The organism is Paraburkholderia phenoliruptrix (assembly GCF_902859825.1).
Lineage (GTDB): Bacteria > Pseudomonadota > Gammaproteobacteria > Burkholderiales > Burkholderiaceae > Paraburkholderia > Paraburkholderia phenoliruptrix.
Genome location: NZ_CADIKB010000008.1, coordinates 110,705 through 197,426 on the forward strand (window position 1 = coordinate 110,705; position 86,722 = coordinate 197,426).

The following is an 86,722-nucleotide window of genomic DNA, read 5'->3' on the forward strand; positions in this document are numbered from 1 at the left end:
CAATGATCACGAGCGAATAATTACCCACGAAGTGGATCTGCTTCGTGACAAGACGCGGACGGCGCAGCAACGGGAAGAATTCGAACAGCAGCCGGAAGAAAAAGCGCGTCGCGTAACCGGCCGTGCCGAGGCCGTCGAGCACCGAGCGGCCGAGCGTGCTGATCAACGAGCCGATCATGACTGACCTCCGCCGACGCCGAAGTCCGCCGCGAGCGGCGTCCTGCTCGGATAGTGAAATTTGAAGGGACCGTCCGGCGCGCCGTCGATGAACTGCCGCACCGTGGGATCCGTCGACGCGCGCAGTTGCGCGGGCGTGCCCTCGGCATGAACGCCGCCGTTGGCGAGGAAATATACGTAGTCGGCAATGGCGAACGATTCCGGCACGTCGTGCGTGACCAGAATGGAGGTCGCGCCGAGCGCCTGATTGAGCGCGCGAATCAGATTGGCGGTGATGCCGAGCGAGATCGGGTCGAGGCCGGCGAACGGCTCGTCGTACATCATCAGTTCCGGGTCCAGGGCGATAGCGCGCGCAAGCGCCACGCGCCGCGCCATGCCACCGGAAATTTCCGACGGCAGCAGATCGCGCGCACCGCGCAGGCCGACCGCGTTGAGCTTCATCAGCACGAGGTCGCGGATCAGTTCCTCGGGCAGATCGGTATGCTCGCGCAGCGCGAACGCGACGTTCTCGAACACCGACATGTCCGTGAACAGCGCGCCGAACTGGAACAGCATGCCCATCTTGCGGCGCAGCGTGTACAAGCCCTCGCGCGTTTGTGCGCCGACGTTTTCGCCGTCGAACAGGATCTCGCCGCGCTGCGCGCGCACGAGGCCGCCGATCAGCCGCAGCACCGTGGTCTTGCCGCAGCCCGAGCCGCCCATGACCGCGACGACCTGGCCGCGCTTGAAGCGCAGATTCAGGTTCGACAGGACGAGCCGGTCGCCGTAACCGAAGTCGACGTCGCGCAGCTCGAGTAAGGTCTCGGATGGGGAAGACACTGACTGACAATCCTTTTACACGGAAGGCCGAATTATAGGGCCATCATGCAAAAGTTGCCGTGAGGTGCCCTCTCCCTTAACGATTCGCGACCATTATTGCGTAAACGCTTGTTGCAGTGCGGAAACGGCGGCCGCCGGATCGGCCGCTTCCGTCACGGCGCGCACCACGGCAGCGCAGCCCACGCCGGTCGCGAGCACGTCGGGCAGCACCTGCAAATCGATCCCGCCGATCGCCACGAGCGGCACCTCGCCGTCGAGTAGCCGGACGTAGCGCGCGAGGCGCTTCAGGCCCTGAGGCGCGGTCGGCATCACCTTGGTGGTGGTCGGAAAGACGGCGCCGAGCGCGACATAGCTCGGGCGGAAGTGCAGCGCCTTCAGAATCTCGTAGAAACCGTGCGTCGACAAACCGAGGCGGATGCCCGCCGTGGCAAGCGCCGACAAGTCCGCCGTGTGCACGTCTTCCTGCCCGAGATGCACACCGTAGGCGCCCGCCTCGAGCGCGGCCCGCCAGTGATCGTTGATGAAAACCTGCGCGTCGTGCCGCCGCCCCGCCGCGACGCAGCGGGCAATTTCGCGCTGGAGCTCATCCGCGGGATGGGCGGACTTGCGGCGCAACTGCACCGTCTTCACGGCGAAGTCCAGCACCCGTTCGACCCACTCGGCGCTCGGCAGCACCGGATACAGGCCGAGCCGCTCCGGGCAGCGCGGGAACGCCTCGGCCGGCGCCGGCGGCAAGCCGGCCACGCGCGGGAAGCTGGCCAGATCGCACGGGAAGGAATCGCCCGCGGCGTGCGTGCGGGTTTCGTCGCCGTCGCGCCACGCGAGCGCGAGCACGAGCGCGTCGTGCGGATCGAAACCGCAGTCCAGAAACGCGGCCAGCGCGGGAATCCAGTCTTCCGCGAGATGCCCTTCCAACCGGTACTTTTCGCCGCCGAGGTGCAGCGTCGCCTTGTGCTCGGCGGCCTCGACCACGGCCGCGCCCTGCACGAGCCAGCGCGCCATCTGTTCGCCATGCCGGGCGGCGTCGGCGACCACGATCAGATCACCGCCGTTCGGCTCGTCCGGCGCGGTCAGGCAGATGCGCCACGGCGCGTGCGTGGGCGGCCAGTCGCCGAGGCGCGCGCGGATGCGCTCGGTGGCTTCGACGAGTTCGTCGGCGGGCGGCCAGAACAGGTCGCGGTCTTTCAGAGCCAGAGTCTGCGTCATGCTGCGCTCCCATCCTGATGCCAGAAGGGCATGCCGACCACCGGCGTGCTCGCGTGCGCGCTTTCGCGCTCGGCCATCGGTCCGGCGAGGAAGGCCTCGCGGCCGGCTTCGACGCCGAGCGCAAAAGCGCGGGCCATTGCCTCGGGATGCGTGGCCTGCGACACGGCCGTGTTCAACAGCACGCCGTCGAAGCCCCATTCCATCACCTGCGCCGCGTGCGACGGCACGCCGAGTCCGGCGTCCACAATGAGCGGCACGTCGGGCAGCCGTTCGCGCAGCACGCGCAGGCCGTACGGATTGATGACGCCCTTGCCCGTGCCGATGGGCGCGCCCCAGGGCATCAGCGCTTCGCAGCCGGCGTCGAGCAGACGGCGGCCGATCACGAGGTCTTCCGTGCAATACGGCAGCACCTTGAAGCCGTCTTTGACGAGCTTCGCGGCCGCCTCGATCAGGCCGACCGGATCGGGTTGCAGCGTGTAGTCGTCGCCGATCAGTTCGAGCTTGATCCACTCGGTTTCGAAGATTTCGCGCGCCATGTGCGCGGTCGTCACCGCCTCGCCGACGGTCAGACAGCCGGCCGTGTTAGGCAGCAGCGGCACGCCGTGGCGCTTGAGCAGATCGAAGAACCCGGCTTCGGCGCCGCCTTCGTTCATCTGCCGGCGCAGCGCGACGGTCACCATGCCGGGGCGCGCGGCCGCGATCGAATCCGACAGCGATTGCAGCGACGGATAGCGCGAGGTGCCGAGCAGCATGCGGCTCGCGAAGGTCTGGCCGTAGAGCGTGAGCGCGTCGGCGGGTTGGGGGGAAGTCATGTGCATCATCGGGTCTCCGGCAAGGCAAGGCGGGCGGCGATTGGGTGCGATCTGGTGCGATTGGGTGAGCGCGGTGTGATCAACCTCGCGGTCGGCGGTCGGCATGACTGCGGCTGCATGACTGCAGCTGCATGGCTGCGGCCGGCGGGGCGCCCGCGGTCGCGATTGGCGCTCGCGCGCCGATCGGCCGCGGACGACACGCCACAGGCGCTCACCCGCCGGCCACCGGCTGCACCACGTCCAGCTTGTCGCCGGGCTGCAACGCACGCGCCGCATGCTGCGTGCGCGCGACGAAATCGCCATTCAGCGCGACGGCAAACGGCGGCCGCGCGCCATACGCGGCGAGCGCATCCGCGACAGTCGCGCCTTCGGGCAGCGACAACGGCTTCTGATTGATATGAATGTCCATAGTGCTCAAATACGATTCAGTCGACGGCCAATACATGACCAATGCCCGAGCGCTCACCGCGCCGCCTCGTCACCCCAACGCTCGTGCCGGCTCCCGCGCGCGGTCCTCGTGGAACAGCTCGCTCCAGCGCGCGGCGTGCCGCCAGTCGGCGAATGCATCCGCGTCGGCGACGCGCCCGTCCAGCAGCGCCGCCGCAAAACGCACGGCTTCGTCGGCGACTTCGGGCACGATCATGTAGCCGTGCCGGTACAGGCCGTTCACGCGCAGCGTCTGTCCGCCGTCCCACAACAAGGCCGGCCGATGATCGGGCAAGGTCGGCCGGCACTGCGAATTCAGTTCGAGAATGCGCGCCTCGCCGAAGCCCGGATGCACGGAAAACGCCGCGCTCAGCAGTTCCAGCGCGGAGCGTACGCTGACGGGCGACATGTCCTCGCCCTCCACTTCGGTCGCGCCGATCACATACAGATCGTCCTGTTTCGGCGCGATGTAGAGCGGATAGCGCGGATGCAGGAGCCGCACCGGCCGCGTCAGATGGATGCCCGGCGCGTGCACGCGCGCCACTTCGCCGCGAATGCCGCGCAGCGTCGGCAGCACGGGTTTGGCGCCGAGGCCGCGGCAATCGATCGTGATACGCGCCGGCGGCAGCGCACCGTCTTGCACCGGCGTATTCCAGTGTGTTTGCACACCGCGTTGCGCGAGGCCCGCGGCGAGAGCGCGCAGTACCTGGCGGTTGTCCAGCTGCCCCTCGCGCGGCAACAGCCAGCCCTGGTTGAAGCGCCCGGCAAGCGCAGGCTCCGCCGCGCCCAGTTGCGCGCCCGCCAGCGTGACAAAGCCGCCGTCCAGCAACTCGGCCGGCGCGTTCGAGCGCACGCGCCTTTCGAACAGCGGCGCCTCGGTCCGATCCGCGTGATGCCAAACGACGAGCGTGCCGTTGCGCTGGAAGAACACCGGCTCGGGCAGCTCGGCCAGCACGCGCGGCCAGCTTTCGAGCGATGCCGCGCCCAGCCGCGTGATCAGCAGCTCCGCGCTCGCGGCTTCGGCGAGCGGCGCCAGCATGGCCGCCGCGACCCACGCTGCGGCGTCCGAACCGGTGGCGTCGCCGCGCTCATAGAGTGCGACGCGATGGCCGTCTCCGGCAAGCCGCCACGCAACGAGGCGCCCGCACAGGCCGCCGCCGAGCACGGCGAAATCGGATTGCGCGGCACGGCTCATCGTGCGCCCTCCGCTTCGATATGACGGTGAACGGGGACACAATGCGCGTGCCGAACGGCGCGGCCGGCGCAGTTGGCGCGATCAGGAGCAAAACACATAACTGAACAATAGGCGGTCATCGAGTCCTTTCCGTACGGCCAACAGGAAGCGCGTACCCAGGACGAAACCGGCGGGCAAGGCCGGCCAAGCAACAGGCGTGCTCGAATGAACTACGCCGCCCGGCGGGGAATGGAAGACTGGCTGCTTCCGGAAACTTCCCGCGCCGGTATTACCCGGATCGGGTGCAAAGGGTCTCTCTCAGCCTCGCTGCCGCAGCGTGAGAATCACGCCGCTCAAGTGCGAAGCACCCCTGTTTCGTCGAAAGGTCATTAGACCATAAAAGGCGCGGCGCTCGCAAACGAGCGGCGCATTGCGTCGCACGCGGCTTGATCCGGCACCATCTCTTGCGGCTTTTGTCTGATCCAGAGCGGCGGCCCGGCGCTCTGGCACAATGCCAGCAGAGATGACGCGGCGAGCGCGGCATCGCGCGAGGTACGGCGGTCAAACGTGGCAGCGGCGGCGGCGCAAGAGAGGGCCGCCCGAGACCCGCTGCATGCGCGGCGCCGGGAATTAATTTTCGCTTAAGGGCTTCACGCCAGAATCGGCAGTCGCCGCGGCGCTCGCCCATGTGGCGCCGCGCCCGCACATGCACCAGGACCCGCGACGGGCCGGCCCGCGTGGCCCGCCAGACGCGGCGCGGCCACCGTGGCATGGCCAGATTAGAACAGCACTCCTCAGGACGCTCATGACAACGCATACTTCTGTCAGCCCCGCGCTGCCGCCCGACGAGAAAGTCTCCGCCTGGAGTCTGATCAAGCCTTACTGGGTGTCGGAAGAAAAAAAGACCGCGTGGGCCATGCTCATTGCGATCATCGCGATGAACCTCATGGTCGTGTGGATCAACGTCCGCCTGAACCGCTGGAGCGCGGACTTCTACAACGCGCTGCAAACCAAGAATGTGCGCGACTTCCCGCATCTGCTGATGATCTTTTCCGGGCTCGCGTTCGGCTACATCATTCTCGCGGTGTATGGGCGTTATATGCGCCAGATGCTCGGCTCCCGTTGGCGCCAGTGGCTCACCACGCGCTATCTGAACGAGTGGCTGCACGACAGCGCGTTTTACCGCATCGAACGCGACCGCCTCGCCGACAACCCCGATCAGCGGATCAGCGACGACCTTCAGTCGTTCGCCACCACGACGCTTTCGCTCACGCTCGACCTGCTGTCCACCGTCGTCACGCTCGTGTCGTTCATCACGATCCTGTGGGCGCTGGCCGGCGCGCTGACCATCACGCTCGGCGGCGTGCCGCTGCATATTCCCGGCTACATGGTGTGGGCGGCCGCGCTGTATGCGGTGGGCGGATCGCTCGTGATTCAGAAGGTCGGGCATCCGCTCGTGCCCATCAACTATCAGGCGCAGAAAGTCGAGGCGGATTTCCGTTTCGGCCTGATCCGTCTGCGCGAGAACGCCGAGCAGATCGCCTTCTACAACGGCATGGACACGGAGAAGAAAAACGCCCATTCGCTGTTCAGCCGCATTCGCGACAACTGGTGGCAGGTCATGAAGTACACGAAGCGGCTCACCTTCGTGCTGAGCTTCTACGGTCAGATCGCGATTATCTTTCCGCTCGTCGTCGCCGCGCCGCGCTATTTTGCCGGCGCCTTCACGTTCGGCGTGCTGATGCAGATTTCCAGCGCGTTCGGCACCGTGAGCGATTCCTTTTCGTGGTTCATCAACAGTTATTCGACGCTGGTGGAATGGCGCGCCACGGTCAACCGTCTGCGCGAATTCAAGCGTGTCGTGCATGCGCCGCGTCTGAAGGAATCCGTCTCACCGGCCACCGCGCACGGCGGCATCAATCTGCATTTCGTCGACGCCGACGAGCTCTCCACCGACGGCCTCGAGCTCGCGCTGCCGAACGGCAGCCCGCTGTCGCGCATTCGCGATATCGTGATTCACCCCGGTTCGCGCTGGCTCGTGCGCGGCCCGTCGGGCTCGGGCAAGAGCACGCTGATGCGCGCGCTGGCGGGCCTCTGGCCGTTCGGCGACGGCGCGATCGACGCGCCGGTCAACGCCCGCATGATGTTCATTCCGCAGGTAAGCTACATGCCGATCGGCACACTCAAGGCAGCGCTCGCATATCCGTCGGCGGCCGACACCTATACCGACGACGAATGCCGCGAGGCGCTCGTGACCTGCCATCTGTCGCAATACGCGGACCGTCTGCAGGAAACCGCCCACTGGACGCGCGTTCTCTCGCCAGGCGAGCAACAGCGCCTCGCTGCCGCGCGCGTGCTCCTGCACAAGCCGGACTATCTGTTCCTCGACGAAGCGACGAGCGCGCTCGACGCTGAAAACGAAGCGCGTCTCTACCGCCTTTTCACCGAGCGGCTGCCGAAGGCGGCGATTGTCAGCGTCGCGCATCGCGAGTCGCTCGCTGCATTCCATGACGAAACGCTCGACGTCGAGCGTGCCGCCGAAGCGGTCGCCGCATGAACACCGCAAGCGACACCGCCGGCGAAAGCAGCGCGGCGTTCGAGCGCGTTGTGCTGATCACCGGCGCCGGTTCGGGTATCGGCGCGGCGCTGGCCCGGCGCATCGCCGCGCCGCGCACTGCCCTGATGCTGCATGCACGCGGTGCCGAGCGCGAGTCGCGTGAACGCCTTGCGCAGGTGGCCGCCGATTGCAGCGCCAACGGCGCCGTCTGCGCCACGGTGTTCGCCGATCTCGCCGAGCGCGGTGCGGCGGAACATGTGGTGCATCAAACGCTCGCAAGCTTCGGCGCGCTCGATCAACTGGTCGCGAATGCCGGGCATGCGCAGCGTCAAACGCTTCAGGCGCTGGATCCCGATGCGCTCAGCGCGGCATTCGCCGCCATGCCCGCTGCGTTCGCCGCGCTCGTCAAACGCGCCACCTCTGCATTGGACACCTCGAAGCGCGGCCGCGTGGTCGCACTCAGTTCGTTCGTCGCGCATCGTTATCGGGCGGATACGCCGTTCGCCGCCACCGCCGCGGCGAAAGCGGCGCTCGAATCGCTCGCGAGAACCGCGGCCGCCGAACTCGCGCCGCACGGCGTGACGGTGAATTGCGTCGCGCCCGGCTACACGCGCAAGGACCGCGGGCCGAGCGCCGACAATGCGTCAGCGTGGACCCGCGCCGCCGAGTCGACGCCGCTCGGGCACATCGCCGAACCGGCGGATGTCGCCGCGCTGATCGCGTTTCTGCTGTCCGACGAAGCGCGTCACATCACAGGCCAGGTGATTCATGTCGACGGCGGACTGACGCTCGGCTGAGTCGCGCGCCAGCGCACGTTTATCCCGCCACAACGCCAGGCCACGGCAAGATCCGGCAACACGCGGGAACACCCGGAAAGCATTTGCGAAGCGGGCAAGCTTTTCCGCCCTTTGAAACGAGCCCGAAGCAGCGACGATAGTCGTGCGCGCCGTCCCCGCGGCTCGCACGCTCTCCACTGCTAACGGATTCCCGCTCATGTCACTCGATCGCCGTTCTTCTCCGCTTCACCGCCTCGGGCTCGCTCTCGGCGCAGCCATGCTGCTCGCTGGCGCCGCGCACGCAGCGCAAACCACGCCGCCGAATGAGCCCGCCGACGTCTGCCCCGCGCTCAAGCACATCGTCGAAGCATCCGACTTCAAGCAACTGCATGCACAATCGGCCGCGCAATTGCCGGGCGTCGAAAGCACCGAAGATTGCCGCGCCAACGCGCATGCCTACGACTGCCACTGGCGCGCGCACTGGCAGGCCGACGGCGTCGTCAACGATCCGCTCGAAGAAATCGGCGCCGATATCGCCGCTTGCTTTCCGAATGTCGTGCACGACGTCAACACGCCGACGCGCCAGCACTTCATCGTGACCACCGCCGCGCGCCGTGTGAACGTGAGCGCGAGCGTGCAAGGGCAAAACGAGTTGCGCCTGCGCGTCACGCGCTGAACGCACGCACTGCGCAACAATCTTGACGATGGTCACGATGCGCCCGCCGCTGCTTTCGCGCCGCTCAGTCGATGTCCGTTGTTGGCCTTCATCGCATCTCGCCCTGCATCATGACCTTCCTGCTTTGCATACGCGCTAACGCATTCGCGCGCGCTCCCCGTGCGGCGTGGGTCATGTTGCAGCGGCCGGGCGCGCGGCTTGTGGCGTGCACGACGCTCACGGTCGGACTGAACGGCTGCGCGTGGACCCTGATTCAGGCAGCCGACGCCACCGGCTCCGTGATCCAGGCGGGCTACGCCATCGCGGCGAACTATTCGTCGCCGACTTTTGTGAGCGGCCGTCCCGCAGATGTGCGCCACGTGTGCATTGAGGTCAACACTGCCGTGTCGGTCGGCGATTTCGTGCCGGCGCTGCAACTCGCGCTCGAGCGCCGCGGCATTCGTTCGGACGTCTACAATCCGGGCACCTCGCCGGCCGGATGCGAGGCGCGCCTCGTGTACAACGCCGCCATCGACTACGGCCGCCGCTCGTTCAGCGACGACGCAATCCAGTATCTGTCCATCATCGATCTGACGCTCGTGCAGAACGGCCGCGTTCTCGTCACCGCGCGCTATCAAACGGGCGGCCTGAACACCGACCGCTTTTCCTCCGCGTCCACCAAACTCAACGGACTGATCGACAGGATGGTGATCGACCAGACCGATTTTGGCCGCCGGACGCTGCAGACCATTCAGACCTCGCAGATCAATTAGCCTCGCGCCCTTGCTTTGTCTTACGCGAGAAAGTATTGGAAAGCGTTAGCCGCTTTGCTGCGCCCGCGCGGATCACTAAGATGACCTGAATGAACCAATCCATTCTGGTCGTCGACGACGACCCCGTCGTACGCGAGCTCGTCAGCCAATATCTCGAAGGACGCGGCTTCAAGGTTGCCACGCTCGAACATGGCATGGCGCTGCAGCGCAAGCTCCAGGACGAACGTCCCGCGCTCGTCGTGCTCGACATCATGATGCCGGAGCTCGACGGCATCAGTGCGCTGCGCGCGTTGCGCGTGGCGGGCGACGACATTCCCGTGATTCTTCTCACGGCGCGCGCCGATCCGATCGATCGCGTCATCGGCCTCGAACTCGGCGCCGACGATTATCTCGGCAAGCCGTTCGAACCGAGCGAACTCGTGGCGCGCATCCGCACAGTGCTGCGGCGGCGCGGCTCGGTCGCGCCGAGCGCGCCCGAGCAGCGCGCGCCGTATCGTTTTGGTCGCTTCGAAGTCAACTTCCCGGCGCGCGAATTGCGCCGCGACGGCGAGCGCATCACGCTGCGTTCAAGCGAATTCGCGATGCTGAAAGTGTTCGTCACCCACGCGATGACCGTGCTCACGCGCGCGCAACTGCTCGAAAAACTGCACGGCAATAGCGACACGCATCGCAACCGCAGTCTGGATGTGTCGATCTGGCGATTGCGCCGGCTAATCGAGGTCGATCCGTCCGAACCGCGCTACGTGCAGACCGTGTGGGGACGCGGCTACGTGTTCGTGCCGGACGGCGAAATCGGTGCAGCGGAACGCGGACCGGCCTCGCTTGCGGAGTAAGTACCGCGGGCGCCGGTTCGGCGGGGCGGCGCATGCCGCGCAGCGCGCGCCGACATGACGCGGCGCGATCCTGCGCGTCAGAACGTCAGCACGCTCAGGAACATTCTCTGCAGCCAACCCATGGTCGTCGCGTCGGAAAGCATGCCGGTGCCGGCCTGCTCGATGCGTGCATTCGCAACCTTGCTCGACGCAACGTAGTTGCCTGATTCGATGTCCTTAGGATTGACGACGCCCGATAGCCGCAGCCGGTCGCGGTTACCACTCATCGAAATCACCTTTTCGCCGGACACGACGAGATTGCCCGAGGGCATGGTGCCGATCACGGTGACAGCCAGCGTGCCGTTCATGCCGCTCACGTCGGTGAGGCTTCCCTGCCCTTTGAACTCGGTGCTCGCCGAGCCGATGTTGAACAGCCTCGCGAGCCGCGCTGCCGCGCCGGTCGACTTGTCGGCGGCGTCCGCGGTAATGCTGCTCGCGCGGCTCGCCGCCGCCGTCGAACTGTTGTTGCCGCTGTATGACTCCGACAGCCGGATGGTCAGCACGTCGCCGATATGCTGCGCGCGCGGCGTCTCGTACAGCACCATGAGCGTGCCGGCCTGATAGATCGCGCCCTGCGTGTTGACGTTCAGCGGCGCGGACACGAGCGGCGGTGCCATCGGCGTGTCGACAATCGACTTCTGTGCGCTCGCGCAAGCGGATAGACAGGCTGCCGCCGCGCACACCGCGGCGGAAAAACGTGACGTAAGCATGGTTGTACTCCTTGGTCTCAAGGTGTCCGAAACGAGTTCAGGCTCGACCAGCCGCCCACTCATGGCGGACCGAGCATGCGCCGCACCTCACATCAGCCGGCTTCCGCATCGCTCGCCTGCCATTGCCGTACGACCGACTTGACCCACGCGTCGGAGCCCTTCAGCAGATAAGTCAGCGTGCCGTTGCGCGTGCCCGGCAGGAAACACAGCGTGATCGAGCTGACCGCGTTTTCCCACACATAGACCGGCAGCGCGCCGGGCGACGACACGTTCTGCGTCGCGTGACGCGGCGGGCCATAGCGCTCCGCGAGCGCGTCGCGCAAGTCCTCGGCGGTGACCTCGTCGATCACGAAGGAAATCTCGTAGAGGCGCAGCGCGCTTCGGCCTTCGCTCCGGTCTTCCATGCGCGCGAAACGCAGCACATGCTCGGCCGCCGGCGCACCGTCGACCACCGCTTGCGAGAGCGCCCACCCGCTGTCGTCCCGATGCGCCCAGCGGCAGGCGACCGTCAGGCTGTCGCGCGACTTGAGCCGCATGCCGAGCGCGCCGGCCTGCACGTCCGTCTCGCAGACCGGCACGCTGCCGAGCGGCGTCGCCCGCACCTTCGAACCGGCGCGGAATTCGTCGAGCGTGATGCCAAGCGCAATGCCGCGGAATGCAAACGGCGTCTCCGCGCGCCGACGCGCGTCGGCGGCAGCTTCTCTCGTGGCCGATGCCGGCGCGCCTGCATCGCGCGCCGCCGGCTGTGCCGGCACGGTCAGCGGGAACATGCCGCACAGCAGCGCGAACGCAAGGGCAATCCGTTTGGGTGTCATGACTCAGTCGATCGCGGATGAACACATGTCGAACGGGGCGGCCGCCGCATGGCCGACGACCGGAATAATTTTCAGCGTGGCCGACGTGAGCCGGCATGGCAGCGCGGCCACGGCGCAGCCGTCGAGCGGCAGCAACGCCGCGCCGAGCGCGAGCCACGCGGCCGCGCGAACCACGCGCCTGCAAAGTTTCGAAGTCGACACGCGCGCCTCGCCAGATCAGGCGGTGGTGTTGACGTGATGGCCGACAAGACCCGCAGGCAGCGACGGCTGCGGCTGCGCCTGCGTCCCGGCGCCCTTGCTTTGCGCGCTGCCGCCGGCCCCCGCGGAACTGCCGGACGACGCCGGTTTTTCGGCCGGCTTCGCGGGCGCGATGGAAGAAAACCTGGTGGAATTGAGGTTGCTGGGAACTGTCATGATGAGCCTCGCATGGCACTGGGTTGGGCGGGATGCCGGTCGTGCGCCGCGCGGGCCGGCGAGCGCTCAAGGCGCTGCCGGCGTGCGACGCGACGTATCGCAGGACGAATCATCCCGCCGCGCGCGCCTCGCCGATGCACGAAGAAAAGCGCGCTTTCCGGCGGTTCTTACGACCCATTGCAAGCGGTTTCCAGCGCTTCCTTAAGCATCCGAATTGTTCCCGGAAACGCCGCGCGCCCCGCCTTGAGGCGATTTCGCACGGTCCCGTGCGTTGCCGCACAGGACCGCTCTGCAATATGCTGTCAGCCTTGGGTGACGAGCCTTACGCGTACATCGACCGGATTCGCGCCGCTTTTCGGCCGGATCGGCATGTCATCGGGTAAGCATTGGTAAGCAAACTGCCGGCCGCACGCCGCGCGCGCGAGGCGCGCGGCAGTCTAGAATTTCGCCATGAATCCACAGGTCCTTATCGTCGACGACGATCCGGTCGTACGCGATCTGCTTTGCAAGTTCTTGCAGTCGAACGGCTTCGACGCGTCCGTGCTGCATGACGGCACCCATCTCCAGCGCCGGCTCGAGCGCGAACGGCCGTCGGTCGTCGTGCTCGACATCATGATGCCGAACACCGACGGTCTGCGCGCGCTCACCGCGCTGCGCGCCGCCGGCGACGACATTCCGGTGATCTTCGTGACGGCGCGCGGCACGGTGGCCGACCGCATTGTCGGGCTTTCGCTCGGCGCGGACGACTACCTGACCAAGCCCTTCGATCCGCGCGAACTGCTCGCGCGCATTCACACGGTGCTGCGCCGCCGCGGCCCGTCGACCACGAGCGCGCCCGAGGCCCGCAAGCCGTACCGCTTCGGCCCATTCGAGCTGGACTTCGCCACGCGTTCGCTGTCGCGGGCCGATAGCAAGCTGCCGCTGCGCGACAGCGAGTTCGCGCTGCTGAAGATCTTCGTCAACCATCCGTATAAGGTGTTGTCGCGCGTGCTGATTCACGACCTCGTGCATCGCGACAACCTCGCCTTTCGCGACCGCAGCCTCGACGTGCCGATCTGGCGCCTGCGCCGCGTCATCGAGGACGATCCGTCCAATCCGTGCTATGTGCAGACCGTGCGCGGCAAAGGCTATGTCTTCGTACCCGATGCCGACGGCACGCCGTTCTCCGACGAGGCCGCCTCGAACGCATGAGAAACCCGCTGAACACGCTATTCGGCAGAATGGCGTTGCTTTCGACGGCGGTGCTATTGGCAATTCAGGCCGGCTGGTTCGTGCTGGTGGTCATGCAGCCGCCGCGGCATGAAATCGACGGCTTTGCGCGCGGCGTCGTACTGGCCTTGCAGGCTGTCAACGGCGAGCCGATCAAGGGCGCCGCGCTCGCGCCCGCCATGCGCGTGCATCTGGTTCCGACCTGGAACATGCCGCCGAGCGTCCATCTGCATGAACCCACGGAACATCTAGTCGTGCAGTTGACCCGGCATCTGCGGGAAACGCTTCCGCCGGGCACCCAGATCGCCGTCGACGATCTGCGTCCGCCGCAGCTGTGGGTGCTGTTTCCGGGCAAGTCCAACTGGGTCGTGCTGCCGGTCGACTTGCCGCCGCCGCCGCGCTTTCTGATCGAAGCGATTTCGATGCTGGCCGCCGCGCTGATCCTGTCGCTCTTCGCCGTGTGGCAGATGCAGCGCCCCCTTTCGCGCGTCGCCGACGCCGCGCGCGCTTTCGGCTCGGGCGGCCGTCCGGAGCCGGTGACGGTGCAAGGGCCGCGCGAACTGCGCGATCTGATCGGCTCGTTCAACGACATGATGCGGCGCCTGAACGAAGCCGGCGACGACGAGGCCGTCATGCTGGCCGGCGTCGCGCACGACCTGAAAGCGCCGCTCACGCGCCTGAAGCTGCGGGCGAGCGTGCTGGTGGCGGAAAGCGAGCGCGCCGGCCTGATTCGGGACGTGGATTCGCTCACCAACATCGTCCAGCAGTTTCTGGAATTCGCCGGCCAATCGGCCGATGCCGGGCCGCCGGTCGAAGTCGACGAATTCCTGCGCGAGCAGTTCTCCGACAGTGACGGCGCGAGCGCCAATCCCGACGAAGCGCCGGACGACCGCGCCGGCGAAACTGCGCTCTTCGCGCTGGATTTGCGTGCCGGTCCGTCGTTCACGCTGCCGCGCACGCTGCTCGACCGGCTCGTGACCAACCTCGTCGATAACGCGCTGGAACACGGCGCGCCGCCCGTCGACATCGCCACTGCGCGCAACGGCGAACATTGGACCATCAGCGTGCGAGACCACGGTGCGGGTATTCCCGACGACCGCATTGCCGCCGCGATGAAACCGTTTGTGAGACTCGATGCCGCGCGTGGCGGCGAGGGCCATTGCGGCCTCGGCCTCGCAATCGTGGCGCGTCTTGCGCACGACCGCGGCGGACGTTGCCACGTTCGCAATCACGCCGAGGGCGGGCTGGTAGTGTGTATCGAGTTGCCGGTCGAGGCGGCGTGCGCTTAAGACGCCAATCGCGCCGATCGCGCCGATCACAGGCGCGGCTCGCCGACGCCGCCGAAGTGCGCTTACTCCGCCTTACCGAATGCGCTACGGCGTGGCCGGCAGTCTTATAGTGGCCCCCGGCAACCTCGATGCCGCCCTTCTCAGTCCGCCCGCTTATCTGGGGGCGGATTTTTTTTGCCCGCGGATGTGGCCCACGGGTTTGGTCCGCGCCTCAGACCACCAGCCGACTGCGCAAGCTCTCGATGGTGGAGTCCGATACGCCCAAGCCTTCCGTCAGATAACGCGTCATCGTGTCGTAGCTAGCCTGAACCTGATCGAAGCCCGCCTGCAGAAAGCTTTCCTGCACACCGAGCAAAGGCTCCTGGATTGCCGCGAGCGCGTCGCCGTCCTGCGCGCGCAATGTTTCCCTCAGCGACCGGATGGCCTGCGCGCGGTACACGTTGCTGAGCAGGTAGTCCTGCATGATGACGTCGAGCGGCACGTTGGCAATGCTTTGCAGAAGCGCCGCGACCCAGCCCGCGCGATCCTTTCCCGCATTGGAATGGAAGAGCTGCGCGCCGGCGCCGTCCGCGAGCTGACGCAGCAGCGCGCCGAAGCTCGCCCGCTGTGCGGCGCCGGTGACATAGCCGCGCGCCTGCGACTCCATGAACGCGACGGCGTCCGCCGCCGAATTGACAGCGGGCGGCACGAAGTCGCGCACGCCCAGCACGTCGAGCGTCTGCGAAACCGCGCCGCGCGGCAGCATGTCGGCCGTCCGCTCGATCTCGCCGGGCGTGCGCAAATCGAAAACGCTCGCGATGCCGAGCCGCTCCATTTCAGTCTGATCGGCCACGCTGAGCGTCAGCACATTCGCGCGGAAAAAGGCGCCGCGGCGCATCTTCTTGCCGTCGACAGTCGGATAGCCGGCCGCGGCGCCCGCGACGTCCCGAAAATTATCGACCGACGCGAGCCGCGGCGTCTCGCCCTGCTCATCGTCGAGATTGCCGCCGCCGCATGCCGAAAGCAGCGAACTGCTCACGCCGGACACCAGCAGCACGCTGGCCGAGCGCTTCAGAAATGTCCGTCGCGACGGGCATGCCGCGAGTGTGAGCGGCTGCGCGCGCATGTCCATGGGCATAAAGTAGCGGCGGGGCGCCGGGCAGGTTTTCGCGGTGGCGGGCATCAGGCGAGTCGACGTGGCAGGCGCAAAGCGTGAGTCAATAATGTGCAGCCTATGCGCTGCGGGCGCAGTTTAACGTTTTCAATAATTGTTTTGGTTACGGCGTATTAGTTCGTAAGCAATGTTTTTGCACGGCTTTTCCGTGTCGCGCCGGCCTTCCCAGTATGCGGGTTGCAATCCGCATATTCTGTGTTATCAGCTGCTTACCGCTTACTGCCAACCTGCTGCCAATTTTGACCCACGTGGCCGCACGACGCCTCCTCCCCGTAGAATAGAAACACTGCCCACAAGCCGCCGGCACACAAGAAAAGCGAGGAGAACACAACAAAGATGCCCTCTCTCCAATGGTTCACCGAACTGACGCAGCGGGAACGCCGCACCCTGTACGCCGGTTTCGGCGGCTATGCGGTCGACGCGTTCGACTTCATGATCTACTCATTCCTCATTCCGACGCTGATCGCGACGTGGGGCATGAGCAAAAGCGAAGCGGGCATGATCGCCACCAGCTCGCTGATTTCGTCGGCGCTCGGCGGCTGGCTGGCCGGCATTCTGGCCGATCGTTATGGCCGCATCCGCGTGCTGCAATGGACGATCGCGACGTTCGCGCTGTTCACCTTCCTGTCGGGCTTCACGCATTCGTTCTGGCAGTTGCTCGCCACGCGCACGTTGCAAGGCATCGGCTTCGGCGGGGAATGGTCGGTCGTGACGATCATGATGGCGGAGACGATACGCTCGCCGCAGCATCGCGCGAAGGCGGTGGGCACGGTGCAAAGCAGCTGGTCGTTCGGCTGGGCGGCGGCGGCCGTCATCTACTGGGCATTCTTTGCCTTGCTGCCCGAACAGTACGCGTGGCGCGCGTGTTTCTGGATCGGCCTGCTGCCCGCCGCGTGGATCATCTACATTCGCCGCAATGTCAGCGACCCGGATATCTACCTGCAGACGCGCCGCGCGCGGGAAAGCGGCGTTGAGACCGCGCATTGCCTGCAGATCTTCTCGCTGCCCCATTTGCGTACCACGCTGCTCGGCAGCGCGCTGTGCACCGGCATGCTCGGCGGCTATTACGCCATCACGACGTGGCTGCCGACGTATCTGAAGACCGTGCGCCATCTGTCGGTATTCAACACGAGCGGCTATCTGATCGTGCTGATCGTCGGCTCGTTCACCGGCTATATCGTCGGTGCGATTCTGTGCGACCGGATCGGCCGGCGCGCGTCGTTCGTCCTGTTCGCGGTGGGCTCGTTCGTGCTCGGCATGGTCTACACCATGCTGCCGATCACCAACGGCATGATGCTCGCGCTCGGTTTTCCGCTCGGCATCGTCGTGCAGGGGATTTTTGCGGGCGTGGGCGCGTACCTCTCGGAGCTTTATCCGAATGCGATTCGCGGCTCCGGCCAGGGCTTTTGCTACAACCTCGGGCGCGGCTTCGGCTCGTTCTTCCCGATTCTCGTCGGCATGCTTTCGCAGACCATGTCGCTCGTGAAGGCCATGGGGATTGTCGCCGGTTCGGGCTATCTGCTCGTGATCGTCGCCGCGCTGTGCCTGCCCGAAACGAAGGGCAAGGTGCTCGGCGCGACCCGCCCCGCCGCCTGAGACCGCGACTCCAGCTTGCCGCTGAATGGCCCGATAAGCCCATGAAAACGATCGTTCTCGGCGGCGGCGTGATCGGCGTCGCCACCGCCTTCTATCTGCGCCGGCAAGGCTCTGAGGTCACGCTGATCGAGCGCGAGCCGGATGTCGCGCTGGCCACGAGCTTCGGCAACGCGGGCGTGATCGCGCCCGGTTATGTGACGCCGTGGGCGGCGCCCGGCATGCCGGCCAAGATTCTCAAATACCTGTTCAAGCCGGCATCGCCACTGATCTTTCGCCCCACTCTGGACGCGGCGCAATGGCGCTGGATCGCGCGCTGGCTGCGCGAATGCGAGCTCGAACGTTTTCGGGCCAACAAGCAGCGCATGCAGCGAATCGCGTACTACAGCCGCGAGTGCCTGCGCGAATTCCGCAACTACCATCCGTTCGATTACGGCCGCAGCCAAGGCTACCTGCAGCTTTTTCGCAGCGAGTACGACGTCGAACTCGCGCAACCCGCGCTGGCCGTGCTGCGCGACGCGGGCATCGCGTATCGGGAAGTGAGTGCCGCGCAATGCGTCGACATCGAGCCGGGGCTGCGCTGGGCGCGCGCGGCGCCGGTGTCGGGCGTGCATCTTCCCGACGACGAAGCCGGCGACTGCGCCCGCTTCACACGGGAGCTGCGCGCCATCTGCGAGCGCCATGGCGTGCGCTTTCGCTTCGACACGCGCGTCACATCGCTCGATGTGGAAGGCGGCGCGGTGCGCGCGGTCCGTGTGCAAAGCCAGCACGGCGCGCAAACGCTGCCCGCGGACAGCGTGGTCGTGGCGCTGGGCGTCGACAGCGCGGCGCTGCTCGCGCCGCTCGGCGTGAAGGTGCCGCTTTATCCGGTCAAAGGCTACTCGGCGACGCTGCCTGTAATCGACGACGAAAAAGCGCCGCGCGCCGCGCTGATGGACGAATCGCTCAAGACAGCCATTACGCGCTTCGGCAATAACCTGCGCGTGGCGGGCACGGCGGAACTCGGCAACCGCCACGCGACGCTGCGCGAGCAGGCCTTGCAGACGCTGATGAAAGTGCTGGCCGACTGGTTTCCGCACGCCGCGGCGCCCACGTCCGCGCATTTCTGGGTGGGCCGCCGCCCGATGACGCCCGACGGCGCACCCTTGCTCGGCCCGTCGGGAATCGGCAACCTGTGGCTCAATCTCGGCCATGGCTCGACCGGCTGGGCGATGTCGATGGGCTCGGCCCGCGTGGTCGCCGATCTCATCACGCAGCGCAAACCGGAGATCGATCTCGACGGGCTGACGTTGGCGCGATATGGGAAGTGACGGACCGCCGCCCCAGTGCAAACCCACACACGTGAAAAAGCCGGGTCACCCTTGCAGGTGCCCGGCTTTGTTCTTACCGCCTTGAGGGTGCCGCTCGCGAGTCGCGCCGGGCCGGCACCTTGCCCTCTCCGGCCGGCAGCCGACGACGCTTAGCGCGGCAGTTCTGAATGGCCCATCAGGTACGCGTCGACCGAACGTGCGCACTGACGGCCTTCGCGGATCGCCCACACCACGAGCGACTGGCCGCGGCGCATGTCGCCCGCCGTGAACACCTTGTCGACCGACGTGTAGTACGCCTTGTCGCCTTCGGTCGCAGCGCGCACGTTGCCGCGCGCGTCCTTGTCGACGCCGAAGGCCTCGAGCACCGGCGACACCGGCTGTGTGAAGCCCATGGCGAGCAGCACGAGGTCGGCCTTCATTTCGAATTCCGAGCCCGGCACCTCGACCATCTTGCCGTCCTTCCATTCGACGCGCGCGGCGATCAGCTTCTCGACCTTGCCGTTCTTGCCTTCCAGGCGCTTCGTGGCCACCGCCCAGTCGCGCGAGCAGCCTTCCTCATGCGACGACGACGTGCGCAGCTTGATCGGCCAGTACGGCCACACGAGCGGCTTGTTTTCCTCTTCCGGCGGCTGCGGCAGCAGTTCGAACTGCGTGACGCTCTTCGCGCCGTGACGGTTCGACGTGCCCACGCAGTCCGAGCCCGTATCGCCGCCGCCGATCACGACGACGTGCTTGCCCTTCGCGACCAGTTGGTGCGGAACCTTGTCGCCGGCATTGACCTTGTTCTGCTGCGGCAGGAATTCCATCGCGTAATGAATGCCTTCCAGCTCGCGGCCCGGCACCGGCAGATCGCGCGGCGTTTCCGAACCGCCGGCGATCACGACGGCGTCGAAGTCTTCCTTCAACTGCTCGGGCGTGATGGTTTCCTTCGCCGTGTTGCCGATGTGCGCGGGCAGCGAACCTTCCTTGCCGACGAACACGTTGGCGCGGAACGTCACCCCTTCGGCTTCCATCTGGCGCATGCGGCGGTCGATCAGCCACTTCTCCAGCTTGAAGTCGGGAATGCCGTAACGCAGCAGGCCGCCGATGCGGTCGTTCTTCTCGAACACCGTCACCTCGTGGCCCGCGCGCGCGAGTTGCTGCGCGACGGCCAAGCCCGCGGGCCCGGAGCCGACCACGGCGACCTTCTTGCCGGTCTTGTGCTTCGGCGGCTGCGGCGCGACCCAGCCTTCGGCCCAGGCTTTGTCAATGATCGCGTGTTCGATCGACTTGATGCCGACCGGGTCGTTATTGATGCCGAGCGTGCATGCCGCTTCGCATGGCGCCGGACAAATGCGGCCGGTGAACTCCGGGAAGTTGTTCGTGGAGTGCAGCACTTCGATCGCGTTCTTCCAGTCCTGATGAAACACCAGGTCGTTGAAGTCCGGAATGATGTTGTTCACCGGGCAGCCGTTGTTGCAAAAGGGGATGCCGCAGTCCATGCAACGCGCGCCTTGAATCTTCGCTTCGTCGTCGGTCAAAGCCGCGACAAATTCCTTGTAGTGCTTCACGCGCGTGAGCGGAGCTTCGTACGCCTCGTGGCGGCGCTCGAACTCGAGAAAACCGGTTGCCTTGCCCATGTGGTTCTCTTCTCTATCTGTATCTAGGGGTAATCTGGACCCGCCGCGCGTCGGCTTGCCGAGCGGCGGCGGGTACGGCTAAAGGTGACGTCTACCGTTCTGAAACAGTCGGCGAAAATTCGGCGATCAGGCGGCGAGCACTTCCTTGTTCGCCTTCTTCGCTGCCATTTCGCCCAGCGCGCGCTTGTATTCGGTCGGGAACACCTTCACGAACTGACGGCGCGACGCGTCCCAGTTTTCGAGCAGCGCTTTCGCACGCGGCGAGCCCGTGAACTGGAAATGACGCTCGACGAGACCCTTGAGCAGCGCTTCGTCCGTCGTGCCCGCGTGCCACAGGCCGCGGTCGACCGTGCGCTCCTGTTCGGCCTGCTGCAGCACCGGGTCGAGCGCGACCATCGACTTGTTGCACTTGCCCGCGAACGTGTTGTCCGGGTCGTACACGTAAGCCACGCCGCCCGACATGCCGGCCGCGAAGTTACGGCCGGTTTCGCCGAGCACGACGACCGTGCCGCCCGTCATGTATTCGCAGCCGTGGTCGCCGGTGCCTTCGACAACCGCCGTCGCGCCGGAGTTACGCACGCAGAAGCGCTCGCCCGCCACGCCCCGGAAGAACGACTCGCCTTCGATCGCGCCGTACATCACCGTGTTGCCGCAGATGATGTTCTCTTCCGACTTGCCGCGGAAATCGTTCGTGGGACGAATGATGATGCGCCCGCCCGACAAACCCTTGCCGACGTAGTCGTTGCCGTCGCCGACCAGATCCAGCGTGATGCCCTTCGCGAGGAACGCGCCGAAGCTCTGGCCTGCGGTGCCCTTCAACTGGATGTGGATCGTGTCGTCGGGCAGGCCGTCGTGGCCGTACTTCTTCGCGATCGTGCCGGACAGCATGGCGCCGACCGTACGGTTGACGTTGCGCACCGGCTGGATGAACGAGACGTGCTCGCCCTTCTCGATGGCCGCTTTCGCCTTTTCGATCAGCGTGTGGTCGAGCGCGCGGTCGAGGCCGTGATCCTGCTCTTCCACGTGCTTGCGCGCCACTTCGGCCGGCACTTGCGGCTGATAGAACACGCGCGAGAAGTCGAGACCCTTCGCCTTCCAGTGCTCGATGCCCTTCTTCATGTCGAGCAGTTCGGCGTGGCCGATCAGGTCGTCGAACTTGCGGATGCCCAGTTGCGCCATGATCTCGCGCGCTTCTTCGGCGACGAAGAAGAAGAAGTTCACGACGTGTTCCGGCTGACCCTTGAATTTCGCGCGCAGCACCGGATCTTGCGTCGCGACGCCGACCGGGCACGTGTTCAGGTGGCACTTGCGCATCATGATGCAGCCTTCCACCACGAGCGGCGCCGTCGCGAAGCCGAATTCGTCCGCGCCGAGCAGCGCGCCGATCACGACGTCGCGGCCGGTCTTCATCTGACCGTCTGCCTGCACGCGGATACGGCCGCGCAGCTGGTTCAGCACGAGCGTCTGCTGCGTTTCCGCAAGGCCGAGTTCCCACGGCGTGCCCGCGTGCTTGATGGACGACAGCGGCGACGCGCCGGTGCCGCCGTCGTGACCGGCGATCACGACGTGATCAGCCTTGGCCTTGGCCACACCCGCGGCAACCGTGCCGACGCCCGACTCGGACACGAGCTTGACCGACACGCTCGAACTCGGATTCACGTTCTTCAGGTCGTGAATGAGCTGCGCCAGATCTTCGATCGAATAGATGTCGTGGTGCGGCGGCGGCGAGATCAGGCCGACGCCCGGCACCGAGTAGCGCAGCTTGCCGATGTATTCGGACACCTTATGGCCCGGCAACTGGCCGCCTTCGCCCGGCTTCGCCCCCTGCGCCATCTTGATCTGGATCTGATCAGCCGACGCGAGATATTCCGCCGTCACGCCGAAGCGGCCGGACGCGACCTGCTTGATCTTAGAGCGCAGCGAATCGCCGTCCTTCAACGGAATGTCGACGATCACTTCGTCGCCGATCACGGACTTCATCGTGTCGCCGTTTTTGATCGGAATGCCGCGCAGTTCGTTGCGATAGCGGTTTTCGTCCTCGCCGCCTTCGCCGGTGTTCGACTTGCCGCCGATACGGTTCATCGCGACCGCCAGCGTGGCGTGCGCTTCCGTGCTGATCGAGCCGAGCGACATGGCGCCGGTGGCGAAACGCTTGACGATTTCCTTGGCCGGTTCCACTTCGTCGAGCGGAATGGCGCGGGCCGGGTCGAGCTTGAACTCGAACAGGCCGCGGAACGTCATGTGACGCTTCGTCTGGTCGTTGATCAGGTGGGCGTATTCCTTGTACGTCTGATACGAATTGCTGCGCGCCGAGTGCTGCAGCTTGGCGATCGCATCCGGCGTCCACATGTGTTCTTCGCCGCGCACGCGGTACGCGTACTCGCCGCCCGCGTCGAGCATGTTCGCGAGAACCGGGTTCTCGCCGAACGCGTCGCGGTGCAGCCGGATTGCTTCTTCGGCGACGTCGAAGAGACCAATGCCGCCCACCTTCGACGACGTGCCCTTGAAGTACTTCTGCACGAGGTCTTCAGCGAGGCCGACGGCTTCGAAAATCTGCGCGCCGGTGTACGACATGTAGGTCGAAATGCCCATCTTGGACATGACCTTCTGCAGGCCCTTGCCGACCGCCTTCGTGAAGTTGTAGACCGCCTTCTCCGGCGACAGGTCGCCCTTCAGACCCGCTGCCAGCTGGCCGAGCGTCTCCATCGCGAGGTACGGGTGCACGGCTTCCGCGCCGTAGCCCGCGAGCAGCGCGAAGTGGTGCGTCTCACGCGCGGAACCCGTTTCGACGACGAGACCCGTGCTCGTGCGCAGGCCCTGCTGCACGAGGTGCGTGTGGATTGCGGCCGTGGCGAGCAGCGCCGGAATCGCGACGTTGTCGCGGTCGGTCTTGCGGTCCGACACGATGAGCATGTTGTAGCCCGACTTGACCGCGTCGACGGCTTCCGCGCACAGCGACGCGAGGCGCGCCTCGATGCCTTCCTTGCCCCACGCGACCGGATAGCAGATGTTCAGTTCGTATGAGCTGAACTTGCCGCCCGTGTACTGATCGATCGCGCGGATCTTCGCGATGTCCTTGAAGTCGAGCACGGGCTGCGACACTTCCAGACGCATCGGCGGGTTGATGTTGTTGGTGTCGAGCAGGTTCGGCTTCGGGCCGATGAACGACACGAGCGACATCACCATGTTTTCGCGGATCGGGTCGATCGGCGGGTTCGTCACTTGCGCGAACAGCTGCTTGAAGTAGTGGTAGAGCGTCTTGTTCTTGTTGGACATGACCGCGAGCGGCGAGTCGTTGCCCATGGAGCCGACGGCTTCTTCGCCCGCTTGCGCCATCGGCGCCATCAGGAACTTGAGGTCTTCCTGGGTGTAGCCGAACGCCTGCTGGCGATCCAGCAATGCAGCGGCTTCGCGGCGTTCCGTCGCGACGTCTTCGGCCTTCGCCTCGATCTCGTCGAGCTTGATGCGCACGGCGTCGATCCAGCTCTTGTACGGCTTGGCGTTCGCGAGGTTGTCCTTCAGTTCCTTGTCGTCGATGATGCGGCCGTGTTCCATGTCGATCAGGAACATCTTGCCGGGCTGCAGACGCCACTTCTTGACGATCTTCGACTCGGGAATGGGCAGCGTGCCCGCTTCCGACGCCATGATGACGAGGTCGTCGTCCGTGACGATGTAGCGCGCCGGACGCAGGCCGTTACGATCGAGCGTCGCGCCGATCTGCCGGCCGTCCGTGAAGGCGATCGCAGCGGGGCCGTCCCACGGCTCCATCATTGCGGCGTGGTATTCGTAGAACGCGCGGCGGTTGTCGTCCATCAGCGTGTGCTGTTCCCAGGCTTCCGGGATCATCATCATCATCGCGTGAACGAGCGGGTAGCCGGCCATCACCAGCAGTTCGAGACAGTTGTCGAACGAGGCGGTGTCCGATTGGCCCGGGTAGATGAGCGGCCACAGCTTCGGCAGGTCGTCGCCGAGCACGTGCGACGCGATCGCGCCGGTACGCGCGTTCAGCCAGTTGACGTTGCCTTTCACCGTGTTGATTTCGCCGTTGTGGGCGATCATGCGGTACGGGTGAGCCAGTTCCCACGCCGGGAACGTGTTCGTCGAAAAGCGCTGGTGCACGAGCGCGAGCGCCGAGACGGTGCGCTCGTCCTGCAGGTCGCGGTAGTACACGCCGACCTGACCCGCCAGCAGCAGGCCCTTGTAGACGACCGTGCGCGCCGACATGGACGGCACGAAGTATTCCTTGCCGTGCTTGAGCTTGAGCGCCTGGATGCGGTGGCTCGCGGTCTTGCGGATCACGTACAGCTTCCGCTCGAGCGCGTCGGTCACCATGATGTCCTTGCCGCGGCCAATGAAGATCTGGCGGATCAGCGGCTCGCTCGCCTTGACGGTGGGCGAGATCGGCATGGTGTGGTCGACCGGCACGTCGCGCCAGCCGAGCACGACCTGGCCTTCGGCCTTCACCGTGCGCTCGAGTTCCTGTTCGCAGGCGAGACGCGACGCGTGTTCCTTCGGCAGAAACACCATGCCGACGCCGTATTCGCCGAACGGCGGCAGGGTGACGCCCTGCTTCGCCATTTCCTCGCGATAGAAGCCGTCCGGAATCTGGATCAGGATGCCGGCGCCGTCGCCCATCAGCGGATCGGCGCCGACTGCGCCCCGGTGGTCGAGATTCTCGAGAATCTTGAGGCCCTGCTCGATGATCTCGTGGCTTTTCTTGCCCTTGATATGAGCGACGAAGCCGACACCGCAGGCGTCGTGTTCGTTTTGCGGGTCGTACAACCCTTGCGCGGCGGGAACCGGATGAGCCGGTTGCTGGTGATCGTTCATGGGGACACCGTCTGTGAGGGGCCGGACAGGCCGTTAAACCGTTTTTCTATTGCCGCACGTGCACACCCGCAACGGCGAGGCGCTGGATACGCAGGCCGCTAAGCCTGCCAGAACGCCGGAATTCGGAATATACGCGACGAATCAATGGAATAGCAAATAAAACGTGATGATAGGACCCCAATTATCAATTTGGTGCATTGCGACCTCGATTAATTGGTTCCACATCAAAATGGGGCAAAATAAAACGGCATATCGGGATGCCGTTCGAAACACAAGCCCTTGATTCGAATCACTTATTGCGCCTGCGGCGTCTCGCGCACCTTCCGCGGCCGCCCGCGGGGCAACGGCGACACCCGCCGGTTCGCGGCGCGCGCCGCCCATTCGCGATAGGTGTCGCTGCCGAGTACCCAACCCTTTAAGGTGGCCTGCTGAAGCTGACTTGCCTCGCGTTCGTCGAGCGGCTGCTCGCACAGTTCGCGGTACGCGCGCTGGCGCTCGAACGGCGTGTTGCCGAGCGACCAGTAAAGCGGATGGTCGGTAATGAGGCTGTCGAGCGTGAGACCGATGTGATGCCGGTAGCTCGACCACCGGTAGTCTTCCGGCGCGCTCACGAGCTGCATGCGCACCGGGCACATCTCGACGACGCGGCTCGCCAGCAGAAAATACCGCTCGCCCTCGATCACCGTGGCGCGGTAGCGCCCTTCCCACAGCGTGCCGCGCCGCGCGTAGCGGCGGTTGAAGTGCGCCACGTAGCGGCGCCCGACTGCCTGCATCGCCTTGGGCAGGCTCGACTCCTCGGTGGGAGTGACGAGCAGCTGGACCGCGCCAGGCATCAACGCATACGCGTGGATGGACAAGTGATGGTCGCGCGAAGCTGCTTTCAGACAGTCGATGAACAATTCATAGTCCTGGTCGTCGACGAACGCAGGCTGCTGATCGAGTCCGCGGAGGATGACGTGCTGCGGCTGGTCAGGAACATAAAGACGTGCAAGCCGTGCCATGCTGAAGTATCCGATAGTCGCGTTGGTACATACCCGAAGGTCCGAGAAGCCGCATGCGCCGCAGGTTCGGCGCGGCGCGGCCAGGCCAGAAAGCGCGCGCGGCTTAGGGAGAAAGCTCTAATCGCCGCGTATGGTGAGTTTCAAACGTTGTGGTCATAATGAGCGGGCCTTTTTTGGAGGAGCACATATGAAATTAAAACAGGCCGTAGTGGGGACCGCGATGCTAGCCGGCATGACAACGGCAGCATACGCACAATCGGCCGGTAGCTTTTTCGTCTCAACAGGCTGGTTCCATCTTGCGCCTCAATCGAGTAGCGAGCCGCTGCGTGTGACGAGCATCGGCGGAAGCCCCACCAATATCGTAGAAGCCAATACCGGAGCCACGCTGAGTTCCGCCGACACCATCGGCATCACAGCGGGCTACTTCGTCACCGATCACATTGCCGCCGAATTTGTAGTCGGCTACCCGCCTTCGTTCGACCTGAACGGCACCGGCAGCCTCGAACGGTTCGGCAAGCTCGGCCAGGCGAAACAGTGGAGCCCGACTCTGCTGTTCAAGTACTACTTCAACGCTCCGACTGCCACCTTCCGCCCGTACCTCGGTATCGGCGTGAGCCGCATCTGGTTCACCGACGAGAAGATCACGAACGGCACATTCGAAGCAAACGTTCTGCATGGTCCGACCAGCGTGACTACGGATAGTTCGTGGGAGCCTGTGTTTAATGCGGGCTTCACTTACGCGTTCAACCAGCACTGGTTTGCGGGCGTCTCGGTGTCGTATCTGCCGCTCAGCACCACGGCCAAGCTGAACACGCAGGCGAGCACGCCGGTCGGTACGCTTAACGTGCAATCGCAAACCAAGATCAAGCTGAACCCGATCGTGACCTACGTCAACATCGGTTACCGCTTCTAACACCTTTTCCGGTGCGCGATAGAACGATGCAGTGCGATTAGGGTAGTCGAATTTCCTTGGCTCCTACAACGCCGTCATTCATCCAATGGCGGCGTTTTTTATTTTGTGCGCGCGGCGAGGCGGCACGCCGGCTTTACCGATAATCGCCGCGCGTCACAGTGCGTTTGTAAATTTGACCCGCGGACGAGGCGCTTCGTGCAATATGTGCTGACGAAAACCGGCGCACACCACCGTCTGCCGCGCCTTCGGGTTTGGCACCGAAGTTGCGTTCTGCTGGTGCTTCCTGCGTTGCGATGTGGTTTGACGCAACCGTGAACGTGGGCCTTTTTCACCCTCATCGACGGAGCGACCATGACAGCACTTCCCAACACGCGAGACGCCCTCGGCGAATCCTGGACCAGCACGAGCCGCCGCGCACGCCGTATTGCCCGACATAGCCGCCATGCGGCCGAAGACATTGCAGGCGAACTGCGCACACTCATGTCGGAGCTGGAATCCACCCTGGCGGACGGCACCCAGGCCGACGCCGTTGCGCTACGCGGCAAGCTGCGCAAGCAGCTCGACAGCGCGCGCGCCCGTCTGAACGACACCCGCGAGGCGGTGCGCGAACGCGCCAACGTCGCGCTTGCCGACGCGGACGACTACGTGCATGAAAATCCGTGGCAGACGCTGGCGATCGTCGGCGGCGTCGCGTTGATTGCAGGCGCGCTGTTTGCCTCGCGGGTGCGCTAGACCATCTGCTGAAGATTGCGCCGCGCATCGCGGTCGCGCTGCACATGTCGCCCAATCGGGCGAAGTGGGGCTGCGCGGCCGCTCAGTTTTCGTCCTCAGTTATCGTCGATCACGAAAAGGCGCTGATACTCCTTCAGCGCATAGCGGTCCGTCATGCCCGCAATGTAGTGCGCGATGAGGCGCGGTTGCAGCGCGGCATCGGTCGACTGATAGCTGGGCGGCAAGAGCCGCGGATCGTCGGAGAACGCGTCGAACAGACCGACGACGACGCGGCGCGCCTTGTTCGCCATGCGCATCACGCGGTAATGGCGATACAGGTTCTTGAACAGAAAGCGCTTGAGCGCGGCCGCCTGCGCCGCCACGGGCTCGCTGTGCGCGACGAGCGCCGGCGCGGCGCGCACGGCCTCGAGCGAATCCGGCGCATGGCGCACGAGATTCAGCTTGGTGGTGTCGATCAGATCGACGATCAGCGTGTTGATGATGCGCCGCACCGTCTCATGAATCAGCCTGCGGCCTTCGATCTGCGGGAAATCGCTTCGCGCCGCCTCGTAGTGCGTTTGCCACAGCTCGACTTCGGCGAGTTGCTCGACGGTGAGCAGTCCCGAGCGCAGGCCGTCGTCGACATCGTGATTGTTGTACGCGATTTCGTCGGCCACGTTCGCGATCTGCGCTTCGATAGACGGCTGACGCCCTTGCAGAAAGCGCTCGCCCAACGCGCCGAGCCGCCGCGCATTCTCGCGCGAGCAATGCTTGAGAATGCCCTCGCGCGTTTCGAAACACAGGTTCAGGCCGTTGTACGCGCCGTAGTGCTCCTCCAGATCGTCCACGACGGCGAGGCTTTGCAGATTGTGCTCGAAGCCGCCGTGCTCGCGCATGCATTCGTTCAACGCGTCCTGTCCCGCGTGGCCGAACGGCGTGTGCCCGAGATCATGCGCGAGGGAGATGGCCTCCACGAGGTCTTCGTTCACGCGCAGATTGCGCGCCACGGACCGCGCGATCTGCGCCACTTCCAGGCTATGCGTGAGACGCGTGCGGAACAGGTCGCCTTCGTGATTCACGAAGACCTGCGTCTTGTATTCGAGCCGGCGGAACGCCGTTGAATGAACAATGCGGTCGCGGTCGCGCTGAAACTCGGTGCGCGCACTCGGCGGCGTTTCCGGATAGCGGCGCCCGCGCGATTGCGCGGAATGCGCGGCATACGGCGCGAGATGCGCTTCGAGCGCTTCCTGGCTGGGAACGCCGAGCGCTGCCGTGTCTGCCGCGGGTTGCTGCTTTACATCGTCGCTGCGCCTGTCTGTCACCGGGTTCTCCGAAACATGGGCGGCGCCGCTCGACGCCGTGCGCGGCGCCTTGCTGGAACGTCCGTCCTCTCAGACGGCGGCGGCCAGCGTGGCGCGCACCTCGGCGTCGGGCGCCTGGGTGATGAGCGTCTCACCGAAACGCTTCAGCAGAATGAATTTGATCGCGCCTGCCTCCGCTTTCTTGTCGACCTGCATCAGTTCGACGTAGCGCGAGTCGCCCAGCGCGGGCGCGCGGGTCGGCAAATGCGCGGCGACGATCACGTCGACGAGCCGCTTGCGCGACGCTTCGTCGAGATAGCCGAGGCGCACCGACAGATCCGCCGCCATTACCATGCCGCAGCCCACCGCTTCGCCATGCAGCCACTCGCCGTAACCCAGGCCGGCTTCGATAGCATGGCCGAACGTGTGGCCGAAGTTGAGAATGGCGCGCAGGCCGCCTTCGCGCTCGTCCTGCGCGACCACCGACGCCTTGATCTCGCACGAGCGCTTGACGGCCTCGGCGAGCGCCGCGGGCTCGCAGCGATTCAGCGCCTCGACGTTGGCTTCGATCCAGCGGAAAAAACTAGCGTCCGCAATCGCACCGGTCTTGATGACTTCGGCGATGCCCGCCGCCAGCTCGCGCGCGGGCAGCGTGCGCAACGCGCCGATGTCGGCAATCACGGCTTGCGGCTGGTAAAACGCGCCGATCATGTTCTTGCCAAGCGGATGATTGATGCCCGTCTTGCCGCCCACTGACGAATCCACCTGCGAAAGCAGCGTGGTCGGCACCTGGATAAACGGCACGCCGCGCATGTAGCAGGCGGCGGCGAACCCCGTCATATCGCCAATCACACCGCCGCCCAACGCGATCAGCGTCGTCTTGCGGTCGGCGCGCGAACCCAGCAGCGCATCGAAGATCAGATTCAGCGTCTCGAGGTTCTTGTACGCCTCTCCGTCCGGCAACACGACTGTGGATACCTGCTTGCCGAGCGGCGCCAGCGCCGCGCGCAGCTTGTCGCCGTAAAGCGGGTCGACGGTGGTGTTGGTGACGATCGTGACCGAGTTGCCGGCGACGTGCGGCGCAAACAATGCCGTCTGGCCGATCAGGTCGGCACCGATATGGATGGGGTAGGCGCGTTCGCCCAGTTCGACGTTGACGGTAATCATACGACCCATTATGAAGCAGGATGTTTGGCGACGCCGGCCATCTCGAGCTGCATCAGCACCATATTGACAAGCCCGTTGACCGAAGGCCGCCCCGTTTCGATGACGAAATGCGCGCACTCGCGGTAAAGCGGATCGCGTACTTCATAAAGCGCTTCGAGGCGCGCTTTCGGGTCTTCGGTTTGCAGAAGCGGGCGATTCTTGTCGCGCCGGGTGCGTAGCCACAGATCGTGCGGATTGGCTCGCAGGTAGATCACGACGCCGCGGCTTTGCAGCGCCGCGCGGTTTTCCGGCCGGAGCACGGCGCCGCCGCCGGTGGCAAGCACGATATTGTCGCGCCCGGTGAGCTCCGAAATGACGCTTGCCTCGCGCTCGCGAAAGCCCGCCTCGCCCTCCAGCTCGAAGATCACAGGAATGCGCGCGCCCGTGCGCGCTTCGATTTCATGGTCCGAATCGAAGAACGGGCGGTCGAGACGGCGCGCAATGGCCCGGCCCACGGTGGTTTTTCCTGCCCCCATGAGCCCTACAAAAAATACATTGGCGTGTGCGTCCCGCGCTTGCAACGGTGTCCTCTGGCTAATCCGGTGTGGTTCGTGCCGCAGCTTACTGGCAAAGCGGCTGCCTTGTCGAGCCTGCGCGCCGCCGCTTTCCGGCGGCGCGAGCGTGCCCCTAATTCGTCTGAACGACGCGCGGCGTGATGAAAACGGCCAGTTCGCTGCGTTGGTCGCGATGAGCCCGATGGCGGAAAAGCGCGCCTAAAACCGGTATTTTGCCCAGGACCGGCACGCGAGTCACATCGTCGCGGCCGTCCGTCGCGTAAATTCCGCCGATCGACACCGTACCACCATCTTCCACCTCGACGCGCGTCTGCACGTGCTTGGTGTTGATCGCGGGCCCGGCGTCGGTCTGTTCGCCGACGCTGTCCTTCGCCACATCCAGGTCCAGCACGACGCGTCCGTCCGGCATGATCTGCGGCTCAACCTCCAGTTTCAGCGTGGCGCGCCGGAACTGCACGCCCGACACACCCTGCCCGACTTTCGCCTGATACGGCAGTTCGGTGCCCTGCTCGACCACGGCCTTCATCCGGTCCGCGGTGACCACGCGCGGACTGGAGACGACTTCGCCGCGCCCCTCGGCCTCCAGCGCGCTCAGTTCCACGTTCAGAAGCCGCGTGGCGCCGGCCGCGAACAGCGTGAGGCCGGCGGTGGCCGCGTCGAAGCCGGCAATCGGCCGGGCGGACAGATCATAGACGAGGCCGTCCTTGCCGCCGCTCAAGCCGCGCGTGGTGCCGTCGGCGGCGGTGCCCGCCATCGAAAGCCGCACGCCCAGGTTGCGCGAGAAACCATGCTCGCCTTCGACGATGCGCGCCTCGATCAGCACCTGCCGCGTCGGCCGGTCGACGGAAGCCAGCAGCGCGGCAATCTGCGCGAGACGGCCTTCCAGGTCGGTGACGAACAGCAGATTGGTGCGCGGGTCTGCGGTGACCGCACCGCGTTTGGACAGCACGCGCCGGTTGCCGGAGCCGGTCAACAGGCGGCGCACGTCCTCGGCGCGGGCATAGTGCAGCTCGAACGTGCGGCTCGCGAGCGGCTCCAGATCGGCCGCCCGCGCGTGGGCTTCGTAGCGCTGCCGCTCGCGCGCCGCCAGATCCGCGATCGGCGCGACCCATATGACGTTGCCATGGCGCTCCATCGCGAGACCGTGGACGTCGAGCAGCGTGTCGAATGCGACGCGCCACGGCACCTTGTCGAGGCGCAGCGACACCGAGCCGCGTACCCTTTCGCTGGCAACGATGTTCAGGCCGGTGAACTGAGCGAACGCATTCAGCACCGCGCCAAGTTCCGCGCGCTGGAAGTTGAGCGAGATCGGCTTGTCATCGGCGGCGAGCGAGGCGTCGGCGGCGGTTTTCGGTGCGCCGCTTAGACGCGTGAGCGGCGGCAAAGGCACGGGTGGGCCTTCCAGCGCGGAGCTGGCGGCAGCGGCGTCGCGGCTCGCGGGCGCCGCTTGCCGAAAGAGAGGCGTGGAACCGTCGGCCGGGTCGATTGCGTCGTCCGGGCTGCTGCGGCTTGTGGGCACCGCCGCGCGCGACGCTTTCGGCTCGTCCGATGAATCGTCGCGGAACGGGTTCGGCGTCTCGGCGACCGCATCGCGCGGCAAAGGCGGCGCATTGTATGCCCCCTCGGACGACGCCAGCGCATCGTCGAGCGGCATGGCGGCCGGCAACGGCGGCAGCGATGGAATCGCAGCCTGCGCAGCGCCGACACTCAGTGCCGCGCTCGCCGAGATGCTCAGGTACAGGCTCACCGACAGCCCAATGCCAACGCACCTGCGAACGCTGCCACATACCACGACGCGATCAGCGGAGCGCGCTTGCACGTGCAACAGTTTCGTTGTGCTCATCAGGACGCCTCCGCGAGCGCCAGCGTACGCGTTGCGTCGCCTTTGGCGAGCGTGATGCCCGACGCGTCAAAGTGCGTGAAGCGCTCGTCGCCGATCTGCTGACCCGACTCGACGGTAGTCGCGCCGTCCGGTGTATCGACTAGCGCGAGGCCGCGCGCCCGATCATGCAGCAAGCCGAGCAGATGCAGCTGCGCGGCTCCGGGCGAATCCGCCGCGGCCTGCATCTGGGCGGGCGAGAACGGATCGAAGAACACGACATCTTCTTCGTCGTCCGAATCAAGACTCGCGTCGGCAAGCTGCTGTGCGGAGAGGCTGACAGGCGCCGGATGCAAGCCGCTGTACACGCGCAGTGCCGCGCTTACCGAGAGCGAGGCGCTGTCCCGCTTGATCGTGACGTCAACGGGAACCATCAGCACCGGCAACTCCGTGAGTCCACGCAGAAACGACATGAGGTGAATGAAATCGGTGCGCGCCGTGAGCTGCAGCGGCCGCTCACTTTGAGCGCCCGCCCCAGTCTCAGCGCCCGGCTCGACCGCGAGCAGCAGCACGCCGTTTTGCGCGGCCAGTTCGGAGACGACGCGCACGTCGTCCGCCGACGTCCACTGCGCGGGCACAGGTGGAATCGCTGCCACGCCGCCGCGCGCGGCACCCGCTTCGCGGCGCAACGACGGCAACTGCGCGAGCGCACGCTTCGCATCCGCGAGACGTTGCGTGCTCGCGAGCAGCGCCGCACGGCTCGCCTCGACGCGACCGAGGTCCGCCACGACCCAGCCGTGCGCGCCAAGGACAAACACCGCGAGCCCGATCAGCAAGGCAACCGCCCACCGGCGACGCGCGCTCCACGTATGAAGCGGCGCGCGCACACGTTTCATCCAATGCGCGAGCACTGGGCCTGCCTGCAGCGCGCCGCCGAACCCGGCAATCGTCGTACTCATTTCAAACCTCCTGTGTGATCCACGCCCGCTTTCGGCGATGCCGCCAGGGCCGCCTTCGTCGCCGGATTTTTTGTCGCGCCCGCCCAGTGCAGGCGTGCGCCGAACTCGATTGCGCCGGCGCTGCCCGCAGCGGAATTCGCCTTTGGCGACGCGTGATGCGACTCGCTCATCTCCGCGCCCGTCACGCCGTGAATCGCACCGAGACGCTTCAGCCATTGCGCGGAATCGAGATGCGCTCGCGAAGTCGCCACGAGTTCGGTCTCATGCTCGCGCTGGCGGAGCTGTTGCAGCAGCACGCCGTCGCCTGGTTCGAAACTCAGCGCGTCGAGCAGATCGCGCAAATACGTGAGCGGCTCGGCGAGACGTTTGGCGCGCGCGGCTTCATCGCGTTGCCGGTCGCGCGCCCGCAGCAGGTTCGCGTGCTCTGCCAGCGGCGCCGCGAGTTGCGCGAGCGCCTGCTCGTTCGACTCGCGCTGCCCGTCGAGCCGCGCCTTGTCGAACGCCTGGTAGCCGGCCAGTGCGCCCACGGCTGCGCAGCCGGTCAGCGCTGCGGCAGCCCACGTCAGCAGACAGCGCCTGCGCCCGAGCCGGGCCTTGCGTTGCCTGTGCGGCAGTAGGTTGAAGCCGCCGAGTTTCGGCACGAAAGAGCGGACGGCGCCGAGCCGCCGCATGTCTCGCGCGACATGCAAATGCGCCGCCGCGCTCAACGGCGCTGAATCAAAAACGGCCGCGCTCATTCGAGCACCCCGCGCAACGCCAGTCCGAAGGCGACCGCGCCGGCGGGTTCATGCAGCAACGGATCGCTCACATGGCGCGCGACGCCGCCAAGCGCGGCGCATTCGAACGGCAAGGCAGTGCAGCCAAGCACCTCGGCGATATCCGCCACGGAAAAGCCGACGCCCTCCAGCAGCTCCAGCTCGCCGCTCACGAACGCGCAGTCGAACGCAGGGCCATGCACGAGGTCGCGCAGTGCGTCCGCGAGATCGGCATGCTCGGGCGCCGGGTACCGCATTTCGGCAGCGATGCTGTCGTCGACGAGACGCCAGCCTTGCACGCCATCCGCGCCGATCCACAACGCGACATACGGTTCGTGCGGATCGAGTTCGCGACTCGCCGCGTAGCGCATGGCGCGCAGCGCGGCATGCGGCTCGCCGTCAATTGCGGTAAGCGAAATGCCCGCTGCCGCCGCGCATTCGATGCGCGCCTCGAGGTGCTGACGCCCCGTCGCGGCAATCGTCACCGAACGAACCGGCGACGGCCGCTCATCCACGAACCAGTCGACGGCGAGCGCGTGCCGCTCGAGCCCCGCAATGCGCTCCACTTCGCTCATGACCGCCGGTTCGAGCTCGGCGAGTTCATGGCCGCCGTCTTCCGCGCAACCGCTTTGCGCCGCGAGCCGCGCGAGCGGCACGGTGGTCGTCAGCGTCGCGGACGCGGGCACCGCCATCGCGCATCGCAACGCGGAGGTCGTGCACGCATGAGGCAAATCCGCAAATGCATCGCGCAATGCGCGCGCGACCGCCTGACGGTCGGCGATTTCAACGCCGACCATTGCATTCGCCGGCAACGGCACCGTGCGCATATATTCGATCTGCAGCGAAGCGCATGCGCGCGCACGCTGACTCACCACGACGAGCCGCACCTCCTGCGCACTCACGTCGATACCGGCAGCGAAACGCTGCATACCTGCCTGCACAGCTTGCAGCCATGAACTTCTTATCGTCATCACACCCTCCCTGAGACTCGCGCGGCGAACCATTCGAACGCGAGCAGCGAGGAAGAATTGTGCGGATGGACGCGTCTGAGCGACACTCAGCCAAACGGCTAACGTGACCGAACCCACGCGCCGGCACCGACCAAAGCGGCTACAGTGAAGCCTCGTTCAACGCAGTGAAGAGACTTGTCAAGAACTGTCAGTAAGCACGCCGAAAGCTGAAAAGCGGGACGGCTATAATCGCGGGACTGTTTTTTGGTGCCTATATGCAATCCACGTCTCCCACTTCTCCGCCGCCCGCGCCGCAGAAGCGCAAACGCCCGTTGTGGCTCAAGCTCGTTCTTGGTTTTTTCGGGCTGATCGTTGCGGGCGTGGTGTGCGTGCTGCTGGTGCTCGGTTATGCGCTCGTGGTCGCCACACCCAACCTGCCCTCGCTCGATGCACTCACCGACTACCGGCCGAAAGTGCCGCTGCGCATCTATACGGCCGACCACGTGCTGATCGGCGAATTCGGTGAAGAGCGGCGCGACATCGTGCGCATTCAGGACGTGCCCGACAGCCTCAAAAAAGCGGTGCTCGCCATCGAGGACGCGCGCTTTTACGACCACGGCGGCGTAGACCTGACGGGCATCGCGCGTGCGGGGTTCGTCGCGCTGACCAATGGCCATGCAACGCAAGGCGCGAGCACGATCACGATGCAGGTGGCGCGCAACTTCTTTCTATCGAGCGAGAAAACCTATACGCGCAAAATCTACGAGATGCTGCTCGCCTACAAGATCGAGTCGAAGCTCTCGAAAGATCAGATTCTCGAGGTCTATATGAATCAGATCTATCTCGGCCAGCGCGCGTATGGTTTTGCGAGCGCGGCGCGCGTGTATTTCGGCAAGGACATGAAGGACCTGACGCTCGCCGAGTCCGCAATGCTGGCCGGTTTGCCGAAGGCGCCTTCGGCCTACAACCCGGTGGTGAATCCGAAGCGCGCGAAGGTGCGTCAGGAGTACATCCTGCAGCGCATGTACGAGCTGCATTACATCAACCAGCAGCAATACGACGAAGCCAGCCGTCAGCCGCTCGTCGTGAAGGGCGCCGGCAAGGAATTCAGCGTGCATGCGGAATATGTCGCGGAAATGGTGCGGCAGATGATGTACGCGCAGTACCGCGAGGAAGCCTACACGCGCGGGCTGAATGTCGTGACGACGATCGACTCCGCCGATCAGGACGTTGCCTATCGCGCGCTGCGCAAAGGTTTGATGGACTATGAGCGGCGCCACGGTTATCGCGGCCCCGAAGCGTTCATCGACTTGCCGTCCGACGCGGACGACCGCGAGCAGGCCATAGACGACGCGCTGCTCGAACACCCCGATAACGGCGAGATCATCGCGGCGGTCGTAACCGCCGCGAGCCCTAAGCAGGTGCAGGCCACGTTTATCGACGGCAACGTGGCGACCATTCAGGGCGACGGCCTGCGTTTCGCGCAGTCGGCGCTCAGCGCACGCGCACAGCCGAATCAGCGCCTGCGGCCGGGCGCGATCATTCGTCTCGTCAAGAACGACGAGGGCGAGTGGGCCATCACGCAATTGCCGCAAGTGGAAGGCGCATTCGTTTCCGTCGTGCCGCAGGACGGCGCGATTCGCGCGCTCGTCGGCGGATTCGATTTCAACAAGAACAAGTTCAATCACGTGACGCAGGCGTGGCGTCAGCCGGGCTCGAGTTTCAAGCCGTTTATCTATTCGGCTTCGCTCGAAAAAGGTCTCGGGCCGGCCACCGTCATCAACGACGCGCCGCTCTTTTTCAGCGCCGCCGAGACGGGCGGCCAGGCGTGGGAGCCGAAGAATTACGGCGGCGGTTTCGACGGCCCCATGACCATGCGCACTGCGTTGCAGAAGTCGAAGAATCTGGTGTCGATTCGCATCCTCAATCACATCGGCACCAAGTACGCGCAGCAGTACATCACGCGCTTCGGTTTTGACGCGGACCGGCATCCCGCCTATCTGCCGATGGCACTCGGCGCCGGTCTCGTCACGCCGCTGCAAATGGCGGGCGCATTTTCGGTGTTCGCGAACGGCGGCTATCGGATCAATCCGTACCTGATCGCGGAAGTCACCGATCCGCGCGGCGTCGTCGTCGCGCACGCGCAGCCGCTCGTCGCCGAGCAAAGCGCGCCGCACGCCATCGAGCCGCGCAACGCGTACGTCATGAACAGCCTGCTGCAGAGCGTCGCACAGCGCGGCACGGGCGCCAAGTCCAACGTGCTCAAGCGCACGGACCTGGGCGGCAAGACCGGCACGACGAACGATTCGCGCGACGCCTGGTTCGCCGGCTACCAGCACACGCTGACCGCCATTGCCTGGATCGGCTACGACAACCCGCGCAGTCTCGGCGACAAGGAAACCGGCGGCGGGCTCGCGCTGCCCGTGTGGATCGAGTACATGGCACGCGCGCTCAAGGGCGTGCCGGACTACAAGACGCCGATGCCCGACGGCGTGGTCGAACTCGGCTCAGAACTGTATTTCGACGAATTCACGCCGGGTCATGGTTTTGTCGCGACGGTCGGCGTCAGTCAGGCGGCACTGGACGAGGCTAGCGCAGCGTCCGCCGCGCCCGGGCAGGTCGGCGAGCAGGAGAAACAGGACATCATGAACCTGTTCCGCGGGCACTGAGCGGGCAGGTTGCCTGCAGCAAATAAAAAGCCGCCGCGCAGATCATGCGCGGCGGCTTTTTTTGAGGCTTGCGCGCAGGCGCGCGTTGCCGTGCTCAGGCCTCGAAGTGCACCGGCTCGCCGGCCTGTTGCGTCGCGTATTCAGAAAGCGCCGCGAAAAATTCCTTGCCGCTGCGCGTGTCGCGCCACTCGCCGTCGACGAAACGGTAGTGAAAACCGCCGGCTTTGGCAGCAATCCAGATCTCGCTCATGGGCGGTTGCAGATTGACGATGATCTTCGAGCGGTTCGCGAATTCGAGGGTCAGCACGTTGCCGCTGCGCTCGAGTTCGATGTCGGCTTCGGCGTCGTCCAGCGCGCGTTCGATGGCGGCTAGCGCAGCCTCCGCGCGGGTCAGGTAATCACTATCGGACATGCTAAACTCCATCGATTATTCATTCAGGGACAGTCATGCGAGTCGTATCTCGGATGCGCGCGGCGGCGCCCGGCCGCGCGATTGTAGCGGGTTTAGCCATTCTCGCAGGTTGCGCGCTCGGCGGTTCGCTCGCCGGCTGCGGGCAACGCGGTTCGCTCTATTTGCCCACCGTGCCGCCCTTGCCGGCCAAGCCGATCGACCGCACGCAGCCGCCGTCGCCGGACGAAGTGAAGCCTGGCGCCGAAACCGCATCCGACGCGGACTCCATTCCCGATACGTCCGGCACGCCGCTTTCTCTCGCGCCGGCAGACGAACTGTCGGCGTCGGCGGCTTCTGCCGCTTCCGCCGGAACTGCCTCGAAGCCAGCCCCCGCCGCCACTCCCGCTCAATAAGAACTCCGCATGACTCGACCTGCATTTGACTATGTCGACGGCGTGCTGCACGCCGAAGGCGTGTCCGCCGTTTCGCTCGCCGAACAGTTCGGCACGCCGCTCTATGTGTACTCGCGCGCCGCGCTCACCGACGCGTGGAACGCCTACGCGGGCGCATGCGCCGGCCGCCGCGCGAGCGTGCACGTCGCCGTCAAGGCCAACAGCAATCTCGCGGTGCTGAACGTGTTCGCGCGACTCGACGCGGGCTTCGACATCGTGTCGGGCGGCGAACTGGCGCGCGTGCTGGCAGCGGGCGGCAAGGCGGAAAACACCGTGTTTTCGGGCGTCGGCAAGCACGCGGACGAAATGCGCGAAGCGCTTGCGGCCGGCGTCAAATGCTTCAACGTCGAGTCGATTCCGGAACTGGATCGCCTGAACGCAGTGGCGGCGCAAATGGACAGGAAGGCGCCGGTTTCGCTGCGCGTGAACCCCGACGTCGACGCGAAAACGCATCCCTATATTTCCACCGGGCTCAAGTCGAACAAGTTTGGTGTCGCATTCGAAGATGCGCGCGCCACCTATCAGGCGGCCGCAGCCATGGCGAACCTCGAAGTGGTCGGCATCGACTGCCATATCGGTTCGCAGATCACCGAGGTGGCGCCTTACCTCGACGCCGTCGACAAGCTCCTGGAGCTCGTCGAGCAGATCGAGCAGGACGGCCTCACGATCCGTCATATCGACGTGGGCGGCGGCCTCGGCATTACCTACGACGACGAAACGCCGCCGGACATCGGCGACTTCGTGAGCACGGTGCTCGACCGCATCGAGGCGCGCGGCCACGGCCACCGCGAGGTGTACTTCGAGCCCGGCCGTTCGCTCGTCGGCAATGCGGGCGTGCTGCTCACGCGCGTCGAATTTTTGAAGCCGGGCGCTGAAAAGAACTTCGCCATCGTCGATGCAGCCATGAACGATCTCGCCCGCCCGGCGATGTACGAGGCGTATCACCTCATCGACGCCGTCGTTCAGCGCGAAGTGCCGGCGCATGTGTACGACGTCGTCGGGCCGGTCTGCGAAAGCGGTGACTGGCTCGGGCGCGAGCGCCTGCTCTCCGTCGAGCCGGGCGACCTGCTCGCCATCCGCTCGGCCGGCGCGTACGGCTTTGTGATGAGCTCGAACTACAACACGCGCCCGCGCGCAGCGGAGGTCATGGTTGATGGTACACAAGCGCATGTGGTCCGTGCGCGCGAGGAAGTCCAGCAGCTGTTTGCGGGCGAAAGCATCCTGCCGGCGTAACCATAATCAACCAGCGGCCGCATGAAAAAAGGCGATGTCACGGTGGTGGCATCGCCTTTTTTTGCAGCGCCAGTTCAGCGCGACCGTTGCTTTATCGTCGTTTTGTTCCGCGGTCCCGCAACCACACAACCAGACGCCAGCCCAGCAGCGCCAGCATGATCGCGCCGTAGATCTTCGGCAGAATCAGGTCGTGCTTGCCGGCCTTCATCCACCAGAAGTGCAGAATCGCGAGCGCGCCGATCGCATAAACGGCGCGGTGCAACGCCTGCCAGCGGCGCCCGAGCTTGCGCACCATCGCGCGCGGCGACGTGACGGCCAGTGCAATCAGCAGCACGAAAGCGGCAAAGCCCACGGTGATGAAAGGCCGCTTGCCGATGTCCTTGACGATTTCCGCGACGTCGAACCACTTGTCGAACCAGAAATAAGTCATGAAGTGCAGCGTCGCGTAGAAAAACGCGTACAGCCCGAGCATGCGGCGAAACCGCAGAAAGGCGGCCACGCCGGTGAGCCGGCGCAACGGCGTCACGGCCAGCGTGATGCATAGAAAAACCAGCGTCCACAGCCCCGTGGAACGCGTGATGAATTCGATTGGGTTGGCGCCCAGCCGATCGGTCGCGCCGAACAACACGATGCGCGCGAGCGGATACCACGCCGCCACGAAGACGGCGACTTTGGCCGGCACGACCCAACGCGAGCCAGCCGCGGGCCGTCTCGGTGCTGCGGACGCCGGCGCGGACGTGGCCGCGCGCGCCTGCGCCCGCGGCGCATTGTGCTCGGTGCGCGCGACAGATTGAGTATCGGAAGCCATCGTCATGTCGCTTAAAAGTTCTTCTTCAGGTCCATGCCCTGGTACAGCGACGCCACCTGATCACCGTAACCGTTGAACATCAAGGTCTTGCGCTTCGGCGTGAAAAAGCCGTCTTCGCCGATGCGCCGCTCCGTCGCCTGACTCCAGCGCGGGTGGTCGACGTTCGGATTCACGTTCGAATAGAAGCCGTATTCATTGGACGCATAGGTGTTCCAGCTCGTCGGCGGCTGCTTCTCGACAAAGCGGATTTTGACGAGCGACTTCGCGCTCTTGAAGCCGTATTTCCACGGCACTACGACTCGCACCGGCGCACCGTTCTGATTGGGCAGCACCTGACCGTACACGCCCATCGTGAGCAGCGTGAGCGGGTTCATCGCCTCGTCCATGCGCAAGCCTTCCGAATACGGCCAGTCGAGAATCGGCGTGGACAGCCCAGGCATCTGCGACGGATCCGCCAGCGTGATGAACTGCACATATTTCGCGTTGCCGGTTGGCTGTACGCGCTTGATCAGCTCCGCGAGCGGCACGCCGATCCACGGAACCACCATCGACCAACCTTCGACGCACCGCAGCCGGTACACGCGCTCCTCGAGCGGCGCGAGCCTGAGCAATTCGTCGATGTCATACACCTTCGGATTCTTGATCTCACCCTCGACACTCACCTTCCACGGCCGTGGACGCAGCGTCCCGGCGTGCTCGGCAGGATCCGCCTTATCGGTGCCGAATTCGTAATAGTTGTTGTAGCTGGTGATGTCCTTGAACGGCGTGATCTTGTCGAGTGCGACGAACTTCGTGTTGGTCTTCGCCGCGAGCTTCTGCGCCTTGGGGTCGGGCGACGTGTAAGCCGCCAGCGCTTCGCCGTTCACGCCGATCAGACTGCCGAGCGCCAATGCGCCGGCCGCCTGCAGCACGCGCCGCCGGTTCTGGAAAATGTGCTGCGGCGTGATTTCGCTGCGAGCGATATCGTCGCCGGTGAGTTGAATCCTGTCGCTTCGCTTGATCCACATCGTGCTGCTCCTTGCGGCCCCCGGGTCAGACATCCAGCGGGGCCATGGTGATGATCGCTCGTCGGGCCATTTCACGCGCTCTCTCAACCACAAACACATTCAATGCGCCAATATTCCGCCAGCCGTAAAAAAACCGCCGGTGTGAAACACGCGGCGGTTGTTTGTCGGTCGAGAACGGCGAATATTACAGCTTGCCGTAACTATGCAGGCCGGACAGGAACATGTTCACGCCGAGGAAAGCGAAGGTGGTAACGAGCAGGCCGGTCAGCGCCCACCAGGCCGCGACCGCGCCGCGCAGCCCCTTCATCAGACGCATATGCAGCCAGGCCGCGTAGTTCAGCCAGACGATCAGCGCCCACGTTTCCTTCGGGTCCCAGCTCCAGTACCCGCCCCAAGCCTCCGCGGCCCACAGCGCGCCGAGAATCGTCGCAATCGTGAAGAACGCGAAACCCACGGCGATGGACTTGTACATCACGCCGTCGAGCACTTCGAGCGCCGGCAGGCGATCGGCCAGCACGCCGCGCTCTTTCGCGAGATAAGCGACCGCGACCATGGCCGACAACGCGAAGCTGCCGTAGCCGATGAAGTTCGCCGGCACGTGAATCTTCATCCACCAGCTTTGCAGCGCGGGAACGAGCGGCTGGATCTGCTGCGCGTCGCGCGCAACCGAATACCACATCAGGAAGCCGACGGCCGCGCTGATGACGAGCAGCACGAATGCGCCGAGCGCGCGCGTGTTGTAGTGCTGTTCGTAATACAAATAGAAGAGCGCGGTGATCAGGCTGAACAGCACGAACACTTCGTACAGGTTCGAGATGGGGATGTGGCCGACGTCCGCGCCGATCAGATACGACTCGTACCAGCGCACCATCAGGCCGACGAAGCCCATCACCACCGCCGCCCACGTCATTCTCGAGCCGATCGCGGCGCCGGTGGGCGAGCGCGACAGCAGCCCGATCCAGTAGAAAACGGTCGCGAACACGAACAGCGCGCTCATCCACAGAATGGCGGATTGGCTCGACAGGAAGTACTTCAGGAAGAACGCGTTGTCCGCGCGGGCGAGATCGCCGTGATAGATCTGGATGGCCAGCAGCGACAACGCGGCGATTCCAGCCATGAGCGGGCGCGCGGGCTTCCAGCGCCAGCCGAGCACGACAAACGCCGGCACCGAGCACACCAGCACCAGCTTGTCGTAGTAATTCATGAACGGGTGATAGCGCGACAGCGCGAAGCCGGCGCCCGCCACCATCGCGAGGGCGAACAGCCAGTCGGCCACGCCGAGCCGTTTCAGGAACGGCCGCTCGTCGTACCGAACCGCGTTGAGCGCTTCGTCCGCGGGCGTCTTGGCAGGCCGGGCGGCGGCAGGAGAGGATGAGGAAACCTGAGTCAAGTCCATGGTATTACCGGGTCGAATCTTGTGAGCTTGCCGACTGAGTGCCGGCGCTGCCGGACGCTGCATCGACGGGCTTCGCGCCTAGCGCGGCGCCGACGGCCTCGCGCGTCTGAGCAAAGTCTTTTTCGAAGTCGAGCGTTTTGCGGGCGCTCGACATGGCCATCACGACATGCGTGCCCTGCTCAGAGTCTTTGAGCCAGAACCAGAGGCGCCGTTCGCGGACATAGAACATCGAAAAGATGCCCAATACGAGGAGCAGGCTGCCAAGATACACGACTTTTTTGCCGGGCGCGCGCGTCAGCTGAAATACCGAGGCTTGCACCTGCTTGAAGGAGTCCAGCTGCAAGTAGACCGGCGATCCATACAGAAAGCTGTCCGATATGGCATTGATCGAGCTTTGGACGAAGCGGCTCGTCTCCGCATTCGCCTGCGCGTCAGGCTCGCCCTGCTGCTGGCGCGAGAGTTGCCAGAGGTCCCACATCGAGCCTTCCAGCATACGCAGCAGCAAACCAGCGGCCTTTTCCTGCTCGGCCTTCGGCACTGAATGGTCGATAAAACCGGCAATAGCCTGGAAGCCGCCCATTGGCTGACCGTTCGGCAGCTTGAGGCTGTTGTCGGCGCCGGCAAACAGGGTCAGCACGCGCAACGCGCTTTCTTCGAGATGCTGCTGCAATTCGGTGTTCGCTTCCGGCACCGAGCGCAGCGCAAAGCGGTGCGCGGCTTGTGCGCGCACCGCCGGGTTTTCCAGCACGGCGCGCAGGTTCATCCATTCGTTGACGGTGCCGCCGCTGTCCGCGGGAATGCGCAGGTAGCGGAACGGATCGTCGGGATTCAGGCGCATGCCGGCGAGGAAGAACTTCTCGCCGCTCACCGCCACCGGCAGCATGTAGTTGTTGTACTCGCGCGCCTGGCCGTCTTTGTCGCGCACCTTGTACTGCACCGAAGGGCCGACGTTGTGCAGCTCGAGCGGCTTGGACGTCTTCGCGCCGGAACCGAGCCGCTCGTCGAATGCTTCCTTCAGCGAGCGGTGCGCCGCGACGCCGCGGGTGTCCGTTTGGCCGTTGGCGTTCGAGATGTTTTCGACGTTGATCGCGCGGAAATCGGTGAACTCGACCGTCTGGCCGTCGGCGAGCGGCGTGGCCGAACTCAACGGCGCATTGCCGCCGATGGTGCCGCCGAACGGCGCGGTTTTCGCGCTCGCGCCGGTCATCGGGTAGGCCGTCATCTGCATTTGCGAGCCGCCGTCCTGGAAGCTCGACTGATAGATCGACACGCCGTCGTACTCAAACGGCTTGTTCACCTCGATGCGCGCCGGCACGCGCGCGCCAGTCTTGTGATCGACCACGACGATGTCGCTTGCGAACAGCTTCGGCATGCCGGTCGAGTAATAGTCGACGATGAACTTCTGCAGCTCGATCGAAAACGGCAGATCCTGAATGAGCGAGCCGTCAGGCTGATTCAGGATCGCGGTGGACACGTGCTGCCCTTCCGGCACCCACGCGTAGCCGCGGAACGTCGGATTGGACTGCGACAGGCGGTGCTCCGGCGGGATGTCGTTGATCACCGTGTTGGCGCGGATCGGCGATTTATCGAACAGCCACATTTGCAGCTTGATAGGCAGGTTGCTGTCGAGCAGGCCGCCGAGGCAAATCACCACAATCGCGAGATGCGCGGAGATGTAGCCGAATTTGGTGAGCGCGCCGCGCTTCGCCGCGATGAGCGTGGCGCCGTCGGACTCGCGCGCGACGAACTTATAGCCGAGCTTCGCCGAAAGTTTGCCGAGCGCCGCTGCCGTCTGCGCGCGCGTGCCGTGCACCGCGAATTCGCTCTTGTGATGAAACGCGCGCAGACTCGCTTCGCGGACCTTGTCTTTCCAGCTCTTCGCGTCGGCGATCATTTTCGGCGCGTTGCGGATCACGCACAGCGACACCGACACCATCAGGAAGCCGAGAATCAGCATGAACCACCACGAGCTGTACACCGTGTAGAGGCTCAGCGCGCGGAAGATGTCAGCCCAGAACGGGCCGAACTGATTGACGTAATTGGGATAGGGATCGTCCTGCGTGAGGACGGTGCCGATGATGCTGGCGATCGACAGAATCACCAGCAGCGCAATGGCAAAACGCATCGAACTCAATACTTCGACGACGCTGCGCAAGACGCGATGGCCCGACTTCGACTGCAAACCCGACGTGGTGACGCTCATTCATACTCCGACTGAACAGCAAAAAAGGGTGAAGGGCGACCGTAGCGACGACGCCCCCACCCTTTTCTTGTTTTTCACCGGCCTCGGCGGGCCGGTTGCACTTGCGCGCGAACCTCTTAGTGCAGGCCCGCGATGTAATCGGCTACAGCCTTGATCTCGCTGTCCGACAGACGCGATGCGACCGCATGCATCGCCTCATTGTTATTGCGTGCGCCGGGCCCCTGCGTGAACGCGCTCAGCTGCGCCACCGTGTACTCGGCCCATTGCCCGGACAGACGCGGATACTGCGACGGAATGCCTTGCCCCGTAGGCCCGTGACAACTTGCACAGGCCGGCACGCCCTTGTCCGAAATCCCGCCCCGATAAATTTTCTGCCCGAGCGGCACCGTATCTTTGTTGTGCGCGTAGCCGGGTTTCTGAGCCTGCGCCGCGAAATAGGCAGCGACGTTGACCATGTCCTGATCGGATAACGCCGACGCCATGCCCGTCATGATCGCATTGTTGCGAGCGGGTTGCTTGCCGCCGGGCTGTGCCTTGAAATCCTTGAGTTGTTTGACGAGATAGTCGGGATGCTGACCCGCCAGCTTCGGATACGCACCGCCGGCACTGTTGCCGTCTGCGCCGTGGCACGACGCGCAGACCTGCACCGCGATTGCCTGCCCCCGATTGATGTCCGGCTTTGCCGGATCTGCTGCTCGTGCCTGAATTCCCAAACCTGAAAGACCTGCCGCTACCTGAAACACCATCAGAGCCTTGCACAGTCGATTCATTCGCACACCCTGTCTCGTCTTGTGGGATTTTAGAGGTTTTGCACAATACGACGGCGACCCAAGTGACCGCCCAGGAGCCGCCGAGGCACGCGGGCTGGCCCCCTCAGGTTTTCAGTAAACCATCGTATTGTACAATAACTCGCTAATCGCTAAGACGCCAGTCGGGCTTGACCCGTCCCCAATCCGGGTTCCCCGGCGTCTCGAAATCCGGCCTGCTCATGTCCTTCCTGCTCCACCAATCCCGCTTTTTTACGACCGTCAATCACCTGCGCGATCTGCCGGCCACCGCTCAGCCCGAGATTGCTTTTGCCGGGCGCTCCAATGCGGGCAAATCGACGGCCATCAACATTCTGTGCAATCAGAAGCGGCTTGCCTTTGCGAGTAAGACGCCGGGGCGTACGCAGCACATCAACTACTTTTCCGTGGGGAAGGCGGACGAACCCGCTGCGCATCTCGTCGATCTGCCGGGCTACGGCTATGCCGAAGTGCCCGGCGCCGCCAAGGCCCACTGGGAGGCGCTGCTTTCCACCTATCTGCAATCGCGCTCACAACTGCGCGGCATGATCCTGATGATGGACGCGCGCCGCCCGTTGACCGACCTTGACCGGCGGATGATCGAATGGTTTGCGCCGACGGGCAAGCCGATTCACGCGCTCTTGACGAAATGCGACAAATTGACGCGCCAGGAAAGCGTGAACGCGTTGCGCACCACGCAGAAGGGGCTGGCGGAATATCGGGCCGCAGGCTACCAGGGCGAACTGACGACGCAGCTTTTTTCGGCGCTCAAGCGGGTCGGCATCGAGGAAGCGCACGAACTGATCGAGAGCTGGCTAATCCCTGACGCAAAGGGCGAAACGGACGCTGCGCAGTAAGGCGCGCGCGCTCTTTTGACGGCCTGAAGGCGCGATTTCGGCGGCGCATAAAAAAACCCGCCGCTTGAACGGCGGGTCAAACAGCCTAATCGAAAAACGACAGGCACCCGCTCAGGGAGGAGAAGCGGGGAGGTCAGCGCCAAGCGCCTTGCTCGATCGGTATGATATACCATTGTCTTGAAAAGTTTCCGCGAGTGGGCGCCGCCCCGGCTGGCGCCCCCCGTGTCATCGCCCCACTCAAGATATCCACGGTTTTCGATCCCACATGAGCTTCTACCCGCATTTTCGCCCGCGCCGTATGCGCCGCGACGACTTTTCGCGCCGTCTGATGCGCGAGAACATTCTCACCACTAACGACCTGATCTACCCCGTCTTCGTCGTCGAAGGCAACAACGTCCGGCAAGCCGTGGCGTCGATGCCCGGCGTCGAACGCGTTTCCGTCGACCTGCTGATGAAAGTCGCCGAGCAGTGCGTCGAACTCGGCGTGCCTGTGCTGTCGCTATTTCCGGCGATCGAGCCCTCGCTGAAAACGCCCGACGGCCGTGAAGCGACCAACCCGGCCGGTCTGATTCCGCGCGCGGTGCGTGCACTGAAGAAGCACTTCCCGGAACTCGGCGTGCTGACCGACGTGGCGCTCGATCCGTACACGAGCCACGGCCAGGACGGCGTGCTCGACGAAACGGGCTATGTCATCAACGACGAAACCGTCGAGATCCTGATCGAGCAGGCGCGCGCGCAGGCTGAGGCCGGCGTCGACATTGTTGCGCCTTCGGACATGATGGACGGCCGCATCGGTGCGATCCGCGAAATGCTGGAAAGCGAGGACCACGTGCACACGCGCATCATGGCTTATGCGGCCAAGTTCGCGTCGGCGTTCTACGGGCCGTTCCGCGACGCCGTCGGCTCGGCCACGAACCTCGGCAAAAGCAACAAGATGACGTACCAGATGGACCCGGCGAATTCGAACGAAGCGCTGCGCGAAGTCCAAGCCGACATCAACGAAGGCGCAGACATGGTGATGGTCAAGCCGGGCATGCCGTATCTGGACATCGTGCGTCGCGTGAAGGACGAATTCCAGTTTCCGACCTACGTTTATCAGGTCAGCGGCGAGTACGCGATGCTCAAGGCGGCGGCGCAGAACGGCTGGCTGGACCACGACAAGGCGATGATGGAATCGCTGCTCGCGTTCAAGCGCGCAGGCGCCGACGGCGTGCTGACGTATTTCGCGCTGGATGCGGCGCGGATTCTCCGCTCGCAGAAGTGATGGGAGTTGAGGTTGCTGCGGCTTGGCGGGCGTGCGTTCTTCAGTGAGTGAGTGTTCGCGCGGCGTTGTGCGCAGTTGATCGCAGTTCACTCGCTCGTTGAATAGAAAAACGGAGGCGGACCTCTTGAGGTCACGCCTCCGTTTTTTTGCATGCCGTCAGGTTTGCGGCAGACTCGCCCGGTCGAGCGATCGCAGGAATTTGTCTGCCGATTCATAACCGACCACTCTGAGCACCTCCTTGCCGCCGCGGTCGAAAAAGATGATCCCCGGCGGGCCGAACAGGCCGAAACGCTTGAGCAGCGCCTGATCGTCGGCATTGTTGGCGGTGACGTCGGCGCGCAGCAGGTTCATTTGCTTTAACTTCGCCTGCACGCGCGGGTCGCTGAACGTGAATTTCTCCATTTCCTTGCAGCTCACGCACCAGTCCGCATAAAAATCGAGCATGGCGGGCTGTGGGGCCACTTTGACGGCCTGGTCGAGTTCAGCCGACGAGCGCACCGGCTGGAACGCCAGATCGGCCTGCGACGCGATTTCCGGCCTGTCAGGCCCGGCTTCTCCCGCGGGCGCCGCGCCACGTGCGGCCAGCACGGCAAGCGGGCGCAAAGGGTCGGACGAACCCGCCGCAAGTCCGACCAGGATCACCGCCGCCCAGACGGCACATGCAGCGCCGATGCCGCGCCCGAGCCGGCGCCATATCGGCGTCGGTGCCGCCGGCGCCGCAAAAAGGCCGAGTGATGCAGCAGCGATCAGCAGCCAGAGCGCGCTCAGCAGCATGGTGGCCGTGGCTCCGAGCACCGGCCAGACGATCCAGAGCGCCGCGGCGAGCAGCACGACGCCGAACAGCACTTTGACGCTGTCCATCCATGCGCCTGCGCGCGGCAGCAACGTGCCGGCGCCGAGACCGACGATCAAAAGTGGGACGCCGAGCCCAAGGCCCATCGAGAACAACGCCGCGCCGCCCAGCACGGCGTTCCCCGTATGCGCGATGAACGCGAGCACAGCAAAAAGCGGCGCCGTCATGCAGGCACCGACCACCAGCGCGGACAGCGCTCCCATGGCGGCGACGGCGGCGTACCGGCCGCCCGAGCGCCCGGCCGATGCATGCGAGACGCCCTGCTGCCAGCGCTGCGGCAAAGCAATGTCGAATCCGGCGATCAGCGTGAGCGCAAAAATGGTCAGCAGCACGCCGAACGCGCCCAGCACCCAGGGGTTTTGCAGCCAGGCGCCGAGGCTCTGGCCGACCAGCGCGGCGGCAATGCCGAGCGCGGTGTAGACGAGCGCCATCCCGAGAACGTAGGCGAGCGAGAGCGAGAAACCGCGGCCGCGCGTCACACGAGCGCCTTCGCCGATGATGATGGCCGAAAGAATCGGAATCATCGGATAAGAACACGGCAGCAGACTCAGCACGATGCCCGCGACGAAGTAAAGCCCGATGATCGCGACGAAGCCACCGTCTTGCAGCAGCGATTGCGCGTAGTCGGCGCTGGTTGCGCGCTCGTACCACGGCGCGTCGCTTGCGGTGGAGCGCGGCGCGGCCGTGCTGCCCGCCGGCAGCAGCGCGGCGCCGCTGACGTGGTAGACGCGCTCCATCGGCGGATAGCAGATGCCGGCATCCGCGCAGCCTTGAGATGTCACGGCGAGATCGAATCCTCCCGCAGCCTCTTTCACCGGGATCCGGATCGTCAGCTCGTTACGATACGTCTCGACGTTCTTGTTAAACGTCTGGTCGAACTTGATGTGACCCGCCGGCAGTTGCGGCTCGCCGAGTGTCGCGCTTCCATTACGGGTCGCAAACGCGAAACGCTCGCGGTACATGTAGTAGCCGTCCGCGATCTTGTAGGTGACGTCGACTTCGCCCGGCCTTTCTGCCGCGCTGAACTTGAAAGCGACGGCGGGATCGAGGAAGTCGTCCGCCGCATGGGCGAGCGTGCCGAACTGCGCAAGAAGCAGGCTGGCGAAGACGAGGAAAGCGGCACGCCACGCATTGCGCGCGTGACGACTGAGGCGGTTAAACATGGAGGGGGCGTTGAGTTTCAGCGATGATCCATTGGCCATAGGCGGCCGACGCGGTGGCTTGCCAGGACAGGATTTCCGGCGTGTCGTACGGGTGGTGCGCCTGTAGGTACTGCTCGAGTTCGACCGCGCGCGCCGCGCTCGTCTTGAACAGCAACTGGATTTCTTGCGCCGTCTCCACTTGGCCATGCCAGTGATAACTGGACTGCACGGCACCGAGCTGCGTGACGCACGCGCACAGTCGCGCAGCCAGCGCGTCGGCGGCAAGCTTCTGGGCCACGGCCGCGTCGGGTACCGTCGTCAGAAGTAAAGTCACGTTCACGCTCAAACTCACAGATAGCTCCGGCAACACACAAGCTGGGTGCCCCTATCGTATCACCTGGCATTGCGGTGTCGCTCGCAGCTCGGCTCCCGGTATGCGGCATTTGGCCGCCGGGCCCTTTCGTGCGCGGGACCCAGCGTTTGCGCCGCCGCAAACAAAAAAGCCAGGCTGCGAGCCTGGCTTTTTCCTGACCGAACAGCGCCTGAACGCTTATTCAGCTTCTTGCACTTCGACTTCTTCAACTTCCGGGCGGTCGAGCAGTTCGACGAGCGCCATGGGTGCGTTGTCGCCGACGCGGAAGCCGAACTTCAGCACGCGCAGGTAGCCGCCCGGACGGTTAGCGTAACGCGGGCCGAGGACGTCGAACAGCTTCGTGACCGAGTCACGATCGCGCAGGCGGTTGAATGCCAGACGACGATTGGCCAGCGACGGCTTCTTGCCGAGCGTGATCAGCGGCTCGACAACTTTACGGAGTTCTTTCGCCTTCGGCAGCGTGGTCTTGATGACTTCGTGCTCGATCAGCGAGTTGGACATATTACGGAGCATTGCCAGACGGTGGCTGCTCGTGCGGTTCAGTTTCCGCAGGCCATGACGGTGACGCATGTTGATTCCTTCGATTCAAAGTTTTGGTCCAGCTCTTCTATCGCGCTGCTTCGCTCTGAAATGACTGCAGAGCAGAGAGCACACGGGCCGGTAGTAAAAAAAGACAAGACGCGGATTTTAAAGGAAAATCCGCGTCTTTGCCAGTGCAGCGGCGCGTTCCGCCGCGGACGGCAGCCGGCTTACTTGTCCAGCCCTGCGGGCGGCCAGTTTTCCAGCTTCATGCCGAGCGTCAAACCACGCGACGCCAGTACTTCCTTGATTTCGTTCAGCGACTTGCGGCCCAGGTTCGGCGTCTTGAGCAGCTCGTTTTCCGTGCGCTGGATCAGATCGCCGATGTAGTAGATGTTCTCGGCCTTCAGACAGTTCGCGGAACGAACCGTCAGCTCGAGGTCATCGACCGGGCGCAGCAGGATCGGATCGATCTGCGGCGCGCGCGACGGCGCTTCAGCCGTTGCTTCGGTGCCTTCCAGTGCAGCGAACACCGACAGTTGATCCACCAGAATGCGAGCCGATTGACGGATCGCTTCTTCCGGCGAAATCACACCGTTGGTTTCGATGTTCATCACGAGCTTGTCGAGGTCGGTACGCTGTTCGACACGAGCGCTTTCAACGGCGTAGCTCACGCGGCGAACCGGCGAGAACGACGCGTCCAGCACGATCCGGCCAATGATCTTGGCCGATTCTTCGCCGTAACGACGTACATTGCCCGGCACATAGCCGCGGCCCTTCTCAACCTTGATCTGAACGTCGAGCTTGCCGCCCTTCGACAGATGCGCGATCACGTGGTCAGGGTTGATCACTTCGCAGTCGTGCGCCAGCTCGATATCGCCAGCCGTCACGACGCCTTCGCCTTCCTTGCGCAGCGTAACCGTCACTTCGTCACGGTTATGCAGCTTGAACACTACGCCCTTCAGGTTCAACAACAGGTTGACCACGTCCTCTTGCACACCGTCGAGCGTCGAATACTCATGCACGACGCCTGCGATCGTCACTTCGGTCGGCGCATAGCCGATCATGGACGACAGCAGCACGCGCCGGAGCGCGTTACCCAAGGTGTGGCCGTAACCGCGTTCAAACGGTTCCATGACCACTTTCGCGTGGCTTTCGCCCAGCGATTCAACTGCGATGATCTTGGGCTTCAACAAACTGGTTTGCATAGGTTTTCCTTTTCAATACCCTCGGCTCGTTACACCGATAAGGCTGACCGGTAACAACCTGAAAATGAACAGCCGAGACGCCCCCTTGCGCAACGCAACGGGGTGCCCCGGCCGCTAATCCGATTACCGCGAATACAATTCGACGATCAGGCTTTCGTTGATGTCGCCAGCGATCTCGCTGCGTTCCGGCTTCTGCTTGAACGTGCCTTCGAACTTCTTCGAATCGACCGAGACCCAGCTCGGCATGCCGCCTTGCTCAGCCAGCGACAGCGCTTCGAGAATACGCGCTTGCTTCTTCGATTGTTCGCGCACTGCGACAACGTCGCCTGCCTTCACTTGCATCGACGGGATGTTCGAGACGACGCCGTTCACCATGATCGCCTTGTGGCTCACCAACTGACGTGCTTCAGCGCGCGTCGAGCCGAAGCCCATGCGATACACGACGTTGTCCAGACGCGACTCGAGCAATTGCAGCAGGTTTTCACCCGTGTTGCCCTTCAGACGGTCGGCTTCAGCGAAGTAACGGCGGAATTGACGCTCCAGCACGCCGTAGATGCGCTTCACTTTTTGCTTTTCGCGCAGCTGCGTGCCGTAGTCGGACGTACGTGCGCCCGAAGTGCGGCCATGCTGGCCGGGCTTGCTGTCAAGCTTGCACTTGTCAGCGAGCGAACGACGGGCGCTCTTCAGGAAGAGGTCGGTGCCTTCACGGCGGGACAGCTTGGCCTTAGGGCCGATATAACGTGCCACGTTGATTCCTTCGTTGATTAGTCACGCGAATGCGTGCACTCGCGCTAGTCCGAACCCTTTGGGTCGAACGGTGGGCTTAGTCAATTCAATAGCGCAAGCAGCCTGTTTCGCCGGCTACTCGATCCGGCGGCAACAGGCGCAAGCGAAAACAGCGTCTTAGATACGACGACGCTTCGGCGGACGGCAGCCGTTGTGCGGAACCGGGGTCACGTCGGAGATCGCGGTGATCTTGATGCCAAGACCATGCAACGCGCGCACCGCCGACTCACGGCCAGGACCGGGGCCCTTGATCCGCACTTCGAGGTTCTTCACGCCGTATTCCATCGCCACGCGGCCAGCCGATTCGGCTGCCACCTGAGCTGCAAACGGGGTCGATTTACGCGAGCCCTTGAAGCCCTGACCACCCGACGTTGCCCAGGCAAGTGCATTGCCTTGACGATCGGTGATCGTGATGATGGTGTTGTTGAACGACGCGTGAACGTGAACCACGCCCTCGGCGACGTTCTTCTTGACCTTCTTGCGAACGCGTTGCGCCGCGGAGTTGTTCGAAGCCTTAGCCATTACGTTTTCCTGTAACTGTCAGTTCCGCTTACTTCTTCAGCGATTGCGCTGCACGACGCGGACCCTTGCGCGTACGGGCATTCGTACGCGTGCGTTGGCCGCGCAGGGGCAAGCCCTTACGATGCCGCACACCGCGGTAGCAGCCGAGATCCATCAGGCGCTTGATGTTCATCGTCGTTTCACGGCGCAGATCGCCTTCAACGATGAACTTGCCGACTTCTTCACGCAGCTTTTCGAGGTCTGCGTCAGTCAGGTCTTTGACCTTCTTCGAAAATGCCACACCAGCAGCGACGCAAATGTCGCGCGAGCGCGTGCGGCCTACACCGTAAATAGCCGTCAGGCCGATTTCAGTGTGCTGGTGGTTCGGGATGTTAACCCCTGCGATACGAGCCATTGTTTTTCCTCAAACAAAAAGCGCAAGCAAAAGCGCGGCGTTCAGCCTTGACGCTGTTTGTGGCGCGGATCAGAGCTGCAAATCACGCGCACAACGCCTTTGCGCTTGATGATCTTGCAATTGCGGCAAATGCGCTTAACCGATGCCATCACTTTCATGATATTACCCTTTTTTCAAATCACTTCGCCCGGAACACGATCCGCGCACGCGACAGATCGTAAGGCGTCAATTCAACCGTCACCTTGTCGCCCGGCAGGATCCGGATGTAATGCATCCGCATCTTGCCGGATATGTGTCCCAATACGACATGGCCGTTTTCCAGCTTCACCCTGAAGGTAGCGTTAGGCAGGTTTTCGATGACTTCACCCTGCATCTGGATAACATCGTCTTTGGCCATAAGTCCTTTCAACGCATCGGGACGCCGCCGCCTTTGAAATTAGCTTTCTTCAGCAGCGATTCATACTGTTGCGACATAACGTACGACTGCACCTGCGCCATGAAATCCATTGTGACGACGACAATGATCAGCAGCGACGTTCCACCAAAATAAAACGGCACGTTCCAGCGCAGCACCAGAAACTCGGGCAGCAGGCAAACAAACACGATGTAGATCGCACCGGCCAGCGTCAGACGCGTGAGGATGCGGTCGATATATCGCGCCGTTTGATCGCCCGGGCGGATGCCAGGAACGAAAGCGCCACTCTTTTTCAGGTTGTCGGCCGTCTCTCTGCTGTTGAACACCAGTGCGGTGTAGAAGAAGCAGAAGAACACGATCGCCAACGCGTACAGCAACACGTACACCGGTTGACCGGGCTTGAGGGCTTCGGCCACATTGTGCAGCGTGTCTGCGAACCAGCTGGTGCGCGACCCCGAACTGAACCAGTTCAGGATGGTTGCCGGGAAGAGAATGATCGACGATGCGAAGATCGGCGGAATCACACCCGACATGTTCAACTTCAGCGGCAAATGCGAGGATTGACCGCCGTAAATCTTGTTACCGACTTGCCGCTTCGCATAATTCACGAGAATCTTGCGCTGGCCGCGTTCGATGAACACCACCAGATACGTCACGGCAGCGATCAGCGCGACGACGATAATCGCCGAGATGATGCTCATCGAGCCGGTTCGCACCAGTTCGAAAAGACCACCGATTGCGTTCGGAAAACCCGCCGCAATACCGCCGAAAATGATGATCGAAATACCGTTGCCAAGTCCGCGCTCCGTGATCTGCTCACCCAGCCACATCAGGAACATCGTGCCCGTCACCAGCGTCACGACCGTCGTCAACCGAAACACCATTCCCGGATCGATCACCAGAGCCGGCTGATTCTCCAGAGCCACGGCGATGCCGAATGCCTGGAACGTCGCCAGCAGAACCGTGAAGATTCGCGTGTACTGCGTGATCTTCCGCTGCCCCGCCTGCCCTTCCTTCTTCAGCGCTTCCAGCTGCGGCGAGACAATTGCCAGCAACTGCATAATGATCGACGCCGAGATGTACGGCATGATCCCGAGCGCGAAAATCGTGAACCGCGAAAGTGCGCCACCCGAAAACATGTTGAACATGCCAAGGATGCCGCCCGACTGGCTTTGGAACAACTTCGCCAGCTGGTCCGGGTCGATACCCGGCACCGGAATGTGCGCGCCGATACGGTAGACGATCAGCGCCAGCAGCAGGAACACTGCCCGCCGACGCAGATCGCCGAACTTCGCCGCGCTGCGACCGGGTTTTGCGAGACTCGGGCTGTTAGCCAAGTACCTTCTCCGATGCAAAAGCTAGTGACGGCAAATAACTTGCGCGTTACTCGGCGAAAGAGCCGCCGGCTGCTTCGATCGCAGCGCGCGCACCCTTCGTCGCACTCAGACCCTTCACAACGATCTTGCGCTTCAGCTCGCCCGTCGCGATGATCTTGGCGCTCTTGATCAGCTCGCCGACCAAGCCAGCCTGCTTCAGAGCCAACAGATCGATTTCGTCGACCGGAAGCTTTTCCAGATCGCCGAGACGCACTTCACCGACGAATTCCTTCGTCAGCGAGGTGAAGCCTCGCTTCGGCAGGCGACGTTGCAGCGGCATTTGACCGCCTTCGAAGCCAACCTTGTGAAAGCCGCCCGAACGCGACTTCTGACCCTTGTGACCACGGCCAGCGGTCTTGCCGAGGCCGGAGCCGATGCCGCGACCCACGCGACGCTTTGCATGCTTCGCGCCTTCAGCCGGCTTCAGGTTATTCAATTCCATTATCAACTCCTTGAGTCCTGGTCAGCCGCTTAGCTGATGACCTTAACGAGGTACGAAACCTTGTTGATCATGCCGCGCACGGCCGGCGTGTCCTGCAACTCGCTGACCGAGTTGAGTCGGCGCAGGCCCAGGCCACGCACCGTTGCACGGTGCGTATCACGGGTGCCGATCAGGCTCTTGACGAGCTGGACCTTGACAGTTTTTTCAGACATGGTGTCCACCTTAGCCCAGAATATCTTCGACGGACTTGCCGCGCTTCGCCGCGATATCGCTTGGCGTGGACTGCTTGCGCAGACCGTCGAGCGTTGCACGAACGAGGTTGTACGGGTTCGTCGAGCCGTGGCTCTTGGCCACAACGTTCTGCACGCCCATCACGTCGAACACTGCGCGCATCGGGCCGCCGGCGATCACACCGGTACCGTCCTTCGCCGGAGCGAGGAGGACCATCGATGCGCCATGCTTGCCGTGCACTTCGTGTTGCAGGGTACCGTTCTTCAGCGGCACCTTGAACATGTTGCGGCGGGCTTGTTCCATCGCCTTCTGGACAGCGACCGGCACTTCCTTCGCCTTGCCCTTGCCCATACCGACGCGGCCATCACCGTCACCAACCACGGTCAGTGCGGCGAAGCCGAGAATACGGCCACCCTTCACGACCTTGGTCACGCGGTTGACCGAAATCATCTTTTCGCGCAGGCCGTCGTCGCGTTCGTCAGCCTGAACTTTCGCTTGCATCTTTGCCATGACGAATTCTTCCCTTAGAACTTGAGTCCGGCTTCGCGCGCCGCATCAGCCAGCGCTTTCACGCGGCCGTGGTAACGGAAACCCGAACGGTCGAAGGCGACGGATTCGATGCCGGCAGCCTTAGCCTTTTCTGCGATGCGCTTGCCGATCAGCGTGGCAGCAGCGACGTTGCCGCCCTTGCCCGTTTGATCAGCCAGTTGCGCACGCACTTCGGCCTCGAGCGTCGACGCGCTGGCGAGCACCTTGGTGCCGCACGGCGAGAACACTTGCGCATAGATGTGCGTGTTCGTGCGATGCACGGCGAGACGCGCGACCTGCAGCTCAGCGATCTTGATACGCGTCTGACGAGCGCGGCGCAGGCGAGATTGAGTCTTATCCATGATTGCGCACCCTTACTTCTTCTTCGTTTCTTTGAGGATCACGACCTCGTCAGCGTAGCGCACACCCTTGCCCTTGTAGGGCTCCGGCGGGCGGTAGCCGCGCACTTCTGCAGCGACCTGGCCAACTTTCTGCTTGTCGATCCCCTTGATCACGATTTCGGTTTGCGACGGGGTTTCAGCCTTCACGCCTTCCGGCATCTGGTGCACCACAGGGTGCGAGAAACCCAGCGACAGGTTCAGCTTGTCGCCTTGCGCCTGTGCGCGATAACCGACGCCAACCAGCGTCAGCTTGCGCTCGAAACCCTTCGTCACGCCGTTCACCATGTTCGCAACCAGTGCACGCATCGTGCCCGACATCGCATTCGCTTCGCGGCTTTCGTCAACCGGCTCGATCTTCAGAATGCCGTTGTCGTTCACCACTTTCACGAGGCGGTTTGCCGCCTGCGTAATCGTACCCAGCGGGCCCTTGACGGTGATGCGATCATCGCTCAGGGCCACTTCTGCGCCTTGCAGCGCGATCGGGCTCTTACCTACTCGAGACATGTTTCTCTCCTTTCGGCCTTAAGCGACGTAGCAGATGACTTCGCCGCCAACGCCCGTTGCGCGCGCCTTGCGGTCCGTCATCACGCCCTTCGGCGTCGACACGATTGCCACGCCGAGGCCATTCATGACCACGGGGATGTCGTTACGGCCGCGGTACACACGCAGACCAGGCTTCGAGACGCGTTCAATGCGCTCGATGACCGGACGGCCAGCGTAGTACTTCAACACGATGTTCAATTCCGACTTCGCACCTTCGGACTTCACTGCGAAATCGTCGATATAACCTTCGTCCTTCAGGACCTGCGCAATCGCAACCTTGACTTTCGACGAGGGCATAGTCACCGAGACTTTCTCAACCATCTGCGCGTTGCGGATGCGAGTCAGCATATCGGCGATAGGATCACTCATGCTCATTTATGTTTCTCCTATTACCAGCTCGCCTTGGTCAGGCCAGGGATCTCGCCGCGGAACGCGATTTCGCGAATCTTGTTACGCGCCAGCCCGAATTTACGGAACGTACCGCGCGGACGACCGGTAATTGCGCAACGGTTGCGCTTACGGGTCGGGTTAGAGTTGCGCGGCAGTTGTTGCAGTTCCAGACGTGCTGCGTAATGCTCTTCGTCCGACTTGCTCATATCGCTAATGATCGCCTTCAACTCTGCACGCTTGGGAGCGTACTTAGCAGCGAGGCGAGCACGCTTCTTTTCACGTTCGATCAGTGCCAGTTTAGCCACGGTAACCTCAGTTTCTGAACGGGAACTTGAAGCTGGCGAGCAGAGCCTTTGCTTCGTCGTCGGTCTTCGCAGTCGTCGTGATGCTGATGTTCAGCCCACGCAGTGCGTCGATCTTGTCGTAATCGATTTCGGGGAAAATGATCTGCTCTTTCACACCGATGTTGTAGTTGCCGCGACCGTCGAACGCCTTGCCCGACACGCCACGGAAGTCGCGCACACGGGGGAGCGCCACCGTCACGAAACGGTCGAGAAATTCGTACATAGCCTGACCACGCAACGTGACCATCGCACCGATCGGATAGCCCTGACGGATCTTGAAGCCGGCAATTGCCTTGCGCGCCTTCGTGATCACCGGCTTCTGACCTGCGATCTTGGTCAGATCGCCCACAGCGTTTTCGATGATCTTCTTGTCAGCAACCGCTTCGCCAAGGCCCATGTTCAGGGTGATCTTGGTGATGCGCGGCACTTCCATCACAGACTTGTAACCGAACTTCTCGATGAGGCCGGGTACAACCTTTTCTTTGTAAAACTCTTGCAAACGAGCCATTTTTTTACTCCGCAGCGTCAGGCGCTCAGCACGGCACCGGTCGTCTTCAGGAAACGGACCTTCTTGTCTCCTTCAACCTTGATGCCCACACGCGACGCCTTGCCATTCGCGTCGACCAATGCGACGTTCGAAATTTGCAGCGGCATCGTCTTGGCTTCCACGCCACCCGTCGTACCCTTCATCGGGTTCGGCTTGACGTGCTTCTTGACGAGGTTGATGCCCTCGACAGTGACCTTGCCATCGCCAACGGACAGCACGACGCCGCGCTTGCCTTTATCTTTGCCGGTGATGACGATAACTTCGTCACCTTTGCGAATCTTGTTCATCGCGACTCCTTACAGCACTTCAGGTGCCAACGAAACGATCTTCATGAATCGTTCGCTGCGCAACTCGCGCGTGACAGGCCCGAAAATACGGGTGCCAATAGGTTCGAGCTTGGCATTCAACAACACTGCGGCGTTGCCGTCGAACTTGATCAGCGAGCCGTCCTGACGGCGCACGCCCTTGGCGGTGCGAACCACCACGGCGTTATAAATTTCGCCTTTCTTCACGCGCCCGCGCGGCGTTGCTTCTTTGACGGTCACCTTGATGATGTCGCCAATGCTGGCATAACGACGCTTCGAGCCGCCGAGCACCTTGATGCACATGACTTCACGCGCACCCGTGTTGTCGGCCACTTCAAGCCGAGTTTCGGTCTGGATCATGGTTTATCTTTCCCAACTTAATCCGGTCACACCACCATGGCGTACCCGGTCAGTCTTGGTCCCGTCAGCCAATCGGCTGCTTGGGTTAGAACAGCAGCGACGGCAAACGAAACCCGCCATCGCAATCCGGTGAATCCTTCGGGACAGGCTGGCGCCTGAACCGCTTCCCCCACCAACTTCGCCCGCGACGGGGCTCCCATAAAGAGGGAAGACCGAGATTATAACAAATAATCTCGGTCTTGCAAGCGAAATCTACTGCGATTTCAACAACTTCTACTGCTTTGCGGCGTCAGATGACGCGAGCAGCCTCGACCAGGCGAGCCACAACCCAAGCCTTCGTCTTCGAAATCGGACGAGTTTCCTGGATTTCAACGAGGTCGCCTTCGTTGTACGTGTTCGCGTCGTCGTGCGCGTGGTACTTCTTCGAGCGCACAACGTACTTGCCGTAGATCGGGTGCTTCACGCGGTGCTCGACCAGCACGGTGACCGTCTTGTCCATCTTGTTGCTGACGACCTTGCCGACCAGCGTCCGCTTGAGCGAGGTTTTTACGCTATCGTTCATTTCTGGTTCGCCTTCTCAGTCAGGACGGTCCGCACACGTGCGATGTCGCGACGAACCTTCTTCAGCTGGCTCGTGTTCGTGAGCTGCTGGGTCGCGAGTTGCATGCGCAGGCCGAATTGCGCCTTCAGCAGGTCCGACAGCTCCTTGTTGAGCGCGGCCTGATCTTTCTGGTGAAGTTCGGAAGCCTTCATCATTTGCTCCTTAGGCGCCGAGCTGACGCACGATGAAGGTCGTCTTCAGCGGCAGCTTGGCTGCAGCCAGACGGAACGCTTCGCGTGCCAGCTCTTCGGTTACGCCGTCCATTTCGTACAGCATCTTGCCCGGTTGAATCTCTGCGACGTAGTACTCAGGGTTACCCTTACCGTTACCCATACGCACTTCCGCCGGCTTGTGCGAGATCGGCTTGTCCGGGAAGATGCGGATCCAGATGCGGCCACCACGCTTGATGTGACGCGTCATTGCACGACGTGCCGCTTCAATCTGGCGCGCGGTCAGGCGACCACGACCGATAGCCTTCAGGCCGAATTCACCGAACGACACCGCGTTACCGCGGGTTGCGACGCCGGTGTTACGACCTTTCTGCTCTTTGCGATACTTTCTGCGTTTCGGTTGCAGCATCGTTATTCTCCAGTCTTCCCGTCGCCGCCGGCACCGCCAGCACGACGAGGAGCGCCACGGCGTGCACCTGCCGGGCCACCACCTTCACCATCGCGACGCGGACGGCGATCGCCACCCGGACGTGCGTTGCGGCGCGGACGCTTTTCTTCGGCGACTTCTTCCACCACCGGTGCGTCGTTACGGCCGAGCGTGTCGCCCTTGTAGACCCACACCTTCACGCCGATGATGCCGTACGTCGTCTTCGCTTCCGAAGTCGCGTAGTCGATATCCGCACGCAGCGTATGAAGCGGCACGCGACCTTCGCGATACCATTCCGTACGAGCGATTTCGATACCGTTCAGACGGCCAGCGCTCATGATCTTGATGCCTTGAGCACCCAGACGCATCGCGTTTTGCATTGCACGCTTCATCGCGCGGCGGAACATGATCCGGCGCTCGAGCTGTTGCGTGATCGAATCGGCGATCAGTTGCGCGTCCGTTTCCGGCTTGCGAATTTCTTCGATGTTGACGTGAACCGGAACGCCCATGCGCTTTTGCAGCTCGGACTTCAGCAGTTCGATGTCTTCACCCTTCTTGCCGATCACGACACCCGGACGCGAGCTGAAAATCGTGATACGCGCGTTCTTTGCAGGACGCTCGATCACCACGCGGCCGACGGACGCGTTCTTCAGCTTCTTCTTCAGGTATTCACGAACACCGATGTCTTCCTGCAACATCGCCGCGAAATTGTTGTTGTTCGCGTACCAACGCGAAGCCCAATTGCGGCTGACGGCCAAACGGAAGCCAGTCGGATGAATTTTCTGTCCCATCGTATGACCCCTTAATTCCCGACCGTCACAGTGATGTGACAGGATTGCTTCTCGATGCGGTTACCGCGGCCTTTAGCGCGCGCGGTGAAACGCTTGAGCGACGCAGCCTTGTCGATGTAGATGCTCGTAATCTTGAGCTCATCGATATCGGCGCCTTCGTTGTGCTCCGCATTCGCGATCGCCGACAGCACGACCTTTTTCACGATTCCCGCAGCCTTCTTCGGCGAGAACGTCAGAACGTTCAGCGCCTTGTCGACCGGCAAACCGCGGATCTGGTCAGCCACAAGGCGCGTTTTCTGCGCCGAGATGCGGGCACCGCGATGAATTGCTTTCACTTCCATCTTGAGCCCCTTATTTCTTAGCCTTCTTGTCGGCTGCATGACCCTTGAACGTACGGGTCAGTGCGAACTCGCCAAGCTTGTGGCCGACCATGTTTTCCGAGATGTACACCGGAACGTGTTGACGGCCGTTGTGAACGGCGATCGTCAGACCGATGAAATCCGGGAGGATCGTCGAGCGACGCGACCATGTTTTGATCGGCTTCTTATCCCGCGAAGCTGCTGCCGCCTCAACTTTCTTCAGCAAATGGGCGTCGCAGAACGGACCTTTTTTTACAGAACGTGCCATTGCCTACTCCTTAACGCTTGTGACGGCGCTGGACGATCATGCTCGTCGTGCGCTTGTTGCTGCGGGTGCGATAACCCTTAGCAGGCGTGCCCCACGGGCTCACCGGATCGCGACCTGCAGCCGTCTTGCCTTCACCACCACCGTGCGGGTGATCGACCGGGTTCATTGCAACGCCGCGCACCGTCGGGCGGATACCGCGCCAGCGGTTCGCGCCAGCCTTACCGATTTGACGGAGGCTGTGCTCTTCGTTGCCAACTTCACCAATCGTCGCGCGGCACTCAACGTGGACGCGGCGGATTTCACCCGAGCGCAGGCGGACCTGTGCGTAGATGCCTTCACGAGCCAGCAGCATGGCCGACGTGCCAGCCGAACGCGCCATTTGCGCGCCCTTGCCCGGCAGCATTTCGATGCAGTGGATCGTCGTACCGACCGGAATGTTGCGGATCGGCAGCGTGTTACCTGCACGGATCGGCGCTTCCGAACCCGACATCAGTTGCTGGCCGACGGTGACACCCTTCGGAGCAATGATGTAGCGGCGCTCGCCGTCTGCGTACAGAACCAGCGCGATGTTCGCGCTACGGTTCGGATCGTACTCAAGACGTTCGACCTTGGCCGGAATGCCATCTTTCGTGCGACGGAAGTCGACGACGCGATAGTGATGCTTATGACCACCGCCCTTATGACGCGTGGTGATGTGACCGTTGTTGTTACGGCCGGCGGTCGAGGATTGCGTGTCGAGCAGCGCAGCGAACGGCTTGCCCTTGTGCAGTTCCTTGTTGACCACCTTCACCATCGCGCGGCGACCCGGCGAAGTCGGCTTAACTTTAACGATTGCCATGATTACTTGGCCTCCGCTTCAAAGTTGATTTCCTGGCCGGGCTTCAGGCAGACGTACGCCTTCTTCACGTCCTTGCGCTTGCCCATGAAGCGGCCAAAGCGCTTGGCTTTGCCCTTCGAGACCAGCACGTTGACGGAATTGACTTCCACCTTGAACAGCAGCTCGACTGCAGCTTTCACTTCCTGCTTCGTGGCATCGGGCGCGACTTCGAACACGACTTGCTCGTTCTTGTCGGCCACCAGCGTCGCCTTTTCGGAGATCACCGGCGCGAGCAGGACCTGCATCAAACGATGATCGTTTTTGCGAATCTCGCTCATGACAGCAACTCCTCGATCTGGGCGACCGCAGCCTTCGTGATCAGGACCTTCTTGAAGTAGATCAGCGACAGCGGGTCGGCGTAACGCGGCTCGACAACCGCCACGTGGGCGAGGTTGCGCGACGCGAGGTACAGGTTTTCGTCAACCGTGTCGGTAATCACCAGCACAGAGTCGAGACCCATCGCCTTGAATTTTTCGGCCAGCAGCTTGGTCTTCGGTGCTTCGAGCGTCAGCTCGTCGACCACCGAGATGCGGCCTTCGCGGGCCAGCTGCGAGAAGATCGAGCACAGACCTGCGCGATGCATCTTCTTGTTGACCTTGTGCGAAAAGTTTTCTTCCGGCGAATTCGGGAAGATCCGGCCACCGCCGCGCCACAACGGGCTCGACGACATACCGGCACGGGCGCGGCCCGTACCCTTCTGACGCCACGGCTTCTTGGTCGTGTGCTTGACTTGCTCACGGTCCTTCTGCGCGCGGTTGCCGCTGCGGGCATTCGCTTGATACGCCACCACGACCTGGTGAATCAGGGCTTCGTTGTAGTCACGGCCGAACACGACGTCCGACGCGCTAACGCCTGCACCTTCCTGACCATTGGCATTCAGGAGCTTAAGTTCCATTATTTCGCTCCTTTCACGGCACGCGTCTTCACGGCCGGCGTAACGAATACCTTGCCACCCTTCGCACCCGGAACGGCGCCCTTGACCAGCAACAGCTTGCGGTCAGCGTCGATACGAGCGATTTCGAGGTTTTGCACCGTTACCGTTTCGTCACCCATGTGACCGGTCATGCGCTTACCCGGGAAAACACGACCCGGATCTTGCGCCATACCGATCGAACCCGGCACGTTGTGCGAGCGCGAGTTACCGTGCGATGCACGGCCGGATGCGAAGTTGTAACGCTTGATGGTACCGGCGTAGCCCTTACCGATCGACACGCCTTGCACGTCGACCTTCTGGCCCACTTCGAACAGGTCGGGACCGACCACGGCGCCGTTCGACAACTCGGCTGCCTTAGCGGCGTCGATCTGGAATTCTTTGAGGATTTCACCGGCTTGAACGCCGGCTTTGGCGAGATGACCGGCCAACGGCTTCGTCACGCGCGATGCACGGCGCGTACCGAATGCAACCTGCACGGCGGTGTAGCCGTCGGTTTCAACAGTCTTGATCTGCGTCACGCGGTTGTCGGACACGTCCAGCACGGTAACGGGAATCGAATCCCCTTCAGCCGTGAAGATACGGGTCATGCCAACCTTGCGACCTACGAGTCCAAGGCTCATCGTTTTCTCCATTCCCGACTGCGATTGGTCGGGGCTAATTTACAAAATGCCGGTGCCGTTTCGGGCGTGAAACCACGCTGCAGCACACCGACTTTTTTGCGCAAATGCGCGAAAAGCCTTGCATTATAGCGAGGCTTTTCGTTTTCCGCAAGCAATCAAAGACTTAGCGTTGCCGGCCAAGCTCGGCAACCGCTGGGAGCCTTATTGCAGCTTGATTTCGACGTCCACGCCAGCCGGCAGGTCGAGCTTCATCAGCGCGTCGACGGTCTTGTCCGTCGGATCGACGATGTCCATCAGACGCTGATGCGTACGGATTTCGAGCTGATCGCGCGACGTCTTGTTGACGTGCGGCGAACGCAGGATGTCGAAGCGTTGAATACGGGTGGGCAGGGGTACCGGGCCACGAACGATTGCGCCAGTCCGCTTCGCCGTGTCGACGATTTCAGCAGCCGACTGGTCGATCAGGCGATAGTCGAAAGCCTTCAGGCGAATACGGATTTTCTGGTTCTGCATGACAATTCCTTGGAAAGAGCGAGGCGGTATTGCGCCGCCAGATAGTAAAAGAACGTAGAGCCGGATGCCCATCTGGGGCGGGCGCCCGGCTCCGGGCACCACTTACTGCAAGTGAATCCGCGATTTTACTCGAGAATCTTGGCAACGACACCTGCGCCGACGGTACGGCCGCCTTCGCGGATAGCGAAGCGCAGACCTTCTTCCATCGCGATCGGGTTGATCAGCTTCACCGTGATCGACACGTTGTCGCCCGGCATGACCATTTCCTTGTCCTTCGGCAGCTCGATCGAGCCCGTCACGTCCGTCGTACGGAAGTAGAACTGCGGACGGTAGTTGTTGAAGAACGGCGTGTGACGGCCGCCTTCGTCCTTGCTCAGCACGTACACTTCAGCCGTGAAGTGCGTGTGCGGGTTGATCGAACCCGGCTTGGCCAGCACCTGACCACGCTCCACGTCTTCGCGCTTCGTGCCGCGCAGCAGGATACCCACGTTGTCGCCCGCCTGACCCTGGTCCAGCAGCTTGCGGAACATTTCCACGCCCGTGCAGGTCGTCTTCACCGTCGGCTTGATACCGACGATTTCGATTTCCTCGCCGACCTTGATGACGCCGCGCTCAACGCGACCCGTCACCACCGTGCCGCGACCCGAGATCGAGAACACGTCTTCCACCGGCATCAGGAACGTGCCGTCCACAGCGCGCTCCGGCGTCGGGATGTACGTGTCCAGCGCGTCGGCCAGGTTCATGATCGCCACTTCGCCCAGCTCGCCCTTGTCGCCTTCCAGCGCCAGCTTGGCCGAACCCTTGATGATCGGCGTGTCGTCGCCCGGGAAGTCGTACTTCGACAGAAGTTCGCGCACTTCCATCTCGACCAGTTCCAGCAGCTCGGCGTCGTCCACCATGTCGCACTTGTTCAGGAACACGATGATGTACGGCACACCGACCTGACGCGCCAGCAGGATGTGCTCACGCGTTTGCGGCATCGGGCCGTCAGCGGCCGAGCACACCAGGATTGCGCCGTCCATCTGCGCGGCGCCCGTGATCATGTTCTTCACATAGTCAGCGTGGCCCGGGCAGTCGACGTGTGCGTAGTGGCGGTTAGCCGTTTCGTACTCGACGTGCGCGGTGTTGATCGTGATGCCACGTGCCTTCTCTTCCGGCGCCGCGTCGATCTGGTCGTATGCCTTCGCTTCGCCGCCGAACTTCTGCGTCAGAACCGTCGTGATCGCTGCCGTCAGCGTGGTCTTGCCGTGGTCAACGTGACCGATCGTGCCGACGTTCACGTGCGGCTTGGTCCGTTCGAATTTACCTTTAGCCATGTTTCTCTTCTTTCAAAAAGTTAATCGTTAATGACTTGCCGCGCGATTACTTCGACTTGGCGTTGATGATCGCTTCCGACACGTTACGCGGTGCTTCAGCGTAGTGCTTGAACTCCATCGTGTACGTTGCACGACCTTGGGTCAGCGAACGCAGCGACGTCGAGTAGCCGAACATTTCCGACAGCGGCACTTCGGCGCGAACGATCTTGCCGCCGCCCACCATGTCTTCCATGCCCTGGACGATACCGCGACGGCCCGACAGGTCGCCCATCACGTTGCCCATGTAGTCTTCCGGCGTTTCGACTTCCACAGCCATCATCGGTTCGAGGATGACCGGGTTTGCCTTGCGCATTGCTTCCTTGAACGCCATCGAACCGGCCATGCGGAACGCATTTTCGTTCGAGTCGACGTCGTGGTACGAACCGAACGTCAGGTGAACCTTCACGTCAACGACCGGGAAGCCCGCCAGCACGCCTGCCTTCAGCGTTTCCTGGATACCCTTGTCGACTGCCGGGATGTATTCACGCGGAATCACGCCGCCCTTGATCTCGTCGAGGAACTCGTAACCCTTGCCCTGCTCGTTCGGCTCCAGCGTGATCACTGCGTGACCATACTGACCGCGGCCGCCCGACTGCTTGACGAACTTGCCGTCGACGTCAGCCGCCGTGCTGCGGATGGTTTCGCGGTAAGCCACTTGCGGCTTGCCGACCGTGGCTTCCACGCCGAATTCACGCTTCATCCGGTCGACCAGAATTTCGAGGTGGAGCTCGCCCATACCCGAAATGATGGTTTGACCCGATTCTTCGTCCGTTTGAACGCGGAACGACGGATCTTCCTGAGCCAGGCGATTCAGCGCCAGGCCCATCTTTTCCTGGTCAGCCTTCGTCTTCGGCTCGACAGCCTGCGAAATCACCGGCTCCGGGAAAATCATGCGCTCGAGCACGATCGGGTTTTGCGGATCGCACAGCGTGTCGCCCGTGGTCGCTTCCTTCAGACCGACTGCTGCGGCGATGTCGCCTGCGCGCACTTCCTTGATTTCTTCGCGCTGGTTCGCGTGCATCTGCAGAATACGGCCGAGACGCTCCTTCTTGTCCTTGGTCGCGTTCAGCACCGTGTCGCCCGAATTGACGACGCCCGAGTACACCCGGAAGAAGATCAGCTGGCCGACGAACGGGTCGGTCATGATCTTGAACGCCAGTGCCGAGAACTTTTCGTCGTCGGCAGCGCGGCGCTCAGCCTTTTCACCGCTTTCCAGTTCGCCCGTAACCGGCGGAATGTCGATCGGCGACGGCAGGAAGTCCAGAACGGCGTCGAGCATGCGCTGCACGCCCTTGTTCTTGAACGCGGTGCCGCACAGCATCGGCTGGATTTCGCAAGCGATGGTACGGTCGCGCAGGCCCTTGATGATTTCCGCTTCGGAGAGCTCGCCCTCTTCCAGGTACTTGTTCATCAGCTCTTCGCTCGACTCGGCGGCCGCTTCGATCATCTTTTCGCGCCATTCGTTGCACGAATCGACCAGCTCAGCCGGGATGTCTTCGTACGAGAACTTGGTGCCCTGGGACGCGTCGTCCCAAATGATCGCCTTCATCTTCATCAGGTCGACAACGCCCGTGAAGTTTTCTTCCGCGCCGATAGGCACCACGACCGGAACCGGGTTGGCCTTCAGACGCAGCTTCAGCTGGTCGTAAACCTTGAAGAAGTTCGCGCCGGTACGGTCCATCTTGTTGATGAACGCGAGACGGGGAACCTTGTACTTGTTAGCCTGACGCCACACGGTTTCCGACTGCGGCTGCACGCCGCCCACTGCGCAGTAGACCATGCAGGCGCCGTCGAGCACGCGCATGGAGCGCTCGACTTCAATCGTGAAGTCGACGTGGCCCGGGGTGTCGATGATGTTGATGCGGTGCTCGGCGCGGTCGCCGGCCATGCCTTTCCAGAACGCCGTCGTAGCAGCCGACGTAATCGTGATGCCGCGTTCCTGCTCCTGCTCCATCCAGTCCATGGTGGCGGCGCCGTCGTGCACTTCACCAATCTTGTGGTTCACGCCGGTGTAGAACAGGATGCGCTCGGTCGTCGTCGTTTTGCCGGCGTCGATGTGAGCGCTAATACCGATGTTACGGTAGCGCTCGATAGGTGTCTTGCGAGCCACTTTGATCCTCTATGGGGATGACGCGATGCGAGAAATACCCATCGCGCTGTAACACAAACGGGCGAGGCGCTTTGTAAGCGCACCCGCCCGGAATTTCTTTCCGTTTTTGCTGCTAACCCGGGTTCGGGAAGCTTAGAAACGGAAGTGCGAGAACGCCTTGTTGGCTTCTGCCATCCGGTGAACTTCGTCGCGCTTCTTCATTGCGCCGCCACGGCCTTCGGCCGCTTCGGAGAGTTCACCTGCCAGACGCAGGGCCATCGACTTCTCGCTGCGCTTCTTCGCGGCTTCACGCAGCCAACGCATCGCCAATGCCATACGACGCGACGGGCGCACTTCGACCGGAACCTGATAGTTCGCACCACCAACGCGGCGGCTCTTCACTTCGACCACCGGCTTGACGTTGTTGAGCGCTACCGTGAACACTTCCAGCGGGTCCTTGCCACCCTTGGTCTGGATCTGTTCGAAAGCGCCGTACACGATGCGCTCGGCAACCGACTTCTTGCCGGAGAGCATCAGCACGTTCATGAACTTAGCTACATCAACGTTACCGAACTTCGGATCCGGCAACACTTCCCGCTTGGGGACTTCGCGACGACGCGGCATGTTTCTTCCTTTAACTTTTCAGTTGGAGCTGGGTTGAACCCATCTAGCCCCGCGGCCACCAACTAACCCGATTCATCTCTGACGACTTACCAGCCTGGTCGGGTGACCACTTACTCGACAGCACCGGCGATTCCGGCACCACCGCTAATACCGCCTTTGCAGGCGACCTGAACTGCTGACCGACTGCTTACTTGCCGGCCTTGGCGCGCTTCGCACCGTACTTCGAGCGAGCCTGCTTACGATCCTTGACGCCCTGGGTATCCAGCGAGCCGCGAACCATGTGGTAACGCACACCCGGCAAGTCCTTCACACGGCCGCCGCGAATCAGCACGACCGAGTGTTCCTGCAGGTTGTGGCCTTCACCACCGATGTACGAAATGACTTCGAAGCCGTTCGTGAGGCGCACCTTTGCAACCTTACGGAGTGCCGAGTTCGGCTTCTTCGGCGTCGTGGTGTACACACGGGTGCACACGCCGCGACGCTGGGGGCAGTCCTGCAGGGCCGGCGACTTGCTCTTCGTCGTTTCCGACGTGCGGCCTTTGCGAACCAGTTGATTGATGGTTGGCATTGTTTATTCCTGAAATTGAACAAAATCGACGCATATGTTTTCGGGCAAAGCGAAAACGACTGCGCATCGAACTTCCGGCTTGAATCCAATCTGGACTACGAACACACGGACAGCACCCGCGCGCAAGCATCCCAAGAACCGGAACCTAGCATAATATTCCGAAAACACTAAGCGAGTCAACAGGTTGCAATGTTTCGCAGACCTGCGCACCTCGCGGGCGAAGGCGGCCGCTTCAATCCGCGGCGACGACTTCCAGCAGTTCCTCGCCGAAACGGTCGAGCTTGCGCGCGCCCATGCCCGGAATGCCGCGCAGATCCTCGATCGAATCGGGGCCGTTGCGCGCGATCTCGGCCAGTGTGGCGTCGTGGAAAATGACATACGCCGGCACGCCGTCGCTTTTCGCGGTTTCCGTGCGCCACGCGCGCAGCCGCTCCCAGCGTGCCCGTTCGCGGGGACCCATGCCGAGCGTCGGATCCGCGCGTTCACTGGTCCGCCCGGACGACTGGCGGGTCCGGGTGGGCTTCACGTAGCGGCGCATGGTCACGCTTTGCTCGCCTTTCAACACGGGCTTGCTCGCCTCGGTGAGAACGAGCGAGCCGAAGCCTTCGTGATCGACCGTCAGGTAGCCGAATGCCACGAGCTGCCGAAACACCGCGCGCCACTCCGGCTCGCCGAGCGCGGCGCCGATGCCGAAGGTGGTCAGCTTTTCATGACCGCGCTGCAGGATTTTCTCGCTGCGATTGCCGCGCAAAATGTCGATCAGATGGCCCGCGCCGAAATTGAAACCGCTCGCCCGCTGCGCGCGGAACACACAGGAAAGCGCCATCTGCGCCTCACGCGTCGCGTCCCACGTGGCGGGCGGCTCGAGGCAGTTGTCGCAGTTGCCGCACGGCTTGCTCGCTTCGCCGAAGTACGCGAGAAGCCGCACGCGCCGGCACGTCGCCGCTTCGCAGAGCCCGAGCAACGCGTCGAGCTTGCCCGTCTGGACGCGCTTGTGCGCGTCGTCGGCGTCGGACTCGTCGATCATCTTGCGCTGCTGGACGACGTCGCCGAGCCCGTAGGCCATCCACGCGTTGGACGGCATGCCGTCGCGCCCCGCCCGGCCCGTTTCCTGGTAATAGCCTTCGACGCTCTTCGGCAAATCGAGGTGAGCGACAAAGCGCACGTCCGGCTTGTCGATGCCCATGCCGAACGCAATCGTCGCGCACATGACGATGCCTTCCTCGCGCTGAAACATTTCCTGATGTTTCTGGCGCGTCTCGAATTCCATGCCCGCGTGATACGGCAGCGCGCGCATGCCTTTTTCCTTCAGCCACTCGGCGGTTTCCTCGACCTTGCGCCGCGACAGGCAATAGACAACGCCGGCGTCGGTCGTGCCGTCCGCGCGCGTGTGCTCCGCGCGAATGAAGTCGAGCAGCTGCGTGCGCGCGTTGTCCTTTTCGACAATCCGGTAGCGAATATTCGGCCGGTCGAAACTGGAGACGAAGATGCGCGCGTCGTCCAGCGCGAGACGGTGGATGATCTCGTCGCGCGTGATCGCGTCCGCGGTGGCCGTCAGTGCAATGCGCGGCACATTGGGAAAGCGCTCGTGCAACACCGACAACTGAATATATTCGGGCCGGAAGTCGTGCCCCCATTGCGACACGCAATGCGCCTCGTCGATGGCGAACAGGCCAATGCGCGTGCGCTCCAGCAATTCCTGGAAGCGCGGCGTCATCAGCCGTTCCGGCGCGACATACAGGAGATCGATGTCGCCGTCGCGCAACGCACGCTCGGTCGCCATGGCCTCGGCGCTCGACAGCGTGGAGTTCAGATACGCAGCGCGCACGCCGACTTCGGTCAGCGCCGCCACCTGATCCTGCATGAGCGCGATCAGCGGGGAGACCACAATACCCGTGCCAAAGCCGCGCTCGCGGCGCACGAGCGACGGTATCTGATAACACAGCGATTTGCCGCCGCCCGTCGGCATCAGCACAAGACAGTCGCCGCCCCCGGCGACGTGCTCGACAATTTCGCCTTGTTGTCCTCTGAACGCGGGGTAGCCAAAGACTTCGTTGAGGATTTCGAGCGGACGGGACATGAATTTGAGAGATGCGGCGTAAAGCGGGTGACAGGAATTTTACCAACCCATTCGGGTTGCGCCCGCGCTTTGCAACAACGTTAGCCATCCGGCCTACGAATCGGCAAAAACGGGCAATGGGCAGTAAAAAGCGACGCACAAAAAAAGCCGCCCAGTCGAAACTGGGCGGCTTTGCTGGCGGGTGAGCCGAGGCGGCTTGCGCCGCCCCGACATACCGGCTGAGCTTACTCGCCGGAGTGTTGCTGTTCGGCGGCCGGGGTTTCCGGCGTGCCGAACTCGAACGACTCTTCCGCTGCGATCTGGTCGAAACGCTCGCGGTCGGATAGCTCCTTGCTCTTGCGCGCCTTGTGGAACGCGAGACCCGTACCGGCCGGAATCAGACGGCCGACGATCACGTTTTCCTTCAGACCGCGCAGGTCGTCGCGCTTGCCCATGATCGCCGCTTCGGTCAGCACGCGGGTCGTTTCCTGGAACGACGCCGCGGAGATGAACGAGTCGGTGGACAGCGACGCCTTCGTGATACCGAGCAAGACGTTTTCGTACGTTGCCGGACGCTTGTCTTCCGCGATCATGCGGTCGTTTTCGTCGAGCATATCCGAACGCTCGACCTGTTCGCCCGGAATGAAGCGCGTATCGCCGTTGTCCGTGATCTGCACGCGGCGCAGCATCTGACGAACAATCACTTCAATGTGCTTGTCGTTGATCTTCACGCCTTGCAGACGGTACACGTCCTGCACTTCGTCCACGATGTAGCGCGACAGCGCCTCGACGCCCTGCAGACGCAGGATGTCGTGCGGATCGGCCGGCCCGTCCACGATCATTTCGCCCTTGTTGACGACCTGACCATCGTGCACCAGAACCTGCTTTTCCTTCGCGATCAGGAACTCGTGCTGGTTGCCCTCGAGGTCCGTGATAACGAGACGCTGCTTGCCCTTCGTGTCCTTACCGAATGACGTCGTACCCGTGACTTCCGCCAGGATACCTGCGTCCTTCGGCGAACGTGCTTCGAACAGTTCCGCCACACGCGGCAGACCGCCGGTAATGTCACGCGTCTTCTGCGATTCGGTCGGGATACGTGCGAGCACTTCACCCACCTGCACCTGCTGACCGTCCTTCACGGTGATCAGCGCGCCGACCTGGAAGCCGATCTGCACCGAGTGCTCGGTGTTCGGGATCTTGACTTCCTCGCCGTTCGCGTCGAGCAGCTTGACCTGCGGACGCACCGTCTTGGACGCCTGCGAACCGCGGCGCTTCACGTCGATCACGACCAGCGTGGACAGACCCGTCACGTCGTCGATCTGCTTCGCCACGGTCACGCCTTCTTCGACGTTTTCGAACTTCACCGTGCCACCGTATTCGGTGATGATCGGACGCGTCATCGGGTCCCACGTCGCCAGCTGCGTGCCGGCCTTGATCTGCGCGCCGTCCAGTTGCAACAGCGTCGCGCCGTACGGCACCTTGTGACGTTCGCGCTCGCGACCGTGGTCGTCGGTGATCATGGCTTCGCCCGAACGCGAGATGACGATCTGCTCGCCCTTCGCGTTGGTGACGTAACGCATCGTGGACGTGAAACGCACCGTACCGTTCGACTTCGCTTCAACCGACGAAGCGACTGCCGCACGCGATGCCGCGCCACCGATGTGGAACGTACGCATGGTCAGCTGCGTGCCCGGCTCACCGATCGACTGAGCGGCGATCACACCGACCGCCTCACCGACGTTCACGAGCGAGCCGCGGCCCAGGTCGCGGCCGTAGCAGGCTGCGCACAGACCGTAGCGCGTTTCGCAGGTGAGCGGCGTACGCACGCGCACTTCGTCGATACCGAGGCGTTCGATTTCCTCGACCGCGTCTTCGTCGAGCAACGTGCCCGCTTCGTACAGCGTTTCCTGCGATTCCGGATTGACGACGTCGGCCACCGCCACGCGACCGAGAATACGGTCACGCAGTGCTTCGACGACTTCACCGCCTTCGACCAGCGCCTTCATGGCCACGCCTTGCGACGTGCCGCAATCGTCCTCGACCACCACCAGATCCTGCGTCACGTCGACGAGACGACGCGTCAGGTAACCGGAGTTCGCCGTCTTCAGTGCCGTATCAGCCAGACCCTTACGTGCGCCGTGGGTCGAGATGAAGTACTGCAACACGTTCAGACCTTCGCGGAAGTTCGCGGTAATCGGCGTCTCGATAATGGAGCCGTCCGGCTTCGCCATCAGGCCGCGCATACCGGCCAGCTGACGAATCTGCACCGCCGAACCACGCGCGCCCGAGTCCGCCATCATGTAGATGGAGTTGAACGACTCCTGACGCGTTTCGTTGCCGTCGCGGTCGATGACCGGTTCCGTGGACAGCTGCTCCATCATCGCCTTGCCGACCGCTTCCGACGTTGCCGACCAGATGTCGACCACGTTGTTGTAGCGCTCTTGCGACGTGACGAGACCCGACATGTACTGACGGTCGTATTCCTTCACCTTCTTCGCGGCGTCGCCGACGATGGTTTCCTTCTGCGGCGGCACGAGCATGTCGTCCACGCAGATCGAAATACCCGCGCGCGTTGCCAGACGGAAACCGGACTGCATCAACTGGTCGGCGAAAATCACCGTTTCGCGCAGACCGCACTTGCGGAACGCCGTGTTGATGAGACGCGAGATTTCCTTCTTCTTCAGCGGCTTGTTCAGCACCGAGAACGGCAGGCCCGGCGGCAGAATCTCCGACAGGATCGCGCGGCCGACGGTCGTTGCGTACAGCGTGACCTTCGGCACGAACGCCGGCGCGCCTTCCGACTTGTCTTCGTTGTGGACCATTTCGGTGATCCGCACGTTGACGCGCGAGGCGAGCTCGACTTCCTTGTTCTCGTAGGCACGCAGCACTTCCGAGACGCCGGTGAACGACAGGCCTTCGCCCTTGCCGTTCACTGCTTCACGGGTCGCGTAGTACAGACCCAGCACGATATCCTGCGACGGCACGATCGACGGATCGCCGTTCGCCGGGAACAGCACGTTGTTCGACGCCAGCATCAGCGTTCGCGCTTCCATCTGCGCTTCGAGCGACAGCGGCACGTGAACAGCCATCTGGTCACCGTCGAAGTCGGCGTTGAACGCCGCGCAAACGAGCGGGTGCAGCTGGATTGCCTTGCCTTCGATCAGCACCGGCTCGAAAGCCTGAATGCCGAGACGGTGCAGCGTCGGCGCACGGTTCAGCATGACCGGATGCTCGCGGATCACCTCTTCGAGGATGTCCCACACCACCGGCGTCTGGTTCTCCACTTCCTTCTTCGCAGCCTTGATGGTGGTTGCAACACCCATCACTTCGAGCTTGTTGAAGATGAACGGCTTGAACAGTTCGAGCGCCATGAGCTTCGGCAGACCGCACTGATGCAGCTTGAGCGTCGGGCCGACCACGATGACCGAACGGCCCGAGTAGTCCACACGCTTACCGAGCAGGTTCTGACGGAAACGGCCGCCCTTACCCTTGATCATGTCAGCGAGCGACTTCAGCGGACGCTTGTTCGCGCCGGTCATGGCCTTACCGCGGCGACCGTTGTCGAGCAGCGAGTCGACGGCTTCCTGCAGCATCCGCTTTTCGTTGCGGACGATGATTTCAGGCGCCTTCAGCTCGAGCAGACGCTTCAACCGGTTGTTACGGTTGATCACGCGGCGATACAGGTCGTTCAGGTCCGATGTCGCGAAACGGCCGCCGTCGAGCGGCACGAGCGGGCGCAGTTCCGGCGGCAGCACCGGCAGCACTTCGAGCACCATCCAGTCAGGCTTGATGCCCGAACGCTGGAAAGCCTCGAGCACCTTCAGGCGCTTCGCGTACTTCTTGATCTTCGCTTCAGAGCCCGTGTTCTTGAGTTCGGTGCGCAGCAGTTCGACCTGTTCGTCGATGTTGATTGCGCGCAGCAGCTCGCGAACGCCTTCCGCGCCCATCTCGGCACGGAATTCGTCACCGTACTCTTCGACCTTGTTGTAGTAATCCTCTTCGGTCATGATCTGGCGCGCTTTCAGCGGCGTCATGCCCGGGTCGATCACCACATAGGCTTCGAAGTACAGCACGCGCTCGATGTCGCGCAGCGTCATGTCGAGCACCATGCCCAGACGCGACGGCAGCGACTTCAGGAACCAGATGTGCGCAACCGGCGAGGCCAGTTCGATGTGGCCCATCCGTTCGCGACGCACCTTGGCGAGCGTCACTTCCACGCCGCACTTCTCGCAGATCACGCCGCGATGCTTCAGGCGCTTGTACTTGCCGCAAAGGCATTCGTAGTCTTTGATCGGGCCGAAAATCTTCGCGCAGAACAGACCATCGCGCTCCGGCTTGAACGTCCGGTAGTTGATGGTTTCCGGCTTCTTCACTTCACCGAACGACCACGAACGGATCTTGTCCGGCGAGGCCAGACCGATCTTGATTGCGTCAAAAACTTCAGGTTGTTGGACTTGCTTGAATAGATCGAGCAAAGCTTTCATCGCTTCTCTCCAGTAGTCCGATTAGTTGCGGTCGAGGTCGATATCGATACCGAGCGAGCGGATTTCCTTCACCAACACGTTGAAGGACTCCGGCATGCCAGCATCGATCACGTGATCGCCCTTGACCAGGTTCTCGTACACCTTGGTCCGGCCCGTCACGTCGTCCGACTTCACCGTCAGCATTTCTTGCAGCACGTACGATGCGCCGTACGCTTCGAGCGCCCACACTTCCATTTCACCGAAACGCTGGCCACCGAACTGCGCCTTCCCGCCCAACGGCTGCTGCGTCACGAGCGAGTACGGGCCCGTGGAACGCGCGTGCATCTTGTCGTCGACCAGGTGGTGCAGCTTCAGGTAGTGCATGTAGCCGACCGTCACCGTACGTTCGAACATTTCGCCCGTGCGGCCGTCGTACAGACGCACCTGATTCTTCGACGGCGTCATGCCGAGGTTCTGCGCGATGTCGTCCGGGAACGCCAGATCCAGCGCGCGCGACATTTCCTCTTCCGTCGCACCGTCGAACACCGGCGTCGCGAACGGCACGCCTTCGCGCAGGTTCTTCGCCAGTTCGACGATCTCCTCGTCGGTGAAGCTGTCCAGCTCTTCGGCGCGGCCCGACTCGTTGTAGATCTTGGTCAGGAACTCGCGCAGTTCTTCGATCTTCGCCTGACGCTGCAGCATTTCGCCGATACGCCAGCCGAGACCCTTCGCGGCCCAGCCCAGATGCACTTCGAGAACCTGACCCACGTTCATCCGCGACGGCACGCCGAGCGGGTTCAGAACGACGTCAGCCGGACGGCCGTCGGCCATGTACGGCATGTCTTCGATCGGCACGATCTTCGACACGACACCCTTGTTACCGTGACGGCCTGCCATCTTGTCGCCAGGCTGCAGACGGCGCTTGACTGCCAGATACACCTTGACCATCTTCAGCACGCCCGGCGGCAGTTCGTCGCCTTGCGTGAGCTTCTTGCGCTTTTCTTCGAACGCCAGGTCGAACTGGTGACGCTTCTGTTCGATCGAATCCTTGATCGCTTCGAGCTGCGCCGCTGCTTCTTCGTCCGCGAGGCGGATGTCGAACCAGTGGTAATGATCGAGATCTTCCAGGTAAGCCTGTTCGATCTTCGTGCCCTTCGCGAGCTTCTTTGGACCGCCGTTCGCGACCTTGCCCGTCAGCATGCGCGCGAGACGCTGGAACGCGTCGCCTTCCACGATGCGCAGCTGGTCGTTCAGGTCGAGACGATAGCGCTTCAGTTCGTCGTCGATAATCTGTTGCGCGCGCTTGTCGCGCTGAATGCCTTCGCGCGTGAACACCTGGACGTCGATCACCGTGCCGCTCATGCCCGACGGCACGCGCAGCGAGGTGTCCTTCACGTCCGAAGCCTTCTCGCCGAAGATTGCGCGCAGCAGCTTCTCTTCCGGCGTCAGCTGGGTTTCGCCCTTGGGCGTGACCTTGCCGACCAGCACGTCGCCTGCTTCGACTTCCGCGCCGATGTAGACGATGCCCGACTCGTCGAGACGGCCGAGTTGCACTTCAGCCAGGTTCGAGATGTCGCGCGTGATTTCTTCCGGTCCGAGCTTCGTGTCGCGAGCCACGACGTTCAGTTCTTCGATGTGGATCGACGTGTAACGGTCGTCGGCCACCACCTTCTCCGAGATCAGGATCGAGTCTTCGAAGTTGTAGCCGTTCCACGGCATGAACGCGACCAGCATGTTCTGGCCGAGCGCCAGTTCGCCGAGGTCCGTGGATGCGCCGTCAGCCAGCACGTCGCCGCGCGAAACCTTGTCGCCGACCTTCACGATCGGACGCTGGTTGATGTTCGTGTTCTGGTTCGAACGCGTGTACTTGATCAGGTTGTAGATGTCGACGCCGACGTCGCCAGCCACCGCTTCTTCGTCGTTCACGCGAATCACGATACGGCCCGCGTCGACGTAGTCGACCACGCCGCCGCGGAACGCCTGAACCGTCGTGCCCGAGTCGACCGCCACCGTGCGCTCGATACCGGTACCGACCACGGCCTTTTCGGGACGCAGACACGGCACTGCCTGACGCTGCATGTTCGAGCCCATCAATGCGCGGTTCGCGTCGTCGTGCTCGAGGAACGGAATCAGCGATGCAGCCACCGAGACGATCTGCGACGGCGCCACGTCCATGTACTGGATGCGGTCCGGCGTGACCATCAGCGTTTCGCCCGCTTCACGCGACGACACCAGTTCGTCGGTCAGCGTGCCGTCTTCAGCCACCGCCGCGTTCGCCTGCGCGATCACGTAACGGCCTTCTTCGATCGCCGACAGATAGTCGATCTGGTCCGTCACCTTGCCGTCCACGACCTTGCGATACGGCGTTTCGAGGAAGCCGTATTCGTTCAGGTGCGCGTACAGCGCGAGCGAGTTGATCAGGCCGATGTTCGGACCTTCAGGCGTTTCAATCGGGCAGACGCGGCCGTAATGCGTAGGATGCACGTCGCGCACTTCGAAGCCTGCGCGCTCACGCGTCAAACCACCCGGGCCCAGTGCCGAAACACGGCGCTTGTGGGTAATTTCCGACAGCGGGTTGGTCTGGTCCATGAACTGCGACAGCTGCGACGAACCGAAGAACTCGCGAATCGCCGACGAAATCGGCTTCGAGTTGATCAGGTCGTGCGGCATCAGGTTTTCGCTTTCGGCCTGGCCGAGGCGTTCCTTCACAGCCCGTTCCACGCGCACCAGACCGGCGCGGAACTGATTCTCCGCCAGTTCGCCGACGCAACGCACACGGCGATTGCCGAGGTGGTCGATGTCGTCGACTTCGCCCTTGCCGTTACGCAGCTCGACCAGAATCTTGATCGTGGCGAGGATGTCGTCGTCCTGCAGCGTCATTGGGCCGACGATCTCGTCGCGACCCACGCGACGATTGAACTTCATACGACCCACCTTGGACAGGTCGTATGCGTCTTCGCTGTAGAACAGGCGGTTGAACAGCGCCTCGACCGCTTCTTCGGTCGGCGGCTCGCCCGGGCGCATCATGCGGTAGATCGCGATGCGCGCGGCCATCTTGTCGGCGGTTTCGTCGATACGCAGCGTGGAGGAGATGTACGGACCCTGGTCCAGATCGTTCGTATAAAGCGTCTGGATGTCCTTGATCTTCGCTTCGCGCAGCTTTTCGAGGACGGTTTCCGTGATTTCGTCGTTCGCATTCGCGATGACTTCACCGGTGTCGCCGTCGACGACGTTCTTCGCCAGCACGCGGCCGAGCAGATAGTCTTCCGGAACCGAGATGAACTTGGTCTTCGCGTTGTCCAGGTCGCGGATGTGCTTCGCGTTGATCCGCTTGTCCTTCTGGACGATCACGTTGCCGTCGCGGTCGGTAATGTCGAAACGCGCGACTTCGCCACGCAGACGCTCCGGCACGAACTCCATCTGCGCGCCTTCGGGCATCAGCGTGAAGTTATCGAACACGAAGAAGTTTGCGAGGATCTGTTCCGGCGTGAGGCCGATTGCCTTCAGCAGGATCGTGACCGGCATCTTGCGGCGGCGGTCGACGCGGAAGTACAGCACGTCCTTCGGGTCGAACTCGAAGTCGAGCCACGAACCGCGGTAAGGAATGATACGTGCGGAGAACAGGAGCTTGCCCGAGCTGTGCGTCTTGCCCTTGTCGTGCTCGAAGAACACGCCAGGCGAACGGTGCAGCTGCGAAACGATCACGCGCTCCGTGCCGTTAATGACGAACGAACCCGTCGGCGTCATGAGCGGAATTTCGCCCATGTACACTTCCTGTTCCTTCACTTCCTTGACGACCGGCTTGCTCGGCGATTCTTTATCGAGCAGTACCAGACGCACTTTGGCGCGCAGCGCCGAGCAGTAGGTCAAACCGCGCTGCTGACATTCCTTGATGTTGAATGCCGGCGGCGACAGCATGTAGCTGACGAACTCGAGGCGTGCGAACCCGTTGTGCGAAACGATCGGGAAAACGGATGTAAACGCAGCCTGCAGGCCTTCCGGCTTGCGCTGCGTAGACGGCGTATCTGCTTGCAGAAACGTGCTGAATGATTCAAGCTGGGTAGCCAGCAGGAAAGGTACTTGGTGAACGATGGGGCGCTTCGCAAAACTCTTGCGAATACGCTTCTTCTCGGTGAAGGAATATTGCATACGATCTCCGAATCACGGCGGGCATTGTTGTCGAGGCAGGATACCTTGATGAGACAACCCGAGTGTTCACCGACTGAGACCCGATGGCCGTCCGATGGCTTGAACGAGCCTAGAAGCTTGGTGGTTGGCCTCTACCAACCGCTGGCTGACGGTAGCGGATGCGTGTCGCATCTGGGACTTGAGCCGCTACCCGACCAAACTTGCCTTCTGCAGTCGCTTCAGAAGACAAAGAGAAGCGCCGGTCAATGTTGCCGATAGGCGATTTTCTTTGGCTTCTGGGAGTCGCATTCCTGCCGGACAGCAATGCAAAAACGCGTCCCCCACAAAGCACAAAAAGGCCGGCGGTGAAAAACCGCCAGCCTTCGCACAGCGCGCTGAAACTTACTTGATTTCAGCCTTCGCGCCGGCTTCTTCCAGCTTCTTCTTGGCTTCTTCAGCAGCAGCCTTCGGCACCGATTCCTTAACGGGCTTCGGTGCGCCGTCGACCAGGTCCTTCGCTTCCTTCAGGCCGAGACCCGTCAGTTCACGAACTGCCTTAATGACGGAAACCTTGTTCGCGCCGACGTCAACCAGGTTGACCGTGAATTCGGTTTGCTCTTCAGCTGCAGCAGCGCCGCCGCCTGCACCTGCCGGGCCTGCCACTGCAACAGCAGCTGCCGACACGCCAAACTTTTCTTCGAACGCCTTAACCAGCTCGTTCAGTTCCAGAACCGACATCGAGCCTACGGCTTCGAGGATGTCTTCTTTTGCGATTGCCATTTGAAATACTCCTAAATTGAATTCGGATACAGCTAGCGATCAATTACGCTCGGCTGAAGTGCATTACGCAGCGGATTCTTCGCCTTGTTTCTTCTCTGCCAGCGCGGCCAGAGCGCGCGCGAAGCCAGAAACAGGTGCTTGCATAACGAACAACAGCTTGGAGAGCAGTTCCTCGCGGCTCGGGATGTTGGCCAGCGCTTGCACGCCTGCCTTGTCCATCACGTTGCCTTCGTAGGCGCCAGCCTTGATGACCAACTTGTCATTGCTCTTGCTGAAGTCGTTGACGACCTTGGCAGCAGCAATTGCATCTTCCGAGATGCCGTAGATCAGGGGGCCAGTCATCTGCTCTGCCAGCGGAGCAAACGGGGTACCTTCGACAGCGCGACGCGCCAGCGTGTTCTTCAACACGCGAAGATAAACCTGCTGCTCACGCGCTTTCGCGCGCAGCTTGGTCAGATCGCCAACCGTGATCCCACGATACTCAGCCAGAACCACGGTCTGGGCTTTCGCGACTTGCGCGGCAACCTCAGCGACGACGGCCTGCTTGCTTTCTTTGTTGAGTGGCACGGTTAACCTCCAGATTCGATACACGCGGCGTGCGCCTTGTGTACCGCGTTCAATAACGGCGTCCGACCAGTCAGGAGTATTTCGACCGCCCGACACCCGCATTGCTGCGAGCGTCAACCGGCTTCATCACTACAAAACTTTTTCGGGTTCGCCATCTGCGTTGGCTTTGCATTAAGGGCTCGCCTACCTGCTGCGTGCCCGCCAACGGTCTTTGACAACCGGCTGCGCGATGCAACTGCCACCGCACAACCGCCCAAAGCCCATAAACCACCTCGGCTTTCGCCGAGGCGATGAATTACTTACTGCGCCGAGAGCGATGCCTGGTCGACGCGAACGCCGACGCCCATCGTGCTCGACAGAGCGACCTTGCGCAGGTAGACACCCTTGCTGGTCGCCGGCTTGGCCTTCTGCAGCGCGTCGATGAGCGCGCTCAGGTTGCTGCGCAGAGCCGTCGGCTCGAACGAAGCACGTCCGATGGTGGCGTGGATGATACCGGCCTTGTCGACGCGGAATTGCACCTGACCTGCCTTGGCGTTCTTGACTGCAGTCGCGACGTCCGGCGTGACCGTGCCGACCTTCGGGTTCGGCATCAGGCCGCGCGGGCCAAGGATCTGACCGAGCGTACCGACAACGCGCATCGTGTCCGGGGAAGCGATCACGATATCGAAGTCCAGATTGCCGGCTTTGACCTGTTCAGCCAGGTCTTCCATACCGACGACTTCAGCGCCGGCTGCACGAGCCTGCTCAGCCTTTTCGCCTTGCGCGAACACAGCGACGCGGACCGACTTACCGGTACCTGCAGGCAGAACGACCGAACCACGGACCACCTGGTCCGACTTCTTTGCATCGATGCCGAGCTGCACGGCCACGTCGATCGACTCGTCGAACTTGGCGCTTGCGCATTCCTTCACGAGCGACAGTGCGTCGTCGATCGGGTACAGCTTCTGACGGTCAACCTTTGCTGCAAATGCTTGCAGACGCTTAGAAAGCTTAGCCATTTACACGCCCTCCACGGTGATGCCCATCGAGCGGGCGCTACCAGCGATCGTACGAACCGCTGCGTCCAGATCAGCTGCCGTCAGATCGGGCATCTTGGTCTTGGCGATGTCTTCAGCTTGAGCGCGGGTAATCTTGCCGACCTTGTCGGTGTGCGGCTTGCTCGAACCCTTGTCGACCTTAGCTGCCTTCTTGATCAGGACCGTTGCCGGCGGCGTCTTGAGGACGAACGTGAAGCTCTTGTCAGCGAACGCGGTGATCACGACGGGAATCGGCAGACCCGGTTCCAGTGCTTGGGTCTGCGCGTTAAACGCCTTGCAGAACTCCATGATGTTCAGGCCGCGCTGGCCCAGTGCCGGACCGACCGGCGGCGACGGGTTGGCTTTACCTGCAGGAATCTGCAGCTTGATAAAGCCAATGATTTTCTTTGCCATGTTGAAAACCTCTTTGGAACGCCGCGTTGCGAGCAGACGTTCAGTGAGTAGTAGCGCGCGTTCGTCGAAATTCGACTAGTTACGCTCCTCAACGGCCATTACGCGGACCGTAAGCGCGAAGTACGAAACGCGCCAAATGGCGCGCCGCGTAAAATTCTGAATTACAACTTCTCGACTTGGCCGAATTCCAGCTCGACCGGCGTTGCGCGGCCGAAAATCGTAACGGAAACACGGACACGCGACTTTTCGTAGTTGACTTCTTCGACGCTGCCGTTGAAATCCGTAAACGGACCGTCCTTCACCCGCACCATCTCGCCTACTTCGAACAGGGTCTTCGGGCGCGGTTTTTCCACGCCTTCCTGCATCTGCGACATGATCTTCTCGACTTCACGCGGAGAAATCGGACTCGGGCGGTTACGTGCACCACCAACGAAGCCAGTGACCTTCGCCGTGTTCTTCACGAGGTGCCACGTCTCGTCGGTCATTTCCATTTCCACCAGCACGTAGCCAGGGAAGAAACGACGCTCGGTCACCGACTTGTGACCACCTTTCACCTCGACCACTTCTTCAGTCGGAACGAGGATTTGACCAAACTGGTCTTGCATGCCAGCGCGTTCGATGCGCTCCTGAAGCGCACGTTGCACGCTCTTCTCCATACCGGAGTAGGCGTGCACGACGTACCAGCGTTTGCCGCTCGGAGATGCCGGAGTATCGCTCATATCATTTCCAACCCAGAATCACCGAGAAAATCGCCCATTCGATGGATTTATCACTCACCCAAAGAAAGATCGCCATAACGAACACGAAGCCGAACACGACCAACGTCGTCTGGGTGGCCTCTTTACGAGTCGGCCAGACAACCTTGCGGACTTCCTTGTGCGAATCTTTGGCGAAAGCGATGAAACCCTTGCCAGGCGCGGAGAGAAGACCGACTGCAACACCCGCGATTGCACCAACAGCCAAGGCGGCTCCGCGGACGTACCATTCCTGACCGTTGAGCCAGAAGAACCCCACGAACCCGGCCAAGACCAGCAATACGCCCGCGACGAGCATCAGCTTGTCGCCGGATGTATTTACAGTTTCGACGGAAGGATTCGCCATAACACCTTAACGAAGCGTCACATACGACGCGAGAGTTGGCAGGGGCAGAGGGAATCGAACCCCCAACCTTCGGTTTTGGAGACCGACGCTCTGCCAGTTGAGCTATACCCCTAAACCATTTGGGGTTGACGACACCGCCAACCCCGAAACTACAGATTAACGAGAACTATCTGGCGTTACTCGAGAATCTTGGCAACGACACCTGCGCCGACGGTACGGCCGCCTTCGCGGATAGCGAAGCGCAGACCTTCTTCCATCGCGATCGGGTTGATCAGCTTCACCGTGATCGACACGTTGTCGCCCGGCATGACCATTTCCTTGTCCTTCGGCAGCTCGATCGAGCCCGTCACGTCCGTCGTACGGAAGTAGAACTGCGGACGGTAGTTGTTGAAGAACGGCGTGTGACGGCCGCCTTCGTCCTTGCTCAGCACGTACACTTCAGCCGTGAAGTGCGTGTGCGGGTTGATCGAACCCGGCTTGGCCAGCACCTGACCACGCTCCACGTCTTCGCGCTTCGTGCCGCGCAGCAGGATACCCACGTTGTCGCCCGCCTGACCCTGGTCCAGCAGCTTGCGGAACATTTCCACGCCCGTGCAGGTCGTCTTCACCGTCGGCTTGATACCGACGATTTCGATTTCCTCGCCGACCTTGATGACGCCGCGCTCAACGCGACCCGTCACCACCGTGCCGCGACCCGAGATCGAGAACACGTCTTCCACCGGCATCAGGAACGTGCCGTCCACAGCGCGCTCCGGCGTCGGGATGTACGTGTCCAGCGCGTCGGCCAGGTTCATGATCGCCACTTCGCCCAGCTCGCCCTTGTCGCCTTCCAGCGCCAGCTTGGCCGAACCCTTGATGATCGGCGTGTCGTCGCCCGGGAAGTCGTACTTCGACAGAAGTTCGCGCACTTCCATCTCGACCAGTTCCAGCAGCTCGGCGTCGTCCACCATGTCGCACTTGTTCAGGAACACGATGATGTACGGCACACCGACCTGACGCGCCAGCAGGATGTGCTCACGCGTTTGCGGCATCGGGCCGTCAGCGGCCGAGCACACCAGGATTGCGCCGTCCATCTGCGCGGCGCCCGTGATCATGTTCTTCACATAGTCAGCGTGGCCCGGGCAGTCGACGTGTGCGTAGTGGCGGTTAGCCGTTTCGTACTCGACGTGCGCGGTGTTGATCGTGATGCCACGTGCCTTCTCTTCCGGCGCCGCGTCGATCTGGTCGTATGCCTTCGCTTCGCCGCCGAACTTCTGCGTCAGAACCGTCGTGATCGCTGCCGTCAGCGTGGTCTTGCCGTGGTCAACGTGACCGATCGTGCCGACGTTCACGTGCGGCTTGGTCCGCTCAAACTTACCCTTGGCCATTTTCGACTCCTAAGAGGATTTTTCCGTACGTTGCGCCGGGCGCAAACAATCACCGAGTACTTCTGGTGCCCATGGGCAGGATCGAACTGCCGACCTCTCCCTTACCAAGGGAGTGCTCTACCACTGAGCCACATGGGCGCTACTTCTATTTGGCTGGAGCGGGTGAAGGGAATCGAACCCTCGTCGTAAGCTTGGAAGGCTTCTGCTCTACCATTGAGCTACACCCGCAAGGACCCATGGATTCCCAACAACTGCTACAACTTGCATTCTGGTGGAGGAGGTTGGATTCGAACCAACGTAGGCGTAAGCCAACAGATTTACAGTCTGCCCCCTTTAGCCACTCGGGCACCCCTCCGCAGAGAACTGATGATTATGGGGGAACAACCGCTGAATGTCAAGAGTTACTCGGCTGTTCCAAACCCAAACGCTCTCATTTATAGGTAGTGATTGCGGTGCTGCCGTAAACGCAGAAACCCCACCTTTGCGGGGTGGGGTATCTGACGGTGGTGGGGAGCCTGACGATTACCTACTTTCACACGGGTAATCCGCACTATCATCGGCGTGGAGT

The 86,722-nt window shown here is 62.8% G+C and carries 88 protein-coding genes, 4 tRNA genes and 1 riboswitch (1 of these 93 only partly in view); of the genes, 16 read left to right on the forward strand and 76 right to left on the reverse strand.

Translation table 11 applies throughout. The features are described 5' to 3' along the window. The 6 genes from mlaE to HV711_RS11625 form a co-directional block, all read right to left on the reverse strand. Positions 1-166: the 5' portion of a lipid asymmetry maintenance ABC transporter permease subunit MlaE gene (gene mlaE / locus HV711_RS11600; RefSeq protein ID WP_035479623.1), read on the reverse strand. Its footprint begins 602 nt before the window's first position; the window shows 166 of its 768 coding nt (coding positions 1-166); its start codon is at positions 164-166; its stop codon lies off the left edge, out of view. 8 nt (positions 167-174) lie between these two features. After that, entirely contained in the window at positions 175-996 is an 822-nt protein-coding gene (locus HV711_RS11605; RefSeq protein ID WP_013589786.1) for an ABC transporter ATP-binding protein, read from the reverse strand. A gap of 93 nt (positions 997-1,089) precedes the next feature. Further along, positions 1,090-2,202 carry a thiamine phosphate synthase gene (gene thiE / locus HV711_RS11610; protein ID WP_082201427.1) on the reverse strand — a complete coding sequence of 371 codons (1,113 nt, stop codon included), beginning with the start codon at positions 2,200-2,202 and terminating at the stop codon, positions 1,090-1,092. Then, positions 2,199-3,014: a thiazole synthase gene (locus HV711_RS11615; protein ID WP_035479627.1), complete on the reverse strand. Its 816-nt coding sequence runs from the start codon at positions 3,012-3,014 to the stop codon at positions 2,199-2,201. Before HV711_RS11615 ends, thiE begins: the two co-directional genes overlap by 4 nt. 211 nt (positions 3,015-3,225) lie before the next feature. Next, positions 3,226-3,423, reverse strand: coding sequence for a sulfur carrier protein ThiS (gene thiS / locus HV711_RS11620; RefSeq protein ID WP_006052269.1), 198 nt, complete (start codon positions 3,421-3,423; stop codon positions 3,226-3,228). Between the two features lie 69 nt (positions 3,424-3,492). Further along, positions 3,493-4,635, reverse strand: coding sequence for an FAD-dependent oxidoreductase (locus HV711_RS11625; protein ID WP_035479574.1), 1,143 nt, complete (start codon positions 4,633-4,635; stop codon positions 3,493-3,495). A 237-nt stretch (positions 4,636-4,872) separates the two neighbouring features. After that, positions 4,873-4,996: riboswitch (TPP riboswitch) on the reverse strand. Positions 4,997-5,419: 423 nt separating this feature from the next. Between HV711_RS11625 and HV711_RS11630 the strand changes: the two genes are divergently transcribed. The 5 genes from HV711_RS11630 (at position 5,420) to HV711_RS11650 (ending at position 10,208) form a co-directional block, all read left to right on the forward strand. Beyond that, positions 5,420-7,171 carry an ABC transporter ATP-binding protein/permease gene (locus HV711_RS11630; protein WP_035479576.1) on the forward strand — a complete coding sequence of 584 codons (1,752 nt, stop codon included), beginning with the start codon at positions 5,420-5,422 and terminating at the stop codon, positions 7,169-7,171. Continuing rightward, entirely contained in the window at positions 7,168-7,968 is an 801-nt protein-coding gene (locus HV711_RS11635; RefSeq protein WP_035479578.1) for an SDR family NAD(P)-dependent oxidoreductase, read from the forward strand. The genes HV711_RS11630 and HV711_RS11635 overlap by 4 nt, the downstream gene beginning before the upstream one ends. A 196-nt stretch (positions 7,969-8,164) precedes the next feature. Continuing rightward, positions 8,165-8,623 carry a hypothetical protein gene (locus tag HV711_RS11640; protein ID WP_013589792.1) on the forward strand — a complete coding sequence of 153 codons (459 nt, stop codon included), beginning with the start codon at positions 8,165-8,167 and terminating at the stop codon, positions 8,621-8,623. A 173-nt stretch (positions 8,624-8,796) separates the two neighbouring features. Beyond that, positions 8,797-9,375 carry a hypothetical protein gene (locus tag HV711_RS11645; RefSeq protein ID WP_051224032.1) on the forward strand — a complete coding sequence of 193 codons (579 nt, stop codon included), beginning with the start codon at positions 8,797-8,799 and terminating at the stop codon, positions 9,373-9,375. Between the two features lie 89 nt (positions 9,376-9,464). After that, complete coding sequence (locus tag HV711_RS11650) at positions 9,465-10,208, forward strand: response regulator (RefSeq protein WP_013589794.1); 744 nt, start codon at positions 9,465-9,467, stop codon at positions 10,206-10,208. A 77-nt stretch (positions 10,209-10,285) separates the two neighbouring features. Here HV711_RS11650 and HV711_RS11655 read toward each other — a convergent pair whose 3' ends face one another. The 4 genes from HV711_RS11655 to HV711_RS11670 all read right to left on the reverse strand — a co-directional run bounded on the left by HV711_RS11655 (position 10,286) and on the right by HV711_RS11670 (position 12,186). Then, positions 10,286-10,957: a flagellar basal body L-ring protein FlgH gene (locus tag HV711_RS11655; protein WP_028362371.1), complete on the reverse strand. Its 672-nt coding sequence runs from the start codon at positions 10,955-10,957 to the stop codon at positions 10,286-10,288. Between the two features lie 92 nt (positions 10,958-11,049). Then, complete coding sequence (locus HV711_RS11660; RefSeq protein ID WP_035479581.1) at positions 11,050-11,772, reverse strand: hypothetical protein; 723 nt, start codon at positions 11,770-11,772, stop codon at positions 11,050-11,052. Positions 11,773-11,775: 3 nt separating this feature from the next. Next, positions 11,776-11,973 (reverse strand): DUF6726 family protein, encoded by a 198-nt coding sequence (locus tag HV711_RS11665; RefSeq protein ID WP_035493346.1) that lies wholly within the window; start codon positions 11,971-11,973, stop codon positions 11,776-11,778. Between the two features lie 15 nt (positions 11,974-11,988). Then, positions 11,989-12,186: a hypothetical protein gene (locus HV711_RS11670; protein WP_013589798.1), complete on the reverse strand. Its 198-nt coding sequence runs from the start codon at positions 12,184-12,186 to the stop codon at positions 11,989-11,991. 450 nt (positions 12,187-12,636) lie between these two features. Here HV711_RS11670 and HV711_RS11675 point away from each other — a divergent pair, with 450 nt between their 5' ends. Together HV711_RS11675 and HV711_RS11680 are read left to right on the forward strand one after the other, a co-directional pair. After that, entirely contained in the window at positions 12,637-13,377 is a 741-nt protein-coding gene (locus tag HV711_RS11675; protein ID WP_013589799.1) for a response regulator, read from the forward strand. After that, positions 13,374-14,684, forward strand: coding sequence for an ATP-binding protein (locus tag HV711_RS11680; RefSeq protein ID WP_035479586.1), 1,311 nt, complete (start codon positions 13,374-13,376; stop codon positions 14,682-14,684). Before HV711_RS11675 ends, HV711_RS11680 begins: the two co-directional genes overlap by 4 nt. 211 nt (positions 14,685-14,895) lie before the next feature. Here HV711_RS11680 and HV711_RS11685 read toward each other — a convergent pair whose 3' ends face one another. After that, positions 14,896-15,846, reverse strand: a complete 951-nt coding sequence (locus HV711_RS11685) for a tyrosine-protein phosphatase (RefSeq protein ID WP_425195023.1) — start codon at positions 15,844-15,846, stop codon at positions 14,896-14,898. Positions 15,847-16,173: 327 nt separating this feature from the next. On the opposite strand from HV711_RS11685, the gene HV711_RS11690 reads away from it, so the two are divergent. Together HV711_RS11690 and HV711_RS11695 are read left to right on the forward strand one after the other, a co-directional pair. After that, positions 16,174-17,433 carry an MFS transporter gene (locus HV711_RS11690; RefSeq protein ID WP_028362786.1) on the forward strand — a complete coding sequence of 420 codons (1,260 nt, stop codon included), beginning with the start codon at positions 16,174-16,176 and terminating at the stop codon, positions 17,431-17,433. Positions 17,434-17,474: 41 nt separating this feature from the next. Next, positions 17,475-18,740 (forward strand): D-amino acid dehydrogenase, encoded by a 1,266-nt coding sequence (locus tag HV711_RS11695; protein WP_035479592.1) that lies wholly within the window; start codon positions 17,475-17,477, stop codon positions 18,738-18,740. Positions 18,741-18,889: 149 nt separating this feature from the next. Here HV711_RS11695 and HV711_RS11700 read toward each other — a convergent pair whose 3' ends face one another. The 3 genes from HV711_RS11700 to HV711_RS11710 form a co-directional block, all read right to left on the reverse strand. Beyond that, complete coding sequence (locus tag HV711_RS11700) at positions 18,890-20,359, reverse strand: glutamate synthase subunit beta (protein ID WP_013589804.1); 1,470 nt, start codon at positions 20,357-20,359, stop codon at positions 18,890-18,892. 126 nt (positions 20,360-20,485) lie between these two features. Then, positions 20,486-25,189: a glutamate synthase-related protein gene (locus HV711_RS11705; protein ID WP_013589805.1), complete on the reverse strand. Its 4,704-nt coding sequence runs from the start codon at positions 25,187-25,189 to the stop codon at positions 20,486-20,488. A gap of 293 nt (positions 25,190-25,482) precedes the next feature. Continuing rightward, positions 25,483-26,190 carry a transposase gene (locus HV711_RS11710; protein WP_013340707.1) on the reverse strand — a complete coding sequence of 236 codons (708 nt, stop codon included), beginning with the start codon at positions 26,188-26,190 and terminating at the stop codon, positions 25,483-25,485. A 187-nt stretch (positions 26,191-26,377) separates the two neighbouring features. Here HV711_RS11710 and HV711_RS11715 point away from each other — a divergent pair, with 187 nt between their 5' ends. After that, the gene (locus tag HV711_RS11715; RefSeq protein WP_013589806.1) at positions 26,378-27,103 is read left to right on the forward strand and encodes an OmpW/AlkL family protein; all 726 of its coding nucleotides are present in this window, start codon (positions 26,378-26,380) and stop codon (positions 27,101-27,103) included. Positions 27,104-27,454: 351 nt separating this feature from the next. Next, positions 27,455-27,835, forward strand: a complete 381-nt coding sequence (locus HV711_RS11720; protein ID WP_013589807.1) for an ElaB/YgaM/YqjD family protein — start codon at positions 27,455-27,457, stop codon at positions 27,833-27,835. Positions 27,836-27,930: 95 nt separating this feature from the next. Here the strand turns inward: HV711_RS11720 and HV711_RS11725 are convergent, their stop codons facing one another. The 7 genes from HV711_RS11725 to pilM form a co-directional block, all read right to left on the reverse strand. Continuing rightward, a complete protein-coding gene (locus HV711_RS11725; RefSeq protein ID WP_013589808.1) occupies positions 27,931-29,136 on the reverse strand; it encodes a deoxyguanosinetriphosphate triphosphohydrolase in 1,206 nt (401 codons plus the stop codon). A 69-nt stretch (positions 29,137-29,205) separates the two neighbouring features. Beyond that, positions 29,206-30,282: a 3-dehydroquinate synthase gene (gene aroB, locus HV711_RS11730; protein WP_035479631.1), complete on the reverse strand. Its 1,077-nt coding sequence runs from the start codon at positions 30,280-30,282 to the stop codon at positions 29,206-29,208. Between the two features lie 8 nt (positions 30,283-30,290). Beyond that, on the reverse strand, positions 30,291-30,842 hold the full coding sequence (locus HV711_RS11735) for a shikimate kinase (protein ID WP_028362782.1): 552 nt from the start codon (positions 30,840-30,842) through the stop codon (positions 30,291-30,293). A 106-nt stretch (positions 30,843-30,948) separates the two neighbouring features. Then, on the reverse strand, positions 30,949-32,679 hold the full coding sequence (locus HV711_RS11740; RefSeq protein ID WP_035479595.1) for a type IV pilus secretin PilQ: 1,731 nt from the start codon (positions 32,677-32,679) through the stop codon (positions 30,949-30,951). Further along, a complete protein-coding gene (locus tag HV711_RS11745; RefSeq protein WP_035479598.1) occupies positions 32,679-33,614 on the reverse strand; it encodes a type 4a pilus biogenesis protein PilO in 936 nt (311 codons plus the stop codon). Before HV711_RS11745 ends, HV711_RS11740 begins: the two co-directional genes overlap by 1 nt. Further along, a complete protein-coding gene (locus HV711_RS11750; RefSeq protein WP_028362779.1) occupies positions 33,611-34,351 on the reverse strand; it encodes a hypothetical protein in 741 nt (246 codons plus the stop codon). Before HV711_RS11750 ends, HV711_RS11745 begins: the two co-directional genes overlap by 4 nt. Then, positions 34,348-35,340, reverse strand: coding sequence for a type IV pilus biogenesis protein PilM (pilM, locus tag HV711_RS11755; protein ID WP_035479601.1), 993 nt, complete (start codon positions 35,338-35,340; stop codon positions 34,348-34,350). The genes HV711_RS11750 and pilM overlap by 4 nt, the downstream gene beginning before the upstream one ends. Positions 35,341-35,594: 254 nt before the next feature. Here pilM and HV711_RS11760 point away from each other — a divergent pair, with 254 nt between their 5' ends. Beyond that, positions 35,595-37,988 carry a penicillin-binding protein 1A gene (locus tag HV711_RS11760; RefSeq protein WP_035479603.1) on the forward strand — a complete coding sequence of 798 codons (2,394 nt, stop codon included), beginning with the start codon at positions 35,595-35,597 and terminating at the stop codon, positions 37,986-37,988. Between the two features lie 94 nt (positions 37,989-38,082). Here the strand turns inward: HV711_RS11760 and cyaY are convergent, their stop codons facing one another. Continuing rightward, a complete protein-coding gene (gene cyaY / locus HV711_RS11765; RefSeq protein ID WP_015003908.1) occupies positions 38,083-38,400 on the reverse strand; it encodes an iron donor protein CyaY in 318 nt (105 codons plus the stop codon). A gap of 35 nt (positions 38,401-38,435) precedes the next feature. On the opposite strand from cyaY, the gene HV711_RS11770 reads away from it, so the two are divergent. Both HV711_RS11770 and lysA read left to right on the forward strand, forming a co-directional pair. Beyond that, positions 38,436-38,792, forward strand: a complete 357-nt coding sequence (locus tag HV711_RS11770; protein ID WP_013589817.1) for a lipoprotein — start codon at positions 38,436-38,438, stop codon at positions 38,790-38,792. 9 nt (positions 38,793-38,801) lie between these two features. Beyond that, positions 38,802-40,064, forward strand: coding sequence for a diaminopimelate decarboxylase (gene lysA / locus HV711_RS11775; protein ID WP_035479606.1), 1,263 nt, complete (start codon positions 38,802-38,804; stop codon positions 40,062-40,064). A gap of 91 nt (positions 40,065-40,155) precedes the next feature. Here the strand turns inward: lysA and msrQ are convergent, their stop codons facing one another. From msrQ to HV711_RS11800, 5 genes are all read right to left on the reverse strand, one after another. Then, on the reverse strand, positions 40,156-40,872 hold the full coding sequence (gene msrQ / locus HV711_RS11780) for a protein-methionine-sulfoxide reductase heme-binding subunit MsrQ (protein ID WP_028362775.1): 717 nt from the start codon (positions 40,870-40,872) through the stop codon (positions 40,156-40,158). Between the two features lie 11 nt (positions 40,873-40,883). After that, positions 40,884-41,879 carry a protein-methionine-sulfoxide reductase catalytic subunit MsrP gene (gene msrP / locus HV711_RS11785; protein ID WP_028362774.1) on the reverse strand — a complete coding sequence of 332 codons (996 nt, stop codon included), beginning with the start codon at positions 41,877-41,879 and terminating at the stop codon, positions 40,884-40,886. A 184-nt stretch (positions 41,880-42,063) separates the two neighbouring features. Beyond that, the gene (ccsB, locus tag HV711_RS11790) at positions 42,064-43,275 is read right to left on the reverse strand and encodes a c-type cytochrome biogenesis protein CcsB (protein ID WP_035479610.1); all 1,212 of its coding nucleotides are present in this window, start codon (positions 43,273-43,275) and stop codon (positions 42,064-42,066) included. A gap of 4 nt (positions 43,276-43,279) precedes the next feature. Beyond that, positions 43,280-45,478: a cytochrome c biogenesis protein ResB gene (locus HV711_RS11795; RefSeq protein WP_035479612.1), complete on the reverse strand. Its 2,199-nt coding sequence runs from the start codon at positions 45,476-45,478 to the stop codon at positions 43,280-43,282. A gap of 116 nt (positions 45,479-45,594) precedes the next feature. Beyond that, the gene (locus tag HV711_RS11800) at positions 45,595-46,248 is read right to left on the reverse strand and encodes a c-type cytochrome (RefSeq protein WP_035479614.1); all 654 of its coding nucleotides are present in this window, start codon (positions 46,246-46,248) and stop codon (positions 45,595-45,597) included. A gap of 218 nt (positions 46,249-46,466) precedes the next feature. On the opposite strand from HV711_RS11800, the gene yihA reads away from it, so the two are divergent. Then, positions 46,467-47,120 carry a ribosome biogenesis GTP-binding protein YihA/YsxC gene (yihA, locus tag HV711_RS11805; protein WP_028362770.1) on the forward strand — a complete coding sequence of 218 codons (654 nt, stop codon included), beginning with the start codon at positions 46,467-46,469 and terminating at the stop codon, positions 47,118-47,120. A 265-nt stretch (positions 47,121-47,385) separates the two neighbouring features. Then, positions 47,386-48,384, forward strand: a complete 999-nt coding sequence (gene hemB / locus HV711_RS11810; RefSeq protein ID WP_028362769.1) for a porphobilinogen synthase — start codon at positions 47,386-47,388, stop codon at positions 48,382-48,384. 156 nt (positions 48,385-48,540) lie between these two features. On the opposite strand, the gene dsbD is transcribed toward hemB, so the two are convergent. The 49 genes from dsbD to HV711_RS12055 form a co-directional block, all read right to left on the reverse strand. Next, positions 48,541-50,400: a protein-disulfide reductase DsbD gene (gene dsbD, locus HV711_RS11815; RefSeq protein ID WP_028362768.1), complete on the reverse strand. Its 1,860-nt coding sequence runs from the start codon at positions 50,398-50,400 to the stop codon at positions 48,541-48,543. Beyond that, positions 50,393-50,725: a divalent-cation tolerance protein CutA gene (gene cutA, locus HV711_RS11820; protein ID WP_028362767.1), complete on the reverse strand. Its 333-nt coding sequence runs from the start codon at positions 50,723-50,725 to the stop codon at positions 50,393-50,395. The genes dsbD and cutA overlap by 8 nt, the downstream gene beginning before the upstream one ends. A gap of 204 nt (positions 50,726-50,929) precedes the next feature. Further along, positions 50,930-51,322, reverse strand: coding sequence for a 50S ribosomal protein L17 (rplQ, locus tag HV711_RS11825; RefSeq protein WP_013589828.1), 393 nt, complete (start codon positions 51,320-51,322; stop codon positions 50,930-50,932). 179 nt (positions 51,323-51,501) lie between these two features. Further along, positions 51,502-52,479 (reverse strand): DNA-directed RNA polymerase subunit alpha, encoded by a 978-nt coding sequence (locus HV711_RS11830; RefSeq protein WP_006052226.1) that lies wholly within the window; start codon positions 52,477-52,479, stop codon positions 51,502-51,504. Between the two features lie 123 nt (positions 52,480-52,602). Next, a complete protein-coding gene (gene rpsD, locus HV711_RS11835) occupies positions 52,603-53,226 on the reverse strand; it encodes a 30S ribosomal protein S4 (RefSeq protein ID WP_013589829.1) in 624 nt (207 codons plus the stop codon). A gap of 156 nt (positions 53,227-53,382) precedes the next feature. Beyond that, positions 53,383-53,787 (reverse strand): 30S ribosomal protein S11, encoded by a 405-nt coding sequence (gene rpsK / locus HV711_RS11840; protein ID WP_006052224.1) that lies wholly within the window; start codon positions 53,785-53,787, stop codon positions 53,383-53,385. Between the two features lie 28 nt (positions 53,788-53,815). After that, positions 53,816-54,181, reverse strand: a complete 366-nt coding sequence (rpsM, locus tag HV711_RS11845) for a 30S ribosomal protein S13 (protein WP_013589830.1) — start codon at positions 54,179-54,181, stop codon at positions 53,816-53,818. Positions 54,182-54,222: 41 nt separating this feature from the next. Then, complete coding sequence (rpmJ, locus tag HV711_RS11850) at positions 54,223-54,339, reverse strand: 50S ribosomal protein L36 (protein ID WP_004199844.1); 117 nt, start codon at positions 54,337-54,339, stop codon at positions 54,223-54,225. A gap of 20 nt (positions 54,340-54,359) precedes the next feature. Then, the gene (gene infA, locus HV711_RS11855) at positions 54,360-54,578 is read right to left on the reverse strand and encodes a translation initiation factor IF-1 (protein ID WP_004521905.1); all 219 of its coding nucleotides are present in this window, start codon (positions 54,576-54,578) and stop codon (positions 54,360-54,362) included. An 8-nt stretch (positions 54,579-54,586) separates the two neighbouring features. Beyond that, positions 54,587-55,933 carry a preprotein translocase subunit SecY gene (secY, locus tag HV711_RS11860; protein ID WP_013340732.1) on the reverse strand — a complete coding sequence of 449 codons (1,347 nt, stop codon included), beginning with the start codon at positions 55,931-55,933 and terminating at the stop codon, positions 54,587-54,589. A gap of 46 nt (positions 55,934-55,979) precedes the next feature. Further along, positions 55,980-56,414, reverse strand: coding sequence for a 50S ribosomal protein L15 (gene rplO / locus HV711_RS11865; RefSeq protein WP_013589831.1), 435 nt, complete (start codon positions 56,412-56,414; stop codon positions 55,980-55,982). A gap of 29 nt (positions 56,415-56,443) precedes the next feature. Next, entirely contained in the window at positions 56,444-56,626 is a 183-nt protein-coding gene (gene rpmD / locus HV711_RS11870) for a 50S ribosomal protein L30 (RefSeq protein WP_013340734.1), read from the reverse strand. Between the two features lie 10 nt (positions 56,627-56,636). Then, positions 56,637-57,155 (reverse strand): 30S ribosomal protein S5, encoded by a 519-nt coding sequence (gene rpsE / locus HV711_RS11875; protein ID WP_013340735.1) that lies wholly within the window; start codon positions 57,153-57,155, stop codon positions 56,637-56,639. Between the two features lie 14 nt (positions 57,156-57,169). Then, positions 57,170-57,535, reverse strand: a complete 366-nt coding sequence (gene rplR / locus HV711_RS11880) for a 50S ribosomal protein L18 (RefSeq protein ID WP_006052218.1) — start codon at positions 57,533-57,535, stop codon at positions 57,170-57,172. A gap of 12 nt (positions 57,536-57,547) precedes the next feature. Then, positions 57,548-58,078, reverse strand: a complete 531-nt coding sequence (gene rplF / locus HV711_RS11885; protein WP_013589832.1) for a 50S ribosomal protein L6 — start codon at positions 58,076-58,078, stop codon at positions 57,548-57,550. An 18-nt stretch (positions 58,079-58,096) separates the two neighbouring features. Then, entirely contained in the window at positions 58,097-58,492 is a 396-nt protein-coding gene (gene rpsH, locus HV711_RS11890) for a 30S ribosomal protein S8 (RefSeq protein WP_006052216.1), read from the reverse strand. 14 nt (positions 58,493-58,506) lie between these two features. Continuing rightward, positions 58,507-58,812, reverse strand: coding sequence for a 30S ribosomal protein S14 (gene rpsN, locus HV711_RS11895; protein ID WP_013340737.1), 306 nt, complete (start codon positions 58,810-58,812; stop codon positions 58,507-58,509). A 7-nt stretch (positions 58,813-58,819) separates the two neighbouring features. Then, complete coding sequence (gene rplE / locus HV711_RS11900; RefSeq protein WP_008923339.1) at positions 58,820-59,359, reverse strand: 50S ribosomal protein L5; 540 nt, start codon at positions 59,357-59,359, stop codon at positions 58,820-58,822. 17 nt (positions 59,360-59,376) lie between these two features. Further along, on the reverse strand, positions 59,377-59,685 hold the full coding sequence (gene rplX / locus HV711_RS11905; RefSeq protein WP_013589833.1) for a 50S ribosomal protein L24: 309 nt from the start codon (positions 59,683-59,685) through the stop codon (positions 59,377-59,379). A 9-nt stretch (positions 59,686-59,694) separates the two neighbouring features. Continuing rightward, positions 59,695-60,063: a 50S ribosomal protein L14 gene (rplN, locus tag HV711_RS11910; RefSeq protein WP_006052212.1), complete on the reverse strand. Its 369-nt coding sequence runs from the start codon at positions 60,061-60,063 to the stop codon at positions 59,695-59,697. A gap of 289 nt (positions 60,064-60,352) precedes the next feature. After that, the gene (rpsQ, locus tag HV711_RS11915; RefSeq protein WP_007180129.1) at positions 60,353-60,625 is read right to left on the reverse strand and encodes a 30S ribosomal protein S17; all 273 of its coding nucleotides are present in this window, start codon (positions 60,623-60,625) and stop codon (positions 60,353-60,355) included. After that, positions 60,622-60,816 (reverse strand): 50S ribosomal protein L29, encoded by a 195-nt coding sequence (gene rpmC, locus HV711_RS11920; RefSeq protein WP_007180130.1) that lies wholly within the window; start codon positions 60,814-60,816, stop codon positions 60,622-60,624. Before rpmC ends, rpsQ begins: the two co-directional genes overlap by 4 nt. A gap of 10 nt (positions 60,817-60,826) precedes the next feature. Then, positions 60,827-61,243 carry a 50S ribosomal protein L16 gene (rplP, locus tag HV711_RS11925; RefSeq protein ID WP_013340739.1) on the reverse strand — a complete coding sequence of 139 codons (417 nt, stop codon included), beginning with the start codon at positions 61,241-61,243 and terminating at the stop codon, positions 60,827-60,829. Positions 61,244-61,245: 2 nt separating this feature from the next. After that, the gene (gene rpsC, locus HV711_RS11930; RefSeq protein WP_012434570.1) at positions 61,246-62,052 is read right to left on the reverse strand and encodes a 30S ribosomal protein S3; all 807 of its coding nucleotides are present in this window, start codon (positions 62,050-62,052) and stop codon (positions 61,246-61,248) included. A gap of 11 nt (positions 62,053-62,063) precedes the next feature. Continuing rightward, entirely contained in the window at positions 62,064-62,393 is a 330-nt protein-coding gene (gene rplV / locus HV711_RS11935) for a 50S ribosomal protein L22 (protein ID WP_011490054.1), read from the reverse strand. 10 nt (positions 62,394-62,403) lie between these two features. Beyond that, the gene (gene rpsS, locus HV711_RS11940; protein ID WP_004199273.1) at positions 62,404-62,679 is read right to left on the reverse strand and encodes a 30S ribosomal protein S19; all 276 of its coding nucleotides are present in this window, start codon (positions 62,677-62,679) and stop codon (positions 62,404-62,406) included. A gap of 10 nt (positions 62,680-62,689) precedes the next feature. Further along, positions 62,690-63,517, reverse strand: a complete 828-nt coding sequence (gene rplB / locus HV711_RS11945) for a 50S ribosomal protein L2 (protein ID WP_013589834.1) — start codon at positions 63,515-63,517, stop codon at positions 62,690-62,692. Positions 63,518-63,519: 2 nt separating this feature from the next. Continuing rightward, complete coding sequence (rplW, locus tag HV711_RS11950; protein ID WP_007180135.1) at positions 63,520-63,834, reverse strand: 50S ribosomal protein L23; 315 nt, start codon at positions 63,832-63,834, stop codon at positions 63,520-63,522. Further along, complete coding sequence (rplD, locus tag HV711_RS11955) at positions 63,831-64,451, reverse strand: 50S ribosomal protein L4 (RefSeq protein WP_008923346.1); 621 nt, start codon at positions 64,449-64,451, stop codon at positions 63,831-63,833. Before rplD ends, rplW begins: the two co-directional genes overlap by 4 nt. Then, on the reverse strand, positions 64,451-65,110 hold the full coding sequence (gene rplC / locus HV711_RS11960) for a 50S ribosomal protein L3 (protein WP_013340741.1): 660 nt from the start codon (positions 65,108-65,110) through the stop codon (positions 64,451-64,453). The genes rplD and rplC overlap by 1 nt, the downstream gene beginning before the upstream one ends. A gap of 201 nt (positions 65,111-65,311) precedes the next feature. Further along, positions 65,312-65,623 carry a 30S ribosomal protein S10 gene (gene rpsJ, locus HV711_RS11965; RefSeq protein WP_006998489.1) on the reverse strand — a complete coding sequence of 104 codons (312 nt, stop codon included), beginning with the start codon at positions 65,621-65,623 and terminating at the stop codon, positions 65,312-65,314. Positions 65,624-65,748: 125 nt separating this feature from the next. After that, complete coding sequence (gene tuf, locus HV711_RS11970) at positions 65,749-66,939, reverse strand: elongation factor Tu (RefSeq protein WP_013340742.1); 1,191 nt, start codon at positions 66,937-66,939, stop codon at positions 65,749-65,751. Positions 66,940-66,985: 46 nt separating this feature from the next. Continuing rightward, positions 66,986-69,088, reverse strand: a complete 2,103-nt coding sequence (gene fusA / locus HV711_RS11975; protein ID WP_013589835.1) for an elongation factor G — start codon at positions 69,086-69,088, stop codon at positions 66,986-66,988. Between the two features lie 132 nt (positions 69,089-69,220). After that, entirely contained in the window at positions 69,221-69,691 is a 471-nt protein-coding gene (gene rpsG / locus HV711_RS11980) for a 30S ribosomal protein S7 (protein ID WP_006053291.1), read from the reverse strand. 187 nt (positions 69,692-69,878) lie between these two features. Beyond that, positions 69,879-70,259, reverse strand: a complete 381-nt coding sequence (rpsL, locus tag HV711_RS11985) for a 30S ribosomal protein S12 (RefSeq protein WP_006053290.1) — start codon at positions 70,257-70,259, stop codon at positions 69,879-69,881. A gap of 232 nt (positions 70,260-70,491) precedes the next feature. Continuing rightward, positions 70,492-72,339 (reverse strand): DNA helicase RecQ, encoded by a 1,848-nt coding sequence (recQ, locus tag HV711_RS11990; RefSeq protein WP_013589836.1) that lies wholly within the window; start codon positions 72,337-72,339, stop codon positions 70,492-70,494. Positions 72,340-72,563: 224 nt separating this feature from the next. Continuing rightward, positions 72,564-76,802, reverse strand: a complete 4,239-nt coding sequence (gene rpoC / locus HV711_RS11995; RefSeq protein WP_013340745.1) for a DNA-directed RNA polymerase subunit beta' — start codon at positions 76,800-76,802, stop codon at positions 72,564-72,566. Between the two features lie 21 nt (positions 76,803-76,823). Next, entirely contained in the window at positions 76,824-80,930 is a 4,107-nt protein-coding gene (gene rpoB, locus HV711_RS12000; protein ID WP_013589837.1) for a DNA-directed RNA polymerase subunit beta, read from the reverse strand. Positions 80,931-81,311: 381 nt separating this feature from the next. Further along, on the reverse strand, positions 81,312-81,689 hold the full coding sequence (gene rplL / locus HV711_RS12005) for a 50S ribosomal protein L7/L12 (protein ID WP_013340747.1): 378 nt from the start codon (positions 81,687-81,689) through the stop codon (positions 81,312-81,314). Positions 81,690-81,752: 63 nt separating this feature from the next. After that, positions 81,753-82,256 (reverse strand): 50S ribosomal protein L10, encoded by a 504-nt coding sequence (gene rplJ, locus HV711_RS12010; protein ID WP_013340748.1) that lies wholly within the window; start codon positions 82,254-82,256, stop codon positions 81,753-81,755. Between the two features lie 299 nt (positions 82,257-82,555). Next, a complete protein-coding gene (rplA, locus tag HV711_RS12015) occupies positions 82,556-83,254 on the reverse strand; it encodes a 50S ribosomal protein L1 (RefSeq protein WP_013589838.1) in 699 nt (232 codons plus the stop codon). Further along, positions 83,255-83,686, reverse strand: a complete 432-nt coding sequence (rplK, locus tag HV711_RS12020) for a 50S ribosomal protein L11 (RefSeq protein WP_013589839.1) — start codon at positions 83,684-83,686, stop codon at positions 83,255-83,257. Between the two features lie 161 nt (positions 83,687-83,847). Then, entirely contained in the window at positions 83,848-84,405 is a 558-nt protein-coding gene (nusG, locus tag HV711_RS12025) for a transcription termination/antitermination protein NusG (protein ID WP_007180147.1), read from the reverse strand. Position 84,406: 1 nt separating this feature from the next. Next, positions 84,407-84,787, reverse strand: a complete 381-nt coding sequence (secE, locus tag HV711_RS12030) for a preprotein translocase subunit SecE (protein WP_028362984.1) — start codon at positions 84,785-84,787, stop codon at positions 84,407-84,409. Between the two features lie 36 nt (positions 84,788-84,823). After that, positions 84,824-84,899 (reverse strand) — tRNA-Trp (locus HV711_RS12035). Between the two features lie 64 nt (positions 84,900-84,963). Further along, the gene (gene tuf / locus HV711_RS12040) at positions 84,964-86,154 is read right to left on the reverse strand and encodes an elongation factor Tu (protein WP_013340742.1); all 1,191 of its coding nucleotides are present in this window, start codon (positions 86,152-86,154) and stop codon (positions 84,964-84,966) included. A 63-nt stretch (positions 86,155-86,217) separates the two neighbouring features. After that, positions 86,218-86,292 (reverse strand) — tRNA-Thr (locus HV711_RS12045). A 16-nt stretch (positions 86,293-86,308) separates the two neighbouring features. Further along, positions 86,309-86,382 (reverse strand) — tRNA-Gly (locus tag HV711_RS12050). A gap of 41 nt (positions 86,383-86,423) precedes the next feature. Beyond that, positions 86,424-86,509: transfer RNA gene (locus HV711_RS12055), tRNA-Tyr, on the reverse strand. Positions 86,510-86,722: the final 213 nt, after the last annotated feature.

Bases quoted from the DNA above. Each gene is read 5' to 3' on its own strand.
- rplA (WP_013589838.1), bottom strand. From the start codon at position 83,254: ATGGCTAAGCTTTCTAAGCGTCTGCAAGCATTTGCAGCAAAGGTTGAC.
- HV711_RS11830 (WP_006052226.1), bottom strand. From the start codon at position 52,479: ATGCAAACCAGTTTGTTGAAGCCCAAGATCATCGCAGTTGAATCGCTG.
- HV711_RS11660 (WP_035479581.1), bottom strand. From the start codon at position 11,772: ATGACACCCAAACGGATTGCCCTTGCGTTCGCGCTGCTGTGCGGCATG.
- rpmD (WP_013340734.1), bottom strand. From the start codon at position 56,626: ATGTCTGAAAAAACTGTCAAGGTCCAGCTCGTCAAGAGCCTGATCGGC.
- rplO (WP_013589831.1), bottom strand. From the start codon at position 56,414: ATGGAATTGAATAACCTGAAGCCGGCTGAAGGCGCGAAGCATGCAAAG.
- rpsK (WP_006052224.1), bottom strand. From the start codon at position 53,787: ATGGCTAAGGCTTCGAACAACTCCGCGGCGCAACGCGTTCGCAAGAAG.
- HV711_RS11745 (WP_035479598.1), bottom strand. From the start codon at position 33,614: ATGAGTACGACGATTGCCGGGTTCGGCGGCGCGCTGCAGGCAGGCCCA.
- ccsB (WP_035479610.1), bottom strand. From the start codon at position 43,275: ATGGACTTGACTCAGGTTTCCTCATCCTCTCCTGCCGCCGCCCGGCCT.
- rpsQ (WP_007180129.1), bottom strand. From the start codon at position 60,625: ATGAACGATAGCGTAAAAACCTCGCTCAAGCGGACGCTGGTCGGCAAG.
- HV711_RS11715 (WP_013589806.1), top strand. From the start codon at position 26,378: ATGAAATTAAAACAGGCCGTAGTGGGGACCGCGATGCTAGCCGGCATG.
- rplD (WP_008923346.1), bottom strand. From the start codon at position 64,451: ATGGAACTTAAGCTCCTGAATGCCAATGGTCAGGAAGGTGCAGGCGTT.
- rpsC (WP_012434570.1), bottom strand. From the start codon at position 62,052: ATGGGACAGAAAATTCATCCGACTGGCTTCCGTTTGGCCGTCAGCCGC.
- HV711_RS11740 (WP_035479595.1), bottom strand. From the start codon at position 32,679: ATGAGCACAACGAAACTGTTGCACGTGCAAGCGCGCTCCGCTGATCGC.
- rpmC (WP_007180130.1), bottom strand. From the start codon at position 60,816: ATGAAGGCTTCCGAACTTCACCAGAAAGATCAGGCCGCGCTCAACAAG.
- secE (WP_028362984.1), bottom strand. From the start codon at position 84,787: ATGGCGAATCCTTCCGTCGAAACTGTAAATACATCCGGCGACAAGCTG.
- HV711_RS11795 (WP_035479612.1), bottom strand. From the start codon at position 45,478: ATGAGCGTCACCACGTCGGGTTTGCAGTCGAAGTCGGGCCATCGCGTC.
- rplE (WP_008923339.1), bottom strand. From the start codon at position 59,359: ATGGCTCGTTTGCAAGAGTTTTACAAAGAAAAGGTTGTACCCGGCCTC.
- yihA (WP_028362770.1), top strand. From the start codon at position 46,467: ATGTCCTTCCTGCTCCACCAATCCCGCTTTTTTACGACCGTCAATCAC.
- rpsS (WP_004199273.1), bottom strand. From the start codon at position 62,679: ATGGCACGTTCTGTAAAAAAAGGTCCGTTCTGCGACGCCCATTTGCTG.
- rpoB (WP_013589837.1), bottom strand. From the start codon at position 80,930: ATGCAATATTCCTTCACCGAGAAGAAGCGTATTCGCAAGAGTTTTGCG.
- rpoC (WP_013340745.1), bottom strand. From the start codon at position 76,802: ATGAAAGCTTTGCTCGATCTATTCAAGCAAGTCCAACAACCTGAAGTT.
- rpsE (WP_013340735.1), bottom strand. From the start codon at position 57,155: ATGGCAAAGATGCAAGCGAAAGTTCAGGCTGACGAACGCGACGACGGC.
- pilM (WP_035479601.1), bottom strand. From the start codon at position 35,340: ATGACGATAAGAAGTTCATGGCTGCAAGCTGTGCAGGCAGGTATGCAG.
- rpsJ (WP_006998489.1), bottom strand. From the start codon at position 65,623: ATGCAGAACCAGAAAATCCGTATTCGCCTGAAGGCTTTCGACTATCGC.
- rplW (WP_007180135.1), bottom strand. From the start codon at position 63,834: ATGAGCGAGATTCGCAAAAACGATCATCGTTTGATGCAGGTCCTGCTC.
- rplC (WP_013340741.1), bottom strand. From the start codon at position 65,110: ATGAGCCTTGGACTCGTAGGTCGCAAGGTTGGCATGACCCGTATCTTC.
- rplX (WP_013589833.1), bottom strand. From the start codon at position 59,685: ATGAACAAGATTCGCAAAGGTGACGAAGTTATCGTCATCACCGGCAAA.
- rplF (WP_013589832.1), bottom strand. From the start codon at position 58,078: ATGTCTCGAGTAGGTAAGAGCCCGATCGCGCTGCAAGGCGCAGAAGTG.
- lysA (WP_035479606.1), top strand. From the start codon at position 38,802: ATGACTCGACCTGCATTTGACTATGTCGACGGCGTGCTGCACGCCGAA.
- rplK (WP_013589839.1), bottom strand. From the start codon at position 83,686: ATGGCAAAGAAAATCATTGGCTTTATCAAGCTGCAGATTCCTGCAGGT.
- HV711_RS11720 (WP_013589807.1), top strand. From the start codon at position 27,455: ATGACAGCACTTCCCAACACGCGAGACGCCCTCGGCGAATCCTGGACC.
- HV711_RS11700 (WP_013589804.1), bottom strand. From the start codon at position 20,359: ATGGGCAAGGCAACCGGTTTTCTCGAGTTCGAGCGCCGCCACGAGGCG.
- aroB (WP_035479631.1), bottom strand. From the start codon at position 30,282: ATGATTACCGTCAACGTCGAACTGGGCGAACGCGCCTACCCCATCCAT.
- rplL (WP_013340747.1), bottom strand. From the start codon at position 81,689: ATGGCAATCGCAAAAGAAGACATCCTCGAAGCCGTAGGCTCGATGTCG.
- rpsH (WP_006052216.1), bottom strand. From the start codon at position 58,492: ATGAGCATGAGTGATCCTATCGCCGATATGCTGACTCGCATCCGCAAC.
- HV711_RS11630 (WP_035479576.1), top strand. From the start codon at position 5,420: ATGACAACGCATACTTCTGTCAGCCCCGCGCTGCCGCCCGACGAGAAA.
- rplB (WP_013589834.1), bottom strand. From the start codon at position 63,517: ATGGCAATCGTTAAAGTTAAGCCGACTTCGCCGGGTCGCCGCGCGATG.
- HV711_RS11710 (WP_013340707.1), bottom strand. From the start codon at position 26,190: ATGGCACGGCTTGCACGTCTTTATGTTCCTGACCAGCCGCAGCACGTC.
- tuf (WP_013340742.1), bottom strand. From the start codon at position 66,939: ATGGCTAAAGGTAAATTCGAACGGACCAAGCCGCACGTGAACGTCGGC.
- tuf (WP_013340742.1), bottom strand. From the start codon at position 86,154: ATGGCCAAGGGTAAGTTTGAGCGGACCAAGCCGCACGTGAACGTCGGC.
- thiS (WP_006052269.1), bottom strand. From the start codon at position 3,423: ATGGACATTCATATCAATCAGAAGCCGTTGTCGCTGCCCGAAGGCGCG.
- rplR (WP_006052218.1), bottom strand. From the start codon at position 57,535: ATGGATAAGACTCAATCTCGCCTGCGCCGCGCTCGTCAGACGCGTATC.
- HV711_RS11685 (WP_425195023.1), bottom strand. From the start codon at position 15,846: ATGCCCGCCACCGCGAAAACCTGCCCGGCGCCCCGCCGCTACTTTATG.
- rpsG (WP_006053291.1), bottom strand. From the start codon at position 69,691: ATGCCGCGTCGTCGCGAAGTCCCCAAGCGGGAAGTGTTGCCGGATCCG.
- msrQ (WP_028362775.1), bottom strand. From the start codon at position 40,872: ATGGCTTCCGATACTCAATCTGTCGCGCGCACCGAGCACAATGCGCCG.
- HV711_RS11695 (WP_035479592.1), top strand. From the start codon at position 17,475: ATGAAAACGATCGTTCTCGGCGGCGGCGTGATCGGCGTCGCCACCGCC.
- HV711_RS11705 (WP_013589805.1), bottom strand. From the start codon at position 25,189: ATGAACGATCACCAGCAACCGGCTCATCCGGTTCCCGCCGCGCAAGGG.
- hemB (WP_028362769.1), top strand. From the start codon at position 47,386: ATGAGCTTCTACCCGCATTTTCGCCCGCGCCGTATGCGCCGCGACGAC.
- nusG (WP_007180147.1), bottom strand. From the start codon at position 84,405: ATGAGCGATACTCCGGCATCTCCGAGCGGCAAACGCTGGTACGTCGTG.
- HV711_RS11650 (WP_013589794.1), top strand. From the start codon at position 9,465: ATGAACCAATCCATTCTGGTCGTCGACGACGACCCCGTCGTACGCGAG.
- HV711_RS11690 (WP_028362786.1), top strand. From the start codon at position 16,174: ATGCCCTCTCTCCAATGGTTCACCGAACTGACGCAGCGGGAACGCCGC.
- HV711_RS11640 (WP_013589792.1), top strand. From the start codon at position 8,165: ATGTCACTCGATCGCCGTTCTTCTCCGCTTCACCGCCTCGGGCTCGCT.
- HV711_RS11615 (WP_035479627.1), bottom strand. From the start codon at position 3,014: ATGACTTCCCCCCAACCCGCCGACGCGCTCACGCTCTACGGCCAGACC.
- HV711_RS11635 (WP_035479578.1), top strand. From the start codon at position 7,168: ATGAACACCGCAAGCGACACCGCCGGCGAAAGCAGCGCGGCGTTCGAG.
- rpsM (WP_013589830.1), bottom strand. From the start codon at position 54,181: ATGGCTCGTATCGCAGGGGTTAACATCCCGAACCACCAGCACACTGAA.
- dsbD (WP_028362768.1), bottom strand. From the start codon at position 50,400: ATGTTTAACCGCCTCAGTCGTCACGCGCGCAATGCGTGGCGTGCCGCT.
- cyaY (WP_015003908.1), bottom strand. From the start codon at position 38,400: ATGTCCGATAGTGATTACCTGACCCGCGCGGAGGCTGCGCTAGCCGCC.
- recQ (WP_013589836.1), bottom strand. From the start codon at position 72,339: ATGTCCCGTCCGCTCGAAATCCTCAACGAAGTCTTTGGCTACCCCGCG.
- HV711_RS11655 (WP_028362371.1), bottom strand. From the start codon at position 10,957: ATGCTTACGTCACGTTTTTCCGCCGCGGTGTGCGCGGCGGCAGCCTGT.
- rpsL (WP_006053290.1), bottom strand. From the start codon at position 70,259: ATGCCAACCATCAATCAACTGGTTCGCAAAGGCCGCACGTCGGAAACG.
- HV711_RS11760 (WP_035479603.1), top strand. From the start codon at position 35,595: ATGCAATCCACGTCTCCCACTTCTCCGCCGCCCGCGCCGCAGAAGCGC.
- msrP (WP_028362774.1), bottom strand. From the start codon at position 41,879: ATGTGGATCAAGCGAAGCGACAGGATTCAACTCACCGGCGACGATATC.
- HV711_RS11770 (WP_013589817.1), top strand. From the start codon at position 38,436: ATGCGAGTCGTATCTCGGATGCGCGCGGCGGCGCCCGGCCGCGCGATT.
- thiE (WP_082201427.1), bottom strand. From the start codon at position 2,202: ATGACGCAGACTCTGGCTCTGAAAGACCGCGACCTGTTCTGGCCGCCC.
- rplV (WP_011490054.1), bottom strand. From the start codon at position 62,393: ATGGAAGTGAAAGCAATTCATCGCGGTGCCCGCATCTCGGCGCAGAAA.
- HV711_RS11675 (WP_013589799.1), top strand. From the start codon at position 12,637: ATGAATCCACAGGTCCTTATCGTCGACGACGATCCGGTCGTACGCGAT.
- rplP (WP_013340739.1), bottom strand. From the start codon at position 61,243: ATGCTGCAACCGAAACGCAGAAAGTATCGCAAAGAGCAGAAAGGTCGT.
- rplN (WP_006052212.1), bottom strand. From the start codon at position 60,063: ATGATCCAGACCGAAACTCGGCTTGAAGTGGCCGACAACACGGGTGCG.
- HV711_RS11680 (WP_035479586.1), top strand. From the start codon at position 13,374: ATGAGAAACCCGCTGAACACGCTATTCGGCAGAATGGCGTTGCTTTCG.
- rpmJ (WP_004199844.1), bottom strand. From the start codon at position 54,339: ATGAAAGTGATGGCATCGGTTAAGCGCATTTGCCGCAATTGCAAGATC.
- HV711_RS11645 (WP_051224032.1), top strand. From the start codon at position 8,797: ATGTTGCAGCGGCCGGGCGCGCGGCTTGTGGCGTGCACGACGCTCACG.
- rplQ (WP_013589828.1), bottom strand. From the start codon at position 51,322: ATGCGTCACCGTCATGGCCTGCGGAAACTGAACCGCACGAGCAGCCAC.
- infA (WP_004521905.1), bottom strand. From the start codon at position 54,578: ATGGCCAAAGACGATGTTATCCAGATGCAGGGTGAAGTCATCGAAAAC.
- HV711_RS11670 (WP_013589798.1), bottom strand. From the start codon at position 12,186: ATGACAGTTCCCAGCAACCTCAATTCCACCAGGTTTTCTTCCATCGCG.
- HV711_RS11750 (WP_028362779.1), bottom strand. From the start codon at position 34,351: ATGAGCGCGGCCGTTTTTGATTCAGCGCCGTTGAGCGCGGCGGCGCAT.
- HV711_RS11625 (WP_035479574.1), bottom strand. From the start codon at position 4,635: ATGAGCCGTGCCGCGCAATCCGATTTCGCCGTGCTCGGCGGCGGCCTG.
- HV711_RS11800 (WP_035479614.1), bottom strand. From the start codon at position 46,248: ATGAATCGACTGTGCAAGGCTCTGATGGTGTTTCAGGTAGCGGCAGGT.